Origin of the sequence: Leisingera sp. ANG-M1 (assembly GCF_000813745.1) — a bacterium.
Taxonomy (GTDB): Bacteria; Pseudomonadota; Alphaproteobacteria; order Rhodobacterales; family Rhodobacteraceae; genus Leisingera.
Genome location: NZ_JWLC01000014.1, coordinates 1 through 115,343 on the forward strand (window position 1 = coordinate 1; position 115,343 = coordinate 115,343).

The following is a 115,343-nucleotide window of genomic DNA, read 5'->3' on the forward strand; positions in this document are numbered from 1 at the left end:
CAGTTCAGTTGGGGAGGCTCAGTGGCACAACTCAAGTACACGCTGTAAAAATCGTAGCGTCAGAGCAGCAGGTCAGCCCACGCACAATCTACAATTGGATTGCCTTGGTTGAAGGGCTCGCGGCAGCTGATCGGCTGGCCTACTTGGCGCCTCGGCCGCCACGGCAACGTACTAAGAAAGAAGACCGCGCCAAGTTTCAGCTGTTCATGGATTGGCTGAAAAGCGCATACTTGCGACTGGAAAGTCCGGACTTCGCGCCCTGCTACAGATCTGCCGTGACAATCGCCAAGCAGAACGGCTGGCCTTTCCCGATCCAGAAGACTGCCAAGCGCTGGATAGATGCCGAGGTGCCGCGCACAACCCAGGTCTATTTGCGCCAAGGCGCTAAAGGTCTGCAGCGGTGCTTCCCCGCTCAAATCCGGGACCGTTCCGGCCTTCATGCGATGGAAGCGGTCAACGCCGACTGCCACAAGATCGATGTCTTTGTGAAATGGCCCGACGGCACTGTGAACCGGCCACAGATCGTGGTGTTCCAAGACCTGTATTCTGGCAAGTTCCTATCCTGGCGGGTGGATCATGACCCAAACAAGATCATGGTCATGGCTGCTTTCGGTGAGATGGTCGACAACTGGGGCATCCCCAAACGCTGCCTTTTCGACAACGGCCTTGAGTTCGCCAACAAATGGATGACGGCCGGCGCCCCTACCCGGTTTCGCTTCAAGATCCGAGAAGACGACCCAATCGGTGTCCTGCCATTGTTGGGCATCAAAATTCACTGGGCGAGCCTAGCCAGCGGGCAATCCAAGCCCATTGAACGGAGCTTCGGGGACGTTGCCAAAATCATAGCCAAAGACCCCCGGTTTTCGGGTGCATATGTCGGCAACCGCCCAACTGCCAAGCCGGAAAACTATGGCAGCCGCGCAATCCCGGCGGCAGAGTTTCTGGAGGTTCTGGAAGAAGGTATCGAAGAGCACAACACCCGCACCGGGCGCCGCTCTGACACGGCAAAGGGCCGATCCTTCGACGAAACCTTCGCCGAGAGCTACGCAAGCGCATCGGTTCTAAAGGCAACTGAAGAACAGCGCAATCTGTGGCTGATGGGCCAAGGCACCGCCAAGCTGCACAAGCACAACGGCAGTCTGAAGTTCCACGGCAACGTCTATCACTGCGACTGGATGAGCCAGGAGGCAAACCGCAAGGTTGTTGTACGCTTTGACCCCGAAGACCTGCACAGCGGCGTCCACATCTACAGTCTCGAAGGCGCTCACCTGGGCTTTGCCGAATGCCAGCAGAAAATCGGCTTCTTTGACCTCGAGGGTGCCCTTGCCACCGCCAAGAGGAAGCGGAAAATCGTCAAGACCGAGAAGATACTGGCTGAGCTGCACACCCCGCTTTCGCCGGAGCAGCTTAGCGCCGATCTGAACAAGCACCGCAAGGAAACCACCGCTCTTATGGAAACTAAGGTGGTGAAGCCGGTGTTTCCAAAGAACCCTGGGGTTTCGTCCTTCCGGCAACATTCAAACCCCAGCGTAGAGGCGGCCCAGGAGGTCTTGATCCAGCAAATGGTCCCCAGCCGAAAGAAACCTGCGAAGCCCAGCAAACGGACGGTTTTCAAGGTGGCAGACACACCAGAAGAGCGGTTCAGCCAGGCACGGGACATTGAGCGCAGACAAGAAAACGGCGACCAGGTTGAGGAGCGCGAAGCGGCTTGGCTGGAAGGCTATCAAGGCCACTCGGAATACGAGGCAATGACAGCACTGAAGAAGGCCTTCGGCGGCGATACTGCTGGGTAAATCATAAAAGGTCTCCGCAACCTAGTTGCCCCATGGAGGCGGCAAAGACCGAATAGGAGCAAGCATGAAACAGACTCTTGAGATCGGCAAAAGCTTGCAACCGTTGACCAACGTTGCGAAAATGGCGGCAATGGTGACCGAGCTGCAGAACCGGGTTTTCGGCATGCCCGGTCTGGGAGTTTTTTTCGGCTACCCTGGATACGGCAAGACCTTCGGAGCTATTTTCTGCGCCTCTGCATTTGACGTTATCCATATTTCCATTCAGGGCGACTGGACCAAAAAGACTTTTCTGGAACGGCTTCTCCTAGAACTCGGCATCGCACCAAAGCGGGTAGTGCCGGACATGGTTTTACAGGCCTGTGAAGGGCTGGCCTTGGACGGCCGTACACTGATTATCGACGAAGCGGATTATGCCTTCCGGCGCGGAGTGCTTGAACTGATCCGCGACCTACACGATGGGTCGAATATTCCGGTTGTGATGATCGGCATGGAAGAATTCCCTCACAAGCTCAAGAAATTCGAACTGATCGACAGCCGCGTCATGCTGCGAGAAGCCGCTCAACCGGCCACCATGAAAGATGCCCGCATGCTTGCGGGCGTCTATGCTGAGGGCATCGAAGTTGCTGACGATCTGCTGCATGCCATTCTCGAACGCAACACCGGCAATGTGCGGCGCATGGTAACAGACCTTGCCCAGGTCAAAAGCGAGGCGAGCAAACTCGGCTTGTCGAACATAACCAAAGAGGACTGGGGCGACATGGAGTTTCGCCGCAAGGACGCCCCAAGGCCGCGCGTGGGGTTGCTGAAATGATCCAAGTCTTCACTCGCAACGCAGCCGAAAAAGAGATCCTGGAATTCATCCAGACCCGTTTGCGCTTTACTCACCAGGAGGTTGCCGCACACTGCGAAGCAAGCGATTGGGCACGACAGAATTTCTTGCGTGCTCTGCAGCGCAAAAGCGTGGTCACCGAGTGCGGCAAAGACGGCAGAGTCCAATTTTATACCGTCTGGGGAACTGACCAGGCTAACGACATCATCGTAGCCGCAAATGGCCATGAGCTGGACACCGCCTGGTCTCAGAACCGCCTGGCCAAGCTGCTGGAAAGGATGCACCAGGCCGGCATCGATATTGAATTGCCAACGGCCGAGCCGCGCGGCCCGGAAGAGTGGGAAATCTGGAAATACATTTCCGAACGACCTTACTTCACCTCGGCCGATGTTGCATCCATCTGCGCGTCGGAAACTATCCGCACACGGTTTCTCAAGCGACTGAAGCAAACCAGAGTGATGCGGGTTTGGGGCCGCAGCCAAGGTAAGACTTTCCTGACTGTGAAGACCCCAGAGGAAACCCGCAAGGACGCCAAAGGCAAGCGCGGCACCAAAGAGGGCACGATCTGGTCCGCAATCCGCCACCAGCGACGCTTCCGCCCTATCGACCTGTTTGCAGCGCTGTCCTCAGCCCGTCCGGATATTTCTCAGAAGTACATCCTTGAATACTGCCGGATGCTGCGCCGCGCCGGCTACCTCCGGAACGCAGCGCGTACACGTGGAATGAAGAATGAAACCCCGCTGTTTTTGATAAAGAACACTGGTCCGCTGCCGCCGCAGAGGCGAAACATGACAGTCGTCATCGACACCAACGGCGACAAGATTGTCTACGCGCCAGGAGGGCGTCTAGGATGAGGGATTGCCTGCTGGCCGCAAAGAAATCGGCGCTAAACCGCAACATTTCTTGCCCCAGCGCATTGTTTTCCGTTGGAAATCGAAGTGCTGCAAGCAAAGCCGCCACTTCACGGTTAAGAAAAACTCCCGGTGAACCGATGCATGCTGAAATTGTTTTCTCAGAGCTCCGCCTGCGATACCGTTCGCGGGACCTTTCGGACCTTCGCTGCGGGTGCAGCCTGGGTATCACCTCGCGTCCGCTTTGCTGCAGAAGCGGTGGGCATACCGGATGAGCGCTGAGCTGTCATCGGGTTTCTGATCTGCAGTCCGGCAAGCATCGCGGGTGTCCTGGAAAGCCGGTGCGGACGAAGGAGAACCTAGTCTTTTTCAGGCGGGCCGTTAGTGTTTTGTTAGTTTTTTTGCGTGATTTGCGGGCATATTTCTAACGGAGATTGAAAATGGCTGGAATTGATCAGCAAGGAACCAACGGTGCGGACACCCTGAATGGCACATCCTACGGCGATACGCTAACCGGCCTCGCAGGCGATGATGTGCTTGATGGCGGTGATGGCAACGATTCACTGTATGGCGGCGGCGACCACGATACTCTTTTCGGGCGCGCTGGGAACGACTTCCTGGACGGTGGTGATTATTATGACTGGCTCTACGGCGGCGAAGGTAATGATGAGCTGTTGGGCGGGGGATCCAAAGACTTCCTTGATGGCGGGACTGGCAATGACGAATTGGACGGGGGGAACGACGACGACACCCTGTTTGGCGGGGATGGGGATGATACCCTCGACGGCGGCATTGGCGGAGACGACCTCGACGGTGGCAGCGGAAGAGACATAATAAATGCCGGCGATGGCTATGACACGATCACCCACGATACGGACTATGACACCCTGTTTGATGACTTAGTCAACGGCGGGTCCGGAATTGACACATTGAAGTTCGTCAAGTCCGGCACGAATGACATTGTCGTCGCGAAAACCGCTTCGTTTGACAACATTGAGATTATCGACACGGACCGAAATGAACTCTTCGTTCAGTCGGGGAGAAACAACGATTTGCCAGGCAATATCTACGATTTTTCCGGCATAACTTTTAAGCAAGGCCTGACCACGGTCACTGCTGAGATTACCATCACTGGCGACAAGGCTACCTATATTGCCGGGACAAAAAAAGGTGATCTGATTTCTGCGGATGCCGGACTCTCGGGGAACGACACTCTGATCGGAGGCGAGGGCGGCGACACTCTTCATGGGTACGCCGGGCACGACTCCTTGGTCGGCGGCAAAGATAATGACTTCCTTTATGGAGGGGACGATAATGACACGCTTAAGGGAGAGGAATCGCGCGACTATTTGAGGGGCGGGAAGGGCGATGACAGTCTGGAAGGCGGGAACTACATCGACACCCTGTTCGGCGGGGACGGAGATGATTTTCTCGACGGCGGCATCGGCGGAGACGAGCTTGATGGCGGCAGCGGCAGGGATACGATCCGCGGCGGCGATGGCAACGATACGATAACTCACAATGCTGTAGACGATTGGCTGTATCAGGATCAGGTCAATGGCGATGCAGGGACCAACACGCTGAAGTTTATCAACCTCGAAGTGTCAGACGTGACCATCGGCAAATCTGCAACCTTTTCGAACATCAAATACATCGACGCCAACCATCAGGAGATTTTCGTGGAGGCTGGAAAAGCAGGCGCCTACGACTTCTCTGCAGTAAAGTTCAAAAAAGGCGCCTCTACCGTTACCGCCAAGATCACCGTTTCCGGCGATGAAAACACAAAGGTGATCGGCACCAGCGAGGGAGATCTGATCTCCGGCGATATGGGGGGCACCGGGAATGATACCTTGGAGGGCCGCGGTGGAAGTGACACGCTCAGCGGCCACGCGGGGAACGACTCCTTGGAAGGCGGCATCGGTGGTGACGAGCTTTATGGCGGTGCCGGCGCAGACATGATGGACGGCGGCACAGGCTCTGATCTTCTGGAGGGCGGCAACGGCGATGACGATTTGTTTGGTGACAAAGGGTCTGACACCCTGCGGGGCGGCGACGGGAACGATACCCTGAACGGCTGGAACCAATCAGACACGCTGGACGGCGGCAGTGGCAATGACACGATTACCGGCGGCAGCGGAGCAGACGTGTTCATTTTCGCAGAAGGCACCGATGTTATAACGGACTTTGGCGATGGTGACGATTACATCCGATTCTCGAAAACGCAGCTAGACGTTTGGTCCGTCAGCGAATTGCTAAGCAAAGCAGAACCGGACGGCGGCGATGTTATTTTCACTTTCGACAATGGCGATACGCTCAGAGTCAATGGTGTCAGTGTGGACGACCTTATTGGCGAAATAGGTTTGTTTTGAGACGGGGCGGCTATGTGAAGCTGTCAGGCCGGGGCCGTTGCGGTCCTGGCTGTAGCTGCCGCCGGGCCTTCGGGTAAAGCAGCAGGTAAGGAAGCTGCTGCTTTGCCCTTTTGCGGGGCGGGTTTATGAGGCTGCCATCCAGATCTTGAGTGACCGCCCGGTGCGGCTCTCTGGCCCGCTCACCGCGATTGTTGCTACGCAGTGATAATAGCGGAACTCCAGGGCACGAGTTGGTTAAGGCGGGAGATTTTGATCCGCGATCTCGGCGAAATTCCAGGCGAGAAAATCCTGCAACTCTCCGCTGTTCATCTTGGCGGTTTTGATCGAAGTATAGGCGATAGCCATGGCTTTGCCGCTGCCCTCGGAACCTGCGAACACCCTGTTCTTGCGGTCGATGGCTACCGGTTTTGCGCCGCTTTCTGGATGCTGAAGGCGATTGGCCACACGACGGTTTAAAGGCGGCAATGGGCTGGGAGCGCCTGGTGCGCTTGCAGCATCCCGGCCAGGAAGCAAGGGCAGCAGTGGGCTCCCAGTTGCCTTTTCAGGTCGCAGTGTAAGGCGAGTTCGAGCCTCGCCGTCCAATGCTGCATGGATTTCGAAAATTGGCTATAGCAGTCTTGCGAAACGATTAGCCCCGCAAAGCCCAAGAGGGCGTCTCATGAAAGGCTGCTTGATTGATTTTGATACTCTTCCTGCTGATCCTGCCGACTTACATGTCTCTACTGGCCCAGCTCCTTTATCCTTCTTCGGTTACATTGTGGGTAGACCGCTGGAAGCATAGAGGCAGGTTTGCATTGTTGTTCCTTCGTTACTGGTGGGTAGGCCAGAGAATAGTGACTGGCTATGGGGCGGCAATCAGAACGCAGGCAGGCGTCAGAGAACCTTTTTCGCGTGATTTAGCGATGATCGCCGCTTGCACGCTTTACTTGGTTGCGGCAGTCAAAATCGAACTGGCCTTCCGCTAAACTAGAGGCATCATTGAAGCTCCCGACTGCTCGCGTTCGGCAGCTTTTCACCGTTAGCGACGTGCTGCGCATGCGAGAGGCAACCAAGTGGCCGATGGCAGCTGTGGGCTCGAACCGGACGCCTTCCAGAATCGCAGCGGATGTTGGGAACGAGCCCATACCTATCTTGTACACTGATTATATTCCGACCGGCACGCCACCCGTAACCGGCAAGTTGATACCAGTGACATAGTTTGCCTGCGGTCCCGCAAGATAGGCCACCGCATTCGCCACATCGTTTGGCAAACCCGCATCCCGCAGCGCAACATTAGCGTAGCGCTGAGCCTTAATCTCGTCGAGGGAAACGCCGCTCTCAGCAGCGAGCCGAAAATTGGCTGCGGCATGCATATCCGTCGCTATATAGCCCGGACAAACCGTGTTGCAGAGAATGCCATCAATTCCAAACTCGGCGGCCAACGTCTTGGAAAATCCGACGAGTCCATGCTTCATCGCAGTGTAGGCACCAAACCCCGGTTCTGCGCCAAGGCTTCCTGTAGAGCCTATGTTTATGATCCTTCCGCCACCAATTTTTTGCATTTCGGGGATCACTGCCTGTGACATCATCATCGGACCCAGAATGTTGACGCGAAAGCTATCTTCCCACTGGCCAGGTGTTGTCGAAAGGAAATTGTCTGAGCCGGCTAGCGATCCTGCGTTGTTGACCAGAATATCTATGCGGCCGAACGCTGAATTGGCCTGGGTGATGCACGCCGCCACATCCTCTTGGCGTGTCACGTCTAATCTCACTGCAATTGCCCGGCTTTGGCCTTGGTTTATCTCTGCAACAAGGTCGTCAAGCAAACTCGCTCTGGAACGAGGATCGCCCTGCACTTCCATTGTGCCGTCAATATCTGCGACAACGATGTTAGCACCGTCGGCCGCCAGCCTTAAGGCAATCGCACGACCGATCCCCTGAGGAGCCGACGCACCCGTGACAATGGCCGTTTTCCCTGAAAGAGTTCCCATTTGACGATCCCGTGATTGGCAGATTGTGACGCAACAGCGCTACATGGATATTCAGAGATATCAAGCAATTTGCGAACGGCAGGAAAGGTCCGCTTAGCACCTTTTTGCGACGCGCTGCACATGCGAGGAGCGACCAGACGGCAGATGACGGCAATGGGCTCGGGAGCGCCCACCTGTTCTCACCGCAGCGAGCGGCCGGATCGAGCCCAAAGCGGTCATCGGCAACCGGGCGACTCTTTGCGTCTGCAGCAGGCCGCGAACGGCGCTAAGCGGCCATTGAGAGGTTCGCTAAGGAATGAAGGAGTGTCCCGTTGTCTGGACAATGGTCGCTTGCAAGGGCGGCGTCAGCTTTATGGGGTGTCCAATTAAGGAGCTCGAAGGCGTATGTTGACAGCATGACTGCAGGTGGCTCAAGTTGACCCTTCAGCGGAGCAGGTATACCAAAGAGCCTAAGGACGTCCGAGAAAATCGTCTGAAGGCAAAGGAGCTGGCAGCTAATTTTTCATACGAAAAACTTTAGGCTGAGCCACTTCCGCCGTGGCTCATGTTTCCAGAAATTCTCATCGGTAGCATGGGATGGAGAATGGGCGGAGGTGAGGACTACTTGTTCGATGTGTTCTATCCATACTGGCGGAATCTCACTGACGAACAACAGGACGCTTACCTTCGAAAATTTGATTTGGGTGACTGCTGGCCTGATCGCGAAAGCTGGATCCGAAGCTTGAACCGAAACCGGCGCAATCCATCAAAGGAGAAATGAAGTTGGGAAAGACATTTGGGTTTGGTGCTTTGATACTTGGTTTGACTGCGGGCTCGCAGTGGGCTCCTAGTGTCGCTCATGCGGAACAGGTCTGCAAATTTCACTATATGGAAAATTCTGCAGGCCGAATTGTTGCCTCGGGCACGTTCATTCGAACTGGCAACATTGTCGAAGTGTTTCCAGAAGGAAAAGGGGTGACCGGCGATCCACTTCCCTCAACTATTTACAAATGCGGGCGAGACGTGGATCTGTGTTATGAAGAGAATCCCTTTCTTGCATGGAAGAAAGTGGACTTCTCTTATCCTGGTTTCATGATCTCGGCTAGCGTCTACCCGGACAGCGGAACCATTGGTCTATCGCTATCCAAGGTCACGGACTGCAACGGATCACGTTAAAAACACCTAACCGTCAATGGTTTTAGGAGGAGATGCGCATACTGGTGTTATCGGCAATCCTACCGGCCAGTACCGGAGGACGATGCGCGAACCCTCTCTGGTGTCCAACAAAGGAGCTGACTGGAACGTAAAGAAAAGCCCCGGCGATTGCCGGGGCTTTTGCCGTTTCAGGACCGGTCTTGTGTTCGCATTAGCCGCAGGTTTTTCTGGACTCAAAATTCTTGACATTTTGATCAAGGTTATGCGGAACGAATTGGGTGGGGTAGAGTTCTCCCCTGAAAACCTTGAAGCCTACAAATTTGCCAAAGAGGTTTTTGGCGTTCACCTGGCCGCAGGCCAAAGTGATTACCCGGCCGCTGTCAAAGGTTCGTTTCTCGACACGAATATTCCGGAACTGTGCAGAGTCGGGGTGCTTGAGGCGTGCCTTAACTCCGATCTGAACCTGGTCGATTACTGCTTGTGTGGGGGCGATTGCTTGTTGACCAACCACAGTTTCGGGATTGAAACATCCGGCGGTCAAGAGGATTGCCGAAACAGCGGCGATTCTAAGAGGCATAAATGGTTCCTTCAATAGTGTGCTTGGTTGCCGCGATAAGTGCAGGAAGTCGACACGGCAGACAAGAGCACTTGTTGAGAGGACTTCTGCCTGGCGTGAGGGGTCGAGCTCTTTGCAGTCACTGACCACCAAGCAAGCCCTCGCACCTGCAGAAGGCCGTGAAGCGACGCAGACCGGACACTCAACGCCAAGTTCCAGCAAGGCCGCAAAAGCGGGACGGAGCTGCTGTACATAATGCCATAGCGAAGGTCTGCTTTGACGAAACAACGGGTTAGAGACCTCAGTGTTGCGTTTCTTTTCGGAGTTCAGTCAACTCTGTTGAAAAAGCACAATTACTTCATCTTGGGATGGTGTTTGCCGTAAGCTCATTTCGGCATATCGACAGTTCTCGAGGAACTTGGCCAAGTTGCATTGGTCTGCTGCGGCGCACTCAAAAAACGCTGTCCCTGCGGACAACAGAGCGTCACGCTTGAAGACGTTGGCGAACTCTGCCAATTTTCACTCAACACCAAGCTATTTGGAACCTACCAGATCAGATAAGGGTCTATGGAATGAAATTCACCGCGAAAGCGATTAAAACAGTCGTGGGCCTAACCTTGGGAACAGGGATAGGAACCTTGTCAGCTCATGCGGATGGTAGTTTTGAGGATTTTCGTGCAGTATGTGTAAAAAATGTGCACAGCGTTTCTGCCACTGTTAAGGTACTTAATGAGCGCTTCGACCAGCAAAAAGAGCTCAAATATCATCAAAGATCCAGGAAATTCAGAGTATATGCACCAACCCCGCAGCCTGATGCAATCACAACCTTTCATATCTATGCAGACAATCGGCGAGGGCCGGTTTCACAATGCAGTGTTGTTGATCAATTCGAGAGCGACCCGGAGACACAAATTGGACTACTGGTTGCCTCGTTAAGGCTTCAATCGTACCATCCGGAATGTCCCAAAAATTACTATAAATACGATGGTGATGAGACTTATTGGCGTTCCCAAGAATATCCGGATTATGTGTTCATCACACGCTCATTGCCATTGGAGAAAAGCGTTGTTCTGTCCATTGAAAGTATGTGTTCGACACCGACAAGCTGATTGTAAAGGGTGCAATGCTCTTACCGCTACAGTGCATTTCTGACGCGGCTTTGATCATAAATTTCTTACTAAACTCAGTATTCGGCAAGTTAACAAGCTACCAGGATGCGAGGCTGATTGATGGAACCCGACATTCGAGCGTGTCGCAGCATTTTTCAGTTTGGTCTCGATCCGGTCGCCCGCTGCGGAGAGCACTGACGGGCGCTCTGAGCCCTTTGCGGTCATCAACCACCGCGCGGTCCTTTGCGAGTGCAGCAGGCCGCGAACGACGCTTAGCGGTCATTGCAAGGTCTGGAAGGGAAAGACGGGCAAGCCGAACGTTGCCGCAATTTGCATTCCAAACTCGGTGCCTGAATCAAGGCAAGTCCACCGGCCATTAATCAGTGGCGCACTGCCCCAAAAACCGCTCAATCTCGGACTTCATAAGAGGCCAGCACGGATCGTTCACAGAAGGTATGTGGCTGGAACTCTCGTATGTCACAAGCCGAGCGTCGGGCAGGAGAGACGCCATCAGCCTCCCCTGTTCAGCGGGATGCATTCGATCGCCATCGCAATGCAAAACAAGGCACGGGATTTTAATACCGGGGAGAATATCGGTAACATCAATTTCATCCAGAGCTTTGCGATAACTGCTGATCATTTCGGCCGTAATCATGTTGCGCATAGCTTCCGCAAAATCACGACGGTCTTCGACGCTCGCCAGCGGCACTATCATGTCCGCCATCATGTCTCGAAGCGAAGGGTACTCGTCATCCCAACCTACTTTCAACATCGTCTGCATGGCGCTTGCTTTCTCCTGATCCTTTTTCACAGGACGTTTGGATCGGCCAAGCGGAAAGCCTCCGACCATCACAATGCCCGAGACCCTCTCCGGATACCGGGCTGCGAAAGCGGCCGCCACCGCGCACCCTTGAGACATACCGAGGATGGTCGCTCTCTCAACTTCAGCAGCGTCAAAGACTGCCCGTAAATCCTCAATCATTGCTTTGAAGCTGATTTCAGGTACTTCGCGATCAGACAGACCGTTCCCACGCGCGTCGAAATGAATGAACTTATTTGAGCGAGAAAAAGCCCTGATAAAGTGACCCAAGAGCGGAAGACGCCAGTCCATGTCGAGACGGCTGATCCACGCAGGCGCCCGGACTAACGGCGGACCGTTGCCAACGGCAGTCCAAGCTAACCTGACACCATCGGCGCTCTTGGCGAAACGAATGTCCTGTCCCTTTTCAAGGCCCGCCGCTTCCGAAGCGGTGTCCTCTCCGCTTGCATCTACAGACATGACCTGCAGCGGTTCCTCGATATTCTTGAAACGATGGGTCCCCTCATTCCGAAAGCGAACTGGAAGACCGCTCCCTGCCAGGTCAGTCACGAGCTTTGAAACGAAAATCCCGCCCTCGGGCGCGACCGCTTCTAGTCTCGCCGCAACATTGACGGCTTCGCCAAAGATATCACCCTCTGAAACGGTGACGTCACCGGCATGAACGCCCATCCGAAGCGACAACCGCTCCGGATAATCATACGGAGCAGGCGCCGAACCCATGCGTTCCTGGATTTCTGCGGCACAGAGAACAGCATCCCTTGCTGACCCAAACTCAACGATGGCGCCATCCCCCATCAGTTTGACGACGCGCCCGCTGTGCGCCTTGACTTTGGGCCTGACTGTCGAACGGAATATCTCGTCAAGTGCGTGTAGCAGCTCGTCTCTTCCGGAATGCATCATACGGCTGAAACCGGCCACGTCCATTGCCAAAACGCTGGAAAGTCTGCGCTGCGCCATCGGTCGCCTCCTGGAACGATCCCCAAGAGCGTATGATCTTTTTCACTGACTGTGCAAACGGCTTGTATCGGGGCCCGATCCCGCCATCCGCCGCAGTACGCATCTGCGGCTGGTTCGAGCCCATAGCGGTCTTTGATCGCCTGCTAGGCCCTCGCAGGCGCAGCACGTCGCAAACCGCAGCCAAGCGGCCATTGAAAAGCTAGCGAAGGAAGGACGGTTAAGTGGAAACAAAGTGGACGCGAAATACAGGACGACCGAGCCTTCGTTAAAGCCAGATTACCTGAAAGTGCCAAACGTGCGGCACTTGTAGATGCCTGCCTTCTCGTTTGCAGTCACGACCCGTGCAACTGTCTCTTTGGATTTGGCGGTGGTGTTACCCTTACATGTCTCTAGGGCTGCTGTGCGGGCTTCTGAAGCAGAGCTGAAGTCCCAAGCAAAGCCGGATGCGCCCGTCTTACTTGTAGCTATGGCGATGTAATTCCCGGTCTGGGTTTCTCGCACGGCGTTTTCCCACGTACTTCTATTCTGATCTGGAATAAACACGTTACCTTCAGAAAGTTTGGTGGGTCCGAGTGTAGCGTATAGTACGCAGCCCCGCTGATAGAAGGCCTCGCAATCCACTTGAGCCGCTGCCTTTGCGTCTTCAACGGAGAAGCGACGCGACTGCCACGAGAATGCTCTTCCATCCTCTGTGACATACATTGCCCCGTACACCCCACCTGTTCTTTGGAACCCATTGAAGCCTGCTAGGGCATTGCTTTCGAGTTTAATCTCTGAATGCACTGTTACCTCAGTTTCGTCGGCGAAACTTACGCGCTGTTTGCTTACTGAAGCTGTTGCTAGTGTCTCGTGCAAAGGACTGGTCGGCATACAGGCAGCACTCAGACTTGTGCAGATCGCCAAAGTCGTTGCTCTTATGCGGAGCTTTGTTTCTGACATTTCCCAATCCGTTTTGCCCAAAATTTCTGAAAGTATCCGAGCAAACGTGCTCTCTGTTCGTAAAAACGTCAAGTGAGGGTTCTACTGCTGTTCGGACCTGTGGCTCTCCATGACATCGGAGTTTCCGCTTTCTGATGGCGGTCGACAGTCGACCGGCCAAAGTTTAGCCCGTGAAGTCAGCAGCCCACGACAGATAGGGCTCGATTTCGCCATGCACTGTGATGAGTACATGCGGTGGTTCGAGCCCTTGGCTGCCGCTGGCCAAGTGAGGCCACCTCGCAGCTGCAGTATGTCGATTCCAGCCCAAAGCAGATATGATCTTGGCACATCCTGAGATGCGTGCTGTCTGAAGGGCGGTCGGATTCCGGTCACTCTTCGCATGCGAAAAAATTATTGTGAAGAAGCTAAAGCGGACCATGGTCACAGGATCATATCCGTCGCGATAAAAGTCGGCGATAAGCTGATAGCGTTGCGCACAAGGCGTGACGCTCTTTTTTGTTGCCCTGAAACACTCTCAGTTTACGTTGGCTGTATCATTCTTCGTTCGTCATGAAAACTTCCTCCACCCCGAATTGGGCAGTTTACAGGAAGTGTCCAGAGAGTCCGTGCATATCCACAATCGGCTCAGTCAGCGGCAGTTTGAGCGCGGGCTGCATTTTATGTAACGGGTCTGGCGCGCAGCTTTGCGTGCGCCGCGTCCACGGCGGACTGTTCCTACAGCATCTACGCTCATCGATTCCGCTCCTCTAGCCACAGGCGTTTTTCAGTCAGCAGATGGTCAAACAGGTACGGCAAAGTCATCGTCCCCAACTCCGTCGACTGCCATGTACCCCCACTCGCCTTTATCAGCTTGAGCGTTTCCATGGCTCTGAACTCTCTTGCCTTGATCGAAGCATCGGCAATCGGCCAATTGGGACGCAAAGAGGTGAACCGCATCATGTGTAGGAGTTTGCTTGGCATCTTGTCGAAACTCTTTCGGTTCGCAGCGATGCCTTTGGACGTTCGCACCAGGTCTTTTGGGGTCAGGCTATCGACCAAGCTTGCTGCAACAAAACCCAAAAAGTGGAGCTGCTGCGCGTCACGCAGTTCCCACTGCGCCATGGTTCCGTGCAGATCAACTTCCACACGGTCCAAATAACCGAACCGAGTCAGGCGGCCATAAAGCTCATGTGTAACAGTTCCTTTGGATGTCATCAGTCCTGCAGTTTCGCCTGCGCGGGCGCTTTCTATCGCGCCAATCATCGCGGATCGGTCTCCAACGCTCAGGCCCTGGACCAGGAAGAAACACTCTGCGAACCACAGCGGCGCTTCGATTTCATATGTGTCGGTCGACACCTGCATGGGCTCTTGCGCCCCATTCACAAGGCTGCGGAGCCGTTTCCTCAAAAGACCGAACATAGCTAGAGTGACTCCTGATCTGCCGGATCTGTCAGGTCGATCCAGATCGTAGTGGTTTCTCTGTATATGAACCCAATTTTCCGAGATGTCGCAATGTCTGCTATCGCGACTGGGCCCACAAAAAAACGAGCGTTGTTGGATACCTCTTGGCTTATGACTGCGGCGTTAACAGATCTTAGTTGTGTCGAAATCCTGGGCCTTTGTTCCAATGTCGGCTTAGGGCTGCCTCCCAACAGAGGCACGCAAAACTTTGCAACTTGGCAAAGTCCGGTTTCTGCGCAAAGCCACCGTTGCGCGCTGCCTATTGCTGCGCGAGCGGCGAACGGCGGCTCTGTCCGCGTCCGTCTCTCCCTGCGGGACGTAGCAATGGCCGCTTTGCGTGGGGGATCGACTTGCTGCGCCTGCGAGAGCCTGGCAAGCGATCAATGACCGCTATGGGCTCTTTTCAGGCGTTCGCTTCAACGTCTTTCAATGTCCGCCATGCGGGTAAGTAGTCGGCTCCGACTGCTGTATCCTATCCGAGTGGCAACGGCCGCTCAGGGCCCGATACGTGCCTTCCACGGAGCACCCACAAACTAGTTTGCTAAGCTTTTTGTGATACGGGTCCGTTTTCCCGCCCCGGACCTTCAATTCCCCCCTTAAGAGTCACGCACTCCAAAGGGAAGTGTCCCAAGGTCGGCGGCGCGGTGGCCTTCTGAATCCAGGTTTTGCCACTAAAAGAGTAAGATCGCAAAAATGAGTTGCTGCAACGGGAAGTGTCCCGCACTGCAATGCGAAGTGTCCCGTTACAAACGAGTTGCGGCAACGGGAAGTGTCCCGCACTGCAACGCGAAGTGTCCCGCTACACTCCTAACAATCCCGCTACAACAGCAGAACAAGGTGTGCCGCTGCAGCCGGATCGCCTTCTGCACCCCAATGTGAAAAATGTTTACATGAGGGCTTGAAAGATCCCCTCCGCCCTCCGATATGCATTCATGTGAAAAGGATTTACATCAAGCCGCAACCAGGAGGACCCCGATGACGAGTTTCAACCCAACCGCCCCGCGCGCGCCGCTGCAGGGCTGGTTTTCCCGCAGCGAAGCCTGGCTTGACAGCAAGGGCAAAGGTGCATGGATCGCCGCAATGGTCCTTGGTTTTGTGTTCTTCTGGCCGGTTGGCCTCGCCCTTCTCTTCTACATGATCTGGAACAAACGCATGTTCAGCAAATCCTGCCGCAGCCACAAACGCGCAGCCTGGTCGCATGGTTTCTCGGCGATGAAACCCTCGGGCAACAGCGCCTTTGACGCCTACAAAGCCGACACCCTGCGCCGCCTGGAACAAGAGCAGCACGACTTCGAGGCCTTCCTCCAGCGCCTGCGCGAAGCCAAGGACAAGGCGGAGTTCGACGAATTCATGGACGAGCGCGCCCGAGCGGCTGCAAGCGAAGATCTGGAGGACAACGGCGAAGGCAGCGGCGAACCCAAGCGCCACTGAGCGACGCATCCTCTGCCGGCCCCTCCCGTCCGGGCGGGGCCGGGACCTTCATTTCTGTTCAGCAAAGGACCCGTTTATGACCGCCCTGCCCGACCCCGACTACCAGGCAGAATTCTACACCTCTGTTCCCGCCAAGCGGCTGGTGGCCTGGATCATCGACAGTATCGTGATTTTTGCCTTCAGCGCCGGCGCAGTGCTGCTGACCGCCTTCACCGGGCTCCTGATCCTGCCGGTTTTGTACTTGGCCGTCGGGTTTGCCTACCGGACGGTAACCATTGCCAATGGCTCAGCCACCTGGGGCATGCGCTTTGCCGGGATCGAGCTGCGCGACGGATCCGGCCAGCGCCTCGACAGCGGCCTGGCGGCGCTGCACACCGCGGGCTATTCATTGTCTCTGGCACTGCCGGTGCTGCAGGTGATTTCGGTGATCCTGATGCTGACCTCATCGCGCGGCCAAGGGCTGACCGACCACTTCCTCGGCACCGTGATGCTGAACCGGCGGGTTTGATCCCATCCTGATGTGCTGAGTTCCGGCTGCTAGGCTGGCTCTGCCCGGCAGCCTAGCATTCCGGCTGGATACTGAACCATGGCACACAATATCTTCTTTTTCATGGCATTTGCCATGACCGCTCACCCTCGGAGACCAGCCTTGGCAAGCCCGGAATTGAAATTCCGGTACACGTTCTGGTGCAGATCAACCTCGCCGCGCTTCCGGTTTGCAAGTTTGCAGCCAGGCTGCTGCGTGGTGATACCTGCTTTGTTCCCTATGCCCCGCCCCTTCCGCCGATGATGGCAAGGCCAAAGAACGCGGGCGCGGCGTCAGGACCATCTGTAGCGAATGCGACCGGAGCTTTCCCTTAGGGGTGTCGCAAAAGCACTTGCTCCCGGATTTCCATCCGGCCCACGCCCGCAAGGATCCTGACAACGGATCGGCCCGAGGCAAAGCAGAGGCACCGTCTTTGCCATCAGCCGCAAGCCCCCGTTAATCCATTTTCCACAACGCCACTTGGCGCCTAGCCTGCACGGCGCTATCATCAGTCCGGTAATTGCCACATGTCTGTCCCGCAATCCTGCTGAAGAGTTCTGATGCGCCATACCCTTCCCATTGCACCGCAGTTTTACGTGACAGCGCCGCAGCCTTGCCCCTATCTGGCAGACCGGATGGAACGCAAGCTGTTCACCGCCCTGCAGGGCGACGGGGTAGAGCAGCTCAACAACAGCCTCAGCCAGCAGGGGTTCAGGCGTTCGCAGAATGTGCTGTACCGCCCGTCCTGCTCGGAATGCTCCGCCTGCCTTTCGGCCCGGATCGACGTGGCCGCTTTTACCGCGACCCGCAGTCAGAAACGCACCCTGAAGCGCAACGCGCATCTTGAGCGGCGGGCAACCTCGCCCTGGGCAACCGAGGATCAGTTTGCCCTGTTCCGCCGCTACCTCGACAGCCGCCACGCCGACGGCGGCATGGCCGATATGGATGTGTTCGAATACGCCGCGATGATCGAAGAGACCCCGGTGCGCAGCCGGGTGGTGGAATATGCCGAACCGGGCACCAGCCAGCTGACGGCGGTCTCGCTGACGGACGTGCTGGAGGACGGGCTCAGCATGGTCTATTCCTTCTACGCGCCGGATCAGCCGCAGAACTCGCTCGGCACCTTCATGATCTTGGACCACATCCAGATCGCGCGTGAGGCCGGTTTGCCTTACGTCTACCTCGGCTATTGGGTGCCAGGCAGTCAGAAGATGGGTTACAAAGCAAAGTTTTCCGGCCTGGAAATCTACCACCGCAGCGAGTGGAAAAGAATGACCGACCCGTCTGAATACGAGACCGCCAGCCACCCGCTTTCAACCGACCCGATTGCCGAGCAGGTGGCCAACATTCAGCTGCCCGAGCAGCCGATTCACCGAAAACGCTGATGCAGTATCTGCACGCTGTCTCGCTGGTGGTGCCGGATTATGACGCCGCCATCGCCTTTTACTGCGGCCAGCTGGGCTGGCAGCTGGCCGAGAACATCGACCAGGGCCGCAAGCGCTGGGTGCGCATCCTGCCGCCAGGCGCAGACCAGGGCAGCCTGATCCTGGCCCGCGCCGAGGGGCCGGATCAGCAAGCCGCCATCGGCAACCAGTTCGGCGGCCGCGTCGGTCTGTTCCTGGCCACTGATGATTTCACCCGCGACCATGCTGCCATGCTGGCCCAGGGCGTCACCTTCGAAGAAGATCCCCGCTTTGAGCCCTATGGCACCGTTGCGGTCTGGCGTGATCCTTTTGGCAACCGCTGGGACCTGATCCAGTTCGCTTGACCCTGCCAGTCACCGTTGCTTCTTTCTGGTCCCAAATACCCCGGGGTGAATGCGCGCGCCGCGCGCAGAGGGGCAGCGCCCCCGCCCTGGCACAAAAGCAAAGGGGCCCCGGCAAGGGCCCCTTTTCCGTTTCCTTCCTCTGATCCCGATCAGTTCGGGATCAGCGCAGGCACGATGGTCACAATCGCCGGGAACATCCACAGGATACCGATGCCCACCACCTGGATCAGCACAAACGGCACGATCCCGCGGTAGATATGGCCTGTGGTCACCTCCTTGGGTGCCACCCCGCGCAGGTAGAACAGCGCAAACCCGAAGGGCGGTGTCAGGAACGAAGTCTGCAGGTTCACCGCCACCATGATGGTGACCCATTTCGGATCAAACGAGCCGCCATAGATCACCGGCCCGACGATCGGGATCACGATGTAGATGATCTCCAGGAAGTCCAGCACAAAGCCCAGGATGAACAGCACGATCATCACGATGATGAACACCGTCATCTCGTTGTCAAAGCTCTTCAGGAACTGCTGGATATAGTGCTCGCCGCCAAAGGAGATCACCACCAGGTTCAAAAGCTGCGAACCGATCAGGATGGTGAAAACCATCGAGGTCACCTTGGCGGTTTCCCGCACCACCGGGGTCAGCACGCCCGACTTGAACAGCACCCAGCAGCCGTAAAGCAGGCCGAACAGCGCATAGAGGTAGGTGGCATAGGCGGCAAAGAAGGCTACCCAGCTTTCAAAGCTTACATCACCCTGGTTCACCCGCAGGTCAAAGTTCATGCCGATCAGGATGCAGAGCATCACGGCAAAGGTGGACCAGATGATGATCTTGCCCGATTTGCCTTCGTCCTGCAGCTTGCGGTAGGCCGCCAGCATGATGGCGCCGCCTGCCCCCAGCGCCGCGGCGGGCGTCGGGTTGGTGATGCCGCCCAGGATCGAGCCCAGCACCGCAACGATCAGCACCAGCGGCGGGAACACCACCCGGATCAGATCGTTCCTGGCGCAGCGCGCTGCAGCTTCCTTGCAGCCGTAGAGCGCCAGCAGCACCGGCAGCGCGATCCAGAGCACCGTCACGCCCGCGGATGTGGTCGGTGCAACCGCCACCAGATCCACCAAGGCAATCAGCAGAACACCAATGGCGCCAAGGATCAGCGGCTTGGCATCGCGCGACGGTGCAACGCCGCGGCCGAATGCCAGCACCAGGCCGAGCAGAACCATGATCACGGTGATGCCGGTGCCAATCGGCGCAGCAGCGGCGATCTTGGCGTCACGGGCTGCGGCGATTTCTTCCTCGCTCAGCTTTTCTGCCAGCGTCACACCGCCTGCGGCGTCAATGGCTTCCTGTTCTGCCACTGCGGCGTCCCAGGCCTCCTGCCCGTGCAGATCGATCATCGAAGCCTTGCACTCGGCGCCCACATTGGTGCGCAGCGACGCGGTTTCACCAGCGTCCGAGAAGGCCGAAACGGTGATGTTCTGGCTGCCGATCACGTTGAAGCTCGACAGCAGCACCGCACCGCCGATCAGCGCAGCCGGAACGCCCAGGAACCAGATCAGGCCTTCGTTGCGGGTGATCACCTCGCCGGTGCCGCCCTCGATGGTCACAGCGGGAGCTTTATGCGGGTTCAAGAGCGCATAGCCAAAGGCATAGATCGCGTAGAGCAGCGCCAGCAGGATGCCTGGCAGCAGCGCCGCCTGGAACAATGTGCCAACTGAAACCACCGCAGGCTCGCCCAGATAGGTCAGCGCATCGGAACAGCCGGCCTCTGCCGCGCGGGTTTCCTGCGCAGTGGAATAGAGGTCGCCTGCCAGTGTGCCCAAAAGAACGATCACAATCGACGGCGGAATGATCTGCCCCAGGGTGCCCGAGGCGGCAATCACACCGGTCGCCAGCTCCGGCGAATAGTTGTTGCGCAGCATGGTCGGCAGCGCCAGCAGGCCCATGGTCACCACAGTAGCGCCGACGATGCCGGTGGAGGCCGCCAGGAAAGCGCCCACAACCACAATCGATACCGCCAGACCGCCGGGCAGCGGACCAAAGACGCGCGCCATGGTGGTCAGCAGGTCGTTGGCGATCTTGGAGCGCTCCAGGGTGATGCCCATCAGCACGAACATCAGCACCGCCAGCAGGGTTTCAATCGACGCGCCCGCCAGCACCCGCTCGTTCATGCGGTTGACGATGAAGGAGATGTTGCGGTCCAGCGCCACTTCCCAGCCCTGCGCGAACACGGGTTCCGCTAGTCTTGGCAAATCCGGGTAGCGGAAGACTGACACCTTGTCGGGTCTGATGCCCGAATTCAGCAGATCGCGGTAGGCCTGCGAAGAGGTATCAATCGCCTGGTGGATCAGGATGCCGGCGCTGTCCAGCGCCGCAATGATCCCGAAGGAGATGATCCCGGCACCGCCGATGGCAAAGGCCACCGGGAAGCCGGAGAGGATGCCCCCGAAGAGGCAGAAGAATACGATGAGCAGGCCGATCTCGACGCCATCAAGTCCAAATAGCATGTTTCCGACGTCCCTTTAGTGCGTGCCTTCGTAGGCTTCTTCACCCTCTCCAAGGCTGTCCTTGTCGAGGTATTTGTTTTCACTGCCCTGGCCTTCGACGAACTCGAGGAACGAGCGGTAGAAGAAGGCAATGGCGTGCAGGAACACGAGGCCCGCAAACAGCACCAGCAGGATCTTGAACAGGAAGTATGCGTTGAACCCGTTGGGGCTGAAGCCGATGGTCTCGACGTTCCAGCGCAGCGCGCGGGACTTCATCACCAGCCTTTCCAGGCTGTCCGAGGCCGAAGGCTTCGGCACGATCAGGTGCCGCCAGAGGAAGAACCAGCCGTACATCCACGTCAGCACCGCGGCAGGCATCATGAACAGAAGCGAGCCGAGCATGTCCACAACCTTCTTGGCGCGGAAGCTGATGCCGGAGTAGATCAGGTCAACGCGCACGTGGCCGCCCTGCACAAAGGTGTAAGTCACGCAAAGACAGACGACCAAGGCATTGTAAAACTTCAGTTCTTCGGCAAACCAGCTGATGTCCTGGCTGAACGGGATGCCAAAGCCGAAGCTGATGTCCGGCCGGGCAAAGACGCGCTGCATGAAGACGATGATGATCTGCTGCAGGACCATCAAAAGGCCGGCCCAGGCAAAGAAGCGGCCAACGGTATTGGCCATGCCTTCCAGGCCCCGCACCATGCCCCACATGAAGCCGCGGAAGTAAAGCCCCACGCCGGTCAGCACCAGGAAGGTGGTGAAGACAACAAAAAAGAACTCGACCGAACCGCCATAGTAGACGAAGCGCATGACCGAGGCCTTGTCGGACCAGTCGAGCCAAAGCTGCGGATGGGTGATGGCGTAGCCGAAATTATAGAAGGCGCCTGCGAGGTTCTGGATCAGCCAGACGAGCCCGCCCCAGATTGCGCCAAAGAAGGTGATGCCACTCTCTTCCTGCATATTTCCCCCGGGAAGATTGCTGCGAAGCTGCTGCGCTGGGTTGGGCACGCGGCGTTTGCCGGCCGTCCCGCGTCTTTAGCAACTGCATGTGGATCCCCCGCGTCGCGCGCGGAGGATCCGATGAATGCCGGTACGGCAGATTAGCCCAGAACGCGGTCGCGCTGAACGCGGTAGGCGCCTTCGGATTTGGTGATCCAGCCCGAGGAAGCTTTCATCGACGCTTCGACGCTGCCGCGGATCTTTGCGAACAGTTCGTCGCCCATGAACTCGTCCAGGGTTTCCTTGGTCGCGGAGCCGAAGGCATCCCAGACGCTGTCCGGGAATTCCAGGGTCTTCACGCCGCCGGACTGCAGGCGCTGCAGCGCTGCACCGTTGTTGTTCATGAACTGCGCCAGGCTCCACTGGTGGCCGGCGGCCGCTGCCATCTCGATGATCTTCTGATGGGCAGGCGACAGGCTTTCAAAGACGTCGCGGTTGGTGGCAACCGACAGCGCCGCGCCCGGCTCGTGGAAGCCCGCGGTGTAGTAGGTCTTGGTGATTTCCTGGAAGCCGGCCTTTTCGTCAGCCCAGGGGCCGATCCACTCGGTGCCGTCGATCGCGCCGGAGGACAGCGCCTGATACACTTCGGAGCCCGGGATGTTCTGGACGGATGCGCCCAGTTTGCCCAGCGCCTTGCCGCCCAGGCCCGGCATCCGGAACTTCAGGCCGTTGAAGTCTTCGGGGCCGTTGATTTCCTTGTTGAACCAGCCGCCGGCCTGCGGGCCGGTGTTGCCGCCGATGAAGGACTTCAGGCCGAAGATCTGGCCCAGCTCGTCATGCAGCGCATGGCCTTCTCCGTGGTAGTACCAGTTCACCAGCTCCTGCGGGGTCATGCCGAAAGGCACGGCGGTGAAATAGGCATAGCCCGGGTGCTGGCTGACAAAATAGTAGTCGGCAGCGTGGTACATGTCGGCCTGGCCTGCGGTCACAGCGTCGAACACCTCGAACGCGCCAACCAGCTCGCCTGCGGCTTTCAGGTCGATGGTCAGGTCGCCATCGGACATGGTGGTGATGGTGTCAGCAACAAACTGCGCAGAGTCATGCACACCGGCCAGGCCGCGGCCCCAGGTGGTGACCATGGTCAGGGTGCGCTTGCCCTGGGCATAGGCCGGTGCGGCCAGGGTGCTGGCTGCTGCTGCGGTCCCGCCCAGCGCGGAAGTTCTCAAGAAAGAACGGCGATCCATAAATTACTCCTCCCATTATAAATCGGATGCCCGGGGATTTGCCCCTCGGGCGGATCGGTTCGAGTGGGGCCAGCCTAGCGGCGGTGAATTTTATGTGAATACCTACTACTGCGTAGAACGGAACGTTTTTGCCCGGTTTGCCGGCAATGTTCGCGCATTTTTGGCGCGAGACGGCAATACTGCACACCCGCACTGCGCGCAATTCTGCCCTGCCCCTCTGATTCTTCTGGGCGGCCGCACCATGATTCGGTACAAGAATCTGACCAATTCCGGGACTTCGCGCATGCGCCTGCTCGACACCTTTCTGCGCCCCACTTACGCGCAGAAACTCTCTCTGCTGATGACCCTGCCGCTGATTGTGGCGGGCACCGCGATTGCGGTGCTGGTGGGATATCAGTCCCGTGCCCTGGCCGAACGCGAAATCCAGGCGCTGGAGCTGCAGCTTTTGGAGGCCAAGAAGGCAGAGCTGCGCAACTACGTCACCCAGGCGCGCAACGGCTTTGCCCATATCTATGGCCTTGCCGCACCCGATGATGCCGATGCCAAAGAGCGGGTGACCCAGATCCTCGCGGCGATGATCTACGGCAAGGACGGGTTCTTCTTTGTTTATGACTACGACGGCACCAACCTGGTGAGCCCGCGGCAGACCGAATTTATCAACCGCAACTGGGCGGGATTGACGGACAGCGCAGGCGTGCCGGTGGTGGATGAGTTCATCCGTCTCGCCCGTGACGGTGCCGGCTGGCATAGTTTCACCTGGGAAAAGCCCTCAACCGGGGAAGAGGCGCAGATGATCGCCTATGTGCTGGGCCTGCAGGACTGGCAATGGGCCATCGGCACCGGCGTGTTTATCGACGATGTGCTGGCCACAGTGGCCGCGTCACGCGCCGAGGTCGAGGCACGGGTGCAGCGCACCTTCTTCTATATCGGCGGCATCACCCTGGTATCGCTGATGCTTGTCTTCGCCTCCGGCATGTTCCTCAACATCCGCGAGCGCCGCCTGGCCGACGCTAAACTTAAGGAGCTGACCCAGCGGGTGTTTGACGCCCAGGAGGAAGAGCGCGGCCGGGTGGCACGCGAACTGCACGACGGGATCAGCCAGCTACTGGTCGGCGTGCGCTATGCGCTGGACAACACAAGGCGGCGTTTGTCGCGCGGCGACAGCGAGGCGGCCCAGGCCCCGTTGGAAAAGGGCACCGAGAACCTGCTGACCGCCATCACCGAAGTCCGCCGGATCAGCCGCGACCTGCGCCCGGGCGTGCTGGACGACTTGGGCCTTGGCCCGGCGCTGAAGGCGCTGACCGATGATTTTGCCGCCCGCACAGGCGTCGAGACCGAGTTCTCCACCGTCGTCTTCCGCAACCGGCTGGACCAGGATTCCAAGATCGCGCTGTACCGTATCGCCCAGGAGGCCCTGACTAATATTGAACGCCATGCAGAGGCCACCAAAGTCAGCATCGATCTGCGGGGGCACAAGCGCGGCGCCACTATGCGGATCACCGACAACGGCCGCGGATTACCGCCACGGGATGCCCGCTCCGGCCCCGGAATCGGCCTCAGGAACATGCAGGAGCGGATCGAACAGCTTGACGGAGCCTTACGCATTCTGTCATCACGTGGCACCCAAAGCGGCACGGTGATCGAGGCCAGCCTGCCTCTCAGCCACCTGCTGCCGCCTGGAGAAGAGGGAACGCCGGTTCAACTGCCATAGGGAGATGGCAGGCGGGCGGACCCGGCAAAGGAAAGCTGCATTGGGGGAATGATGGCTGATCCGGTGAAAGTTCTGATCGTGGATGACCACCCGATGGTGGCCGAGGGCATCCAGTCGATCCTGGAAAGCTATGACGACATCGACGTGGTCGGCTCGCTGACCGACGGCCAGGACGCTGTCGACCAGATGGGCACGCTGGCACCCGATGTGGTACTGATGGATTTGAACATGCCCAAGCTCGGCGGGCTCAGCGCCACCGAGATCATCCTGGAGCAGCACCCCGGCACTCGCATCCTGATCCTGTCGATGCATGACAGCGCCGAATATATCTCCACCGCCCTTAGCCACGGCGCCATGGGATATGTGCTGAAAGACGTGCCGACGGATGAGATCAAACAGGCCATCGACGCGGTGATGGAAGGCCAGACCTATCTTTGCACAGGCGCGGCGGGGTCACTGAAGCCCAAGGGCGGTGACACCCGCGAGGCACTCACGGGCCGGGAACAAACCATCCTGCTGGAGCTGGCGCAGGGCAAATCCAACAAGGAAGTTGCGCAAACGCTTGATATCTCGGTCAGAACCGTCGAGACCCACCGAAAGAACATCAAGCGCAAGCTGGGCATTTCCTCCACCGCAGGCCTCACCCGCTATGCGCTGGAACATGGCGTGCTGCAGGGCACCGGCGCCGGGTTCTGATCCCCTCACCCAGAATTTCCTTTGCGCATCGCCCTCCCTGCCCTAGCTTCCCGGGCCAAGGAGACGCGCCATGACATTCGCAAAGCCCCCGATCCCGCCGGAAACCCAGGCCAAATGGCAGCGGGTGGTGGATCTGGTGGCAGAGCTGACCGATGTGCCGGCCGCGCTGATCATGGCAACGGTGGACAAGGATCACCGGGTGAAGGTCTCGAACTCCGCCGAAGGCAACCCCTACTACCCGGGCCGCAAATACCACTTGAACGAAAAGCTCTATTGCTTCGGCGTCTTTGAAAACGACGGCGAGCTGGTGGTCGAGGACGCCCAGTGCGAACCCCGCTGGCAGGACAACGAGGATATGGAGCACGCCATGTCCTTTTACATCGGCTACCCGATCAAATGGCCTGATGGAGAGGTTTACGGCACCATCTGCGTGCTCGACACCCGGCGCAACAAGCGCGCGCTGATGTTCCGCAAGGGCCTGCAGGAGTTCTGCCGGGTGGTCGAGGGCGATCTGGCGCTGCTCTTGGAAGTCGCCCAGCGCAAACAGGCCCAGGCCGCGCTGCGCGAGACCGTGCGTGCCCGCGAGGACACCATCAAACGCCGCACCAAGGCGCTGGAGGATGCCAATACCGCGCTGCGGGTGCTGATCGACAATGTCGAGGCCTCCCGCCACGAGACCGAGCAGCAGATCGTGCAGCAGATCAAGGGGATGGTGCTGCCCTACATCGCCAAGCTCCGCCATCTGGACGCGGACCGGGAGCTGCAGAGCGCCTATCTTATGATGATCGAGGACAACCTCAAGAACATCACCTCAGCCCTGTCGTCCAAGCTGACGGAAACGCTGGAGCAGCTGACGCCGGCTGAGACTGAGATCATGCAGCTGATCATGATGGGCCGCACCACCAAGGAAATTGCCGCCACCTTGGGCCGCGAGACCAGCACCATCGACTTTCACCGCAACAACATCCGCCAGAAACTGGGCCTCAGCCGCCGCGAAAACCTGCGACAGCACCTGATTGCGCTGAGTTCAGCGGAGTAGCCGTTAGTTCAGGCTGTCAAGCAGCGCCTTCGACGGCTCGCCCGTTGCGGGCAATCCGCGGCTGGACTGATAAGCGCCGATAGCCGCCCGGCTTTTCGGCCCCAGCACCCCATCGGCACCGCCGGTGTCAAAACCGCGGGCAGTCAGGCGTTTCTGCAGCAGGATGCGGTCGTCCTTGGTCAGCCCGTATTTGTCCGGCGGAAAGCTGGCACGCAGCGGTCCGCCGCCGGCGATACGGTCGGCCAGATGGCCCACCCCGATCGCGTAGGAGTCCGAGTTGTTGTAACGCTTGATGGCATTGAAGTTGCCGGTGACGATGAACACCGGCCCGCCTTCTTGCGGCTGCAGGCTGCGGCCGCCGGGGGTGCCCGGCGCTCCGGCCTCGCCACCCCATTTCACACCGCGGGCCCAGCCGTTCCTTTGCAGATAGGCCGCTGTCGAAGCCAGCGCGTCCGAAGGATCTTCCGACCAGATATCGCGGCGTCCGTCGCCGGTGAAATCCACCGCATAGGCCTGGTAGGAGGTCGGAATGAACTGCGTATGCCCCATTGCCCCCGCCCAGCTGCCGGTCATCCGCGCAGGGGTAATATCACCGTTCTGCAGGATCCGCAGCGCCGCCAGCAGCTGTTTCTCGAAAAACGCACCGCGCCGCCCGTCATAAGCCAGCGTCGAGGTCGCGGAGATCACCGGCACATTGCCGCGGCGCTCGCCATAGAAGCTCTCCAGCCCCCAGACCGCACAGATGATTTCCGCATCAACGCCATAAGTGTGCTCCAGCGCGCGCAGGGTTGCGCCATGGTGGGCAAAGGCGGCGCGGCCTTTGCTGAGCCGTTCGTCGGACACCGCAATCGACAGGTAATCCTCAAGTGTGCGCTTGAATTCGGTCTGGTTGCGGTCGCGTTTGACGACCCCCGGCAAATAGCCCGCCCCCCGGAATGCCGCACGCAGGGTCGCGGAGGATATGCCCCTGGCCTCAGCGCGGCTCCGGAATGCCGCCACCCATGCGTCATAGCCTGCGTTCGGTGCGGGCCGCAGGTCTGCCGGCAGGCCGGGCGAGCCGGAACTGCCGCTTGATGGCACCGTGCTGCTGCAGGCCGTCAGGCCCAATGCTGCGAGGCCAAATCCAAAATGCCGCCGTGTGATGCTCATGCCGCTGCCCGTTCTGGTGAGTTCTGATTTGCCCCGGTTCTCCCAGGGTCCGTTGCCATTCAGGCTGCCAGAAAGCGCGCCCCGCGCCAAGGCCGGGAATTCCTCCGCAGCAAGGACCCGCCGCTGCGGTTTTTACAGCCATTATGGGGAGAGCCCCCATATTCCCCCCATAATCTTCCGGGGCACCCCTCAGCGCTTTCGCTGCCTAGCCTGTTTGCAGCGCTGCCCCGCAGGGCGGCCAGAACCAAAAACAGGGAGACCCGAACAATGGACGAGCAAAAGAAGAACCTGAAACCGGCCCGGCTGGACGGGCGCAAGGACGATCTGGCACCGGGCCTGTCGCGGCGCAGTTTCTTTGCAGCGGCAGGTGCCGCGGGCGTGGGCTCGGCGGCCAGCCTGCTTGGCTCCACCAGCGCCCAGGCGCAATCCACCGACTGGCTGCAGCCCGGCAACAACAACCACGTGATCGACCTGCAGAACATGTCTGCCTTTGCTGATGGCGAGGTGAAGATCGACTTCTACGGCCACTGCGCAATCAAGATCACCTCCCCCGGCGGTGCCTCGATTCTGTTCGACCCGTGGCGCGACGACCCCTCCGGCGCCTGGGGGCTGTGGTTCAAGCAGAAGTTCCCCGAAACCCTGGTCGACATCACCATGTCCACCCACACCCACTTCGACCACGACGCCATCGACCGGCCCCAGTCGACCATGGTGCTGGACCGGATGGTCGGCACCTTTGAATTCGCCGACCTAAAAATCACCGGTTACGCCGACAAACACGCCTGTGTGGCGCCGGGCTGGTACCCCTGGACCGACGCGCTGGCCGAATTCGGCGTTGACGCCTGCCCGCCCAACAACCCCGGGCACATGGATATGGTGACCTATGTGGTGGAAACCGGCGGCATCCGCACCTTGATCTGGGGTGACAACCGGCCGGATCCAGCGGACGGTTTCTGGGACGCCATCGGCCGCATCGATGTGCTGACCCTGCCGGTGGACGCATCCGAGCACATCCTGTCCTATGAGCAGGCCAACGCGCTGGTCGAGCGGATCAATCCGAAGGTGGTGATCCCAACTCACTACCTGTCCGAGACGACGACCTACACGCTATCGACCCTGCAGCCGGCGGATACTTGGGTGCAGGACCAGAAAAGCTTCAAGATGCTGGATAGCGCCTCGCTCACCCTGGCGGCGGCAGAGGTGCAGGGCATGAACAAGGAGTTCCTCTATTTCGGGCACAATGCGCTGACGGACTAATCCTCGGCGTTGCCGCAAGCCTGTGCCCGGCAGACCGGGCGCCTCCCGGGGCGTCCGGTTTTGCAACTGGCTGCGGCTCAGCCTGCGGTGAACCTCTCCTTCGGGAATCCCGCCTCGGTGAAGATTTCCCAGATCCTTTGCTCAAGATTGGCGGCGCCGATCTCCAGGCAATTGTTCCGGAAATACCAGGTCATGAACTGCGCATAGCCGCCGGTGCGGGTCTGCGCCCGTTCCAGGGCCGCCGCAAACTGGCCGGGGCCCGTTACGGTTTCGGCCATGTGGTGAAAATCGGAACGTCCGTAGAGAATGGCCGGCGTGCGATGCAGGAATCCCTCAACCGCCACGGACGAGTTCACCGACACCGTAGCGCAGCTGACCGCAAGAATATCGTGGATATTGGCATCGGTCAGAGTGATGCGGCCGTCCTGCTCCATGATTTCCGCCAGTTCAACCATTGTCCCGACATCTGCAAGCAGAGGGTGCGGCTTGACCACCACCGGATGGCTGCCTGCCCCTTCCAGAACATCCCGCAGCATACTGATATCGGTGAAGCTGGTCGCCTTGACCTCGCGCGGGTAATTGCCCTGGAAGAACACAGAAATTGCATCCTTCGGCAAGCGCGTGCTGTCCCGCGACTGGTTGTAGCGCGACTGGCGCCCGTCCTTCCACTTGGTCTTGAGCTTGCCATAGAACTGCGCAGCATATTTGTAAGGGATCATGTTCTCCCGGAACGGCTTTTCCGCAATCGGGCTGTAGCAGCGGACACCCTGCGGCGCCAAATGCCAGAACCCTGGCAGATAAGCCATGGACCCGTTCAGGACATTGGGCATCTGCAAGTGACGGTCGTCAAAAATATGCAGGTTGCCGTCCTCAAAACGCCGGTCGCCGGTATTACGGGTGCCGGTCCTGACGTCATGGTCCATCACCCGTGTCTCGGCCTCGATACCGCAGGAATCAAGCATCCGGACGATGTACCCGTAAAGCTCCAGGAACTGGCGCGACAGATCTTCAGATGCGTGCTGGCCTCGCAAATGAATAATGACTTTTGGCACGAATGATTTTCCTGAAACGGGGTCCTTCAAATGCATAGCCCGAACGGCGGCGGTGCGTCCAGTGACGCAGCAGGCCCGTCCCCTCAATCCCTGAGCGCATCTGCGCGCAGACCTTCCCGTTCATAATGGCGCGGCAGAACCCGGCCATAGAGCTGCTTGGTGCGCTCCACCCCGCCGCACATGCCCTCTTTTTCAACAAAGGAAAATATGCCGACATACCGCTTGCGGGGCCCTTCCACCGGGGCCACCCGGTGCAGCGAATACCGCCCGCGGAAGATCTGCAGGTCGCCGGGCTGCAGCACCAGCTTGCGCACCATCGGCGAATTGCCGGCCAGCACCCGCTCCACGCCGCTGTAGTTTTCTTCCGTTGGAGTGCGCAGCATCGGCACATATTCGAAATCGCCGCCAGCTTCGCCGTTCTGGATGGCCAGGGTCACCGTGTAATTGTTGGTGTCGAAATGCCAGGGGAAGCCCTGCCCCTCCTCCACCATATTGATGATCACATCCGCCAGCGGATCATCATAGCGGAAGAACCTGTCCTCGGGCTCCCCGAGGGCTGTGCGGATAAACGGCATGAACCCCTCGAACTCATAGATCGCCCGCAATGGGCTGCCTGCACCGAAATTGTCCGCGGGAATAAACGCGTTGGAGCGGTCATAGAACTGCCGCACCGGGTGGGTTTCCGGCAGCGTTGGATCGTCCTTGCTGAAATAGGCGTTGGTGCGGCTGAAGGATTTGTGTCCGTGTTTTGCAACCTCGTCGGCCTCTGCTGCCAGCCTGGCGACCCCTTCGGCATGAACAAACCCGGGCAGCACAGCACAGCCATCTGCCTCCAGCTCCCTCTGCAAGTCCGAGATCAGCCGCTCATAGGCTTTGGAGCTGGGCCTGTCGATCGGGTAGCGCCCCAAGTCCACCAAGTCCGTCAGATGCGCCATTCAATATCCTTCCCTGTAAACTCTTTTTGGGAGAGCTTGCCCGCGGAAAGGGCGCTGATCTGACACAAACGGGACAGGCAGATGCCGGTTTTGAACGATTTCGCAACTCTGTGACGGGCCAATTTCGCGGAAATTTCGCCGCACCCCGGGGTTTGAGCAAGAAAATGTCCCCGAAGGGTGCTTTTTAGACACCTTTCCCTGTTGACGCCCCTGTCCAGCCCTCATAATGTCCGCTGCAACGCAAAAAGGAGCCAGTGACGTGAGCGCACTAGTCGTAATCGTAGGAACCAAGCGCATGGGCCGGTGACGGTAGACCATAATCGAACCCATGCGCCTCCGACCTGAAATCGGGGGCTTTTTTTATGCGAAACGGACGATGCCGCCAATTGGAGCAAAAAGCAGATGACACGTGAAATGACCGGCGCAAAGATGGTTGTCCAAGCCCTGAAGGATCAGGGTGTGGACGTAGTCTTCGGATACCCAGGCGGCGCCGTGCTGCCGATTTATGACGAGATCTTTCTGCAAAATGACATCCGCCACGTGCTGGTGCGCCATGAACAGGGCGCGGTGCACGCCGCCGAGGGCTATGCCCGCTCGACCGGCAAGCCCGGCGTTGTGCTGGTGACCTCCGGCCCCGGCGCCACCAATGCGGTGACCGGCCTGACCGACGCGCTTTTGGACTCGATCCCGCTGGTGGTTCTGACCGGCCAGGTGCCGACCTTTATGATCGGCTCGGACGCCTTCCAGGAGGCCGACACCGTTGGCATCACCCGCCCCTGCACCAAGCACAACTGGCTGGTCAAGGACACCGACAGCCTGGCGGGCACCCTGCATGAAGCCTTCCATGTCGCCACCTCCGGCCGCCCCGGCCCGGTGCTGATCGACATCCCGAAGGACGTGCAGTTTGCCACCGGCGAGTACACCGGCCCGAAACCGGCAGCCTCCCACTACCAGCCGCAAGTCAAGGGCGACATGGAGGAGATCACTGAGCTGGTCGCCGCCATCGAAGCCGCAGAACGCCCGGTTTTCTACACCGGAGGCGGCGTCATCAACTCCGGCAATGCAGCCAGCCAGCTGCTGCGCGAGCTGGTCGATGCCACCGGCATCCCGGTCACCTCCACCCTGATGGGCCTTGGCGCTTACCCGGCCTCAGGCAAGAACTGGATCGGCATGCTGGGCATGCACGGCCTTTACGAGGCCAACCTGGCAATGCACGGCTGCGACCTGATGATCAACATCGGCGCCCGTTTTGATGACCGCATCACCGGCCGTCTGGACGCCTTCAGCCCGAATTCGAAAAAGGCGCACATCGACATCGACCCCTCCTCGATCAACAAGGTGATCCGCGTTGATATTCCGATCGTTGGCGACGTGGCCCATGTTCTGGAAGACGTGCTGAAGGTCTGGAAAGCACGCGGCCGCAAGGTGAACCGCGAGGCGCTGACCAAGTGGCACGCCCAGATCGACGACTGGCGCGCGGTCAACTGCCTGGCTTTCAAGAACTCGGAAAAGACCATCAAGCCGCAATACGCCCTGCAGCGCCTGGAGGAGCTGACCAAGGGCCACGACCGCTATGTCACCACCGAGGTCGGCCAGCACCAGATGTGGGCAGCGCAGTACCTGGGCTTTGAAGATCCGAACCGCTGGATGACCTCCGGTGGCCTCGGCACCATGGGCTATGGCTTCCCGGCCTCGATCGGGGTGCAGATGGCGCATCCGGACGCGCTGGTGATCAACGTGGCCGGCGAGGCCTCCTGGCTGATGAATATGCAGGAGATGGGCACCGCGGTGCAGTTCCGCCTGCCGGTGAAGCAGTTCATCCTGAACAACGAGCGCCTCGGCATGGTGCGCCAGTGGCAGGAGCTGCTGCACGGCGAGCGCTACAGCCACTCCTGGTCCGAAGCGCTGCCTGACTTTGTGAAGCTCGCCGAAGCTTTCGGCGCCAAAGGCATTTGCGTCAGCGATCCTGCGGATCTGGATGATGCGATCATGGAAATGATCGAATATGATGGCCCGGTTATCTTCGACTGCCTGGTCGAGAAGCATGAGAACTGCTTCCCGATGATCCCCTCGGGCAAGGCGCATAACGAGATGCTGCTGGGCGAGGCCGAGACGCAGGGCGTCATCCAGGCCGGCGGCGCAGTGCTGGTGTAAGCCGGTTTAGGAACAGGATATTGCAGGGCGGATCCGCCCTGCCCCGATTTCAGGAAAGGGACTTAAATGTCTGCCCTACACATCAAAAAAGGCCCCCCCCGCCACTCAGCTTACAACCTGCGTCCGACCTTTTCGGACGTGCAGGAGCGGCACACAATTGCAGTTCTGGTGGAAAACGAACCCGGGGTTCTGGCCCGCGTCATCGGGCTGTTCTCGGGCCGCGGCTACAACATCGAAAGCCTGACCGTGGCCGAGGTCGACCACACTGGCCACTTGTCACGCATCACCATCGTCACCACCGGCACCCCGCAGGTGATCGAGCAGATCAAGGCGCAGCTGGGCCGGATCGTTTCGGTGCATGACGTGCATGACCTGACCGTCGAAGGCGATGCGGTCGAGCGCGAACTGGCAATTCTGAAAGTGGCTGGCGAAGGCGAAAAACGCGTCGAGGCGCTGCGGCTGGCGGATATTTTCCGCGCCAATGTGGTCGACAGCACCCTGAACAGCTTTGTTTTCGAGATCACCGGCGCGCCGGACAAAATCGACGCTTTTGCAGATCTGATGCGCCCGCTCGGTTTGACCGAGATCGCCCGCACCGGGGTCGCCGCACTGCTGCGCGGCAACTGATCTGACTGCCGCCCCTGAGGGGGCGGCTTTATCCCTGGCTTGCCTGAAGCGGTGCGGATGCGCGCCGCTTTTTTGCTGCCTGCAGCGGAAATGGAACCACGGTGCCGCTGGCCTGCGGGCCTGCAGCCGGAGCACAACCGCCATCCGCTGCCGCACACAACCGGTCCGCCAGATCGGGGCTGCCTTGTTCCAGCAGCACCGAGAGATTTTCCGCAATCCTGAAATTACCGCTCAAGGTTAAATCGAATTCAACCCAGTCTCCAGGATTCAGCTCCTGGAAACCATCCCCTGCCTTGTTTGTGTAAAAAGCAAGGTCTCCCTGATCATCGCACCAGATAACGGCTTTGTTCAGGGATTCATCACTCCATAAAACGACTCCAATCATACCAGTCCTCGCATTGCCGCTTACCAATTCTGGAACAATTGAAGTGAAGCCAACATGATAAAATCCGTGCCGGCCTATTGCATTTTGTGTCAGTTTGGCTAGCTTGCTGACGTGATTTAGCGCCACATCTGACGCCCGACCGAGACAGTTGCTGAGGGCTTGTTGCACGATACTGGCATAATCAGCCGGAAGGCGGCGTAAAAAGGCCGCAAATTGCCAACCAGCCAGGGGTAGACATGACCAGCCAAAGCCGCTCGCCAGCTGATCTTAGGAACATGTTTGGCGCCAATTTGCGTCAGCTTTCACACCAATACCCGTCGGTTTCTGAATTATCGCGCCAACTGGGCATCAACCGGACCCAATTCAACCGCTACCTCTCAGGGGAGAGCTTTCCGCGCCCTGACGTGCTGGACCGGATCTGCCGTTTCTTCGACGTGGACGCCCGCATTCTGCTGGACCCGGTGGAAAAGCTGTCCAAGGCCGGCAAGGTTGTAAACGGCGCTTTTCTGGCCGACTTCCTGGGCCGCGGCGTGCAGCAGCTGAGCGAGGAGTTTTTCCCGTCTGGGTTTTACCGGTTCACCCGCCGCAGTTTCATCAATGACGAAAAGTTCGTCATCGGCCTTGTCTACGTGTTCCGGGATGACGGCGTCACTTATATCAAGGGGTTCGAGGCCAAGGAGGCAATGTACAGCCAGGGGCTGTCCGCCACTCCGGGCGTGCGCGAATTCCGCGGCTATGTCAGCGGCCATGAAGACGGTGTCGCTTTTGTGATCGCCCGGCGCAAGGCGATGACCTATTCCTTCAACTACCTGGCCAGGGTGGCGTCGCTGGAGAACAATTTCTGGTCCGGCTACGTGGCCCGAACCGTCCGCGAAAGCGAAACCGGCGAACGGGTCACGCGTATGGTTTATGAGCATCTGGGCCGGGATACCAAACAGGTGCTGGACGCAGCCCGCAGCGCCGGGTTTGCCGAGGAGGAGGCGTTGTTGCCTTTTCACCGGCGCCTGCTGCAGACTCATCAGCCCTTCCGCTGACGCTACTTAGCGGCAACCTGGCGATAGATGTGCCAGGTGGCGTGCCCCAGCAGCGGCAGCACCAAAAACAAACCCAGGAACCAGGGCAGCAGTGCCGCAAAGGTCAGCGCGGAAATCATCCCCGCCCAAAGGATCATCACTGGGAAGTTCTGCTGCACATATTGGAAACTGGTGATCATTGCGGTGACAAAATCAACTTCCCTGTCCAGCAGCAGCGGCAGGGATATCACCGTGATCATATACAGCAGCAGCGCAAACAGTGCGCCCACAACTGTGCCCACCGCCAGCATGGTTACCCCGTTTGCGGTCAGAAACACTTCGGCCGAGCTGGAGATATTGGTCATCGTGGCATGCCCCAGGAACAGGGCAAAGATCATATGGCCCAGGAAGAACCAGAACAGAAACACAACGATGATAATGGCGCAGATCGATGGCAGCTGGCGGCGGCTTTGCTGCAGCACCACCCCCAGGATCCGCCCCACAGCAATGCCCCTGCCCTGTTCCAGCCGGTGCGACACCTCGTACAGGCCAACTGCCGCAAAAGGCCCGATCAGAGGAAAGCCGATAGCGGCCAGCACCAGCCAGTAAGTCGTGCCGGTCCGGACAGTCACCCAGGCCATGGCCCAGCCCGCCAGCACATAAAAGCCGGCAAAGAACAAGCCGTAGGCCGGCTTCCTCCGGTAGTCGGCCCAGCCCCGGCGCAGCGCCTCAAACAGCATTCCGGCTGAGACCGGCTGAAGCGGCGGCACTCCAAAGGGCTTCTCGGTGTTCATGGCGGTCTGTCCTCCCCTGCCCAGGCTCAGGTCCTTTGAAAAGCGGCATCAAAAATGTGCCATTCGACCCTAGCGGCATTACCGCCGCAATAAAATGTTTTGAGAATGCATGTTTATGAGTGCTGGCCTCGTCCGGCCAAGCCCAGAAAAAAAGGGCAGCCTCAATGGCCGCCCCGTTTCAAGTCCCGCTTGCTCCGCGCCTGCCGGCGCCCGGATTATTCCTCGCTTTGCGCATCCGCCCGGCTCTTGCCCGAGACGTTCAATGCCAGGGTTGCAGCCATAAACCCGTCCAGATCGCCGTCCAGCACGCCTTTGGTGTCGGAGGTCTCGTGACTGGTGCGCAGGTCCTTCACCATCTGATAGGGCTGCAGCACGTAGGAGCGGATCTGGTTGCCCCAGCCGGCATCGCCCTTGGCCTCGTGGGCTGCGTTGATCGCTTCGTTGCGGCGGTCAAGTTCCTGCTGGTAAAGGCGCGACTTCAGCGCCTTCATGGCGATATCCCGGTTCTGGTGCTGCGACTTCTCGGACGAGGTCACCACGATACCGGTCGGGATGTGGGTGATCCGAACCGCCGAGTCGGTGGTGTTCACGTGCTGGCCGCCCGCGCCCGAGGAGCGGTAGGTGTCGACACGGATATCCGAGGGGTTCACGTCGATCTCGATATTGTCGTCCACCACCGGATAGACCCAGACCGAGCTGAACGAAGTATGCCGCTTGGCCGCCGAGTCATAGGGTGAAATCCGCACCAGACGGTGCACACCGCTTTCGGATTTCAGCCAGCCATAGGCGTTGTGGCCGGAAATCTTGTAAGCCGCGGATTTGATGCCCGCCTCGTCGCCCGCGCTTTCGGACTGGAGTTCGACCTTGTAGCCCTTCTTCTCGGCCCAGCGCACATACATCCGCGCCAGCATAGACGCCCAGTCGCAGCTCTCGGTGCCGCCGGCGCCTGCGTTGATCTCAAGGAAGGTGTCGTTGGCATCGGCCTCGCCGTCCAGCAGCGCTTCCAGCTCCTTCTCGGCCGCCTTGACCTTCAGCGCAACCAGCGCCTCTTCGGCGTCTTTGACGACATCCTCGTCCTCTTCCATCTCACCCAGCTCAATAAGCTCGATGTTGTCGGACAGGTCCTGCTTGATGCCTTTGTAAGTATTGATGGAATCAACCAGCGCCTGGCGCTCGCGCATCAGCTTCTGCGCCGCCTCCGGGTCGTCCCACAGGTTCGGGTCCTCGACACGGGCGTTGAATTCCTCCAGCCGGAACTCCGCGGTTTCCCAATTCAACCGCTGAGCCAGCAGCTCCAGCGATTTTTCGATGTCCGACACGATGTTCTGGGTTTCCGCGCGCATGGGGTGTCCTTGCAATATCGAGGCAATCAAAGCTCAGGCCCGGGTGATAAACCACCCGTGCGCTGCGGGCAAGCCGCCAGACTGCCGCCGGCCTGCGCCGGCACAGCCAAATCAGCATTTAAAATGCCGAGCATTTTCCGGGGAAGAAAAACCGGGCCTTAACGCCGCTTCTCTATTCCTAAGTCCAAGACCGGCTGCCCGCGGAGGCGGCTTAAGAAGTTGGAGAACAAGGAACGATGCCCAGCGGATATCTTGTCCAGCTCGGAGATGGTTCGCTGGATCACGGCGATACCATCACGTCGACCTATGCCTCCTTCACCACCGACACCAATCTGGGTGCCGGCAACTGGAGCTGGACCGGCTGGCACGGCGGCAGCCCCTACACCAATGAAGTCGAAAGCGGCGTTTACTACCTGGCCACCAATGGCAATGTCTATTTCGTGCCCGACCTGGGGCCGGTGGACACGCTGACCTCGGCCACTGCGGACAATCCCCCGGCCTACACCGCCGAAGACGGCACCGTGGAAGGCACCGCCGCAGGCGAGCTGATCGACAACAGCTATACCGACGGCGACGGCGACCAGATCGACAATGGCAACGGCGGCGGCGCGTCCGGCAACCAGGACACGGTCGAGGCCGGGGCCGGCGACGACACCGTCGATGCCGGTGCCGATGACGACCTGATCCTCGGCGGCGAAGGCGCGGACAGCCTGGAGGGCGGTGCGGGTGCCGATACCATCTACGGCGACACCAGCACCGAGGCAGGCCTGTCCAGCTCGCAGGAAAGCATCGACGACAGCAATGCCACCGACACCTCCAGCGGTTTCACGGTCACTGCCAAGGATCTGGCAGGCAACGCCAATGCCGCCAATATCGACTATTATGACGGCGGCTTCGGGGTGGCAGGCGCGATCTCGGATTCCGACAGCGGCATTGATGCCCAGCTTGGCTACGACAAGGCCTCTGGCATCTCCGAAGAGCTGATCGTCGATTTCGACCAGGCCACCGACGACGCAAGCTTTACCTTCAAGCATCTCTTCACGTCGTCCGCCGGGGAAGTGGGCCACTGGGAAATCTACAAGGATGGCGTTCTGGTTGCCCAGGGCGACTTTACCGAAGACACCGCGGGCACCGGCACCGGCACGGTTGACATCAACGGTTATGGCGAGTTTGACCAACTGGTGCTGTCGGCCAAAGTCCAGACCGACCTGACCGACGGATCGGACTACACGATCTCAAACATCACCTTCACGGTGCCGCCTGAGGTCCCGCCGGACGGCAATGACAGCATCTCCGGCGGCGATGGCAACGATCTGATTTACGGCCAGGGCGGCGATGACACCCTTGTTGGCGGTGGCGGTACGGATACGCTGGAAGGCGGCGCGGGTGACGACAGCATTGTCGCAGGCGAAGGCGATTCCGCGACTGGCGGCGACGGTGACGACTACTTCACAATAGATTCCGATGCTGCCTTCATTACCGGTGACATCACAATCGTCGGCGGAGATGACGGAGAAACGGCGGGCGATACGCTGTATTTCAACGGCCAGCTCGATCCAGGCTCTCTGAACATCACCGATGACACGGGCGGCAGCAAGACAGGCACCGCAACACTGCTGGACGGCAGCACCGTTCATTTTTCAGGCATCGAAAACATCATCTGCTTCACCGCAGGTACCAGGATTGCCACCACAGCCGGCCTGCGCACCATCGAAACACTGCGCCCTGGCGATCAGGTGATCACCCGGGACAACGGGTTGCAGCCAGTGCGCTGGGTCAGCTGCTCCACGGTCCCGGCGGAGGGCAGCCTTGCTCCGGTGCGCATTCCGGCCGGCATGTTCGGTGCCGAGCGCGACCTGCTGATTTCGCCGCAGCACCGGATGCTTTACACCGGCTCGGGCGCCACGCTCTTGTGCGGCGACAGCGAAGTGCTGGTTTCTGCCCTGCATCTGGTCAACGGAACTTCAATCCGCCAGCAGCCCGGCGGCATGGTCACCTACGTGCATCTGCTGTTCGACCGGCATGAGATCATTTATGCCGAAGGCGCCCCTTCCGAAAGCTTCCATCCCGGCGCCCAGGCGGTTTCGGCTCTGGACGAGCCCGTGCGCGAAGAATTGTTCCGGATCATGCCTGATCTTCGCTGGAGCCCCGGCACCTACGGCGCCACGGCGCGCCAGTGCATGGCGCGCCACGAGGCCGTGTTTCTGGTGTAGGCTTCCCGGGTCAAAGCTCTGTGCCGGGAAGCCCTGCCCCCTTCCCGCAGGCAAAGCCATCTTAATTGGAGCACACAGAATTCAGCCGACGTGCAAATGCGACGAGTTTGCCTTCAGCACCCGGCGCCCCTCCATCGCTGCAGCGCCACCCGATGCTCCGAATGGCACGGCCCGCTCAGTAAAGCCCGCCGGAGCTGATAGTGCCAAAGGTTGCCTTGGGCCCCAGAACCGCAGTGCCGCCGCTGGAGGTGACCACCTTGCGGCCTGCCTCCTGTACCTCTTCGACTAGCGGCAGGTTCGATCCCATGGCAAAACCGCCATCATAGGTCAGGCCGAAGATCGGCTCGAAGCCATCGCGGAAATATTCTGCCACCACATATGCGCCTGACGCCTCATCCGGCAGCCGGGCGCCGGTATAGCGGTCGATCTTGATGAAATGGCCGCCTTCCGGCACCTCGAACGGGCCGCCGCCGAATTTCTCGGTCGCTTTGGTCATGAACTGCTGGAACACCGGTCCACACATGGTGCCGCCATAGGCGCCGCGGCCCATCGGGCGGGGCTGGTCAAAACCCATGTAGCAGCCGGCCACGATGTTCGAAGTGAAGCCCACAAACCAGACATCGCGGGAGTCGTTGGTGGTGCCGGTTTTGCCCGCGGCGGGCACCGGCAGGTTGATCACGCTCGACGCCGTGCCGCGATCCACCACGCCCTTCATCATCGAGGTCAGCTGGTAGGCGGTAATCGGATCCATCACCTGCTCTCGGTCGGTGACGATCCGCGGCGCCTGGCCCGGGACCAGATTAGGATCGGCGCAGTCGACGCAGTCGCGGTCGTCATGCCGGTAGATCGTGTTGCCGAAACGGTCCTGTACCCGGTCAACCAGGGTCGGCTGCACCCGTTCGCCGCCGTTGGCAAACATCGCATAAGCCGCCACCATCTTATAAAGCGTGGTCTCTTCTGCCCCCAGCGAGTTGGCCAGGAACGCGCCCATATTGTCGTAAACGCCAAAGCGTTCGGCATAGCCCGCAACCACCGGCATCCCGACCTCCTGCGCCAGGCGGATGGTCATCAGGTTCCGGCTCATCTCGATACCGGTGCGCAAGGGGGTCGGTCCGTAGAACTTGTTGGTTGAGTTCTTCGGCCGCCACAGGCCCTGCGGCGTATTGATCTCGATCGGCGCGTCAATCACGATGGTGGCCGGGCTGTAGCCGCTGTCCAGCGCCGCCGCATAGACAAACGGCTTGAAACTGGAGCCCGGCTGGCGCAGCGCCTGGGTCGCGCGGTTGAACACCGAATGCTGGTAGGAGAAGCCCCCCTGCATCGCCAGAACCCGGCCGGAGTTCACGTCCATCGCGACAAAACCGCCCTGCACTTCCGGCACCTGCCGCAGCGACCAATGGCTGAATTCGCCGTTCTTCACTTCGGCCCGCACCAGCACCACATCGCCGCGGCTGATGTTGTCCCTGAAGCTGCCCTTCATCCACTTGATGTCCGAGCGCGGCACGGTGCCGGTCCCCTCAGTGCCTTCGACACCCACGGTCAGAGACTGGTCGCCAACTTCCAGCGCAACGGCTGGATACCACTTGCCGCCCAGATCAATGTCACGGGACACCTCGGCCGCCGCCAGCGCCTCTCGCCAGGCGGCTTCATCCGCCAGCTGCGCCTCTTCCAGCGCCACGCCTGTGCCGCGCCAGATGCCGCGCGAGCGGTCGTATTTCTGCAAACCTGCACGCATCGCCACTGCGGCCTCGGCCTGCATCTCGTGGTCGATGGTGGCCCGAACGGTAAAGCCGCCGGTAAAGAACTCACCCTCGCCGAAGTCCTGGGTCAGCTGGCGGCGGATTTCATCCGTGAAGTAATCCCGCGGCGGCAGTGCGGTGCGGAACCCCTCGAAGTCGCCGTTCTGAACCGAGCGCAGTGGCTGCGCCACCTCGACCTCATAAACATCATCCGAGATATAGCCGTTCTCGCGCATCTCCCGCAGCACGTAGTTACGGCGTGCCAGCAGGCGTTCCTTGCGGCGAACCGGATGGTAGTCCGACGGCGCCTTGGGCATCGACGCCAGGGTTGCCGCCTCATGCGGGGCTAGCTCGCCCAGGGTCTTGTTGAAATAGGTCTGCGCCGCGGCAGTCACACCGTATGAGTTCTGCCCCAGGAAGATCTCATTCAGATACAGCTCCAGGATCCGTTCCTTGTCGAGCGTCTCCTCCAGCCGGGTGGCAAGGATGATCTCCTTGATCTTGCGTTCGGCCCGGCGGTCGCCGGACAGCAGGAAGTTTTTCATCACCTGCTGGGTGATGGTCGAGGCGCCGCGCACATTCTTGCCGCGCGACTGCACCGCTTCGATGGCTGCTGCAGCAATACCGCGGGCGTCATAGCCCTTGTGCGAGTAGAAATTCTTGTCTTCGGCCGAGATGAAGGCCTGTTTCACCAGATCCGGAATTTCTTCCGAGGGCGTGAACAGACGGCGCTCCTTGGCAAACTCGTCAATCAGATGCCCCTCGCCCGAATAGATCCGGCTGATCGTCGGCGGCTGGTATTGGGCCAGCGACTCATGGCTCGGCAAATCCCGGCCGTAGATCCAGAACACCGCTCCCACGGTCAGCGCCACCATCGCCACCCCAAGGGTGATGGTGCTGAAGATGGAACCAAAGAAGGAGAGTATGAACCTGAGCACGGGTTTGGCCTTTCTCGCGAGGTGCCGCCTATATAGGCGCGCCGGTCCCCGGGGTCAAAACTGGAAACAGCGAATATATGCCGGGCGGAACGGGAGAATCCTAGCACATTTCCCCGCAGCTTGCCGGGTCTTACGCAGCGGGAGCGCCAAGGGCATAGTCACAAAACTGGCATTGCTGCAGGGTCAGGCCGTTTTCGCCGTATTCCATCACCGTCAGCGCAGGCGCCTCGGCAGCAGGCTGGAAACTGTCCCAGTCCCATGCAGGCCGTGGCGGCGGCGCCTGGTACAGCACGGATTTTGCAGTGGTAAAGGGAATTCCGCCCACTGACCCGGAACACGGCCGGTGCACATGGCCGGCCAGCAAATGCAGCACATTAGGATAGCTCGCAAGCAGCTCCAGAATGTCGCTGCCGTTCTGCAAATTGTCCGGGTCCAGCATCGGCAGCCCCAGTTTCATCGGCGGATGATGCATCGCCACCACCGCGGGGCGCCCGTCCAAACTGTCCAGTTGCCTCTTCAGCCAGCCCAATCGCTCATCGCACAGAAACCCAGCCCCTTCTCCCGGAATCAGCGTGTCCAGGCAGAGCACCGCCAGTTCTCCGAAATCTGCCCGGTACTGAACAAAACCCGGCATCGCACTCTCTGGCAAAGGCAGACCCTGCCGCAAGGCCGCCCGGTCATCATGATTGCCCGTCAGCGGCAGAACCGGCATTGGCAATTCGTTAAGGAACCCTTGTAACACCCTGTAATTACGCTCAGTTCCGGTTTCCACCAGATCTCCGGTAATCAAACAGGCCGCAGCATCGCCATGATGCGCAGCAATGTAGCCCACCGCGGCCTGCAGCCGTTGCCTGGGGTCATGGCCCAGCACAAGGCCTTCGGCCTCAAAATGCAAATCCGACATCCAGATCAGCTTCATCGCCGCCCCCTATTGCCGTACCAAAGCCCGGCGGGCGTCGTCCTCGATGCGCCAGGCAATCAGCCCGTTCAGAATGCCGCGCGCCGCCTTGGCACGCCATTCCGGATCCACCAGATTCTCCAGATCACGCTTGCTGGACAGAAAACCGATCTCCACCAGCACCGAGGGAATATCCGCTGATTTCAGCACCGAGAACCCAGCCGAGCGCAGCGGCCTGTTGTTGATCGGCTGGCCCTGCGCACGCAGGCCATCGATAATCGCAGCCGCCAAGGCGTTGGTCCGCGGCTGTGTCTCTTGCCGCGCCAGATCCAGCATCACGCTAGTTACCCGGTCGTCGGCCTCACTCAGGTCCGTGCCCGACAGCAGGTCGCCGCGCAGATGCCGTTCCGCCAGCTTCTCGGAGGCGACATCCGAAGCCTCCTTGGAGAGCGTGTAGACGGTCGAACCGTGCGCCCGCCCCTCGGAAATCGTATCCGCATGCAGCGAGATGAACACATCCGCCCCCGCCTGATGCGCCAGCGCGATGCGGCGCTCCAGCGAGACAAAGTAATCGTCGTCCCGGGTCATCTGCACCGTGAACTGGCCCGAGCGGATCAGCACCTCGCCCAGTTCCCGCGCAAATTGCAGCATCAGGTGTTTCTCGACCACATGGCCGCTGTGGTGGTCCCGCTCGGCGCCCGGATCAATACCGCCGTGACCCGGGTCCAGCATCACCAGCAAAGGTGCGTTTTCGTCCCGCTCCCCGCGGCCCTGAACCACCTCCGGCGCAGGCAGGTCCCAGCGCGGATCCTTGGGTGCGCCCGCCGTGGCAGCAAACTCCCCCGCGGTGGCAGGCTCCAGCGACACCATCAGCCGGGCAGAAGCGGTCACCTGATCCACTTTCATCGCCGCCTGGGCCACTTTCATCGGCGCCGCAAGCTCCAGCACCAGCCGCGACCAGCCTGGAACATAAGTCCCGAACTGGGCAGCGGTAATCAGTTCCCCCTGCAGCAGCGCCTCAGGCGTCAGCCCGGTCCAGTCCACTTCCTGAAAATCCAGCACCAGCCGCGGCGGCCCGTCCAGGGTGAACAGACGGAACGGCACACCCTGGCTCAAACCCAGCGACACTTCCGCCCCCTGCCAGGCATCCGTCACCCGGCTGGTGTCGGCATCAATGCGGGCCAAGCCGCTGAACCCTTGCGCCCAGGCGCCCGCGGCCAGCATCCAAATCAATGCGGTAAGTTTGAACAGTCTGCCCATGCCACGCCTCTTGGTCTTTTGGCGGGCAGACTATGCAATTTGCGCAGCATTGAAAATCCGCCTTCTGCGCTCAGCCGCGCTCCGCCATGAACCGTTCCAGCCGCGCGAGGCCCTCCTCGATATCGGCAGTGGAGCGCGCATAGGAGAACCGCAGCGTTGTAGCGCCGCGCACCGGGTCGAAATCGAGACCAGGCGTCACCGCAACCCCGGCCTTTTCAAGGATTTCCGCGGCAAAGCTGCGGCTGTCCTGTGTCAGGTCCGACACATCGGCATAGACATAAAACGCCCCGTCCGGCGGCGCGATCCTGCTGAACCCGGCCTTGGGCAGCCCGTCCAGCATCAGTTGGCGGTTCTTTGCGTAAACCGCCAGGTTCCCGCGCAGTTCCTCTTCGCAGTCCATCGCCGCCAGCGCCGCCACCTGGCTCGCGTGCGGCGCGCAGATGAACATGTTCTGGGCGATGCGCTCCACCACACGCACGTGATCCTCGGGCACAACCATCCAGCCGACCCGCCAGCCAGTCATCGAGAAGAACTTGGAGAAGGAGTTGATGACGTAGCACTCATCCGTCAGCTCCAGCGCTGTGACCGCCTTCGCCTCATACTCCAGCCCGTGATAGATCTCGTCGGAGATAAAACTGGCCCCTTCGCCCCGCGCCGCATCAATCAGCGCGCCCATCGCCGCATGATCCAGCATGGTGCCCGTCGGATTGGCAGGCGAGGCGACCATCAGCCCGGCCAGGTCCTGCCCCTTCAGATCCGCTGCCACCGGCTGCAGCCGGTTTTCCGGGGCGGTCTGGATATCAACGGGCGTCAGCCCCAGCGCCTTCAGGATCTGCCGGTACGAAGGATAACCCGGCGCCCCGATCCCGACCCGGTCGCCGCTGTCAAACAGTGCGGTAAAACTCAGCAAAAAGGCGCCCGAAGACCCCGGCGTCACAATCACCCGCTCCGGGTTCAGATCGACGTTGTACCATTCGCCGTACATCTGCGCGATCCGCTTGCGCAAGCTTGGCAGGCCCAGGGCCACCGTGTACCCCAACGCGTTGTTTTCAAGCGATGACGCCAGCGCCTTCAGCGCCCCCGAAGGCGCCCCGGTCGAAGGCTGTCCCACCTCCATGTGGATGACGTGGCGTCCGGCTTCTTCGGCCTTGCGGGCGGCCTCCATCACGTCCATCACAATGAAGGGATCGACCTCTGACCGGGTTGAGTTTCGCATGCTGATCTCCCATGGTGCGCGCATGAGTTTTGACCGTTTCTTCCGGCTGGCGTCAATCCCGGCTCTGATGCTTTGCCTGCTGTTTCAGTTTGCGGCCGGCACGGTGCAGGCGGCGTCGATTTCGCTGCTGCGGGACCCGGATATCGAACACGGGCTGAACCGGTTGTCCGCTCCGGTGCTGCGGGCGGCGGGGCTCAACGCCAACAGGGTCCGGATACTGCTGGTCAACGATTCTTCGTTCAACGCCTTTGTCGTCGATTCCAGAACGATTTTCGTGAATTACGGGCTGATCCTCAAGGTGACCTCACCTGAGATGCTGCAAGCGGTGATCGCCCATGAGGCCGCCCATATCACCAATGGCCACCTGGCGCGCCGGATGCAGAACCTGCGCTCCGCCGGCAGCGCTGCGGGCCTGGGTGTCGCCCTGGCGGTGATCGCCGCGGCGGCCGGCGCCGGCGAAGCGGCCGGCGGGATCGCCCTCGGCACCCAGAACTCCGCCCTGCGCGGGTTTCTCGCCCATACCCGGGCCGAAGAAAGCTCGGCCGACCGCTCGGCTGCGGACTATCTGAACCGGGCCGGCATCAGTCCTCAGGGCCTGGTCGACCTGCACCGCGCCTTTGCGGGCCAGGAAGTGCTGAGCACATCCAGCCAGGATCCCTACACCCGCTCCCACCCCTTGAGCCGCGACCGCATGCGCGCCGCCCAGGCCTATCTCGCGGCCTATGGCGACAAGGGGCAGACCAGCGCCGATGCGAACTACTGGTTTGCCAGAGTGCGCGGCAAGCTTTCGGCCTTTACCCGGGCGCCGAAATGGACCCTGCGGCGGGTGCGCGAAGAGCAGTACAAGGATGTGCGGCTGATGCGCGAAGCCGCAGCCTTCCACCGGCAGAACAATCTGGACAAGGCCCTGAAGGCAATCAACGGCGCCCTGGCCGCCCGCCCTTCGGACCCGTTCTACCACGAAATGAAGGGCCAGATCCTGATCGAGAACCGGCAATGGAACGCCGCTTTGTCCGCCTATGGCAAGGCTGTCAGCCTGGCCGCACGGGACCCCCTGATCCTCGCGGGTTACGGCCGTGCCCAGCTGGCCGCAGGCCAGCCCAAGGCGGCGCTCCGGACGATGGAAAAGGCCCGCGCCATCGACTTCCGCAATACAGTGCTGCTGCGGGATATGTCTCTGGCCTACGCCAAGACCGGGCAGCGCGGCCTGGCCTCGCTGGTCACCGCCGAACGCTATGCCCTGCAAGGGCGTCTGAATGACGCCGGAATTCACGCCAAACGGGCCGTCGCCCTGCTGCCCGCAGGCTCCGCCGCGGCGCGCCGCGCGCAGGATGTGCTGACGGCCTATGAACAAGCTCAGAAAAGGAAAAGACGCAAATGAAGCTTTTCACCCGCACCGCAACGGCGGCCGCCACCGCCCTCGCCCTGCAGGGCGCCCCGGCCCAGGCCTTTGATATCAACAGCATGTCCGAAGCCGAGCGCAAGGCCTTTGGCCAGCAGGTGCGGGAATACATTCTCGCCAACCCGGAACTGATCCTCGAAGCCGTAGACCTGCTGGAACAGCGCCAACAGCAGGCAGAAGCGGCCCGCGATGACGTGCTGGTTGCCGACAACCTGGAAGAGCTGGTGAACGACGGCTATTCCTGGGTTGGCGGCAACCCGGACGGCGACATCACCCTGGTCGAGTTCATGGACTACCGCTGCGGCTATTGCCGCCGGGCGGCCCCGGAAGTTGCCAAACTGCTGAAAAGCGACGGCAATATCCGCCTGGTGATCAAGGAATTCCCGATCCTGGGCGAAGCCTCAGTACTGTCCTCCCGCTTTGCCGTAGCGGCCAAGCATGTGGCCGGCGATGACGCCTACAAGCAGGTGCATGACGCGCTGATCGACTTTGGAGCTGAACCCAATGACGTCGCCCTGCGCCGCCTGGCCGACGGGCTGGGCCTGGATGCCGAGGCGATTTTCGCCAAGATGGACAGCGAAGAAGTGACTGCGGAACTGCGCCAAACCCGCGCCCTGGCGCAGCGGATGGCAATTTCCGGCACCCCGACCTTTGTGCTGGGCAACGAACTGCTGCGCGGCTACCTGCCGGCTGATCAGATGGAAGTCATGGTGGCAGAGATCCGCGATCAGCGCAGCTGATCCTCAATCGGGGAAGCCGGGGCTCTGCCCCGGACCCCGGGGTATTTCAGACCAGAAAGAAGCAGCGGGGGCCTGCCCCTATTCCGCCGCATCCTGGGCCGCCTCGATCCGGGCGGCCTTTTTCTCGACCTCTTCGACGATGTGGTCGACCATCTGTTCGTTGGACATCTTGTGGCTGGCCTTGCCCGCCAGATAGACCATGCCGGAGCCGGCCCCGCCGCCGGTGAAGCCGACATCGGTCATCAGCGCCTCGCCCGGGCCGTTTACTACGCAGCCGATGATCGAAAGGCTCATGGGGGTCTTCACATGCTCCAGGCGTTTTTCCAGGGTTTCCACCGTCTTGATCACGTCAAACCCCTGCCGCGCGCAGGAGGGGCAGGAGATGATGTTGACGCCGCGGTGGCGCAGGCCTAGGGACTTGAGGATCTCAAAGCCCACCTTCACCTCTTCCACCGGATCAGCGGACAGGCTCACGCGCAGTGTGTCGCCGATGCCCATCCACAGAAGCTGTCCCAAGCCGATGGCCGATTTGATGGTGCCGGAAACAAAGCCGCCGGCCTCGGTGATCCCTAAGTGGATCGGCGCATCGGTGGCCTCGGCCAGCTGCTGATAGGCAGCCGCCGACATGAACACATCCGACGCTTTCACCGAGATCTTGAACTCGTGGAAATCATGATCCTGCAGGATGCGGATATGGTCGAGGCCGCTCTCTACCATCGCCTCCGGGCAGGGTTCGCCGTATTTGTCCAAGAGGTGCTTTTCCAGGGAGCCGGCATTGACCCCGATGCGGATCGAGCAATTGTGGTCGCGGGCTGCCTTGATCACCTCGGCCACGCGTTTTTCATCGCCGATGTTGCCCGGGTTGATGCGCAGGCAGGCCGCGCCCGCCTCGGCCGCCTCGATGCCGCGCTTGTAATGGAAATGGATGTCGGCGACGATCGGCACCGGGCTTTCGCGCACGATTTCCTTCAGCGCCTTGGAGGAGGCTTCATCCGGCACCGAGATCCGCACCAGATCGGCGCCCGCTTCTGCCGCTGCCTGCACCTGGGCCACAGTTGCCGCCACATCGGTGGTCAGCGTGTTGGTCATGGTTTGCACCGCAATCGGAGCGTCGCCGCCGATGGCGACATTGCCCACGTGGATCTGGCGGCTTTTGCGGCGCTCGATATGGCGCCAGGGGCGGATGTGGTTCATCGACATGAAGCGGGTGTCCCGGCTGGATCCTGTTAGCAGCTAGATACGCGCTGACAGGCGGCGCTGCAATGGCAGCCCGCTGCATCCGCCGGATTCACAGGGATTATTCGGCGGGCTGTTCCGCCTGCAGTTCAGCCACCAGAGTGGCCAGCGCCTGATTGCGGCCATCGGACAGATCCGCCAGTTCAAAGCGGCCGGTGATCGCATCCATCGACAGGTCGATATTCTTGGACACCTGCCCGCGCTCGCCAACGGGGCCGAAATGTTCGCCGTTCACGGCAAAATAGATGGCGCTGCTTTCGCCGGTGCGCAGCCGCGGCGCATCTTCGGTCAAAGGCACCTCAAACCGCTGGCCCGCATCCATGATGGTTTCCAGGATCACGCTGCCATCCGCCGCGGTGACCTGCACCCAGGAGGGCCGCACCGCCACCATCTCAACCCCGGGCTTGACCTCGGCCACCACCTGCGGAACCGGCTGCTGCAGAGCATTCTCTTCAAACGAAATTCTGGCCTCGGCCAGGGCGACAGTCGGCAACTCCGGCACGGTGAAATTGCCAAAAGCGGAAGGGTCCAGTGTAGAGATCGGCGCATCGCGCGCCACCAGAACCGGCACGTCCAGCGCTTGCGGCCGGTACAGCCGGTCCAGCGCCTCGGCCGCGGGATCCGCTGCCCCCTCGGCCACCTGCAGCACTGCGCTGTTCAGCGGGTCAAGATCCGCCAGAACCGCCGGGGTCTGGTCCACTGGCGCAAACTGCACCTGCTGGATTTCCTTCAGCACCGACCAGCCGCCATAGCCGATGCCGCCGATGAGCGACGCCAGCACCAGCAGCGAGCCCACTGCCCGCAGCTCAATCTGGCTGAGAATACCCGCAGGCGCCGGGATAAACGGCGTGCCGGGCGCGGCAAAGGCATCACCGCCGAGCCCGGTTGCAGCGGACGCAGGGGCGCTGCCGGGCTTGCTGCGGCTCGAGGCCTCGGCCGACATGCCATGGGCCACGGTAAAGCCGCTTTCCTTGCAGAAGTCCTGGAAAGCCTCTTCCGGGTCCATGTTCAGATAGCGGGCATAAGAACGCACATACCCGGCAATGAAGCCGGGTGTGTCAAAGGCGGTGGGGTCGGAATTTTCGATGGCAGCGATATAGGAAGCCTTGATCCGCAGCTCGCGCTGGACGTCGAGCAGCGATTTGCCCATCGTCGCCCGCTCGCCGCGCATCACGTCGCCGAGCTTCAGTTCGAAGTCGTCGAAGCCTTTCGGCTCCACGACCTCGCCACGCTCTTCATGCTTGCGGGTAAACCGCCCGATCATGCCTGCCGTCCCATTAATGCCTGCCGCAATCTGTTCAGAGTGGTGAAAGAATCACAGATGCGACTCAAATCCACTCATTGATTGACAACACGGTAACACACTCAGAGTAAATTTACACTGATCAGTATGTTACCCGGCAAGTTCGGCACGATTCAGCGCACAATGCGACCACAATGCGTCCATCGCATGGACCAGTGCGTCGATTTCCTTGGGGCCATGCACCGGAGAGGGTGTAAACCGCAGCCGTTCGGTGCCGCGCGGCACGGTCGGGAAGTTGATCGGCTGCACGTAGATCCCGTAGTCTTCCAGCAGATGGTCGGACAGCACCTTGGTGTGGACCGGGTTGCCGACAATCACCGGCACGATGTGGCTGCCGTGATCAATGATCGGCAGGCCCAGCCCTTTCAGGCGCAGCTTAAGAACCTTGGCCTGGTCCTGATGCTTGTCGCGCAGATCCTGTGCGCCTTTCAGATGGGCAACCGAGGCCGCGGCCCCTGCTGCCACCGACGGCGCCAGCGAAGTCGTGAAGATGAAGCCCGGCGCATAAGAGCGGATCGCGTCGCACATCTTGGCCGAGGCCGCGATATAGCCGCCCATTACGCCATAGGCCTTGGCCAGGGTGCCGTTGATGATGTCGATGCGGTGGGCCAGGCGGTCACGCTCGGTGACGCCGCCGCCGCGGGGGCCGTACATGCCGACCGCGTGGACTTCGTCGATATAGGTCAGCGCGCCGAATTCATCCGCCAGGTCGCAGATTGCCTCGATCGGGCCAAAGTCGCCGTCCATCGAATAAACCGATTCAAAGGCGATCAGTTTGGGCGCCTTCGGATCGTCGGCTTCCAAAAGCTCGCGCAGATGCGCCACGTCATTGTGGCGGAAGATGCGCTTGGCGCCGCCGTTGCGGCGCACGCCTTCGATCATCGAGGCATGGTTCAGCGCATCGGAATAGATGATCAGGCCCGGGAACAGCTTGGGCAGCGTGCTCAGCGTCGCATCATTGGCGATATAGGCCGAGGTGAACAGCAGCGAAGCTTCCTTGCCGTGCAGGTCGGCCAGTTCGGCCTCCAGCTGCTTGTGATAGACCGTGGTGCCCGAGATGTTGCGGGTGCCGCCCGAGCCTGCGCCGGTCGAGTCGATGGCGTCATGCATCGCATCCAGCACCACCGGATGCTGGCCCATGCCCAGGTAGTCGTTGCCGCACCAGACAGTAATGTCCTGCCGGCTGCCGTCCGGACGGGTCCAGACCGCATGCGGGAAGTGGCCCTTCTTGCGCTCGATATCGATAAAGGTCCGGTAACGGCCTTCATCGTGCAGGCTGGCAATCGCTGCGTCCAGTTTCGCGGTATAGTCCACCGGCATCTCCATGGCTTCAAGCGTCCCCCCAGGGCACGCGGGCTGTGTAAAGGGCACGGCCTACTGGCGATGCGGCCACATTCACGGTCCCGAATGACTACCGCAGGCGCCCCTTCCGATCAACTGATTACGCGCCGCCTAGGGTGCGCAACATTGATGCAGGTCAAATAGAACTTAAAGAATGCCCCGGCAAGAACGCCTGCGCCAAGTCAAACCCCGTTTGCGTCCTATTTGCCGCGCTTTCGGGGACCGAATGCGCAGGATCGGAAACCTTTGATACGGCAGTTCCAAACATTCTTGCTTCCAGCGATTGAGCTGCCCCCCATCTGGATGCCCTTTGTGTAGGATACCGTCATTCTCCCGCCACCTTGCGAGCCCAATTTTTCCATTGAAGCCCACGCTGCAAAGTTCCCCTGAATGATGGCCAGCAAGGATTGCCCCAGTTTTCCGACCGCTTTCGGCAAGGGAGCTCAAGAAAATCTGCTATGCATGAGTTTACCAGCACAGACCAATCTACTAGCTCTAGTGAAAGAAACAGCTCACCCAACCTGGAGAAGCGGCCTTGCAGCAGGAAGACAAGGAACTGCCAGCTTGGCTTTCGCTTCTAATCCTGCTCTGGCCCCTGGCTCTTTGGGTTGCCGGATTTATCATTTCGCAGGCAGCTCAAACAGGCGGCTGTAAAATATGGGCCAAAGGGCCAGAAGAGTGCATCTTCCTCGGCACCAACATTGGGGAGCTCATTTATCCGCTTTGGTCCTTGGGCTTCTATCTGCCTTTTGTGCTGTTGTGGGTGCCATGCGGGTTGATCATTCTGGGCATTATCCGGTTTGCTCTTCGCAACGCCCGCTGAACACCCCCAGTTCTGGCACAATGAAAACCAGAACGTGAAGTGTTTGCACTTTACCCATGCCGCCCCTCTGGCCCCTCCTACAGGCCGCTGCTAGGGTCCGCGGCAAATCGGCCTTTCCCCGGGCCTCCCCGAAATTCAGGAGAGCACAAATGGCATTGAATGATGTTCTGGACCGGATCGACGCAGAGCTGGACGCCGCCACTGAACGGCTGATGGAGCTGTTGCGCATCCAGTCGATTTCGACCGATCCCGCCTATAAGGAAGACTGCGACAAGGCCGCCGACTGGCTGGTCGCCGACCTCAACGCCATCGGCATCAAGGCAGAAAAGCGCGCCACCCCCGGCCATCCGATGGTCGTGGGCCATGTCGGCGAGGAAAACACCGATGCCCCGCATGTGCTGTTCTACGGCCACTACGACGTGCAGCCGGTGGATCCGCTGGACCTTTGGAACACGCCGCCGTTTGAACCGCAGCTGGAAGAAACCCCGAACGGCACCGTGATCCGCGGCCGCGGCTCCTCGGATGACAAGGGCCAGCTGATGACCTTTGTCGAGGCCTGCCGCGCCTGGAAGGCCGTCAATGGCTCCCTGCCCTGCCGCATCACCTTCTTCTTCGAGGGCGAAGAGGAATCGGGGTCGCCTTCGCTGGTCCCCTTCATGGAAACCAACGCCGAAGAGCTGAAAGCAGATCTCGCGCTGATCTGCGACACGTCGATGGTGTCGCGCGGGGTGCCTTCGATCTCCTCCCAGCTGCGCGGCATGCTGAAGGAAGAATTCACCATCATCGGCCCCCGCATCGACCTGCACTCCGGCCACTATGGCGGCCCCGGCCTGAACCCGCTGCGCGAATTGTCCAAGATCGTGGATTCCTTCTACGACGACGAAACCGGCCGCGTCGCCGTCGAGGGCTTTTACGATGGCGTGCACGAAGTGCCTGCCGACCAGCTGCGCCAATGGCAGAACTGCGGCTTTGACGAGGCGGAATACCTGAACTCGGTCGGCTACACCCAGCCGCACGGTGAAAAGGCCTATTCCACACTGGAGCAGCAATGGGCCCGGCCGACGCTGGAGATCAACGGGCTCTGGGGCGGCTACAACGGCGCCGGCTCCAAAACCGTGATCCCGTCGGAAGCGCATTGCAAGATCACCTGCCGCCTGGTCGGCGACATGGATCCGGACGCGCTGCGCAGCAAGATCCGCACCCATGTGGAAGCGCGGCTGTCACCGGATGCCAAGGCAGTCTGGAAAAACAACTCCGCCGGTTCGCCAGCCTCGGTGATGAACATCTCCCGCCCCGAATTCGAAGCGGCCCGCTCAGCCCTTTCCGACGAATGGCAGCGCGAGGCAGTGTTCTGCGGCATGGGCGGCTCGATCCCGATCGCAGGCTTTTTCAAGTCGGTCCTGGACATGGATGCAATGCTCATCGGTTTTGCCAATGATGATGACGCCATCCACTCGCCGAACGAAAAATACGACCTGAAAAGCTTCCACAAAGGCATCCGCTCCTGGGCCCGCGTCCTGGACAATCTGTCGCGCAAGTAAAAATCGGCGGGGCGGCAGCTCCCAGCAACGCCGCCCTCGCCCCCGCAAGCGTTAAAGGGCTTTGCCGGCCCAAGCATTTTGGCAGCCTCCCGGAGCTGCCTGTTTCCGGTCCCGGCTGCCAGGCAGCTGACCGTCAAAGAGCAAAGCCGGCACTGCATCGCCGCCGCCTGTGAACGGAACACATCCGCAGCAAGCTCCCGCCCGTCATCCGGTCTTTGCAAAGACCGTCTTCCCGTTGGGCCTAGCGCCGCTTGCGCGGCGCGCGCCGTGCAAGGCACGGCGCCCGGCCCAAGGCTTTTAATAGCATCTCCAGATGCTTTAAAAAGGCGTGGGAGCCCGCGCTTTTCACCTGGATTTAACCCTCTGCTTCCGCCTCCTTAAGACTTGCTTATCACAAGCCCTCCAGACTGTCGGCAGACGCGCAACTGGCCTGCATGGATAGAGGCACATCATGACACACAGCAGATTCAAACGCCCGCCCGGGTTTGAAGGCACCCAAACCGATCCCGAAGAAAGCTATCGCGCCGGGTACCAGCACGGCACACGGGCCATGCTGCGGTACCTGGAATCCAATGAAAGCCCGGATCTGGAACGACTGAAAACCTGGATCGGCACCGAGCTGACGGAATGGCGCCACGATACCGAAGCGGAACCGCTGCCGCCGGCCCTGTGACGGGCAGAAGGTCGGCCGGGCTGGAACCCGACAGGCATCGGCCCGGCCTCTTGCCAGAGCCCCCGGTGCGGCGCACTTTGCAGGAATGACCACGACGATTCTGACAGACGGCCCGCAGCTGGCCGCATTCCTTGCGCTGGAAACCAAAGTCTGGGATGCGCTTGTTGCGGGCGACCCCGAGGCTGACGGACAAATGCTGTCGGCTGATTTCCTGGGCGTTTACCCCAGCGGATTCTCCGGCAAAGATGGCCATTGCGAGCAGCTCAGGGACGGGCCGGTGATGGCGGAGTACCGCCTCTCCGAGGCGCAAATCCGCCTCATCGCGCAGGACGCCGTTCTTCTCTGCTACCGGGCGGACTACAAGCCGGCAGACGGCCTCGACTGGAAAGCCATGCTTATTTCTTCGCTTTGGGAGCAGCGTGAAAACGGCTGGATCAACAGCTTCAGCCAGGACACACCCCTGACCAGCCCGTAGAGCCTGAGGCGCTGTTACCGACGTGCCGATGATCTGGACTTGAAAGTGAACTTGAAAGACAAATGGCGCGGTTGACGGGGCTCGAACCCGCGACCCCCGGCGTGACAGGCCGGTACTCTAACCAACTGAGCTACAACCGCGCATGGGCCTTTCGGCGGACCTGACACCAGGTCTATGTCCCCATCCGGGGCGGACCCTGAAGCGTCAGGGCGGCGGGCGAAAATGGCGCGGTTGACGGGGCTCGAACCCGCGACCCCCGGCGTGACAGGCCGGTACTCTAACCAACTGAGCTACAACCGCATTTTCGCCTTGCGGCGGACCGTTTCCGATCCATCCCCATCCGGAGCGGATCCTGTTTCACCCCAGGATAAGGCGCAGCAGTGGCGCGGTTGACGGGGCTCGAACCCGCGACCCCCGGCGTGACAGGCCGGTACTCTAACCAACTGAGCTACAACCGCCCGCTGCGATCCAGCATCGCTGCTGAATGTTGGGCTGTAATATTCTCAGCCCCCGGAGCCGTCAAGCGGTGTTTTGCCTTTTTCGGAACTTTCCCCGAAAAAAATGAGACACAGACAATAAGGCGCTGGAAACAAAAGAAAACCAGCCGAAGGATGATGGTCAGCGTAGCGGCAGCGCAGCATTGAGTTATGAGAGTGGCGGGCTGTGAGAAGCCCGAACCCCCGGCATCTTCACTGTAAACGACGCGCCAGACGCGCAGGGCATTGTTTTTGGGCAACGGCACGGCTTTTGAGGAGCGTGATTCCGGCGCTGCCGCAGGGTTTGCCGGTTCATGCTGGCTCACGGAACCTGGGAACGCTTCGCAAATTCTCCAGTTTCGAAACACTGGCCCGGCGGCCTGTGAACGGCGCAGGTTTTTGCAGCCGCTCCGTCCACGTCTTCATGCTCAGCGATCGGTCCTGCGGCATTAGCGGCCATCGCCATTGCCCCCGTTCAGTCAGCCGAATTTCTCGCGGCCAAGGCGCATGGCTAGCGCTTTGGCAGAGTTCGTGTGCCTCTGGGAAGACTTAACTTGCCAGGCGCAAGCCGGCACCGGGAGTATCAAAGCCGGCCTGGGGTTGGGCTGGTGATGGGCTCACTTTGAATGTTGTGGCCAGATCCGCCAAAGCGCGGGCATCTTCCTGCATGGTCCGTGTTGCCGCGGTCGTTTCCTCCACCATCGCGGCATTCTGCTGGGTCACGCTGTCCAAATGCGAAACGCCGGTATTGATTTCCGTAAGCCCGGTAAACTGTTCTTCGGCCGACGACGACACTTCCGAGGTCAGTTCAGAAACCCGCTGCACGTCCTCCACAATGTGGTTCAGAGACCCGCCGGCCTTGTTTACCAGCTGCACCCCTTCTTCAACGTGGCCGACACTGACAGAAATCAGTCCTTTAATTTCATTTGCCGAATTGGCAGCCCTCTGGGCCAGCGCGCGAACCTCAGAGGCCACGACCGCAAACCCGCGCCCGGCTTCCCCTGCCCGCGCAGCTTCGACGCCGGCATTCAATGCCAGAAGGTTTGTCTGGAAGGAGATATCGTCAATCGCGCCAATGATTTGAGACATTTTTTCAGAGGAGTCCGCAATCTCCTGCATCTTGGAAACGGCATCGCCAACGACGGAGTTTCCTTCCTCGGCAAAGGTTTGCGCCTTCGAGGCCACGTCGCTTGTTTCGGTGGTGGCCTCCGAAGACGCCCGCATGCTTGCGGTGATTTCCTCGACCGCGGCCGCTGTCTGCTCAAGCGTGGCAGCCTGAGTTTCAGTGCGCTGCGACAGTTCCTGAGCGGACTCAGCTATTTCATGCGCTGCACTGCTCAGGGCACTTGTCGAAGATTGAATTGTGCCGATCACCTCCGCCAGGCTGGACATCAGCCGGTTCACGGTTTCCCGCACGCCATTGTAGCGCTCAGGATAGCTGCTTTCCTCCGGGCCAGGCACAAGCTCTGAAAGATCCCGCGCCTCCATCCGTTCAATGCCTTTTGTGATGTAGTCAAAAGCGGTGTCCTGCTCGACGCGCTGCGCGGCGAAGTAGGCTTCAATTACATAATGTGTGTCGAGCGCGAAAGCGCGGTTCAAAGCCCCCAGCATTCCAAACAGGCGGTTGCGCGCCCTGGAAGAGATCGCGGTGCCGTATTGCTGGCCCAGGACCTCCTGGATGTAGGACGTGGCCCGGGCGTATCCCGAAAGATAAAGCTCGAAAGGAAGCTGAATTCTGAAATGAACGCGACCGATGGTCTCTGCGGAGGAATAGTACTCGTCAGAGAAATCACCGCTGAGCAGAAGCTGCCAATGCCGTTTCTGCGCGGACTTTGCATGGGTCAGAAGCTCGTCGTTGGGAAAGAACCGTGAAGCGTCGGTATCGGCCTGAGCGAACTCGTAGAACTTATCAAGAACTTGGTCGAGGTGCGGCCCCACCTTTGAATTTGCGCGGATGAGGTCATCTTTTTGCCGGCCATCGAGTGCAAATTTCGAGATGGTATTTTGTCGGTCGCTAGCAATCACGTCGTCTCTCCAAAAGTTCCGTTCCTATGGGTGGACAGAACTTTTAGTTTTCACTCATTAAAATACCTTTGCGGTGATTTTACCGCGTGTTTACTGAGGGTTGATGTCCAAAGGAGAAAAGTTGACCCAGCGTCAATTTGCGACATCGAATCAGTCGTTTTAGGGCTCGCCCGCCTCACAGAAATCCCGTTCAGAACCCGCCAGTTATAAGCTCGCCGGCCTATTTGAACGCTTGCAGTCGATCGGCGCCTGGCCTGCCGCGGAGAAGGCAGTCATCCCGCAAGCTTGGCACACGGCTATGCCGCGTCCCATAGATGGGACCAACTACTTCCTGACTTCACCCGGGATGGCAATCTGCACGAGCAAAAATACGACAAAATGCAGTCAAGGAAATATTGGGATCTAGATCTCTCCCCAGGACCGCAAAGCGCAAAGCAACTTCTCCAGCAGCAAACAGCTTAATAGCCGTATTGGCACAGACCACAACAATCCCAAGCCAACCGATGGCTCTCAAAAAACCAAATCAATAACTCCCTTGCTGGACGAGACGATCCGCTTAGCGCGGATCCTGCTGCCCGGCAGCTGTCCGTGCCGGCGCCGCTCTGCCCCTCACCTGGGGCCGGATCGATGTGGAGCGCGGCGTAATCCACCTGAACAAGCAGGACGGCACCAATAGAAAGGGCCGTGCCGTTGTGCCGATGAACGCCAGCACCCGCGCCGCACGGCCGACGTTCGCCTGCCCGGAGCAGACCTTCCAACCGAGAAGGTTTCGCAATTTCCCGGCCATAGCAACCTGCAAACCACCGTCAAAACCCATGCCCGGTTCCGCCCCGGTCAGATGCAGGATGCGGCCGAGGTTCTGGGTTTTAGGATCTTGCGGAAAACAAACCAGGTTCACGGAACCGCTGCGTGCTGCGCAGATACGCAGTCAGCAGAGCATCAATTCGAATGATTTCAGAAGATGGCATGGTGGGTCGTGAGAGGCTCGAACTCCCGACATCTTCGGTGTAAACGAAGCGCTCTACCAACTGAGCTAACGACCCGATGAGCGGGGATTTAGACAATGCCGGCGGGCAGCGCAAGAGGAAAAAGCAGAAAAATCCCGCCCGGCGGCAATGTCATTGCAAAACGGTTTCCGTCCCGTTTTCCAGCACATAGACACAGCCCTGCCCGTTTGGCAGCGCCGCCATCTGGTCGCGGTCCAGCCCGCAAACAATCCCGCGCATCACTTGCCCCAGCAAACCATGCGCCACCACCACAGACGGCCCGCGCAGCGCCTGCAGGAAATCCAGAATCCGCGCGTGGAAACTGGCATACCCTTCTCCGCCCGGCGCCTCGCAGAACAGATCCAGATTGCGCGGGTTTGCTCCATGGACCTGCGGATAGCGCGCAGCCACTTCGCTTAGCGTCATGCCCTGAAACACGCCGGCGAAGGCCTCGGCCAGCCGGGGGTCGGTCACGAACGGCGCGCCGCCCAATGCAATATCCGCTGTCTGCTGCGCCCGCCCCAGAGGCGAGACATAGCATTGCGGCCGTGCCGCCATCACCGGCTTCATCAGTTCTGCCTGCCGGCGCGCATGTTCAATCCCAAGCGGTGTCAGCGGCGATTCCAGCTGCCCCTGTATGCGGTGCTCTGCATTCCATTCAGTCTGCCCGTGGCGCAAAAGCCAGATCTTCGGAAAATTCATGCTCCCCCCGCTTTGCCTTGCCGGAAAATTGGTAGCGGCAAGGCGGCAGAAGCGGAACCCCGGAAAGACAAAAGGCGCTCAACCTTTTCAGGGAGCGCCTTCCGCAAATAATGGTGGGTGATAAGAGATTTGAACTCCTGACATCTTCGATGTGAACGAAGCGCTCTACCACTGAGCTAATCACCCGTGAGGCAGGCTTTTAGCGGTCCGCCGCAGTCTCCGCAAGAGGGTCAGAGGAAGTTTCTTCGCCCTCCTCTGCATTTTCTTGCCCCGGTTTCCGTGCAGCTGCAGCAGCCGCATCCGGCTGCCGCAGTTTGCAGACAAAGACCTTGCCGTTGCTGCGCTCCTGGCTGCGGGTGACGCGCAGCTTGCCCAGCGGCTTGAGGTTCAGCTCACGCCCCTCGGCGACTGCCTCCCCAAGCAGCGCAAGCACCGCCTCGATCACCGGCTTGGCATCCCGCTTCTTGATGCCAGAGCGCTCAACCGCCTGTTCCACCAGCTCTTTCTTGCCCAGTTCCGGCGCCGCGACCACCGGCTTGGCGGTCTCCACAACAACCGGCTCCGGCGCCGCAGCGGCCTCTGCAGCGGGCTTGGTCTCCGGCAGTTTCGGCAACGGTTCCGTTACTGTCCGCGGCTTGGCAGCCGCCGGTTTAGCAGCGGGCTTTGCCGCAGCAGACTTGGCTCCCGGCGCGGTCAGCGTGCCGCTTTTCCGGGAGGTTGATTTGCGCGTGCTGGTTTTGCGCGCGGATGCGCTGGTTTTGCTTGTAGCTCTTGCCATTGTTGCCCCACTTACCCGATTTACCGCCTGTTTCCGGCGCCAAGGCCTGCCTCAAGCAGACGCAGAGCTGCCCGGCAGGCATGTCCTGTCCGGCAAGCTTAGCACAGTAAATCCTATGCCGTGAACCGGTTAGCAGCCCGGCAGGGCATCGCGGCGGATCATTGTGCGCAAAGTGAAACTGGACCGGGTGTTGCGGATGCCTGGCACCCGCATCAGCCGGTCCTCCAGAAACCGGTCGAAATCCGGCAGATCCTCAGCCACCACCCGCAGCAGGATATCCCGGGTCCCGGTCATAAGGTAGCACTCCATCACCTGATCGAACTGCCGCACTGCAGTCTCAAAGGCGCTGAGCGCTTCGGTGGATTGCCGGTCCAGTTCGACCGCCACAAAAATGGTAACCGGCAGCCCCAGCTTGGCCTGGTCGACACGGGCCGAGTACCCGCAGATGACACCGCTTTCCTCCAGATTCGCCACCCTCCGCGCGCAAGGGGTCGGCGACAGGCCGACCAGCTCTGAGAGTTCCGAGATTTTCAGCCGCCCGTTGCGCTGAAGCGCAGCTACGATCTTGCGATCTATCGAATCCATGGCGCTTTCCCCTATCACTCCGGCATTTTGCAGAGATTACCGCCAAATTTAGCACCCTTGACATATGTTTTTAGTGAAAACCGGCGCTGCCGCCCCACTATCATCATGGCAAGTTGAGGAGGAGCGATCAAATGACAGTGACGGCCGTCGCATCAGGCACTCACGAAGAAATCTACCGGGTCGAGGAGCCTTCGGCCGGACTGCTCGGCTTCATTGCCGTTCATTCCACCCGCATGGGTCCGGCGGCGGGCGGGCTGCGCATGCGCCCCTACGCCAGCGAAGAGGACGCGCTGACGGACGTCAAGCGGCTGAGCGAAGGGATGACCTACAAGAATGCGGCCGCAGGGCTGCCCCTCGGCGGCGGCAAGGCAGTCATCATCGGCGACCCGGCCAAGGATAAGACACCGGCGCTGCTGCGCGCCTTCGGCCGCGCGATCCAGTCGCTGGAAGGCCGCTACATCACCGCCGAGGACATGGGCATGAGCCCGGCCGACATGGCCATCCTGGCTGAGGAAACCGACTGGGCCGCAGGGCTGGCAAACGGGCAATTTGCCAGCGGCGACCCGTCTCCGGTCACAGCCCAAGGCATTTTCAACGCCATCCGCACCGCCCGGGCGCACCAATGCGGCAGCCGCGCCCTGAAAGGCGTAACCGTAGCGGTGCAGGGTCTTGGCCATGTCGGCTGGTATCTGTGCCGCCTTCTTCATGAAGCCGGAGCCAAACTCGCGGTTACCGATATCGACAATGCCCGCACGGAGCAGGCTGTCGCGGCCTTTGGCGCCAAGGCTGTGCCACTGGCAGAGATCCACACTGTGCAGGCCGATGTCTTTGCCCCCTGTGCAATCGGCGGTGTGCTGAACGCAGAAACCATTCCGCAGCTGAAAGCCGGCATCGTCGCCGGCGGCGCCAACAACCAATTGGCCGGGCCGGAAGACGGCGCTGCACTGCATGCCCGCGGCATTCTCTATGCACCGGATTTTGTCGCCAACGGCGGCGGCATCATCAATGTGGCCACGGAAATTCTCAAGATTGCCGACCGTCAGGGGTTTGTCGCCGAGAAACTGAACGCGCTGGACGCAACCATGGCAGCCATCCTGGTTCAGGCTAAGGCGGAAAACGTCAGCCCGGACGCGGTGGCCGTCGCCGCCGTGCAGACCAAGATGGCCCAAAAAGCGGCCTGAAGATGCCTTCAGGGCCTGCCTTTGCCGCCCGGTAAGTTGCCTCAATAGAGGGAAGGCTCCCGCGCCAGGAAAGACTCCGCCTGCGGCGGCCTCCTACCTCGCTTTGGGCCCGGCAGCCTGCCCTGAACAGGGCAGGCTGCGCGCCGGACCGGAAACCGGTCCGGCGCCACGCCCAACAGGAGCGGTGGCACCCAGCGCCTCCGGCGACGGGCGGGAGCCTCACGGCCGCAAAACTCCGTAGCGCACGCAATATGATTACTCAGGTCAGCAGACCAGAGCGGAAGCGGCAACTGGAAAGGGCGGCCCCTTGGGACCGCCCTCTCAATTTCAGAACTCAGGGATCAATGCGCTGTGGCGCTGGCCCCGTCTTTGGATCCCTTCAGCGCCGCCTTGGCGGCCGCAGCCTCCTCGGCCTCCTCATCCCATTCGATGGGGTCCGGCTGCGACACCAGCGCGTGCTTCAGGACTTCAGACACGTGAGAAACCGGGATGATTTCCAGCCCCTCTTTCACGTTGTCCGGGATATCCGGCAGGTCCTTCTCATTCTCCTGCGGGATCAGCACCGTCTTGATGCCGCCGCGCAGTGCCGCCAGCAGCTTTTCCTTCAGGCCGCCGATCGCCAGCGCATTACCGCGCAGGGTAACCTCGCCGGTCATCGCGATGTCCTTGCGAACCGGGATCTGGGTCAGCACTGACACAATGGAGGTAACCATCGCGAGGCCAGCCGAAGGACCGTCCTTGGGTGTCGCCCCCTCCGGCACGTGCACGTGGATATCCCAGTTGTCGAACCGCGGCGGCTTGATGCCCAGCTTCGGCGAGACAGAGCGCACATAAGAAGACGCCGCTTCAATCGACTCCTTCATCACGTCGCCCAGCTTGCCGGTGGTCTTCATCCGGCCCTTGCCCGGAAGGCGCAGCGCCTCAATCGACAGCAGCTCGCCGCCAACCGAGGTATAAGCCAGCCCGGTCACAACACCGACCTGATCCTCTTTCTCGGCCAAGCCAAAGCGGAACTTCGGCACGCCCAGGAAGTCGTCGAGGTTCTCCGGCGTGACGGTCACGCTTTCGGCCTCTTTCTTGACGATCTTGGTCAGCGACTTGCGCGCGACCTTGGCGATTTCGCGCTCCAGGTTCCGCACCCCCGCCTCGCGGGTGTAGGTGCGGATCATCTCGGTCACCGCGTCCTCGGTCAGCTCGAACTCCTTGGCCTTCAGACCATGGTTCTTCACCTGCTTGGAGATCAGGTGCTGCTTGGCGATCTCGCGCTTTTCGTCCTCGGTGTAGCCCGAAAGCGGAATGATCTCCATCCGGTCCAAGAGAGGCCCGGGCATGTTGTAGCTGTTCGAGGTGGTCAGGAACATCACGTTCGAGAGGTCGTATTCGACTTCCAGGTAGTGATCCATAAAGGTGTTGTTCTGTTCCGGATCCAGCACCTCCAGCATCGCCGAGGCCGGGTCGCCGCGGAAATCCTGGCCCATCTTGTCGATCTCATCGAGCAGGATCAGCGGATTGGTGGTCTTGGCCTTCTTCAGCGCCTGGATGATCTTGCCGGGCATCGAGCCGATATAGGTGCGGCGGTGGCCGCGGATCTCGGATTCGTCGCGCACGCCGCCCAGCGAAATGCGGATGAACTCGCGCCCGGTCGCTTTCGCAACCGATTTACCCAGCGAGGTCTTACCCACGCCCGGAGGACCAACGAGGCACAGGATCGGCCCCTTCAGCTTGGCCGAGCGCTGCTGCACCGCCAGGTATTCGACGATCCGTTCCTTGACCTTCTCCAGGCCATAGTGATCCGCATCCAGAATCTCCTGCGCCTTGTTCAGGTCTTTCTTGACGCGGGACTTGTTGCCCCACGGGATCGACAGCATCCAGTCGAGGTAGTTGCGCACGACGGTGGCTTCCGCCGACATCGGCGACATGTTCTTGAGCTTCTTCAGCTCCGCATCCGCCTTTTCGCGCGCTTCTTTCGACAGTTTGGTTGCGGCGATCTTCTCTTCCAGCTCGGCGATTTCGCCTGCGCCTTCCTCGCCGTCGCCCAGCTCCTTCTGAATGGCCTTCATCTGCTCATTCAGATAGTACTCGCGCTGGGTCTTCTCCATCTGGGATTTGACGCGGGTCTTGATCTTCTTCTCGACCTGCAGGACCGACATTTCGCCCTGCATCAGGCCATATACCTTCTCCAGGCGTTCGGAAACGGACAGCGTCTCCAGCAGTTCCTGCTTGCGGTCGACCTCAATGCCCAGGTGGCCGGCCACCAGGTCGGCCAGCTTGGCCGGCTCAGCAGTCTCGCCAACGGCAGACAGCGCTTCTTCGGGGATGTTCTTGCGCACTTTTGCATAGCGCTCGAACTCATCGCCAACAGTGCGCACCAGCGCCTCGGTGGTGGTGATATCGCCTGGGATTTCAGTCAGTTCTTCGGCCTTGGCTTCGAAGAAATTGTCGTTCTCCAGGAACTCTGTGATTTTCACACGGGTCTGGCCTTCGACCAGCACCTTGACGGTGCCATCGGGCAGCTTCAGCAGCTGCAGCACATTGGCCAGCACACCCATGGTGTAAATGCTATCGGTGTCGGGATCATCCTCGGAAGGGTCGATCTGGCTGGACAGCAGGATCTGCTTGTCATCCGCCATCACCTCTTCCAGGGCGCGCACCGATTTTTCCCGGCCCACGAACAGCGGCACGATCATGTGGGGGAAGACCACAATATCGCGCAGCGGCAGTACGGGGTAGGAGGAATTGAGTGGCTCTTGCATACTCGGTCCTTTGGTTTGGCAAGACGGCCCGGCCCCGGCATCCGGCAGCTTTGGCCCGTCTCCTCATTGGAGGTCTTTATCTGGTGCAGCGGCGGCCGGTTTTCAACCGGCCGCCTTCAAGGCTGGGGCACACCTTGCCTGCAGCCGTTCCGGATCACAAGGCACGAATGAGGTAAAGATTTGGTGGCGATGTTCACTTTTTTCATTTTTGCCGCGCCCTTCTACCAGAGCCGTCCGGCGGTCAGCAGCGGCCGCTTGTTCCAGGCGTGGCGCTGCACCATTCTGCGCAGCCGCGCCTGCTTGTCCGGCAGCAGCCGGGCGGGCGGCCCCCGACCCGCCTCTGCGGCCCGCGCAGCCGACGGCAGCAGCCAGGAGATTTCCCGCTGCGCTGCCGGAGTCAGCCCTTTCAGGCTTTCCGGCGCCAGGTACAGGCTTTCGCAAGGCGCCCCTTCGGCGCGGACGACCTCATGGTGATCAAGCAGGAAATGATGGTACTGCACCCCAAGCCCCGGCAAAAACCGGGTGATCCCCGGCAGACCCGCCGCCCGCTGGCACCCCACCAGCACTTCCGGCTCGCCGAACATCCGCGCGATGATGGGCGATTTCAGCAGCAGCCGATGCTGCGGCGACAGCACCAGATCGCGGCGCGGATAGCCGCCGCCCAGCGCTCCGGCGGCGATATGCACCGGGCACAGGCTCGGCTTCGCCAGCAGATGCGCCCGGCTCAGCCGGTTGCACCCGGTCCAGACCACCTCCTGCAGGCCATTGTCCAGCGTCTCCACCCGGTCGCCCGCCCGCAGCTGCTCCACCGCCACTGCACCGCGCGCGGTGGCGATCCTGGTCCCCGCGGCGAAACAGGGCACAAAGCTCTGGCCATCGCTGGCAGAGGGGTTCTGCGCCGTGCCAAAACTGGCAATCGAATTGATGGTGACAGCTTCTACCGGATAGTCGTCCAAATCGTTGGCGCCCAGCCCGTAGTCATCGTCGATCATAACCATGAATACGTCGCCGGTCTCAGTCTGCACGATGCCGCCCAGCCCGGAGTAATCCGGAACCCCGCCCGGCAGGAACTCCACCGTCACATTGACATTGAAAATGGCGTCATACTGGGTGGTCACCAGCCCCGCGCCCAGATCATAGGTAATGGTCTCGGTGCCAGCGATGTCATTGCCCTCGATCGAGGCATCGTTGTCGTTATCGGTGGCCGTCACATCGACAATATGATTGGCCGCAGCATCCCCCGGCCCATAGTAAGTGCCCAAAAGCGCCGCCTGGTTCTCTGCCGAGCCATTGCCATCCACAGTATCCAGCTCTGCCAGATTGCCGAGATAAAGCATACTCATGGTGTAGCTTGGCATAAACAACTCGCGCTAAGATTTACTGCGTGCAACTCATCACAAAAAAATTGACAGCCGGTTACACCAACAACGCGCATTTCGCTGTTTGTTCTCTCTGGCCCTGCTACGGGCGGCACGAAACCCGCCCCCTGGAGCAATCTCTGATTGAAGCGGAACAGACCGCTGTTTTAGAACAGCCCGCACTCACACAATTCAGGAAGCACTATGTTCAAAAAACTATTCATCTCTCTAACCACTGCAGCTCTGCTCGCCAGCCCGGCCGTTGCGGAACCGGTCAAAGGTTTCGGTTTTTCCATGAAACGGGGCAAGCCCGCCATAAAAGGCGTTCTTGTTGTAGATGGGTACTCGCAGCAGCAAATCCGCAAAATGATGAGCGTTTACTGCAAGGGCGGTGACGTGGGCGCGCTGGAGCTGACCGGCAAACCGCGCAAAAAACGCGGTTATGTCCTGCAAAAATTCACCACGACCTGCCAAGGCGGACCGCTGGACCGGTTCAAGGGCAAGAACAGCTCTTATGAAATCGAGTACATCACCGAGGGCGAATACCGGAACAAGCACCTGGTGGAAATCACCACCTCGGACGGGCTGGGCAATATCCTCTACCTGAAGGAATTCGCCCGCCCCTGATACCGCCGGCCGCCGCAGGCGGCAAATACGCCCCCGGTGCGGGGCGTATTTTCTGTGTCACAGCCGCTCGATGTCCCCTTCAGCGCGCATGTCGTGGAAATCCTTCTGCCAGGCCTCGAACGCCCCCGCCGCAATCGCCTCGCGCATGCCGGCCATGATGTCCTGGAAGTAATGCAGGTTGTGCCAGGTCAGCAGCATGCCCGAGATCATCTCGTTGCTGCGGAACACATGGTGCAAATAGGCGCGCGAGTAGTTCGAACAGGCCGGGCAAGAGCAGTTTTCGTCCAGCGGCCGCGGGTCGTCCTGATGGCGGGCGTTCTTGATGTTGACCACCCCGTGGCGGGTGAAGGCCTGGCCGGTGCGGCCCGAGCGCGACGGCAGCACGCAGTCCATCATGTCGATGCCGCGCGCCACCGCACCGACGATATCGTCAGGCTTGCCCACCCCCATCAGATAGCGCGGCTTGTCCTCGGGCAGAAAGCCGGGCGCGTAGTCAAGGCAATCGAACATCGCCTCCTGCCCCTCGCCTACAGCCAGGCCGCCGACCGCATAGCCCTCGAAGCCAATGTTCTTCAGCGCCTCGGCGCTTTCCTCGCGCATATCCTGTTCCAGCCCGCCCTGCATGATGCCGAACAGCGCGTGCCCCGGCCGGTCGCCAAAGGCGTCGCGCGACCGCTGAGCCCAGCGCATCGACAGCCGCATCGACTCGGCAATGCGCTTGCGGTCGGCAGGCAGCGCCGGGCATTCGTCAAAGCACATCACGATGTCCGACCCCAAGAGCCGCTGAATCTCCATCGAGCGCTCCGGTGTCAGCTCATGCTTGGAGCCGTCGATATGGCTCTTGAAGGTCACGCCCTTCTCAGTGAGTTTGCGCAGCCCCGCCAGCGACATCACCTGAAAGCCGCCGGAATCGGTCAAAATCGGTCGCTCCCAATTCATGAACTTGTGCAAACCGCCCAAACGGTCGATCCGCTCCGCCGTGGGCCGCAGCATCAGGTGGTAGGTATTGCCCAGCAAAATGTCCGCTCCGGTTGCCCGCACGCTTTCCGGCATCATCGCTTTCACAGTGGCCGCCGTCCCCACCGGCATAAAGGCCGGGGTCCGGATCTCGCCGCGCGGCGTATTGATCACCCCGGTGCGGGCCTTGCCATCGGTGGCTTTCAGATCAAAGGAGAAACGGGCGGTCATGACAGATCCTTGGCTTTGGGCAGAGGCGGCAGCGGCAAACTGGCGCAAACCCGCAGCATTTGCCCGAAATCCTCAGGCAATTCAACCCTGCGGGGCTTGCCAGCGATAACCGCTAGACGCCATACAGATATTGAATACAGCGCCAGAAGACCTAAATGTATACTATTGCACACAAAAAGGCCGCGCAGTGAACAAAGCCAAGACACCCGGCGGCCAGGCAACGCCCCCTGCTCCGCCGGAGCCGGCCGCACAGCCTCCAGCCGGCGGGACAGCCGCCACGCCTGAAGCCGCCGCGCCGTCTGCCCTTATTGAGCAAGCAAAGGACCATTTCATGAACGAAGACCTCATCCTGGAGCTTCTCTCCAGCAACCTCCTCTACCTGCTTGGAGCGTTGCTGCTGATCATCATCATTCTCAAAGGCATCCGGATCGTGCCGCAGTCGCAGAAATTCGTGGTCGAGCGTTTCGGCCGTCTGCATTCGGTGCTGGGCCCCGGCATCAATTTCATCGTGCCCTTCCTGGATGCGGTGCGCCACAAGATTTCCATCCTCGAGCGCCAGCTGCCCAACGCCAGCCAGGACGCGATCACCAAGGACAATGTGCTGGTGCAGATCGACACCTCAGTGTTCTACCGCATCCTCGAGCCGGAAAAGACCGTCTACCGCATCCGCGACGTGGACGGCGCGATTGCCACCACCGTGGCCGGAATCGTCCGCGCCGAGATCGGCAAGATGGATCTGGATGAGGTGCAGGCCAACCGCGCCCAGCTGATCGGCCAGATCCAGGCCAGTGTCGAAACAGCCGTGGATGACTGGGGCATCGAGGTGACCCGGGCCGAGATCCTCGACGTCAACCTCGACCAGGCCACCCGCGACGCCATGCTGCAGCAGCTCAATGCCGAACGCGCCCGCCGCGCCCAGGTGACCGAGGCCGAGGGCCAGAAACGTGCCGTCGAGCTCGCCGCCGACGCTGAGCTTTACGCCGCAGAACAGGCCGCCAAAGCCCGCCGCGTGCAAGCCCAGGCCGAGGCCTATGCCACCCAAGTGGTCGCAAAGGCGATCCGCGAACACGGCATCGAGGCGGCGCAATACCAGGTGGCGCTGAAGCAGGTCGAGGCGCTGAATGCGCTTGGCAACGGCGACGGCAAGCAGACCATCGTCCTGCCCGCCCATGCGATGGAAGCCTTCGGCGATGCCTTCAAGCTGCTGAAAGGACGCCTGTGATGGAAACCCAGCTCTGGACGCTCTGGTGGGTCTGGTGCGCTGCGGCGCTGGTGCTGGCCATCCTTGAGGTCCTGGTGCCCGGCTTTGTCTTCCTCGGCTTCGCCATAGGCGCAGGCTTCACCGGTCTGCTGCTGCTCGCCACCGGTGCCGCCTGGGGCCTGCCGCTGCTGCTCTTGATCTTCGCAGGCATCTCGCTCGCGGCCTGGCTGCTGCTGAAACGCTTCTTCGCCTTGCCCAAAGGCCAGGTGAAGAAGTTCCACCACGACATCAACGACTGACCGGCGGGCGCGGGAGAACAATTGCGCGCGCCCTGCCCCCTTGCTGGGCCGTGCCGGAAAATGGTGCAGCCAGAAGCCGTCTGACATAGTCCCGGGGTGTGCCAGGTCATCTGAGATTTGCCCTGGCTTGAGCCTGTCTCTCATGGCTTTGCGGCAGCATTTGCGAGGCGGCAGCTTTTACCTCTCCCCCGCCGGGCACTCCTGAACGGCAGCATCCCACCCCCCCTTATGCACCCGCGGCCTGATATTGCGGGCAAACCACGGCGCTGCCGAACATTTTCAGCCCAGCCGGATCAATGCCGCTCGCGTTCAAAGCTTCCCTGGTCTGCTCGCGAAGCCCGGTCCGGGCTCAGCGCCCGCACTTGCAGTCCTAAAACTCCATCGCAAACAGACCAGTGCTTTGCAGGCGTGCGCCTGCGCGTTTTCAGGATGAGCCGTACGGCGGCTGCATGCGGAGTAGCGGCTAGATGCGGGTCAGGCATTGCGGAGGCCGCCGACCCGCTGCCTTCAAAACCGAAACCCCACCCCGGCCAGCAGCCCGTGGGTCACGGCGTCGTGGCGGAAGAAGCTGTCGGTGCCGCGGGTACCTTCCTCGTATTCCACCCCCAGCCCGCGGTAGAGCACGTAGATGGAGGCGCGCTCCCAGCGGTCGTAGACCAGGCCGCCCATGGCCGACCAGCTTTCATCCGAGCCGCCGCCCAGGCCAATGTCGCCCTCCAGCAGCACCGAGAACTCAGGCGACAGGCGGCGCTGCCAGCGCAGGCCTGCTACCAGGTCGGTCCAATCGCCGCCGCGGCGCAATGCGCCGCCCGGCAGACCGGCAATCACGTCCACATCCCAATGGCGCAGCCCGCCGAACAGCTCGAACCGGTCGCGGCCGCGCCCGAATTGGTAGGTCGCCACCGCCTCGGCCAGGTTCTGATCAAAGCTCACCGGCACAGTCCCCGCGGCGCTGGCTGCATCAGCATCCGAATCCAGCACCGCATAGCGCAGGCGGAACCCGAAGCTATTTGCGTGAACACCCTCAAACTGCAGCATCCCGCCGGCCTGCAGCTGGCCGAACACATCGCCCGCGTCAATCGACACATCGCCGCCGATCTGCCCCAGCTCGGTTGTGCTTTCAATGGACGGCGCCACGACAAACGGCGTGAACTGCCAGTCCCAGGCCCCTTGAGCGCCGGCTGCGGCGGCGCAGCCCAGCAGTGCGCCCAGCACCGGCAGGACCAGCGCCAGCGCGGCGGTTGCAACAGTTCGAAGAGGCGCAGTCGGGTCAGGCATTGTCTCTCCCCGCTTCTGCCGGAGCCCGCAGCCCGGACCGGCACGCGCCTGCCAGCCTGCTGCGCCCGGGCAGCATTTCAAAAACATCTTGGGGGAACCACAACTTAGCGCGGCAAGCGGTTCAAATCAAATGATCCCGGAAAGGCAGTTAACAGAACTTCTGCGCGGCGGCAGCGGCCGCCTCTGGACGCCGGGCGCCAGTTTTCCTATATAAACGGTCGGAATATCAGACCGGGATCACCATGACCAACCCTTCCGAACCTCTCGAAGGCGCACCGCTGATCGCGCCCTCCTCCGTCAGCCACCCGCTGTACGAGGCCGTGACCGATGCCTGCCGCACCGTCTATGACCCGGAAATCCCGGTGAACATCTACGAGCTGGGGCTGATCTACACGATCGACATCAGCGACGAGAACGACGTCAAGATCATTATGACCCTGACCGCGCCGGGCTGCCCGGTGGCGGGTGAAATGCCGGGCTGGATTGTTGATGCGGTGTCACCGGTGGATGGCGTCAAAAGCGTCGATGTCGAGCTCACTTGGGAGCCGCCCTGGGGCATGGAGATGATGTCCGACGAAGCCCGGCTGGAACTGGGGTTCATGTAACCCCGGCACCCTCTCCGGGTGCCTTTGTCACAAGACCTTAACCTGCCGGTTACAGAACTGCCCTCTGGCTGTTACACAATTGCGCTCTGGTGCCGGCAGATTTGCAGCACCGGAGTTTTTCATGCGCCTTGCCCTGCTTCCGGCGGCCCTTTGCCTGCTTCCCGGGGCGGTCTTTTCCGCCCCGCCTGAGGTCGGCCTCAGCTACGGCCCCCGCCCGGCCTATTTGATCAGCAAACTGCCCGAAGGTCCGCTGAAGGACAAACTGCAGTCCTGCGCCGCTCAGACGCCTGCCCGCTCGGATTTCTCCATCGGCCACCGCGGTGCGCCGCTGATGTTTCCGGAACATACCGTCGAATCCAACGTGGCCGCCGCACAGATGGGGGCCGGCATCCTGGAATGCGACGTGACCTTCACCAAGGATCTGGAACTGGTCTGCCGCCACGCCCAGAACGACCTGCACACGACCACGGACATCCTGACCACGGATCTGGCCGAAACCTGCATCGCCCCGTTCACTCCGGCAAGCGGCGAGACACCTGCCAAGGCCGAATGCCGCACATCCGAGCTGACCCTGGCCGAATTCCGCAGCCTGCGGCCCAAGATGGACAGCGCCGACAGGACCGCGGCAACGGCTGAGGCCTATCAGGGCGGCACCGCGGCCTGGCGCACCAACCTATATGCCGACGGTGCCACCAGCATGACCCATGCGGAGTCGATTGCGCTGTTCAAATCCTTGGGCGCCAAGTTCACGCCCGAATTGAAGGCACCGGCCGTGGCGATGCCCTTCAACGGTTTCACGCAAGCGGACTACGCCCAGAAACTGATCGACGAATACAAGGCTGCGGGCATCCCGCCTGCGGACGTCTGGGCGCAAAGCTTCAGCCTTGACGACGTGCTCTACTGGATTGAGCACGAGCCCGCGTTCGGCAAACAGGCGGTGCTGCTGGACAACAGCTACCGCTGGGAGGGGTTTGACGCAAACAACCCGGACACTTTCCCGCTCGATTTTGCGGATCTGCACGCCAAGGGCGTCAACTACCTCGCGCCGCCGATGTGGATGCTGGTGACGCTCGAAGACGGCAGGATTGTCCCCTCAGCCTATGCCCATGAGGCCAAAGCCGTGGGCCTCAAGCTGATCACATGGACGCTGGAGCGTTCCGGCCCGCTGGCCTCGGGCGGCGGCTGGTATTTCCAATCCGTCAAGGACGCCACCACCGGCGACGGCATGACTTACCAGCTCTTGGATGTGCTGGCTCAGGATGTGCAGGTCGAAGGCGTCTTCTCCGACTGGCCCGCCACCGTCACCTACTATGCGAATTGCATGGGGTTCTGACCGCCGTCCCTTTCCTATTGTCACATAGCCCCGGCAACGGCCGCCTCCCCGCCCAGGAGGCGGCCTCTTTAATTTCCGCATCAGAGATTTATGTTATTCTGCCGTCCGGTCCTGATTCCGCGGCGATGCGGGGTTGAGCCGCCCCGGCACCCATCCTAGATAGATGGGAAGTGTAAGGAGAAACCCATGTTCGGCATTCCCGGCAAACAGGCTGTGACCATGACGCCCAAGGCGGCGGCGCAGATCGCCAAGCTGATGGCCAAGGACGGCCATGCAGGCCTGCGCATCGGCGTCAAGAAAGGCGGCTGCGCGGGCATGGAATACACCATGGAATATGTCGACGCGCCTGACACCAACGACGAGGTGGTGGAACAGGACGGCGCCCGCATCCTGATCGCGCCGATGGCGCAGATGTTCCTGTTCGGCACCGAGATCGACTATGAGGTGACGCTCTTGGAAAGCGGCTTCAAGTTCAACAACCCGAACGTCTCCGAAGCCTGCGGCTGCGGCGAGTCGATCTCCTTCAAGGAAATGCCCGGCGCCTGATCCCTCTGCCGGCAGCGGCACATTGCGAAGACAACAGCAGGCGGGGCTTTCCCCGCCTTTTTGCTGCTCTGCACAGCCCTCAAGCGAATTGCGCCGACCCGCTGCCGGTGCTACCAGTCACGCCCAAATGACGAGGATCGGAGGCACCCCCATGCGGCGGAAACTGGCAGCAGGCAATTGGAAGATGAACGGCACCGGCGCAAGCCTGGCGGAACTGGCAGCGCTGGCTGAAAGCCATGGCTCTCCGGCCGCAGACATCCTGATCTGCCCCCCCGCCACCCTGCTGTCGCGCGCAGCCGACACCGCCAGGGGCAGCGCTGTCGCCATTGGCGGCCAGGACTGCCACGCCGACACCTCCGGCGCCCACACCGGCGACCTGTCTGCTGCCATGCTCAAAGATGCAGGCGCCTCTGCCGTGATCCTCGGCCACTCCGAACGCCGCGCCGACCATGGCGAGACCGACGCGCAGGTCTGCGCCAAATCCGAGGCCGCTATCTCTGAGGGCCTTACCGCCGTCATCTGCCTCGGCGAGACCCTGGAGGAGCGCGAATCCGGCGACACCCTCAAAGTTGTCGGCACCCAGCTCGCAGGCTCCGTCCCGGCCTCCGCCACCGGCGCCAATACCGTGATCGCCTATGAACCGGTCTGGGCCATCGGCACCGGCAAGGTCCCGACTCTGGAGCAAATTGCGGAAGTGCACAGCTTCCTGCGCGCGGAACTGACCGCCCGTTTTGGCGCCGAAACCGCAGACAGCATCCGCCTGCTCTACGGCGGTTCGGTCAAGCCGTCCAATGCCGCAGAGATCTTTGCCGTTGCAGACGTCGACGGCGCCCTGGTCGGCGGTGCCAGCCTGAAAGCAGCGGATTTCTCGCCGATCATCGCGGCCCTTGAAGCCAGCTGATACGCGCCTGGCGGCGCGTGCCTCCCCTCTCGGCGGCAAAGCCGCCTGCCGGGCAGCGGGACGGAGGTATTTACGACCAGAAAGAAGCAGCAGGCTCGCGTATCTTGCGCGGGCTTTTGTTATTTGAAGGTTTCCAGGCGGATACTGCTGTTGGTCTCGATGACCATCGGCAGGCGGCGGATTTCAGCCAGCAGCTGGTCCAATTTCGGCAAAGACGCCACCCGCAGCTCAACCGCGAAATCATAGCTTCCGTTGACGGACGAAACCGCCTCCACTCCTGCCATCCCGGTCAGCCTGGCCACCGTCTGCCGGCTGTCCCCGGCGGACAGCTTCAGCAGCACCAGCGCATCGACCAGTGCGGTTTGCGCCTCCTTGCCCAGTTCGACAGTGAACCGCGCAATCACCCCGGTGGCGCGCAGCCTGTCGATCCGGTTCTGCACCGTCGGCCGCGACACCCCCAGCTCCCGCGCCAGCTCCGCCGCAGAACGCCGGGCGTCGCGGCTCAGCAGGCGGATCAGCTCCCGGTCGGTTTCATCCATGACGCTCACACTTTCATTGCAGCATTCAACTCATTCATTTCGGCATATATCTGGCGAAAAGAAAGAACTTTCCTTCTATTCGCATCTTCAAGGCGCTGAAAAGATTGCACCAGACAAATCAAAGGACATGCGATGAAAGTCAAAGTGACTGTCTGCGAACTGGACCCGCGCGAAGGGCACCTGGATGGGTTCCTGCACGCCCTCAAACAGCACTGCCAGGACAATAGAACCCAGTTCCTGCTGCTGCCGGAGATGAGCCTGTCGGACTGGCTGGCTGCAGATGCCGAACCCAGCGCGCCGCGGTGGGAGGCGGCCGTGCGCCAGCATGAGGCTTACATTTCAAAGCTGGGAGACTTCGGCGTCCCCGCAGTGATGGGCACCCGCCCCATCCTCACCACTGGCGGCAGCCGCCGGAACGAAGCTTATCTCTGGACTGCAGAAACCCCTGAACCGGCGCCGGTGCATCAAAAGTACTACCTTCCGGATGAAGAGGGCTATTGGGAGCACAGCTGGTACGACCGCGGCCCTAAGAGCTTTGACATTGCCCGGGCGCTGGATATGCGGGTCGGGGTGCAGATCTGCACCGAAATGTGGTTCTTCGAATGGGCCCGCCACTACGGCGCCTCCCGCGCCGATCTGTTGTGCGTGCCCCGCGCCACGCCGCACGGCTCCACTGAAAAATGGCTGGCAGGCGGCCAGGCGGCCGCAGTCTGTTCCGGCGCCTATTGCCTGTCGTCCAATCTTTGGGCGCCAAAAGGAGAAAAGCTGAACGCAGGCGGGCTCGGCTGGGTCGTGGATCCCGAAGGCAACGTGCTGGCCCGCACTGACCCGGACACCCCCTTTGCCACCGTCGAAATCGATCTGGGGTTCGCACGGGAGAGCAAATCCACCTATCCCCGTTACGTGCCGGAATAGAAAGCTTCACGCAAAGAAAAGGCCGGGCGCATTGCTGCGCCCGGCCTATACTCTTTAACCGGCAATTGCCTATTTGGTTATGATCTCCGGCCCCATCACCGCGTTTGGCAGCACGGTGGACAGCCACGGCACATAGGTGATCAGGATCAGGAAGACGAAGAGCACCGCCAGGAACGGGAGCGCGGCCCGCACCACCCCCATCATCGGCATCCCTGCCACGCCCGAGGTCACAAACAGGTTCAGGCCAACCGGCGGGGTGATCATGCCGATCTCCATGTTCACCACCATGATGATGCCCAGATGGATCGGGTCGATACCCAGCTCGATGGCAATCGGGAACACCAGCGGCGCGACGATCACCAGCAGGCCCGAGGGTTCCATGAACTGGCCGCCGATCAGCAGGATCACATTCACCACCACCAGGAACATCACCGGCCCAAAGCCCGCCGACAGCATCGCATTGGCGATATGCTGCGGCACCTGCTCGTCGGTCAGCACATGCTTCAGGATCAGCGCGTTTGCAATCACGAACAGCAGCGTCACGGTCAGCTTGCCCGCCTCAAACAGCGTGTGCTTGGTGTCGCCATGGAAGAAAGCCGTGACAAGCGCATAGGGCTTCTTGATCAGCGATGTCTTGGCTGCACCCTCGCCGCTCGACAGCGGCCCCATGTCCTTGTAGACAAAGCTGGCGATGAAGAAGGCATAGACCGCCGCTACCGCCGCCGCCTCGGTCGGGGTGAAGATGCCGCCATATATACCGCCCAGGATGATCACGATCAGGAACAGCCCCCAGCCGGCCTCGCGGGCGGATTGGAACACTTCGCCCCAGCCCTTCCACTCGCCCTTGGGCAGGTTCTTGACCTTGGCCATCACATAGATGGTGACCATCAGCATCAGCCCGGCCATCAGCCCGGGAATGACACCCGCCAGGAACATTCGCCCCACAGAGACCTCAACCGCGGCCGCATAGACCACCATCACAATCGACGGCGGGATCAGGATGCCCAGCGTGCCTGCGTTACAGATCACGCCCGCTGCAAACTCCTTGGAGTAACCCACCTGGCGCATGCCCGCGATCACGATCGAGCCGATGGCCACCACGGTCGCTGGCGAGGACCCCGACAATGCGGCAAACAGCATACAGGCAAAGACGCCGGCAATTGCCAGACCGCCCGGCAGATGCCCGACACAGGCGATGGAGAAGCGGATGATCCGCCGCGCCACGCCGCCCGTGGTCATGAAGGACGATGCCAGGATAAAGAACGGGATCGCAAGCAGGGTGAAATGGCCTTCAAAGGCTTCAAACAGGGTTCCCGCGACCGACGCCAGCGAACTGTCGGAGTAGATCAGCAGAAAGATGGTCGAGCTGAGGCCCAGCGACACCGCAATCGGCACCCCGACCAGCAACAGACCGATCACCATCGCAAAGAGGATTACCACTTCCATCAGTCATGCTCCCCGCGCTGCGCCTGCACTTCCGCGATCTCGTCCTCGACCTCATGGCTGGCGACCAGCCGGTCCGCTTCGCCGCGGGCAATCTGCATGGCCGCCTGGATGAAGCGGAACACCAGCAGCAGCATCGACACCGGCAGCACCAGATACGGCACCACCTTCGGCAGCTTCTCATAAGCCTCGCCATAGTTGATCAAGTCTTCCAGGAACCTCAGGAAGCTCACCATCGGCACGTCCTGCACTTCATAGAAGCTCTGCGAACGCGCCTTCATATCGAACCCGGTCGGGAACCAGCGCCCTGAGGTGGGCGGCAGGTCAGCAAAGACCGCCCAGTAGTCATAGGCGCCTTTCAGCAAGAGCAGCGAAAACACCAGGCAGCAGCCCACGGCAAACAGCCCCACCGCCCGGCGCGCAGGCGCACCCAGCATGTTGATGATGGCATCGACGCCCAGATGCGCATGCACCTTCACGGCATAAGACGCGCCCAAAAGCACCAGCCAGGCAAACAGGAACACGGTCAGCTCCAGCGCCCACAGGATATTGGAATTAAACACAAACCGCGCAATCACATTGGCAAAAGTGATGGCCGTCATCAGCCCCAGGAGGAGCGCGATCAGGGTTTCTTCGAGTGAATGGATAAACCCGGACGGACCGGTTCTGGACCCCGTCATGGCAGTTCCCCCAAATTGTCAGCGGAAAAAGAAAGGCAGGCGGCGGATCCCCACGCCGCCTGCTGTAGCGGGGCGCCTGCAGGGGCACCCCGGATGCGGCCTGCTTCAGAGGCCTGCGTTGATTGCCTGCGCAGCGTCGATCTTCTCCTGGCCGACGTCGCCAGCAAATTTCTCCCAAACGGGCTTCATCGCTTCGACCCAGGCCGCGCGCTGCTCGGCGCTCAGCTCGCGCACCACGCCGCCGGCATCGATGATCGCCTGGCGGGCTTCGCCGTTCACCTTGGTGGACTCGGCGTTCCGGGTGGCGGTCACTTCGGTCAGGATGGTCAGGAACTGGTCGCGCACCGCCGGGTCCAGGCTGTCCAGCCAGTCGACCGAAGTCACCACCAGGTAGTCCAGCGCGCCGTGGTTGGTCTCGGTCACACCGTCCTGAACCTCAAAGAACTTCTTGCCGTAGATGTTGGACCAGGTGTTCTCCTGCCCGTCCACAACACCCTGCTGCAGCGCGCCGTAAACTTCCGAGAACGCCATTTTCTGGGGCGAGCCGCCAATTGCTTCCATCTGCGCCACCAGCACGTCCGAGGACTGCACCCGGAACTTCAGCCCGTTGGCGTCGGTGGGCTCAACCAGCGGCTTGTTTGCCGACATCTGCTTCATGCCGTTGTGCCAGTAGGCCAGCCCCTGCAGGCCGCGGCGCTGCATCGAATCCAGCATCTCCTGGCCCGTTTCAGACGCCTGGAATGCATCCACGGCCTCAATGTTCTTGAACATGAACGGCAGGTCGAACAGGCGGAACTGCTTTGTGAACTTCTCAAACTTCGACAGCGAGGGCGCGGCCAGCTGCACATCGCCCTGCAGCATCGCTTCCAGCACTTTGTTGTCGTTGTACAGCGTGGAGTTCGGATAGACCTCCATGCACATGGTGCCGTTCATCTCGTCATTCACGCGCTGTTCCAGCAGCGAGGCCGCAATGCCTTTCGGGTGCTTGTCGGTGTTGGTCACGTGGCTGAACTTCACCACGATCTCGCCATCGTCGCAAGCGGCGGATGCGGCGCCTGCGGTCACGGCCAATGCCAATGCTGTTGCGGCAGTGGTCAGGAATTTCATGATCTCTCCTCCCAAGGATTTCGCTGCGCTCCTCAGCGCAGAGTTGAAGACTGCCAGCAGCATCGGGAATCGCAGAGCAGCGCTCAAGAATTGATTCGAGAATCACAGGTATCAGGGATTTATTCATACTCAGCAGCAGCTTACCGGCTCCGCCTCATGCAGCCAAAGATCACCCAGCCAACTCTGTGCGAAATCCCGCACAGGCCGGATTTCAATCTGTGCGGATTTCCGCACAAATGTCAGCGCCCCGCACACCGCACAGAATCATCGCCGCCCTCACCGTGCAGCGCCGGCAAAGACAGCGGCACGTCCCCTCTTCCTCTTGCCAAAAATATCCCCGCCGGAGGCATCCGCCCCCTCGGCCTCCACAGGGTCCGGAAACCGTTGCGCCAGCCGCGCCTCCATCGCACGCCCCGCTTGCGCCGCCTTAACCCGGCTTTGCAATACTCCTCCCCGTCGCGACACCAAGGTGCGGGCCGGCACCCCGCACCGCCAGGAGACCACAGGGCCCCAAAGACCACCTCTTCATTGGGTGCAGGGGCGCCCGGACCGAAGGCTTTCAGCGGGCATGAGGCCTAACCGCCCTCATCCTCTCTCCGCCCCTTTGCCCAGACCGGGCAGCAGGCGGCGCCGCCTCCATTTTCATCCGGCCGAATATGCCGGAGCAGACCAGCCCCGCCTCAGCGGCGGTAATCCTCAGGCCGGATGCCATAGCGCGCCAGCTTGTCGTAAAACGTCTTGCGCGGCAGTTTCAAGGCTTCGGCGGCCGCAGCCGCACGGCCGTTCTGCCGCCCCAGCGCGGCAATCAGCAGCGACCGCTCCACCTGCGCCATCTGCTCGGCCAGACCCAGCCCCGCCGACTGCGCCGCCTCCTCAGGCATCCCCAGCACAAACCGCATCGCCGCCGACATCAGCGAGCGCGCATTGCCCGGCCAATCCTGCGCCATCAGCGCAGCCAGATGCTCCTGGGATACTTCCGGCGGCTCAACGCCTGCCTGCTCCGCCGCCTGTGCCACGTAATGGCGGAACAGCACCGGAATATCGCCGGGCCGCTCGGCCAGCGAGGGGATCCGCACCCGCATCACATCGAGCCGGTAGAACAGGTCGGGATTGAAACTGCCCGCCGCGGCCTGCCCAGCCAGATCCACAGTGGAGCCGGCAATGATCCGGGCCTCGGCCCCCTGCTCCAGCAGTTCCGGCAGCGCATATTGCACCGGCCCCGGCAAAGCCTGGATCTCGTCCAGAAACAGCGACCCGCCCGCTGCCTGGCGGCACAGAGCCCCGATTTCCCCCGCCGTCAGCCCCGCCGCGGAGCGTTTCACAAACGGCCCCTGACCCGCCGGCGACATCAGGTGGATCACCTCGGCCACCTTGGAAATGCCGCTGCCCGGCGCGCCGGTGACCAGCACTTCCGCCCCGGTCGGCGCCACCGCCCGCACCCGCTGCCGCATCTCTTCGGCTTGCGGCGAGGTTCCAAACAGCAGCCGCGCCGCCGGGTCGCCGCTCTCCAGCTGCCGTTTCAGCCGCCGGTTCTCCAAGACCAGCGCCCGGGTTTTCAAAGCCCGCTCCAGCACCGCCAGGAAATCGGCGGGCGCGCAGGGCTTCTCCAGGAAATCAAAGGCCCCCTGCGACATCGCCTTCACCGCCATCGGAATGTCGCCCTCGCCGGTCAGCAGCACCACCGGCAGTTCCTCATCGGCGCCGCGGGCGTAGTCCAATAGGTGAAACCCGTCCCGCCCCGGCATCCGGATGTCCGAGACGATGATGCCGTCAAAGCCAGGCGTGATATGATCCTTGGCCGCCACAAAGGAGCCGCAGACCACCACGTCCAGATCGTTCAGCTCCAGCGTCTGCGCCAGCGCCTCGCGCAGATCGGCATCATCATCAACCAGCAGCACCTTGCGTGTCATGCAGCATCTTCCCTTTCGCCTGCAGTGCCCCAGGGCTCCAGTTCCACCGTAAACTCGGCCCCATCCGCGGTGTTGGCCCCGCGGATATTGCCGCCAAAGCTCTGCACCAAACCGTAGGAAATGGACAGGCCCAGCCCCATGCCTTCCGAGCTGCCCACCGCCTTGGTCGAATAGAACGGATCAAACACTTTCTCCGGCTCCTTCAGACCGGGCCCGATGTCGCGCACCTCCACCGCCAGCCGCGCGCCGCGCCCGATCCCGATCCCGATCCGGATCAGCCGGTCGTCCTGGTCCAGCATCGCATCCGCCGCGTTGTTGATGAGGTTGACAAAGACCTGCGTCAAACGCACCTCGCCGCCGCGCACGAACAGCTCTCCCCGCGGCTGCGGCGCCCAGTCCAGGCGCACAGAACACTCGCGCAGCCGCGCCTCAGTCAGTTCCACCGCATCCTCCAGCACCTTGACCAGATCGACCCGCCCCACCGGCTCGCTTTCATTGCGGGCAAAGGCGCGCAGGTTCTTGATGATCCGCGCCATCCGTGCCGCCATATCGGCAATCCGGCCGAGGTTCTCCCCGGTCCGCTCAGCCTTGCCGCGCTCCAGGAATGCAGACCCGTTCTCAGCATACTGCTGGATCGCCATCAGCGGCTGGTTCAGCTCATGGCTGATCCCCGCCGACATCTGCCCCAGGGCCGACAGCTTGCCCGCCTGCACCAGCTCCTGCTGCGCCCGCTTCAAGGCTGCCTCGGCCTCCTCGCGCTCCCGAACCTCGCGGCGCAGCTGCAGGTTGGCTGCCGACAGCGCTTCGGTGCGCGCCGCCACCCGGCTTTCCAGCACTGCATTGGCCTCTGCCAGCGTCCGCCGCCGCTCCATCACAAAAAACAGTATCGCGCCGAAGGCCAGGCACACCGCCGCCAGCGCCGCCGCCTGCAATCCCGCAATGGCCCTGGCCGGCGCCACATCGACCAGGATCTCCCCAGTCAGGCCGATGACCGGCAGTTCGACCGCCAGATGCAAAGCCCGTTGCGGCAGGTAGGGGCTGCCCTGCAGCGTCCAGATTTCATGGCCGCCATGGATTTCCCGGCGCATCACCTCGGGGCTGCCCTCACCCTGCCGCCAGAACAGCAGCTCCGACCGGTTGGCAATGAAGACCTCACCCGATGCCCCGGTAAAGAACACCGCAGGAAGGGAGCCGCGCCAAGTTTGCTCCACATCCGCCACATCAGCAACCACCACCAGCGCTCCGCGCACCTTGCCATTGGCGGCAAAGGCCGGCGCGGCATAGAAGTAAACCCGTGTGCCCCCGGGCTGCAGAACCCCGTGGCCGGTGCCCAGGGCGCCCTGTTTGGCGCGGCGGAAATAGTCTTCATTTGCCACGCTCGCACCCGGCACCCCTTCTGCTGCCGCCAGCACCGCACCATCAGCGCCGGCAAAGAACACATCCAGCGCCGCGGTCTTGTCCGCCACCGCGCGCAGCAGCGCCGCTGCTGTTTCCTGCGCCGCAGCAGAGGAGAGATCCGCCAGCGCCGGATGATCCGAGCTCAGCACCGCCAGCTCCTGATAAACTTGCAACTGGCTGCTGACCCGGTCCGAAGCCAGCGCCAGATCCGCGGCGCTGCGCTCGGCCAGAGCATCCAGCGCCTGGCGGTAGCCATAAGACCAGACCGCCAGCGACAGCGCCGCCACAGCCAGCAAAAAGCCCGCCGGCAGGCTCCAGCGGAGAAGCTTTTGTGTTTTCATGCCCGCACGTTATCAGTCTGGCCCTTGCATTGGCCAGCAGCAGCGTGAAAATCGCTGCCATGAAGATCTTGACCCAATCCCCGACCGATCCGGATTTCGTACAGAACCCCTACCCGTTCTATACCGCCGCCCAGGCGGAAGGGCAGCTGCACTTCTGGCAGGACTACAGCATGGCTGCGGCCTTCGGGCATTCGGCGGTGCACATGCTGCTGCGCGACCGGCGGTTCGGCCGGGAAATGCCGGAAGAGATGCGCAAGCCCGGCCCCGCCCATCTCGCCCCTTTCCTGGCGGTTGAGGCGCATTCGATGCTGGATGCTGAGCCGCCCCGCCACACCCGCCTGCGCAAACTGGTGCTGCGCGCCTTCACCTCGCGCGAAATCGCAGCCCTGGAACCCGGCATCACCGCCCTGTGCCACAGCCTGATTGACGCCTTCCCGGGTGAGCCCTTCGACCTGCTGGATGCCTATTGCACCCAGGTGCCGGTGCTCACCATCTGCCGCCTGCTCGGCGTGCCCGAAGACATGGCGCCGCAGCTGCTGGACTGGTCGCACCGGATGGTGGCGATGTACCAGGCCGCCCGCACGGAAGAGACCGGACATGCCGCTGCCCGGGCCGCGCAAGAGTTCACGGATTTCCTGCACGGCTACATCCGGGAACGCCGCAACGAACCCCGCGATGACCTGATCACCCGGCTGATCGCGGCCGAGGAGGAAGGCGACAAACTGTCCACGGACGAGCTGATCGGCACCTGCGTCCTGCTGCTGAACGCAGGCCATGAAGCCACGGTGCATTCGCTGGGCAACGGGGTGAAGACCATGCTGCAGCAGGGCTGGGAGCCTGCCTGGCTGGCCCCGGGGGGGATCGAAGGACTGGTTGAGGAAATCCTCCGGTTTGACCCGCCATTGCACCTGTTCACCCGCTACGCCTATGAAGAGGCAGAGGTTTTCGGCCACACCTTCCTGCGCGGCGACCAGGTGGCGCTGCTGCTGGGTGCCGCCAACCGCGACCCGAAAGCGCTGGACCAGCCACACCGCTTTGACCCAGCCCGCCCGCCCAAAGTGAACAAGAGCTTCGGCGGAGGCTTGCACTTCTGCGTCGGCGCGCCGCTGGCGCGTCTGGAGATGCAAATCGCCTTGCAAATCCTGTTCACCCGCTGCCCGGAATTGAAACTGGCGGCGGAACCGGAATACGCCAACAGCTACCATTTCCATGGGCTGACCAAACTGCTGGTATGCGGCGCCTGAAACAGAGGCGCTCCCGCCCGCGCTGCAGGGATCGCAGATCCCCTTGCCCGGTTGGGCCCGGCGCCGCTGACGCGGCGCGGCTCTCCTTGTTTCTTCTTTGCCAAAATACTCCAGGGGTGAGGCGCCTCAGCGCCGAGGGGGCAGCGCCCCCTGATCCGGCATGGTCAGGTCCGCAGGCATACTGGAGCTGCTCCGCAGCCAGTCCCGGAAGGCCACCACCTTGGGATCATTCCATTTCTGCCGTTCGCCGATCAGCGCATAAGACCCCTGCGGGGTTCCGCAGGTCATGTCCGGGAACGGCAGTACAAGATCGCCCCGCGCCAGTTCATCGCGGCACAGAACCAGATCCGCCATCACCACGCCCGCCCCGATCACCGCCGCGCGGGTGGCCATGTCGAGGTTGGGGAAGACCTCTCCGCTGGCCGGGTCCACGCCCTCCACCCCGAAGTGCCGTACCCAGGTTTGCCAGTCTTCCTGCCGCGGGGTTTCGTGCAGCAGCCTGAGCCCCGAGAGCGCCGCCGGTTCCCCGGCCAGCTGCGGCAGCAGCGACGGGGCGCAGGCTGGGGAGAGGATCATATCGAACAGGGGCATCACCTCGATGTCCGCGGGCCGTCCCGGGATGTGCTCCAGCGAAATGCCAAGATCGTACTCCGCCCTTTCAAACCCCTTGCTGCCATAGAAATCGGTGGCCAGCCGCAGGGTGATTTCCGGATGCGCGGCGCGGAACTCCTCCAGCTGCGGCAGCAGCCAGCGAAGCGACAGGGTCGGCGGGCAGATCACCCGCAGCTCTGAGGCATCTGCAGCAATCCGGTCCACCTCGCGTTGCATCATCGAAAAGGCCTCGGTCAGCACCGGGAGAAGCCGCTGCCCCGCGGCTGTCAGCTCCACCCCGCGGGCATGGCGGTGGAACAGCTGCACGCCGATGTGCTCCTCCAGGATCTTGATCTGGCGGCTGACCGCGCCGCGGGTCACGAACAGTTCGTCCGCTGCGGCGATATAGCCATTGTGGCGGGCAGCGGCCTCGAAGGCGCGCAGGGCATTGAGGGGCGGCAGGCGCATCATCTCACCATGGATTAGTTTTCCTGATCCAAGGTGCAGTTTAACTGGTTTGCGCGCAAGCCCCTGCGGGCGGTAGGTCTGTCATCCAGACTGGAGGAAATGCCATGGTTATTGAAATTGGACACGCGGGTGCGCAGCCCTCTGCCTCTTTGGCCAGCCGCATCTTCCGTGGGGTTGCGAGGCTTATTGGACGGAAGAAAACTAATCCATTTGCATCAACACTGCGCAGACAGGTGCAGGTTCCGCGCAGCGAACTGGAGCGGTTGAGCGAAACATCCCCGCATCTGCTGGCGGATATTGGGGTGAAGCCGGAAACCGCCGCCGGGGAGACATCCCCCTGGCGGCTGGATGACGGGCGGCATCTGCTGCTGCGCCCGCCTCTGTAACGGCTTTTTCCCGGCCAGCCCCTGGCCGGGTCTTCTGCTGCCGGGCCTAGCCCAGCGGCAGCATCGTTGTGGATTTGATCTCTTCCATCGACAGCAGCGCCGTTACATTGTGCACCTTCACCTCGGAAATCAGCGCCTGGTAGAAGACGTCATAAGCACGGGCGTTCTGCACCCGCACCTTGAGGATATAGTCGATGTCGCCCGCGAGCCGGTGGGCCTCCTGCACCTCGGGGCGGTCGCGCAGCGCTTTCAGGAACTTGGCCTGCCATTCCGCCTCATGCTCGGAGGTGCGGATGAGGACAAAGAAACAAGCCTCAAACCCCAGTGAATCCGCGTCCAGCAGCACTGTCTGCTGGCCGATCACCCCGGCCTCCTTCAGCTTGCGGATGCGATTCCACACAGGCGTCTTGGACGACCCCACCCGGCGGGCGATTTCGTCCAGCGACTGGCTGGCATCGCGCTGCAGTTCAGCCAGAATTTTCCTGTCCGTGCCGTCGATCCGCACCGTCATTCCTGTTTTCTCCTGTTCATGAGGACCATCGGTCCGGGTTTTGCCCCTTGCAGAACCAATGTTCTTATTTACCTGCCCATATAGCGCAATACCGGGAATATTTCCTATATCTACCCCCAAGTCAAACCACCTTGGAGAGGGATTCCGGGATGTCCGCACCGACGACACATGCTGCCAATGCCACCGCTCACGTCCGCGGCGGCATGTGCTGTATGGTTGCGGGCCAGGTTGCCTTTGCGGGCTCCGGCCCCGGCGACCCGGATCTGCTGACCGTCAAAGCCCTGCGCGCGCTGCAGGAAGCCGACGTGATCCTCTATGACCGCCTGGTCAGCGAGGAGATCATGGCGCTGGCCGGTCCGCAGGCGGTGCTGGAGAACGTCGGCAAGGAAGGCTTCGGCCCGCAAGTCTCTCAGGAAGAGATCTGCGCGCGGCTGGTGGCCCATGCCAAGGCCGGCAAGAAGGTGCTGCGGCTGAAGGCCGGCGATCCCACCATCTTTGCCCGCCTGGATGAAGAGCTGACCGCGCTGGAAGACGCCGGCATCGCCAGCCAGATCATTCCCGGCATCACCGCAGCCTCCGCTGCTGTGGCCGGCATCGGCCAGAGCCTCACGCAGCGCGGCCGCAACTCCTCGGTCCGGTTCCTGACCGGCCACGATATGAAAGGCTTTGCCGATCATGACTGGGCGGCGCTGGCGCGTCCCGGGGAAGTGGCCGCTGTCTATATGGGAAAGAAATCCGCCCGCTTTGTGCAGGGCCGCCTGATCATGCATGGCGCCGGCCGCGACACGCCGGTGACCATTGTCGAAAACGCCTCGCGCCCGGAACAGCGGGTGCTGGAAACCAATCTGGACCGCCTGCCCGCCGACCTCGACGCGGCCGGGTTTGACGGCCCTGCCCTCACACTCCTGGGCCTTGCGCCGCGCCAAGCGGTTTCTGCCCTGAACGATCTCAAAACGGAGCTTGCATAATGGCCCGCGCTTTTACGCCCAAAGTCATCACTGCCAACGACCTGCTTGAAGGCGACGTGATCTACTTCACCGCTGACGACACCTGGACCCGGCACATGTCCGAGGCCGAGCTGATCACCGATGAGGCCGTAGCACCCCTGCGCCTCTTGGAAGCAGAGAAGCAGAACATCAAGATCGTCGGCGCCTATCTGGCCGATGCCAAGGCAGGCCCGAACGGCCCCGAGCCGACCCACTTCCGCGAGGAATTCCGCCGCACCGGCCCCTCGAACTACTTCCATGGCAAGCAGGAGGCGCAAGCCAATGTATAAGTACAACGAGTTTGACGAAGCCTTCCTGGCTGAACGCAACGCCCAGTTCCGCGCCCAGGTCGAGCGCCGCATCGACGGCTCGCTTACCGAGGAAGAATTCCGCCCCCTGCGCCTGATGAACGGCGTTTACCTGCAGCTGCACGCCTATATGCTGCGGGTTGCGATCCCCTATGGCACCCTGAACCCCGACCAGATGCGCGCGCTGGCGCTGCTGGCCGAGAAATGGGACCGCGGCTATGGCCATTTCACCACCCGCCAGAACATCCAGTACAACTGGCCGAAACTGCGCGACCTGCCGGACATGCTGGACGCGCTGGGCAAGGTTGGCCTGCACGCCATCCAGACCTCGGGCAACACCATCCGCAACACCACCGCCGACCATTTCGCCGGTGCCGCTGCGGAAGAAGTCACCGACCCGCGCCCCTATGCCGAGCTGATCCGCCAGTGGTCCACCGACCACCCGGAATTCCAGTTCCTGGGCCGCAAGTTCAAGATCGCCATCACCGGCAGCAACACCGACCGTGCCGTGATCAAGGCGCATGACGTGGGCCTGCAGGTGGTCGAGCAGGACGGCCAGATCGGTTTCAAGGTCATCGTTGGCGGCGGCCTCGGCCGTACCCCGATGATCGGCAAGACCCTGCGCGAGTTCCTGCCGCAGGCGGATCTGCTGCCCTATCTGGAGTCGGTTCTGACCGTCTACAACGTGCTGGGCCGCCGCGACAACAAGTACAAGGCGCGCATCAAGATCACCGTCTCGGAAAACGGCATCGACACCTACCGCGCGATGACCGAGGAAGCCTTCCTCACCATCCGCGGCCAGTACGACGGCACCGACCAGCAGCTGCTGGAAGAGATCAAGGCGCATTTCACCGCGCCGGAGTTCCGCTCGGGTTCCACCGAGGCGTTTGACACCGCCTATGAGAACGACCCGGTGTTCCGCGCCTGGGCCGACACCAACCTGGATCAGCACCGCGCCGAAGGCCATGCCATCGCGACCATCTCGATCAAGGCGCATGGCGCAACCCCGGGCGACGCAAGCGCCGAGCAGATCCGCGTGATGGCGGACCTGGCCGAGCAGTACGGCTATGGCGAGCTGCGCATCAGCCACCAGCAGAACGTGATCCTGCCGCATGTCCACAAGTCGGACCTGCCCGCGATCCACGCCAAGCTGAAAGAGCACGGGCTGGCCACCGCCAACCTGGGCCTGATCTCGGACATCATCGCCTGCCCCGGCATGGACTACTGCAACCTGGCCACCGCGCGCTCGATCCCCGTGGCGCAGGAGATTGCCACCCGCTTTGACGAGCTGAAGCTGGAGCACGACATCGGCCACCTGCAGATCAAGATCTCGGGCTGCATCAACGCCTGCGGCCACCACCATGTGGGCCATATCGGCATCCTGGGCCTGGACCGCGCCGGCGTCGAGAACTACCAGATCACCCTGGGCGGCGACGCATCCGAGAATGCTGCCATCGGCACCCGCACCGGCCCCGGTTTCGCCTATGACGAAATCGTGCCTGCGGTGGAGCGGATCGTGGACACCTATCTGGCGGTGCGTGAAAGCGCCGAGGAGACCTTTATCGAGACCTACCGCCGGGTTGGCATGGATCCCTTCAAGGCCGCGCTTTACCCCGAGGCCGCAAAGAAAGTCGCCTGATCTGATGTTCCAGACAGCCGGAAACAAGCCCGCCGGAGAAGCAGAGCTTCTCCGGGACCGGGAGCTGGCCGCCAAGGCGGAGGCGCTCAATGCGCGCTTCCGCCACCATTCGGCCACCTCGGTGATGGAGGGCGCATTGCGGGACGCGGGCCACATTGCCCTGGTCTCCTCTTTCGGCGCGGAATCCGTGGTGCTCTTGCATATGGCCGCGATCATCGATCCGATGACCCCGGTTGTGTTCGTGGACACCGAGCTGTTGTTTACTGAGACGCTGATCTATCAGCAGGAAGTGAGCGAACGCCTGGGCCTGCGCAATGTGCGCATCATCCGCGCCGACGACATCGCCGAAAAGGACCCCTACGGGGCCCTCAAGTTCAGCGACAAGGACGCCTGCTGCACCCTGCGCAAGACGGTGCCGCTGCAGAAAGCGCTGGCGAATTACGATGGCTGGATCACCGGCCGCAAGCGGTTCCAGTCCGGCACCCGCGCCGCGCTCGAGTTCTTTGAGGTCGAGGAAGGCACCGGGCGGCTGAAGATCAACCCGCTGGCCCATTGGGCGCCGGAAGACGTGCGCGCCTATATGGACGAAAACCGCCTGCCCCGCCATCCGCTGGTGGCTAAGGGCTATCCCTCGATCGGCTGCGCGCCCTGCACCAGCCCGGTCAAGGAAGGCGAAGACCCGCGCGCCGGCCGGTGGCGCGGGGAGAACAAGGAAGAATGCGGCATCCACGTGGTGGACGGCCAGTTTGTGCGCACAGGAGCGTGAGTAAGATGACTGTAATTGTGACCGACACCGGATTTGCCCAGGACGACTGGGAAGGCGGCTTTGAAGGCAGCAATGTGCTTGAGCTTGCCTCGGATGCCAACCTGGCCGAGGACGCCGCCGACCTGAGCGGTGTTGAGCTGGTCCGCATCAGCTTCCCCAGCTTTGCCGATGGCCGCGGCTTCACCCTGGCCCGCCAGCTTCGGCTGAAAGGCTATGAGGGCCGCCTGCGCGCCTTTGGCCATGTGATCGCCGACCAGTACGCCATGGCCCGCCGCTCGGGCTTTGACGAGGTGGAACTGACTGACGAGCTGGCCGCCCGCCAGCCCGAAGACCAATGGCTTGCCCGTGCCAACTGGCAGGACCACAGCTACCAGGCCCGCCTGCGCGGCAGCACCGCTGCCCGCTAAGCCAGCCCCCTGGACCCCGGGGATACCCATTATGCAAACCGGTCCCGTTTCATAAAAACGCGGGGCCGGTTTCATAAAACAAGGGTTTTCCTGACCTGGATCAACGATTAATCAGAGGTGCCGGCTACTCCTCCGGCAGTGCAAGTGATGAATGAGATGACCGCCGTGACCGACACCGCTACCCAGCCCGCACCGGAAAAGGCCAAACCGGCCCTGCCCGACGCCCAGACCGTGACTTCGGTCAAACATTGGACCGACAAGCTGTTCTCCTTCCGGGTGACCCGTCCGGCCTCCCTGCGCTTCCGCTCGGGCGAGTTCGTGATGATCGGCCTGATGAACGACCCGGATCCCAAGACCGGCAAGGTCAAGCCGCTGCTGCGCGCCTATTCCATCGCCTCCCCGGCCTGGGACGAGGAAATGGAATTCTACTCGATCAAGGTCGAAGACGGCCCGCTGACCTCGCGCCTGCAGCACATCCAGCCGGGTGACGAGATCATCCTGCGCCCGAAACCCGTTGGCACCCTGGTGCATGACGCGCTGCTGCCCGGCAAGCGGATCTGGTTTTTTGCCACCGGCACCGGCTTTGCACCGTTCGCATCGCTGCTGCGCGAGCCGCAGACCTATGAGGACTACGATGAGGTCATCATCACCCACACCTGCCGCACCGTGGGCGAACTGCAGTATGGCAAGGAGCTGATCGAAAGCCTGAAGGACGACGAGCTGTTGAATGAGCTGATCGGCGAAGGCTTCTGGAAGAAGATCAAATACTACCCGACCACCACCCGCGAAGAGAGCCCCAAGATGGGCCGCATCACCGACCTGATGCGCTCGGGCGAGGCCTTTGCCGATCTCGGCGTGCCGCCGCTGAACCCGGACACCGACCGCGCGATGATCTGCGGCAACCTGGCCTTCAACCTGGAGCTCAAGGATCTGTTCGAGAACACCTACGGGCTGGAAGAAGGCGCCAATTCCAAACCGCTGCATTTTGTGGTGGAAAAAGCCTTCCTCGACTAAAAATCTACCGTGAATTTGAACTAAAGCGGGAGGTTTCGGCCTCCCGTTTATCTTTTGTTGGGGATGATTCTGTATTCCGGTTGCAAGTATCCAGAATGGAGCAGCACCAATGCAGAATGAAGTGGCCTCCGGGCAGCCGCCCGTTTTCTCCTCTGTCAGGACCGAGGCAGGCAAAGCGCGGGTCCGGGCAGCCGTCGCAGGTTTCCAGTCCCGCCCGGGCCAGGTTCAGCCCTCGATCCCCGAGAAGATTGCCGCCGTCAAAGCCCGCTATGATGCGCGCAGCATCACCCCGCAGGATATCGACCAGATGTTTGACGCGCTGGTCCAGGCCGGTCAGCCGGTGACTGCACCAATGCTGCTCTTGAACTCCATGGGCGAGAAATTCCGCGGCCATCTTGCCGGGATCACCGGCGGCGCCTTTGACGGTGCTAAGCCGGTTGACCTGCTGAGCGTTGCCCAGCTGCAAATCCAGCGCGCCCGCAAACAGGGCGGCAGCAGCGCCGGATGGGAAACCTTCCTGGCTTTTCTGGCACCGCCTCAGCCGCATCCCCAGCCGAACGCTCTGGCGCAGCCGCAGCACCAGGCCCCTGCCAGCAGCCATACTGCCTTGGAACACGTGGCCCGGCTTGCACAGCAGGCGCAAGCCCGGCCGCATTGACAGGCATCAGCCCTGAAAGAAATGAGCCCGGCGCTGGTCCTTCCAGCTGCCGGGCTCTGTTTCGTTCCGCCAAGCCGGCTCAGTTGCTTCCGGCAGTGTTTTCTGTTGCGGCTTCACCGGACTGATCCAGCAGGCCTTCCAGGGAACCGCTGGCCCCCTCTACTGCATCAGAGGCCGCATCTGCGGCGCTTTCCTGCAGCGCATCAACTGTCTGCGCGGCGGAATCCACCGCGCCCTCAACAGCATTGCCGGCGGCCTCAGCCGCAGCCCCGGCGGTATCCTGAACCGCGTCAACTGCACCTTCAGCTGCTTCCGTTGCACCTTCTACAGCACCGGCAGCCGCTTCCGCTGCTCCCTCCACTGCGCCCTCGGCCGCTTCAGTAGCCGCATCGGCCGCGCCGTTCACAGCCTCCTGCGCAGCCTCCACGGCCGCACCTGCGGCCTCAGCACCGCTCTCTATGGCCTCTTCCACAGCCTCCGCCGCGTCTTCCACTGCCTGCCCGGCCGGAGCCGCGCTTTCTTCCGAAGTTTCCGGCGCAGTGCTGCTTTCTTCGCCTTCTGCCTGCGGCGCGTCAGGCGCGCCCTCCTGGCTGCCAGGGCTGTTGAGAAGGGCGTAGCCGCCCACCGCGGCCGCGCCCAGGGCGATCAGGATCAATAGCTGTTTCATAATGCATTCCTTCCATGTTCCGGCCCGTTCCCGGCCGGTCTGCGCCTCGAGGGCGCCTGGCTTGCCAAATGGCGCGGGTCCCGGCGCCTCTCAAGGGGGAAGTTTCCGGCCTCTGCGTCACGGGCGGCCGCCCGCCGCTGCCCACGGCCGCAACGGCGGAACCCCGCCTGAATTTTCGTCTTTTCAGTCTGTTGTGCCTGTCTCTGCTGTCCGCTCCACCGCCGCTTTTGCCGGTGTTTCCAACGGGAATTGCAACATGCGGCCTTGAAAAGCGCCTTTCCTGCCGCCATACCGCCCTTAAGCCTTGAATCACACGCGCGGGGACAGTAGCGTTCCCGCACTTTTTGCAATGACAGAAGGATCGCAGTCATAGCCCGCAGACCTCACAACGCGCCGCCGCAACGCGACACCGGCCCGCGCGTCAACGAAAAAATCCGCGCCCCCGAAATCCGCCTGATCGGCGCCGATGGCGAGAATGTGGGTGTTGTGCACCCCGCCAAAGCCATGGACATGGCGGCTGAGGCCGGATTGGATCTGGTTGAAATCTCGCCCAACGCCACCCCGCCGGTGTGCAAGATCATGGACTTCGGCAAGTTCAAATACGAACAGCAGAAGCGCGAGAGCGAAGCCCGCAAAAAGCAGAAGATCATCGAGGTCAAAGAGGTCAAGTTCCGTCCCAACACGGACACCCATGACTACGAAGTGAAGATGCGCAACGTCTACAAGTTCCTCGAGAACGGCGACAAGGTGAAGGTCACCCTGCGCTTCCGGGGCCGTGAGATGGCGCACCAGAACTTGGGCCGCGAGCTGCTGGAGCGGGTTGCCGAAGACGTCAAGGAACTCGGCAAGATCGAGAACATGCCGAAGATGGAGGGCCGCCAGATGATCATGATGATCGGCCCGATGGCCAAGAAATAGGCCCAGCCTCCATCGCCCGGAATTCCGCTCGCCAGGCCCAGCCTGGCGCACTCCGGAGCAAGGACACAGAAAGCCCTCGGCATAACGTGCCGGGGGCTGTTTTTTGACGGCCCCGCCGTCCTGAGCGGAGCTGTCAAAACGGGGTGCGAACGGAAATGGACCGTTCGATTTTTATCCCCCGCCGGCGCCTCCGCCTGGCAGCCGCGGCCTCTGCATTTTCCGCTCCTGCAGATAGGGTCCGGGCACAGCCAATAGGCATTCTGTTGGTTTGTTTCGGTTCAGCCAGCCGCCTTCCCCTGGCAATGCTGGCGTTGGCCAGAGATCCGGATCCCAAGCCTCGCCTGCTGCCCCTCCGGTAAGCGCGGCCGCGGGATCCTGCGTGCAGGTTAGGCGTCAGCCCCTGGCGCGGCTTTTCTTCGGCCCGGGCCATTGCGGTTAGCGCTGCCTTAACGCCTGCCGGCTATCACTGGCTTGACCCGTTTCAAGGTAAGATCATGCAAAGTTTGACCGACGTTCAGAACACCGCCTTTATGGCCATCGGCCCCAGCCGCATCGCTGCGCTGTCGCTGCTGGCGCTGGTGCAGGATCAGGCCGACCCGGCCGCCAGCGGTCCCAAGGCGGTGCTGGATCTGTCGGTGCAGCGCATTACAGCCGCCTATAACATGCTCGACGGCGAATTAAACGGGCTGCTGGCAGACTGCGGCTACAGCCTGCCGGAGCCGCTTGCCGGCAAGCGCCAGGCTTGCCTTGATGCCCTGGGGCCGCTGCACCGGGCGGTTTCTCAGCCTCAGGGCGGCACGCTGGAGCAGGTCCGGGCCATCCCCGGCCTGGCAGAGTTGTGCCTCTACCGGCTCGAACCGGAAATCTCCGCCTTTCTCAAGGACATGGTCCAGACCCTACGCGATGCGCAGCTCCAGCGCGAAGAGGACCGTGAACAGAGCATGAAGGCCACCATTGCATCCGCCGAGGGCGTTGGCCGCAACATCAAGTTCATCTCCTTCAACGCCTCGATTGAAGCCGCGCGGATTGGCGAGATGGGCAAGGGCTTTGCCGTCATTGCAACCGAGATCCGCGAGCTGTCGGGCAAAACCCAGCACCTGCTGGAAGAGATTTCAGGCTATTTGAAGCACTAAGGCGCAACAGGCACCGGACAGCCGGTGCCTGCCGGTTTCAAAGCACAGCAGGGTCAGGCCAGAGCCGCCACAGCACGCTTTGCCAGTACCGCAACCAGATGCGCGCGGTACTCTTTGGAGCCATGCAGATCGGCAATCATGCTGCCCGCATCAACGCTGATCCCAGCCAGCGCATCCGGCGCGAAATTGGCGCTGAGCGCGGCTTCGGCTTCGCTCCAGCGGAAAACGCCCTCTTCCGAGGCGCCAGTCACCGCCACCCGCACCCCATCGGCATATTTCGCGACGAACACCCCCGCCAGCGCAAAGCGTGACGCGGGCTGTGCGAACTTCTGGTAATTCGCGGCCTCAGGGATCTCGCAGCGCACCGAGGTGATGATCTCTCCTTCTTCCAGCGCCGTTTCAAACAGGCCCTGGAAGAAATCATCGCCCGCGATCTCTCGCGCATTGGTCACGATGGTGGACTTCAGAGCCAGCATCGCCGCCGGGTAATCCGCCGCTGGATCGTTGTTGGCCAGGCTGCCGCCCAGGGTACCGCGGTTCCGGACTGCCGGGTCACCGATATTTGCCGCCAGTGCCGCCAGCGGCGCGCAGGCATCGGCGGCCACCTCGGCATGGGTGGCGCCGCCGCCCATGGTCAGCACGCCGTCTGCGATGCTGACCCCTTTCATCTCGGCGATGCCCGCAAGGCTCACCAGTTTCGACGGCATCGCCAGCCGCTGTTTCAGCGTTGGGATCAGCGTCTGCCCGCCGCCCAGCGCCTGCGCATCCTCATCCGCCAGCGCCGCGACCGCTTCAGCTATGGTCGAGGGTTTCTCGAACTCGAATTCATACATCTTCGTTTCCTTTCCAAAGAGCTCTTAAGCTCTTCTTCTGGCTAGAAATATCCCGGGGGTGCGGGGGCAGAGCCCCCGCGAGCGCCTCAGCCATTCATCGCCGCCCAAACTCGTGCGGGCGACAGCGGCATGTCGATATGGGTCACATCCTTGCCGCCCGACTGCAGCGCGTCGATCACCGCATTGACCACCGCAGGCGGCGAGCCGATGGCGCCAGCCTCGCCGCACCCCTTCACCCCAAGCGGGTTGTGGGTGCAGGGGGTCTGGCAGGAATGGTCCACCTGATAGAACGGCACATCATCGGCGCGCGGCATGGCGTAGTCCATGAAGGAGGCCGACAAGAGCTGCCCATCCGCATCATAGGCGGCGTTTTCCAGCAGGGCCTGGCCGATGCCCTGCCCCAGCCCGCCATGGACCTGCCCGTCAACAATCATCGGGTTGATGATATTGCCAAAGTCATCCGCCGCCGAGAAGCGCTCGATGCTGACCTTGCCGGTATCGGGATCCACCTCCACCTCGCAGGCATAGGCGCCGGAGGGATAGGTGAAGTTCGCCGGGTCGTAAAACGCGGTTTCCTCCAGCCCCGGCTCCAGCTCCTCCAGCGGGTAGTTGTGGGGGACATAAGCCGTCAGGGTCACATCGCCCCAGGCCACCGATTTGTCGGTGCCCGCAACGGTGAATTGCCCGTCCTTCAGCTCGATATCAGCGTCCGAGGCCTCCATCAGATGGGCGGCGATCTTCTTGGCCTTGGCGATGATCTTCTCGGTTGCCCGCACCATGGCCGAGCCGCAGACCGCGATGGAACGCGAGCCGTAAGTGCCCATGCCAAACGGCACCCGGCCGGTGTCGCCATGCACGATGTCGACCATGCTCTCGTCAATGCCGATCATATCGGCCACCACCTGCGGGAAGGAGGTTTCATGCCCCTGCCCATGGCTATGGGCACCGACAAAGACGCTGATGGTGCCGGTGGCATTCACCCGCACGGTGGCCGCATCATAGAGCCCTGCCCGCGCACCCAGCATGCCAACGATGTTGGAGGGCGCAATCCCGCAGGCCTCGATATAGCAGTTGACGCCAAAGCCGCGCAGCCTGCCTTTGGCTTCGCTCGCGGCGCGCCGGGCGGCAAAGCCTGCCACATCGGCCACCGCCTCTAGCTTGTCCATGGTCGCCACATAGTCGCCGGTGTCATAGGTCAGCGCCACCGGGGTCTCATAGGGGAACTCAGAGATGAAGTTCTGGCGGCGCAGCGCAATCGGATCGGCCCCCAGCTCGCGCGCGGCCTTGTCGATGACACGCTCCAGCTGGAAGGTTGCCTCAGGCCGGCCTGCGCCGCGGTAGGCGTCCACCGGCACCGTGTTGGTGAAGACCGTCTTCACATTCACCTGAATGACCGGCGTCTTGTAGTTGCCGGCCATCAGTGTCCCGTGCAGGTAGCTGGGCACCGAGGTCGAGAAAGTCGACAGATACGCGCCCATATTGGCCAGTGTGTTGGTGCGCAGCGCGGTAAAATTGTTGTCCGCATCCAGCGCCAGCTCGATCTTCGTCACATGGTCGCGGCCATGGGCATCCGAGATGAACGCCTCGGACCGGGTCGAGGTCCATTTCACCGCCCGCCCGCAGGCCTTGGCGGCATGGGTGCAGAAGGCTTCCTCGGCGTAGTGGAAGATCTTGGAGCCGAAACCGCCGCCCACATCCGGGGCCACCACCCGCACCTTGTGCTCAGGCAGGCCCAGCACGAAGGCGCACATCAGGAGGCGGATCACATGCGGGTTCTGGCTGGTGGTGTGGAGCGTGTATTCATCCGTCCCGCGGCTGTATTCACCGATCGCCACGCGCGGCTCCATCGGGTTGGCGACCAGGCGGTTGTTGACCAGCTCCAGCGTGGTGACATGGGCAGCGCTGTCAAAAGCCGCCTGCACCGCGGCGTCGTCATCATTGCCGAACACCCAGTCGTAACAGAGGTTTGAGGTCAGATCCTCATGCACCTTGGTGCTGCCCTCGCCCAGCGCGGCTGCCATATCGACCACTGCGGGCTTGTCGCCCAGGTCCAGCTCGATGGCTTCGGCAGCATCACGGGCCTGTTCCGGCGTGTCAGCGACCACGGCGGCGACGATCTCGCCCACGTGGCGGATAGTGCCGTCCGCGATAATCGGGTGGCGCGGCTCCTGCTGCGGGTTGCCGTGGCGGTCGGTGACGCCCCAGCCGCAGGGGATGCCGCCGACCTCGGCGAAATCGGCGCCGGTGAAGATTTTCACCACTCCGGGCATCGCCTCAGCCGCAGATGTATCAATGGAGTTGATGGTCGCATGGGCCACATCCGCGCGCAGGAAATGCACATGGGCCTGGCCGTGCACGTTGATGTCGTCGGTATAATTTCCGGCTCCTGTCAGGAACCGCACGTCCTCGCGCCGCTTCGGGCTGGCGCCGATGCCGTTGTCCTTGGGCATGTCTGGTCTTCCTCCCTGGAGGGTGCTGCCTATGGCGCACCTCTTGGTAATCACTCCTTGTTCAGCTCAGGCCGCGTGCCGGCCTGGGACCCTTGATCTCACTCGGCTGCGATGCTGGAGACATCCTGGCCCGAGGCCGCCATGATCGCCTTGACGATGTTGTGGTAGCCGGTGCAGCGGCACAGGTTGCCTTCCAGATAATGGCGGATCTCCGCCTCGCTGGGCTTGGGGTTGTCTTTCAGCAGCGCCGCCGCCGACATCACCATGCCCGGCGTGCAGAAACCGCATTGCAGCCCGTGGTGGTCCTGGAATGCTTGCTGGATCACGTTGAGCGAGCCGTCAGCGTTGGCCTGCCCTTCGATGGTCGAAACCTCCGAGCCTTCCGCTTCCATCGCCAGCATGGTGCAGGCTTTCACCGCCTTGCCGTCCACATGCACCACACAGGCGCCGCACTGGCTGGTGTCGCAGCCTACATGGGTGCCGGTGAGGCCCAGTTCCTCGCGCAGGAATGATGATAGAAGCATGCGCCCCTCGGCTTCGCCGCTGGCAGCCTTGCCATTCACGGTCATTGAGACCTTGGCCATAGTACCCTCCCTTAGCTTGTTTTTGTCTGGCTAAGGGGAGTTAAACATGGGCAGGGCGCTCCGCGAAGCCCTTTCGGGCCTCTTGCGGCGGTAAAATGTGCGTCAGTAGAACTTACCTAAGGTTGTGACCCAACGTCACAATTTCGGGGCCGCATGGTTGCTGCAGAGCGGCGCTCAGCCTTCTGCATCGCGGCGCGGCATCGGGCGGGTCGGGATCTCTTTCAAGAGGCCGCCGACGCCCATAGCGGCGATGTCCTGAGCGGTGACGGGGATGCCGCAGATCACCCGTTCCAGCACCCAGTCGGCGCCATTGAGGGCCGGAGAACGGGCGCAGCCCGGCAGGCCGATCACCGGCTTGCCCTGATAATCGCCCAGAAACAGCAGATTGCCGGGGTCGACCGGCATGCCGAAGCGGGTGACGGCACCGCCCGCCCGGCGCACCGCCTGCGGCGCCACGTCCATCACGTCCGAGGTGGCCGAGCCGGTAAGGACAAACAGCAGCTCTCCCGGGGCCTGGCTCAGGGCTTCGGCCAGTTCCATCTCGCGGTGCGGCACGACCACGCGGTCCGACAGGCTGATGCCCATCCGGTGCAAGCGGCCCGCCATGGCGGCGCGGCCCTTGTCCGCGGGCGTCTCTTCAGTGACTCGGGTTTCGATCAGCGTGGCGCGAGTGAAGACAGGCGGCACCACCTGCATGGCGCCCTCGGCACCGGTGCAGGCCTGGCGGACCGCGTCCTCGGGCACCGCGTAGGAGATCACCTTGATGGTGGCGATCATGCCGTTTGCGTCGGCACGGTGATAATCGGGCACGGTGGCAATGGTGATCATCGGGTCCACCGCGTTGAACCCCTCCAGCCTGGCCCGGTCCAGCCGCACAAGGCCTGCCTGCGCAGCGTAAAGGTTCACCCGCCCGGTGCCCGCACCGGAAATGCGGATGCCCTGGCCCTCCGGATCCGGCACCAGCGCGTTTGCCAGCGCTTCGGCGGCGGCGTCTTCGTGCATGTCGCCGGGCTCCAGCCGGGCAACGGTGAGCTCTGTGTGGCCGGCGGCGGAGAGCTCAGCAAGGTCCTCGGAGGCGAGCTTTGTACCCTTGGCAATCTTGCGGGTGGCGCCTTGCAAGGAATGGGCCAGGATTGCGCCTTGTGCCTCATGCAGCGGGACGGGGCCGAACTTCATGGCTGTTTCCCGCGCAGCACGGCGGTCATCTCGGAGAGGATGGAGACTGCAATTTCCGCCGGTCCCGCCGCGCCGATGTCGAGGCCGATGGGGCCGTGGATTCGGTTGATCTGCTCTTCGGTAAACCCGGCCTCCTGCATTCTGGAGACGCGGGCTGCGTGGGTCTTTTTGCTGCCCAGCGCGCCGATATAGAACACATCCGCCGCCAGAGCCGCCTGCAATGCCGGATCGTCCAGTTTCGGGTCGTGGGTCAGCAGCACCAATGCGGTGCGGGTGTCGAGGCCAAGTTTTTCGACCGCCTCATCGGGCCAGTCATCCATAAGAGTCTCACCGGGGAAGCGTTCAGGTGCCGCAAAGGCCGCGCGGGGGTCGATGATCACCGGGTCGTAGCCTGCAATCCGCGCCATCGGCACCAGCGCCTGGGTGATATGCACCGCGCCCACCACCACTAGCCGCAGCGGCGGGTTATGAACGGCCACAAAGGTTTCGCCGTCGTCTTCTACCCCGGAGCGGTCCATGCGCATCCGGTCCGGGTAGTCTCCGCGCACAAGCCGCCGGGTCCCGGTGGCGAGGTTCACCTCGTAAGCCACGGGGGTCCGGCTGGCGCGCGCCTGCACCAGCTCCTGAAGCAGCGCCTCGGGCAATGCGGAGCCAACGGGCTCCACCAGCACTTTGATGGTGCCGCCGCAGGCAAGACCTACGGCAAAAGCGTCTTCGTCGCTGACACCGAATTCCAGCAGCCGGTGCTTGCCGTCCTCCAGCGCCTCCAGCGCTTCCATGACAACCGCGCCTTCGACGCAGCCGCCAGAGACCGAGCCTTGGATCTGCCCTTCGCCTGAAACCACCAGCTGCGAGCCAGTGCGCCGCGGCGCCGAGCCCCAGGTTTGCACCACTGTGGCAAGAGCGGCGCCTGAGCCGCTTTGATGCCACTCCAAAGCTGTTTCCGGAGCGTTTTCGAACTGGGTTGCGGTCTGCATGCGGTCTTCCTCCCGGCCGGTTTGCCCGGCTTTGAGCCTCAAAGGTCGGGGTTCGGAAGCGCGGTTTCAAGCGGGAAGTTGCCGCAGTGAAACAGAAAACGCCCGCCGGGCCGGGCGGGCGCTGGGAGCATTCGGCTGCGCGGGGGTTACTCCGCGGGCTGCGGCGCGGCTTTCTGCGGCACCAGCCGCTCAGGCAAGGCAAAGGCGAGCGCGATGAAACACAGGCCCAGAACGATACCCATCAGGTCGCCGGGCATGGCGGTGAGGCCCTCGTATTTGGCGCCGGGCACCGTGCCGAGGGTGACCTTGCCGCCAGCGATCTTGTCCAGCAGGCCGCTGGCCTTCCAGGCCGGGTAGGTCGCCATATAGGCGGCGGCGCCCAAGAGGCCGCCTGCGATGAAGAACAGCGCGTCCTTGCGCCCCGTCGCGGCGGCGACCACGCCGGTGCCGGGGCAATAGCCTGCAATGGCCCAGCCCGCGCCCAGCAGCAAACCGCCGATGAAGACACCTGCATAAGCGGTTTTGACGGACATATGGCCAACGTCGACGATCCCGGCTATCTGGCCGCCGAACATCAAGACCGAGCCGGTGCCGATGGCCAGCAGAATGGATTTCGCCAGGTTCACATTGGTCAGGTTCAGCATCTTGCCAATGTAAGTGGGGTTCGAGGCGCCAACCCGGTCCAGCACCGCGCCAAAGGCCGCGCCGATCACGATGGCCAAGAGGATGATGGTCATGGCTCAGGCCTCCTGTTTGAACATGATCATGGATACGGGGATGGCGGCGGCAAAGGCGCCAGCGGCAAAGATGTAGCCGGAGATTGCGGTCTGCATCATGCCGGACATCATATGGCCGGAAGTGCAGCCGCCTGCCAGCCGCGCGCCATAGAGCACGATGAGGCCGCCGAGGAAGGCCGCGGCATAGCGTTTGGCCTTGCTGTCTCCGAAGTTGGTACGCCAGAGTGCGGGGATGCTGCGGTCTCCCATGGGAATGCCACCGCGCAGTTTGGCGGAGACGAGGCCGCCCAGCGCCATCGCCAGCACAAAGACAAAGCTGTAGTTCAGCGGGTTGGCCACGGCCCCCGCATATTTGCCATCCGATTTCGCCAGATAGGCATTGGTGGAGGTCGTGCCCTCCGCAGTCTGTGTCACCAGATCCGGGTTGACCGCATCGGCGATGATCCCGTCGAGGATGACAAACTGAGTAGAGACCCCAATGGGTTTGACCAGCAGCACTGCCAGGAAGAACACCAGCCCCAGCAAGAGCCCGCCGGCTTTCCAGTTGATAGGCATGCAAATTCCTTTCGCACGTTACATTCATTTTCTGGAATACAATTGAACGGCAGGGTTTGGATTGATTCAGGTCAAATCACATTCGGTTTTTGGAATTCTTATTAAACGGCGCCTCAGAGCATCGCCATCAGCCGCGCCTTCTCACCTGCATCAGTGGGGCTGGAGATCACCTGTGCCAGATCCTGCAGCGAAGAGATGGAGTGGCCCGCGCGGAAACTGTCGGTATAGGGCAGCATGGCGCGGATGCCTTGCGCCTTGGGGGCAAAGCCATCCCAGCGCAGCAAGGGGTTCAGCCAGATCAGGCGGCGGGACGACAACTGCAGCCGCTGCATTTCGCGGGCCAGACCTTCCGGGCCGCCACGGTCAAGCCCGTCGGTGATCAGCAGCATCACTGCCCCCTGCCCCATCACCCGGCGCGACCAGTCGCGGTTGAAGGCATGCAGGCAGTCGCCGATCCGCGTGCCGCCCTCCCAGTCCTGTGCCTCGGCGCCGGCGGCGGCCAGGGCGGCATCCACGTCGCGCTGATGCAGGTGCCGGGTGATATTGGTGAGGCGGGTGCCGAAGGTGAAGCCATGCACCTTGGCCCAGCCCTGGCCTTTTGCATTGGCGGCGGCATGCAGGAAATGCAGGATGATGCGGCTGTACTGGCTCATCGAGCCGGAGATGTCGCAGAGCACAACCAGGTTGGGCCAGCGGATGCGGCGTTTGGCGCGGGCGATATCCTGCAGATCGCCGCCCCGGCGCATGGCAATGCGCAATGTGCGCCGCCAGTCTGCCCTGCGGCCCTGCTTTGCGGCCATCAGGCGGCGGGACTGGATTGGCTGCACCGGCAGTGTGAGCTGCGCCAGGATGCGTTTGGCGGCAGCAATTTCCGCGGTGCTCATCTGCTCAAAATCGAGGGTGCGGAGCCGTTCCTCAGCCGACATGGTGAGGGTCGAGTCGACCTCGATCTCGGTGCCCTCCTCTTCGCTTTCGGCTGCCTCGGGCGGGTCCTGCATACCGTCCAGCAGCGCTTCTGCCGCACGTTTCTCGGCCGGTTTGGCGGCGCGCTCCTCCTGCACGCCGCGGATGGCAGGCAGCATCGCGGCCATCATGTGCTCAAGGTAACGGGGGTCGCGCCAGAACAGGCGGAAAACCTGGGCAAAAACGGTTCGCTGCTCCGGCTTGGTAACGAAACAGGCGTGCAGCGACCAGTAAAAATCCTCGCGGCTGGTGAAGCCTGCAGCCGCCACCGCCTCCACCGCGTCCAGCACCCGGCCGGGGCCGATGGGCAGGCCCGCCTTGCGCAGGGCCCGCGCGAAATGGGTGATGTTCCGGACCAGTTTGGGATGGTCCGGCAGAGTCAGCGGCGGGGTGTCAGGCATCGGCCTTCATGGGGGCGCTGCCCCCAGACCCCCGGAGTATTTGGGGCAAGATGAAGAGCATCAGGCGGCGTCCAGGCTGGCGCGGGCCTGATCCAGCAGGCGCTTGGCCTCGGAGCCGTGCAGGCGGGCGATGTCGTCCTGGTATTTGAGGATAGCGCCAAGGGTATCTGCGATCATCTCGGGGCTGAGGGCTACGACGTCGAGGGCGAGGAGGCAGTTGGCCCAGTCGATGGTTTCGGCCACGCCCGGTTTCTTGAACAGGTCTTCGGTGCGCAGGGCCTGCACAAAGGCAACGATTTCGCGGGAGAGCTGCGCGCTGGCTTCCGGTGCGCGGGCCTGGAGGATTTCCACTTCGCGCGGGAAGTCCGGGTAGTCGACCCAGTGGTAGAGGCAGCGGCGCTTCAGCGCGTCGTGGACCTCGCGGGTGCGGTTAGAGGTGAGCACCACGATCGGCGGCTCAGGGGCCTGGATGGTGCCAAGCTCGGGGATGGTGACCTGGAAATCGGAGAGCGCCTCCAGCAGGAAGGCTTCAAACGGTTCGTCGGTGCGGTCGAGCTCATCAATCAGCAGCACCGGCGGCCCGTGTTCATCCGGGCGCATCGCCTGCAGCAGCGGCCGTTCGACCAGGTAATCGGCGGAGAACAGCTCCGCTTGCAGAGCGGCCCGATCGGCGCCGCCCGAAGCCTCGGCGGTGCGGATGGCCACCATCTGGGCGGCGAAGTTCCATTCATAGACGGCGCTGGCAGCATCCAGGCCCTCGTAGCATTGCAGGCGGATCAGGCGGCGGCCCAGCGAGGCGGCCAGCGCCTTGGCGATCTCGGTCTTGCCAACGCCGGCCTCGCCCTCAAGGAACAGCGGGCGGCCCAGTTTCAAGGACAGGAACACCACCGTGGCCAGCGCCCGGCCGCAGACATAGCCTTGGGCCGAAAGCATGGTTTGCACCTGGTCGATGGATTGCGGCTGCATGGGCGGGCCTCCTGTTGCCTTGCCAACAGGCCATGCGCGGCGGCAGCGGTCAAGCCGGACGCTGCGGCGGCAGGGCCCGGAAAGGCCCGCGGAAGAGTTGTATAACCCGGCCCGTCGGGTAAAACTCGGCACAAGGGAGGCTGCGCTGCCGGCGCAGCGCGCGCAAGACAGAGAAACTGACAATGAACAAGGCCCCACACAAACTGTGCAGCCAGGACCGGGGGGATTAGGCGGATGCGGGTGCTGGCGGTTCTCTGCGTGCGCAACGAAGGCGCGTTCCTGCTCGAGTGGCTGGCCCATCACCGGGCGGCGGGGTTTACCGATTTCCTGGTGTTTTCAAACAACTGCCAGGACGGCACTGCCAAGATGCTGGACCGGCTGGAGGAGATGGGGCAGCTGACCCATCTGCGCAACGAGGGGCCTTATGACAAGGGCGGCATCCAGTTCACCGCGCTGAAGCTGGCGGACAAGCATCCGCTGATGAAGGCAGCGGACTGGGTCCTGGTGCTGGATATCGATGAGTTCGTCTGCATCAAGGCGGGCGACGGCACGGTGGCCGGCCTGCTGGGTGCGCTGCCGGAGGCGGATGCCATTACCCTGACCTGGCGGCTGTTCGGCAATGGCGGCATCGTGCGCTATGACGATGCGCCGGTGACCGCGCAATTCACCCGCTGTGCGCCGGAGATCGTGCATTGGCCCTGGCGGGCGGTGATGTTCAAAACGCTCTACCGCAACGACGGCACCTACCGCAAATGCGGGGTGCACCGGCCGCGCGATATCCGCGACGAGGCGCGGCTGGAGGGCTTCCGCTGGTTTGATTGCGAGGGACACGAACTGGGACCGGAGTTCAAGACCAGGCGGCTGTTTTCGGACTACGGCCGGCCCAACACCCGGCTGGCGCAGCTGAACCATTACCCGCTGGGCGCGATGGAGAGCTATGTGCTGAAGGCCGACCGCGGCCGGGTCAACCGGCAGGCGGAGCTGGGCATGGATTACTGGACGGAGCGGAACTACTGCACGGATATGTGCACCGCAGCCTCCCGCTATGACGGCGCGCGCGCAGGGCTGCAGGCTGAGCTGATGGCGGATCCCAAACTGGCGCGGCTGCATGGCAAAGCGGTGGAGTGGCGCCATGCCCGCTTTGCCGAGCTGATGCGCAAGGAGCCTTGCCGCGCCCTGTTTGCGCGCCTGCTGATGACTCCTCCGGCCCGGCCTGTAAGCCCGGCGGCGGCGCAGTTGCTGCGCAGTTTTGCGGCCAGTGACGGAACCGCGGCACAGGCGCCGGACGGCACCGGCTGACTTCCGCCTGCGGCGGCGGCGGGCCGCCGAAACGACGCTGCAACGCCCTAAAGAGGCATAGGTTTTTCCAATTTTGGCCTTATTTCTCTCCTAACTGTAAATGCAATCAGCGCCCGGACCTATCGGGGCATAGAGGATAGCAGGCATGCAGGACGGACTCGAAACTCTGGATGAAGACCTTTCCGGGCTGAAACCTGCCCAGTGGAAGGCCCGGATGGCGGCACTGGCCGAAGAGCACGGCATGTACCAGCCGCTTGGCGACCGGCATTTCGCCACATTCATCGACCAGGGCAACACGCTGCTGGTGACGTTTGAGACCATGCAGGGCATCCACAACCTGTCGGATCAGGCGCAGCCTTTGGGCTTTGATCTGGTGAAGAACCTGGGCTGGTCGCATATGTGCGTGGTCTCGGACGGCGACACCTGGTTCCGCGAGGGGCGCATCTACGGCTTCTTCGACCAGCTGATCGACGACGGCTTTTTCGACGAGTTCGACAATGTGATTTTCTACGGCGCAGGGCCGTGCGGCTATGCGGCGGCGGCCTATTCGGTGGCCTCCCCCGGTGCGGTGGTGGTCGCAGTGCAGCCGCAGGCGACGCTGGATGCGCGGATGACCGAATGGGACGACCGCTTTACCGAGATGCGGCGTCTGTCGTTCACCGACCGCTACGGCTATGCGCCGGACATGCTGGACGCCGCCGAACAGGCCTATGTGATTTATGACCCGCAAGAGCAGCTGGATGCCATGCATGCGTCGCTGTTTGCCCGCAAGAACGTGACCCGGCTGCGCGCGCTGCATATGGGCGATGCGGTGCAGACCCGGCTGATCGAGATGGAGATGCTGTATCACATCCTGTCGATGGCGGGCAGCCGCAAGCTGACCAGTTCCGCCTTCCACAAGCTGTTCCGCAGCCGCCGCAACAACTCATTCTTCCTGCGCAACCTGCTGAGCCGGCTGGAGCGGGACGACCGCCCCTTCCTGATGGCGCTGCTGTGCCGCAACGTGACCGAGCGGATGCGGGCGCCGCGGTTCCGCCGCCGCCTGACAGAGCTGGAGAAACGCGCCGAGGACGGCGAATTCAGCTTCCCGCCGAAGCGCTGATCCGCCGCTGCCCGGGCTATTCAACCGCTTCTGTTCTGCCCGCCCTTATGCTAGGCGGGCAGCATGACCCAGACGCTGACCATCCCCCGCCCCGACGACTGGCACCTGCATCTGCGCGACGGCGCCATGCTGCAGGCCGTGCTGCCCGAAACCGCCCGCCATTTCGGCCGCGCCATCATCATGCCGAACCTGGTGCCGCCAGTGGTGCGCGGCGATCAGGCTGCCGCCTACCGCGACCGCATCCTGGCCGCCCTGCCCGAGGGCATGGCGTTCGAGCCGCTGATGACGCTCTATCTGACCGAGGACACCGATCCGGAAGACGTCGCCGCAGCCCATGCCAGCGGACTGGTCAAGGCGGTGAAGCTGTATCCGGCGGGTGCCACTACCAACTCGGCCTCGGGAGTGACCAACTTCGATAACGTCCGCCCGGTGCTGGAGAAAATGGCCGAGATCGGCCTGCCGCTCTGCACCCATGGCGAGGTCACCGACAACCACATCGATATCTTCGACCGCGAGGCGGTGTTCATCGACCGGGTCCTGGACCCGATCCGCAAGGCAACCCCGGGGCTGCGGGTGGTGATGGAGCATATCACCACCAGGAACGCGGCGGATTACGTGGCCAGCCAGGACACCGATCTGGGCGCGACCATCACCACGCACCACCTGATCATCAACCGCAACCACATTCTGGCAGGCGGCATCAAGCCGCATTACTACTGCCTGCCGGTAGCCAAGCGCGAAGAGCACCGCCTGGCGCTGCGCGCCGCAGCAGTTTCCGGCGACAAGCGCTATTTCCTGGGCACCGACTCGGCACCGCATACCGACCCGAACAAGCTCAGCGAATGCGGCTGCGCCGGCTGTTTCACTGCCACCAACACCATGTCCCTGCTAGCGCATGTGTTCGAGGAAGAAGGCGCGCTGGACAAGCTGGCAGGCTTTGCCTCGGAAAACGGCCCGGCCTTCTATCGCTTGCCGGTAAGCCGCGAAACGCTGACGCTGCGCAAGTCCGAAGCCGCTGCGGAGTTCCCGAAAAAGATCGAAACCGGCGACGGGCCGGTCACGGTGTTTGACCCCGGCTTCCCTGTCTATTGGCACGCGGACAGCTGATCCCCGGCCTTTGGGCTGCACCCCCTTGCAACCATTAGATGCAAGGGGCAGTATCCAAAGTTATGGTCGGCGGCATTACCGGATGCCGGCCATAAATCGCCCCAGATCATTAGCGGTTTACCGCAGCAAACATGTTTAGATGAAAGCAAAGATGACGACATTTACATTTTCCGGTTACGGCAGCTCCACCATTGATGGCAATCCTGTGGCTTTGCTGCCCAACGCCGAGCTGAAAGTTGTGGCAGCCGATGGCGCCGTCTTTGAATACACCCTGATCGGCGCCGGTGAAGGCATTCCCCAGATCGCGGTCAGAAGCGGCGCATATAATATCACCTTCAACGGCCATGACCTTGAATCCTATCCGGCCCCTTTGGACCTGTACATCGGCACCGTGACCTGGAGCGGCGGCACCACAACGGTTCTGAACCTGGTGGTCGACACCGGCGGCAACACGGATGAAACCTACCTGCTGCGGCTGGACGGCGATCCTTTTCCCGAGATCACCAGCCTGCAGCAAGCTGCCGAGCTGGAGGCCTCGGTCACCGGGCTGAGCACCCCTGGCGGCGCCCTTGCGCCCGATCAGATGATCCTGTGGACCGAATTGGATGCCGCGGAAACCAGCAGCCGGGACCGGATCAGCGGCACCAGCGCCAGTGAGGCTTTTTCCGGCGGCGCCGGACGCGATGTGATCTTCGGACGGGCCGGACACGATATTCTGGAAGGCGGCGGCGGCCGCGACCGGCTGCTGGGCGGCAATGGCTCCGACACCCTGGAAGGCGGTGCCGGGAATGATATCCTGACCGGCGGAAACCATGGCGACACCTTTGTTTTCGCGCGGAAATTTGGCGACGACGTGATCCGGGACTTCAACGCGAATTCAAACGCCGAGAAGATCGACCTGAGCGGCGTGCGCTGGATCAAGAATATGCGGGACCTGCGCAACAACCATGTTTCGCAGGAGGGGGACGACGTGGTGATCGACGACCGCCATGGCAACACCATCACCTTGGAAGACGTTGCGCTGGCCGATCTCGGGGCAAGAGACTTCATTTTCTGACCCCGCCCGGCGCCGGGGCCCTGCCCGTCCGGCGCTGGCTCTCTTTTGCCGCGTTTCATTTGCCCGCACGCCCGCAATGGGGGTGAATCTGCCACACTTGTTAAATTTCTATTAATGCGCCGCAAGGGCGCGCTTGCCACAATGGGGCATTTAGGTCTGACTGCCCAATCATTTCCTCCGGGCGGAAGCTGCTGCCGCCCGTATTTTTGACTATCTGACTAAAGAGGCTACGCATGGCAACTTTTACGATTCCGGGAATTCAGGTTAACTATGTGGATGGCGATCCTGTCTCCGCCGGCACTGCCGAAGCACAAGTTGTTGTGGATTCCGCATCGACAACATTCAACTATGAGATAGTTGGCCGTCAGGATGACGGCGTTGCAATTATTGATCTGGAAGGCGGCATCCGCCAGCTCCGGATCAACTGGGAAATCTTTGACCACACATCAAGCGCCACCAATTACGAAACCCTGATCACCCAGGTGACTTGGTCCGGCGGCACGAGCGTTGTTCTGGTTGTGAACGAATTCACCGGCGGAGATACCGATAGAGATTACATCTTCCTGCTGGATGGCCCCGAATTCCCTGCCGTCAGCAACTTGGCAGAATGGGAAGAGATCAACGATTCGATCACTTCTCTGACGGACCCGACCGGCAGCTTTGCCCCCGGCGAGGACATCCCCTGGTCCGCATTTGAGGAGGCGAGCGTCGAAACCGAGGATGACACCTATCTTGGCACCTCGGGCGATGACGAGCTGATTGGCACCGATGCCTATGACTATTTCATCAGCTCTGAAGGCGACGACCTGTACGACGGCAAAGGCAGCACCTTCGACCAGGTCACCTTTAACAATGATCCGAACGGTGTGACCGTTGATCTGAGAGCAGGCACCGCAACCGACGGCTGGGGCGACACCGACACGCTGCGCAGCATCGAAGCGATCCGCGGCTCCGCCTTTGCGGACGATTTTTCCGGCAACGGCGGCCGCAACACCTTCCGCGGCCTTGCGGGCGATGACACCATCGACGGACTGCGCGGCCGCGACGAAGTACGCTATGACCGCGATGAGCGCTATGGCGGCACCGACGGTGTTGAAGTGAACCTGGCGAAGGGGTTTGCCATCGACGGTTTCGGCGACCGCGACACGCTGAGCCGGATCGAGGATGTGCGCGGCTCTGACAGCCGCGACAAGATCACCGGCAGCCGGGTTGCCAACGAGCTGGAAGGCATGGGCAAGAACGACCGGCTGTTCGGCCTGGGCGGCAATGACACCCTGGATGGCGGCAGCGGCCGTGACCTTCTGAACGGCGGCGGCGGCGACGACACCCTGATCGGCGGCGGCGGCAACGACCGCCTGCTGGGCCGCAGCGGCGATGACACCTTTGTCTTTGCTGGCCGGTTCGGCGACGACGTGATCCGCGATTTCGAAGCCGACAACAACAACGAGAAGATCGACCTGAGCGGCGTGCGCTGGATCAAGAGCATGCGCGACCTGCGCAACAACCACATTTCGCAGGATGGCGATGATGTGGTGATCGACGACCTCCATGGCAATACGATCACCTTGGAAGATGTCCTGCTGGCCGATCTTGGCCGCGCTGACTTTATCTTCTGATCCCGAACTCTGCGGAGCCGCGCCAGACCGCGGCTCCGCTCCTTTTCCCGGGGCCCTGCGGGTACAGCGCAACAGCTACAGCACCGCATGCGGCCGGCCTCGTCTCTTCACTTTTTTCAGCCGCTGCCTTGCCCGGAAATTCAGCCTTGCGCGCGACCAAAACCCGTCGCATTAATCCGTAAGTTGATTAAATTTTTCGAGGCAGAATTTCATGACCACTTATAAGATCACCGGCTTCTTTGTGCGCGATAACGGGCCAACTGTCTTTCCGAACAGTTTTTACACCGTGGGCAGCACCTCAGCAGACCTGGCGGTGCCGGACGGCACGCTCTTTGTATTCACTCCGCTGGAAGTGCTCGGCAACCAGGAACTCAGGTTTGTGCCGGACCCGCGCATGTTCGGCATGCCAGCAGCGCCGCATTTACTGCCGGACGATGCAGTTTCTCTCTACCAGCATACACTGTCGGAAATCACCTGGGCGGGCGGCACGACAACGGTCTTGAAGATCAGCACTCCCGGCATCAGCCACGGCACCACAAGCTATTACGCCCTGTCCGGCGACCCGCTGCCGGAGATCGACAGCTACAGCGAATACCAGGATTTCCTGGACTCGATCACCGAAAAGCGCCCAGTGACCACCAGCCTGGAGCCGGACCAGACGCTGGAGTGGGACCTGGAAACCGTCAGCGTGACCGAAGACGACTATTTCACGGGCACCGGAAGCAGCGACACCATCAGCGGCGGCGCAGGGCATGATACAATTTTCGGCCGCGGCGGCGATGACCTCCTGCAGGGCCAACACGGCAGTGACAGGCTTTTTGGCGGCACTGGCAGCGACCACCTGAAAGGCGGCGGCGGCAAGGACAGGCTGGTTGGCAACTTCGGAGACGACCTGCTGGACGGCGGCAAAGGGGCCGACACATTGTTGGGTGGCTTTGGCGACGACACCCTGCTTGGCGGCGATGGCGACGATTTCCTGTATGGTCATGAGGGGGCAGACAGCCTGTACGGCGGCAACGGCAACGACCTCCTTTATGGATGGGACGGCGATGACTGGCTGGATGGCGGCGCCGGCGATGACAGGATTTCGGGACGGCGCGGGAAAGATAATCTGTTTGGCGCGGATGGAGAAGATGTCCTGTCCGGCGGCAGCAGCAGCGACACGCTGAGAGGCGGCTGGGGGGAAGACACGCTGTGGGGTCAAAACGGCAACGATCTGCTGATCGGCGACTGGGTAGATGTCCTTATCTTGCCGCCCTCGCTGGCTTCCCAATCCGGCCTGAGCCAGGAAGCCGGGGGTGATGAAGCTGCGCTCACCGTTGCCACTCTGCCGCCGCTGGTGCCTGAGGGCGCCGGATTAAATGACACTCTGATTGGCGGCAAGGGCGATGACACGCTGCACGGCGGATTCGGCGACGATAACCTGTATTCGGGCCGGGGCGACGATTTTCTGTACGGCGGCGATGGAAACGACAATTTGAGCGGCAGGCAGGGCAACGACTGGCTTTCCGGCGGGTCCGGAGACGATACATTGTTCGGTGGGCGCGGCGAGGACACGCTGGACGGCGGCCAAGGCAATGATTTCCTGGTCGGCAACTATCAGCAAAACACCTTTCTGTTTTCTGGCAGGTTCGGCAATGACACTATTGGTGCCTTTGACGCGGCCGAGGACGGCAACAGGATTGATCTGCAGCATGTTTCGGAGATCACCAGTCTGGAGGATCTTTTCGCCAACCACATTCAGCAGACCGGCAGCGATGTTGTGATCAGCGATGGCGAGGGAAATACGATTACGCTGACAGACACGGCGCTTGCGGACCTTGAAGCGGATCACTTCATTTTTTCCACTCCGGCCAGCCTTGCCCCGCACCCCGATACCCCGGCGGGCTGCCTTGATTGCCCCGCCCCGGTTACCGGACCCATCCTGGTCTGCGTCTACCCGGAAGACCCAGGCATCAGCTGGGAACTGGCCTGATCAGACCAACAGGAGGGCAGCGCGGTTGCGCTGCCTTTCACCGGGGGTTCAAACCTGCCGCGTTCCGGTTTATGGACAGCAAAACCGCTGCCGCAAAGGATGCCCGCATGATCCCCTCGTCCTATCCCTCCAAAGAAGAAATCGCCCGCCTGTCTGCCCGGATGCTGCTGGAAATCGGCGCGGTGAACTTCAACACGGATGAGCCCTACACGCTGGCCTCCGGCCTGCCTTCTCCCTCGTACATCGACTGCCGCAAGCTGATCTCCTTTCCGCGCATCCGCACCACGCTGATGGATTTCCTGACGGTGACCGTGATGCGCAACGCCGGTTTCGAGGCGTTTGACAATATTGCGGGCGGCGAAACTGCCGGCATCCCCTTTGGCGCGCTGGTGGCCGAGCGCATGGCGCTGCCGATGACCTATGTGCGCAAGAAACCCAAGGGCTATGGCCGCAATGCCCGGATCGAAGGGGTGATGACCGAGGATCAGCGCGTGCTGCTGGTGGAAGACATGACCACCGACGGCGGCTCGAAACTGTCCTTTGTCGATGCGATCCGCGAGACCGGCGCTGCTTGCGGCCATACCGCGGTGATCTTCTACTACGACATCTTTCCGGAAACCACCAAACGCCTGGGCGACCACGGGGTTGAGCTGCATTACCTGTGCACCTGGTGGGATGTTCTGGCCGAAGCCAAGGCGCAGAAAAGCTTCAGCGACGAGACCCTGGCCGAGGTGGAAAAATTCCTGAAGGATCCGCGCGCCTGGCAGGAAGCGCATAAGGCCTGACCGGATGACGGGTGGAAACGCCCACCCCGCAGGGCGGGCAACCTGCCTGCCCTTCTGCCGCTGCCAGCGGCATGCGCGCAATTCCGCCTAACGCAAGGTCAAGCGTTACAGGGCGGGCTGTGGAAAAGCCTGCTCCGAATCGTTTCCCTTGAGGCGGGGCGTGCAGATCTAGGGGTCTTCCCAGAACACGCCGCATCATATAGCCTGCATAGGACAGGTTTGCTGGCCCATTGCGGTAAACAGCCCACAGCCCCTGCGCGGATATCCACAGGGAATCCACAGAGATTCCCAGATAGGAGAAACCCCGTCTGCGCCGTATAAGGCTGGCCTAACGACGAGAGCAGTGATGAACGAGATTACCCCTTTCGACGGCGACATGCCTCCGCCGGCCCCGATGCCAGACCAGATGCCCGGGCCCGCTCAGGCAGAACAGGCAATGCCGGACAATGAGCTGCCGCATTCGGTTGAAGCGGAGCAGCAGCTCTTGGGCGCGATCCTGACCAACAACGAGGTCTACGACAAGATCGCGCTGATCATCGACTCGTCGCATTTCTACGATCCGGTGCATGCCCGGATCTATGAGGTGGCCGCAGCGCGCATTTCCAAGAACGCGCTGGCCTCGCCGGTGACGCTGAAAGCGTTTCTGGAAGACCACGAAGGGCTGAAGGAACTGGGCGGGCCGGCCTATCTGGCCAAGCTGGCAGGCGCATCCATTTCGGCCTTTGCTGTGCGGGACTACGCACAGATGATCTATGACCTGGCGATCCGGCGCGAGCTGATTGCCCTGGGCCAGAGCATTGCAGACAAGGCGCGCCGCGTTGACGTGGCGTCGGAACCAAAAGAGCAGATCGTTGAGGCGGAGCAGTCGCTTTACCAGCTGGCCGAGCAGGGCCAGACGGAAAGCGGGTTCAAATCCTTCCTCAAGGCCGTCACAGAAGCGGTCAATGTGACTAACGAGGCCTATCAGCGGGGCGGCGGCATGGCCGGCATCTCGACGGGCCTGATGGACCTCGACAAGCAACTCGGCGGCCTGCATCCCTCGGACCTCCTAATCCTCGCGGGCCGCCCCTCTATGGGGAAAACCTCGCTGGCGACCAACATCGCCTTTAACGTCGCCAAGGCTTACAAGCGCGGGGTGAAACCCGATGGTTCTGAAGGCGCCGTGGACGGCGGCGTGGTGGGTTTCTTCTCGCTCGAGATGAGCGCCGAGCAGCTGGCAGGGCGTATTCTGGCCGAAGCTTCTGAGATTTCCTCGCATAAGATCCGTCAGGGCGACATGACCGAAGGCGAGTTCCGCCGCTTTGTGCAGGCGGCCAAGGATCTGGAAAGCTGCCCGCTGTTCATTGACGACACGCCTGCGATCCCGATCTCGCAGCTGGCGGCGCGGGCGCGGCGCCTGAAGCGGACCCACGGGCTGGATCTTCTGGTGGTCGACTATCTGCAGCTTTGCCGCGGCATGTCGGACAACCGGGTGAACGAGATCGCAGAGATCTCGATGGGGATGAAGGCGGTTGCGAAGGAGTTGAACATCCCGGTGATCGCGCTGTCGCAGCTGTCGCGCCAGGTGGAAAGCCGCGACGATAAACGGCCGCAGCTGTCGGACCTCAGGGAATCGGGCTCGATCGAACAGGACGCCGACGTGGTGATGTTCGTGTTCCGCGAGGAATACTACAAGGAACGGGAAAAACCCGGCGATCACGAGCTGGAGAAGATGGAAGAGTGGAAAGAGGCGATGGAGCGCCTGCACGCCAAGGCCGAGGTCATCGTCGGCAAGCAGCGTCACGGCCCCATCGGCACGGTCGAGCTGTCGTTTGAGGCACAGTTCACCCGCTTCGGCAACCTCGCCAAATCCTGGCAGCAGGAGCCAGAGGGCTATTAAACGCTTCTGGACCCGCCGCAAATTTATGGCCGGTGCCGCAAGCGCCGGTCTTTTGCCATCCGCCGGAGGGCTTGCAATGGCTGGCGAAGAATTCCGGGTGCCGCCTGAGGAAGCGCCGCATCAGCTCACGTTTATGCAATGGCCGGTGACGCCAGAGGTCTACGGCACCGGGCATTACCGCAGACAGGTGCAGACCGTGATTGCCAGGATTGCCAATACGGTCGCGGAATTCGAACCCGTGGTGATGCTGGCCGCGGCCGGGGCGCATGGACGCGCCCGCCGCATGCTGTCCGGCAAGATCGAGCTGTGGGACATTCCGGCGGATGATCTGTGGTGCCGCGACTCCGGGCCTTTGTTTGCGCGCGACGGCAGCGGCAACCTGTCGGTGCGGCAGCTGAACTTCAACGGCTGGGGCCGCTACTGGCTTCCCGATGACGAGAAGATCGCCGCCCGCGTGGCTGAGCGCCTGGGACTGCCGCTCTATGACAGCGGCATCGTGGGCGAGGCCGGCGGGGCGGAGGCCGACGGGCATGGGCTTTTGATGGCCAATGAAAGCAGCTGGGTGAACGCCAACCGCAATCCCGGCCTGTCGCGCAAAGAGGTGGAGCAGGCGCTGCTGGCCGCCTACGGCGCCGAGCGAATGATCTGGGGCAAGGGCGTCAAGGGCCAGGATGTGACCGACGACCATATCGACGGGCTGGCGCGCTTTACCGGCGAAGGCCGGGTGCTGATGATGCTGGACGCAGAACCGCTGCCGGGGGATCCCTATGATGCTTCGGCCCGCAAGCTGCATCGCAAGCTGCTGGATCAGGGCCTGCAGGTAGACACCTTGCCCTGGCCTGAATACGGCCGCATCGAGGACCCGGAAAGCCAGGGCAGCTATGTGAACTACTACGTCTGCAACGGCGGCGTCATC

General features: G+C 61.7%; 102 protein-coding genes and 5 tRNA genes (1 of these 107 running past the window's edge). 55 read left to right on the top strand and 52 right to left on the bottom strand.

From position 1 onward, the window contains the following. From RA19_RS12390 to RA19_RS27200, 5 genes are all read left to right on the top strand, one after another. Positions 1 to 1,793, top strand: a 1,793-nt coding sequence (locus tag RA19_RS12390) for a transposase domain-containing protein (protein ID WP_039163011.1), incomplete at its 5' end; no start/stop codon positions are given. A gap of 64 nt (positions 1,794 to 1,857) precedes the next feature. Beyond that, the gene (locus tag RA19_RS12395; RefSeq protein ID WP_052261771.1) at positions 1,858 to 2,604 is read left to right on the top strand and encodes an AAA family ATPase; all 747 of its coding nucleotides are present in this window, start codon (positions 1,858 to 1,860) and stop codon (positions 2,602 to 2,604) included. After that, on the top strand, positions 2,601 to 3,476 hold the full coding sequence (locus RA19_RS12400; RefSeq protein WP_039163013.1) for a hypothetical protein: 876 nt from the start codon (positions 2,601 to 2,603) through the stop codon (positions 3,474 to 3,476). Before RA19_RS12395 ends, RA19_RS12400 begins: the two co-directional genes overlap by 4 nt. Before the next feature lie 437 nt (positions 3,477 to 3,913). After that, positions 3,914 to 5,842 carry a calcium-binding protein gene (locus tag RA19_RS27650; protein WP_039163015.1) on the top strand — a complete coding sequence of 643 codons (1,929 nt, stop codon included), beginning with the start codon at positions 3,914 to 3,916 and terminating at the stop codon, positions 5,840 to 5,842. 249 nt (positions 5,843 to 6,091) lie between these two features. Next, on the top strand, positions 6,092 to 6,298 hold the full coding sequence (locus tag RA19_RS27200; RefSeq protein WP_206540276.1) for a hypothetical protein: 207 nt from the start codon (positions 6,092 to 6,094) through the stop codon (positions 6,296 to 6,298). A gap of 686 nt (positions 6,299 to 6,984) precedes the next feature. On the opposite strand, the gene RA19_RS12420 is transcribed toward RA19_RS27200, so the two are convergent. Next, complete coding sequence (locus tag RA19_RS12420) at positions 6,985 to 7,812, bottom strand: SDR family NAD(P)-dependent oxidoreductase (protein ID WP_039163021.1); 828 nt, start codon at positions 7,810 to 7,812, stop codon at positions 6,985 to 6,987. 756 nt (positions 7,813 to 8,568) lie between these two features. Between RA19_RS12420 and RA19_RS26570 the strand changes: the two genes are divergently transcribed. The 3 genes from RA19_RS26570 (at position 8,569) to RA19_RS26580 (ending at position 10,611) form a co-directional block, all read left to right on the top strand. After that, positions 8,569 to 8,967 carry a hypothetical protein gene (locus RA19_RS26570; RefSeq protein ID WP_193748265.1) on the top strand — a complete coding sequence of 133 codons (399 nt, stop codon included), beginning with the start codon at positions 8,569 to 8,571 and terminating at the stop codon, positions 8,965 to 8,967. A 16-nt stretch (positions 8,968 to 8,983) separates the two neighbouring features. Then, the gene (locus RA19_RS26575) at positions 8,984 to 9,541 is read left to right on the top strand and encodes a hypothetical protein (RefSeq protein ID WP_152615752.1); all 558 of its coding nucleotides are present in this window, start codon (positions 8,984 to 8,986) and stop codon (positions 9,539 to 9,541) included. A 533-nt stretch (positions 9,542 to 10,074) separates the two neighbouring features. Further along, positions 10,075 to 10,611, top strand: coding sequence for a hypothetical protein (locus RA19_RS26580; RefSeq protein ID WP_152615753.1), 537 nt, complete (start codon positions 10,075 to 10,077; stop codon positions 10,609 to 10,611). A gap of 376 nt (positions 10,612 to 10,987) precedes the next feature. Here the strand turns inward: RA19_RS26580 and RA19_RS12435 are convergent, their stop codons facing one another. Further along, positions 10,988 to 12,388, bottom strand: coding sequence for an alpha/beta fold hydrolase (locus RA19_RS12435; RefSeq protein WP_039163024.1), 1,401 nt, complete (start codon positions 12,386 to 12,388; stop codon positions 10,988 to 10,990). A 1,668-nt stretch (positions 12,389 to 14,056) separates the two neighbouring features. Beyond that, the gene (locus tag RA19_RS12440; RefSeq protein WP_193748266.1) at positions 14,057 to 14,668 is read right to left on the bottom strand and encodes a hypothetical protein; all 612 of its coding nucleotides are present in this window, start codon (positions 14,666 to 14,668) and stop codon (positions 14,057 to 14,059) included. Positions 14,669 to 15,742: 1,074 nt separating this feature from the next. Here RA19_RS12440 and RA19_RS12445 point away from each other — a divergent pair. From RA19_RS12445 to RA19_RS12460, 4 genes are all read left to right on the top strand, one after another. Continuing rightward, positions 15,743 to 16,198 (top strand): DUF2852 domain-containing protein, encoded by a 456-nt coding sequence (locus RA19_RS12445; protein WP_039163028.1) that lies wholly within the window; start codon positions 15,743 to 15,745, stop codon positions 16,196 to 16,198. A gap of 76 nt (positions 16,199 to 16,274) precedes the next feature. Next, positions 16,275 to 16,706 (top strand): RDD family protein, encoded by a 432-nt coding sequence (locus RA19_RS12450; protein ID WP_039163030.1) that lies wholly within the window; start codon positions 16,275 to 16,277, stop codon positions 16,704 to 16,706. Positions 16,707 to 17,284: 578 nt separating this feature from the next. Beyond that, positions 17,285 to 18,109, top strand: a complete 825-nt coding sequence (locus RA19_RS12455; RefSeq protein ID WP_039163032.1) for an arginyltransferase — start codon at positions 17,285 to 17,287, stop codon at positions 18,107 to 18,109. Continuing rightward, entirely contained in the window at positions 18,109 to 18,492 is a 384-nt protein-coding gene (locus RA19_RS12460; RefSeq protein ID WP_039163034.1) for a VOC family protein, read from the top strand. Before RA19_RS12455 ends, RA19_RS12460 begins: the two co-directional genes overlap by 1 nt. Before the next feature lie 149 nt (positions 18,493 to 18,641). Here the strand turns inward: RA19_RS12460 and RA19_RS12465 are convergent, their stop codons facing one another. The 3 genes from RA19_RS12465 to RA19_RS12475 form a co-directional block, all read right to left on the bottom strand. After that, entirely contained in the window at positions 18,642 to 20,996 is a 2,355-nt protein-coding gene (locus RA19_RS12465; RefSeq protein WP_039163036.1) for a TRAP transporter large permease, read from the bottom strand. Positions 20,997 to 21,011: 15 nt separating this feature from the next. Further along, positions 21,012 to 21,938 (bottom strand): TRAP transporter small permease subunit, encoded by a 927-nt coding sequence (locus RA19_RS12470; protein ID WP_039163038.1) that lies wholly within the window; start codon positions 21,936 to 21,938, stop codon positions 21,012 to 21,014. Positions 21,939 to 22,078: 140 nt separating this feature from the next. After that, positions 22,079 to 23,161 (bottom strand): TRAP transporter substrate-binding protein, encoded by a 1,083-nt coding sequence (locus tag RA19_RS12475; protein WP_039163041.1) that lies wholly within the window; start codon positions 23,159 to 23,161, stop codon positions 22,079 to 22,081. 283 nt (positions 23,162 to 23,444) lie between these two features. On the opposite strand from RA19_RS12475, the gene RA19_RS12480 reads away from it, so the two are divergent. From RA19_RS12480 to RA19_RS12490, 3 genes are all read left to right on the top strand, one after another. After that, the gene (locus tag RA19_RS12480) at positions 23,445 to 24,872 is read left to right on the top strand and encodes a cache domain-containing protein (protein WP_039163380.1); all 1,428 of its coding nucleotides are present in this window, start codon (positions 23,445 to 23,447) and stop codon (positions 24,870 to 24,872) included. 51 nt (positions 24,873 to 24,923) lie between these two features. After that, entirely contained in the window at positions 24,924 to 25,568 is a 645-nt protein-coding gene (locus tag RA19_RS12485; protein ID WP_039163382.1) for a response regulator transcription factor, read from the top strand. 70 nt (positions 25,569 to 25,638) lie between these two features. Beyond that, positions 25,639 to 26,607, top strand: a complete 969-nt coding sequence (locus tag RA19_RS12490) for a LuxR C-terminal-related transcriptional regulator (protein ID WP_039163043.1) — start codon at positions 25,639 to 25,641, stop codon at positions 26,605 to 26,607. Positions 26,608 to 26,610: 3 nt separating this feature from the next. On the opposite strand, the gene RA19_RS12495 is transcribed toward RA19_RS12490, so the two are convergent. Next, positions 26,611 to 27,756 carry a lytic murein transglycosylase gene (locus RA19_RS12495; RefSeq protein ID WP_039163044.1) on the bottom strand — a complete coding sequence of 382 codons (1,146 nt, stop codon included), beginning with the start codon at positions 27,754 to 27,756 and terminating at the stop codon, positions 26,611 to 26,613. Between the two features lie 267 nt (positions 27,757 to 28,023). Between RA19_RS12495 and RA19_RS12500 the strand changes: the two genes are divergently transcribed. After that, positions 28,024 to 29,013, top strand: a complete 990-nt coding sequence (locus RA19_RS12500; RefSeq protein WP_039163046.1) for an MBL fold metallo-hydrolase — start codon at positions 28,024 to 28,026, stop codon at positions 29,011 to 29,013. A gap of 77 nt (positions 29,014 to 29,090) precedes the next feature. Here RA19_RS12500 and RA19_RS12505 read toward each other — a convergent pair whose 3' ends face one another. After that, positions 29,091 to 30,065 (bottom strand): hypothetical protein, encoded by a 975-nt coding sequence (locus RA19_RS12505; RefSeq protein ID WP_152615755.1) that lies wholly within the window; start codon positions 30,063 to 30,065, stop codon positions 29,091 to 29,093. 83 nt (positions 30,066 to 30,148) lie between these two features. Beyond that, positions 30,149 to 31,000, bottom strand: a complete 852-nt coding sequence (locus tag RA19_RS12510) for a HalD/BesD family halogenase (protein WP_039163050.1) — start codon at positions 30,998 to 31,000, stop codon at positions 30,149 to 30,151. A 402-nt stretch (positions 31,001 to 31,402) separates the two neighbouring features. Between RA19_RS12510 and RA19_RS12515 the strand changes: the two genes are divergently transcribed. Together RA19_RS12515 and ilvN are read left to right on the top strand one after the other, a co-directional pair. Then, positions 31,403 to 33,154, top strand: coding sequence for an acetolactate synthase 3 large subunit (locus RA19_RS12515; protein WP_039163052.1), 1,752 nt, complete (start codon positions 31,403 to 31,405; stop codon positions 33,152 to 33,154). Positions 33,155 to 33,220: 66 nt separating this feature from the next. Continuing rightward, positions 33,221 to 33,781 (top strand): acetolactate synthase small subunit, encoded by a 561-nt coding sequence (gene ilvN, locus RA19_RS12520; protein ID WP_039163055.1) that lies wholly within the window; start codon positions 33,221 to 33,223, stop codon positions 33,779 to 33,781. A gap of 28 nt (positions 33,782 to 33,809) precedes the next feature. On the opposite strand, the gene RA19_RS12525 is transcribed toward ilvN, so the two are convergent. Continuing rightward, positions 33,810 to 34,334, bottom strand: coding sequence for a cold shock domain-containing protein (locus RA19_RS12525; RefSeq protein WP_241479061.1), 525 nt, complete (start codon positions 34,332 to 34,334; stop codon positions 33,810 to 33,812). A gap of 68 nt (positions 34,335 to 34,402) precedes the next feature. Here RA19_RS12525 and RA19_RS12530 point away from each other — a divergent pair, with 68 nt between their 5' ends. Further along, positions 34,403 to 35,200, top strand: a complete 798-nt coding sequence (locus tag RA19_RS12530; RefSeq protein ID WP_193748267.1) for a helix-turn-helix domain-containing protein — start codon at positions 34,403 to 34,405, stop codon at positions 35,198 to 35,200. A 2-nt stretch (positions 35,201 to 35,202) separates the two neighbouring features. Here the strand turns inward: RA19_RS12530 and RA19_RS12535 are convergent, their stop codons facing one another. Both RA19_RS12535 and prfB read right to left on the bottom strand, forming a co-directional pair. Beyond that, entirely contained in the window at positions 35,203 to 35,973 is a 771-nt protein-coding gene (locus tag RA19_RS12535) for a DUF2189 domain-containing protein (protein WP_039163061.1), read from the bottom strand. A gap of 215 nt (positions 35,974 to 36,188) precedes the next feature. Next, positions 36,189 to 37,316, bottom strand: coding sequence for a peptide chain release factor 2 (gene prfB, locus RA19_RS12540; RefSeq protein WP_039163062.1), 1,128 nt, complete (start codon positions 37,314 to 37,316; stop codon positions 36,189 to 36,191). A 236-nt stretch (positions 37,317 to 37,552) separates the two neighbouring features. Here prfB and RA19_RS12545 point away from each other — a divergent pair, with 236 nt between their 5' ends. After that, positions 37,553 to 39,529 carry a Hint domain-containing protein gene (locus RA19_RS12545; RefSeq protein WP_039163066.1) on the top strand — a complete coding sequence of 659 codons (1,977 nt, stop codon included), beginning with the start codon at positions 37,553 to 37,555 and terminating at the stop codon, positions 39,527 to 39,529. 175 nt (positions 39,530 to 39,704) lie between these two features. On the opposite strand, the gene RA19_RS12550 is transcribed toward RA19_RS12545, so the two are convergent. From RA19_RS12550 to RA19_RS12565, 4 genes are all read right to left on the bottom strand, one after another. After that, positions 39,705 to 42,206, bottom strand: a complete 2,502-nt coding sequence (locus RA19_RS12550) for a penicillin-binding protein 1A (RefSeq protein ID WP_039163067.1) — start codon at positions 42,204 to 42,206, stop codon at positions 39,705 to 39,707. A 130-nt stretch (positions 42,207 to 42,336) separates the two neighbouring features. Further along, a complete protein-coding gene (locus RA19_RS12555) occupies positions 42,337 to 43,125 on the bottom strand; it encodes a phosphodiesterase (protein ID WP_039163069.1) in 789 nt (262 codons plus the stop codon). Between the two features lie 9 nt (positions 43,126 to 43,134). Next, on the bottom strand, positions 43,135 to 44,364 hold the full coding sequence (locus RA19_RS12560; RefSeq protein ID WP_039163070.1) for an N-acetylmuramoyl-L-alanine amidase: 1,230 nt from the start codon (positions 44,362 to 44,364) through the stop codon (positions 43,135 to 43,137). A gap of 70 nt (positions 44,365 to 44,434) precedes the next feature. Further along, positions 44,435 to 45,580, bottom strand: coding sequence for a pyridoxal phosphate-dependent aminotransferase (locus tag RA19_RS12565; protein ID WP_039163073.1), 1,146 nt, complete (start codon positions 45,578 to 45,580; stop codon positions 44,435 to 44,437). Here RA19_RS12565 and RA19_RS12570 point away from each other — a divergent pair. Continuing rightward, positions 45,579 to 46,961, top strand: coding sequence for a M48 family metalloprotease (locus tag RA19_RS12570; RefSeq protein WP_039163075.1), 1,383 nt, complete (start codon positions 45,579 to 45,581; stop codon positions 46,959 to 46,961). The genes RA19_RS12565 and RA19_RS12570 overlap by 2 nt on opposite strands. After that, positions 46,958 to 47,722, top strand: a complete 765-nt coding sequence (locus RA19_RS12575) for a DsbA family protein (RefSeq protein ID WP_039163077.1) — start codon at positions 46,958 to 46,960, stop codon at positions 47,720 to 47,722. Before RA19_RS12570 ends, RA19_RS12575 begins: the two co-directional genes overlap by 4 nt. Before the next feature lie 78 nt (positions 47,723 to 47,800). Here RA19_RS12575 and ispG read toward each other — a convergent pair whose 3' ends face one another. The 3 genes from ispG to hemA all read right to left on the bottom strand — a co-directional run bounded on the left by ispG (position 47,801) and on the right by hemA (position 51,587). Beyond that, positions 47,801 to 48,922, bottom strand: a complete 1,122-nt coding sequence (ispG, locus tag RA19_RS12580) for a flavodoxin-dependent (E)-4-hydroxy-3-methylbut-2-enyl-diphosphate synthase (protein WP_039163080.1) — start codon at positions 48,920 to 48,922, stop codon at positions 47,801 to 47,803. Between the two features lie 97 nt (positions 48,923 to 49,019). Continuing rightward, positions 49,020 to 50,222, bottom strand: coding sequence for a helix-turn-helix domain-containing protein (locus RA19_RS12585; RefSeq protein ID WP_039163082.1), 1,203 nt, complete (start codon positions 50,220 to 50,222; stop codon positions 49,020 to 49,022). Between the two features lie 129 nt (positions 50,223 to 50,351). Beyond that, positions 50,352 to 51,587: a 5-aminolevulinate synthase gene (gene hemA, locus RA19_RS12590; RefSeq protein WP_241479062.1), complete on the bottom strand. Its 1,236-nt coding sequence runs from the start codon at positions 51,585 to 51,587 to the stop codon at positions 50,352 to 50,354. 550 nt (positions 51,588 to 52,137) lie between these two features. Here hemA and RA19_RS12595 point away from each other — a divergent pair. The 4 genes from RA19_RS12595 (at position 52,138) to RA19_RS12610 (ending at position 55,114) form a co-directional block, all read left to right on the top strand. After that, positions 52,138 to 52,425 carry a hypothetical protein gene (locus tag RA19_RS12595; protein ID WP_039163083.1) on the top strand — a complete coding sequence of 96 codons (288 nt, stop codon included), beginning with the start codon at positions 52,138 to 52,140 and terminating at the stop codon, positions 52,423 to 52,425. Positions 52,426 to 52,574: 149 nt separating this feature from the next. After that, complete coding sequence (locus tag RA19_RS12600; protein WP_039163085.1) at positions 52,575 to 53,966, top strand: M20/M25/M40 family metallo-hydrolase; 1,392 nt, start codon at positions 52,575 to 52,577, stop codon at positions 53,964 to 53,966. A 451-nt stretch (positions 53,967 to 54,417) separates the two neighbouring features. Then, complete coding sequence (locus RA19_RS12605) at positions 54,418 to 54,639, top strand: hypothetical protein (protein ID WP_039163086.1); 222 nt, start codon at positions 54,418 to 54,420, stop codon at positions 54,637 to 54,639. 85 nt (positions 54,640 to 54,724) lie between these two features. Then, positions 54,725 to 55,114 carry a nuclear transport factor 2 family protein gene (locus tag RA19_RS12610; RefSeq protein ID WP_039163087.1) on the top strand — a complete coding sequence of 130 codons (390 nt, stop codon included), beginning with the start codon at positions 54,725 to 54,727 and terminating at the stop codon, positions 55,112 to 55,114. A gap of 63 nt (positions 55,115 to 55,177) precedes the next feature. On the opposite strand, the gene RA19_RS12615 is transcribed toward RA19_RS12610, so the two are convergent. The 11 genes from RA19_RS12615 to RA19_RS12660 form a co-directional block, all read right to left on the bottom strand. Next, positions 55,178 to 55,254, bottom strand: a tRNA-Asp gene (locus RA19_RS12615). 83 nt (positions 55,255 to 55,337) lie between these two features. Further along, positions 55,338 to 55,414: transfer RNA gene (locus RA19_RS12620), tRNA-Asp, on the bottom strand. Between the two features lie 81 nt (positions 55,415 to 55,495). After that, a tRNA-Asp gene (locus tag RA19_RS12625) sits at positions 55,496 to 55,572 on the bottom strand. Further along, positions 55,563 to 55,916 (bottom strand): hypothetical protein, encoded by a 354-nt coding sequence (locus RA19_RS26585; RefSeq protein WP_152615756.1) that lies wholly within the window; start codon positions 55,914 to 55,916, stop codon positions 55,563 to 55,565. The genes RA19_RS12625 and RA19_RS26585 overlap by 10 nt, the downstream gene beginning before the upstream one ends. Before the next feature lie 223 nt (positions 55,917 to 56,139). Further along, complete coding sequence (locus tag RA19_RS12630; protein WP_052261773.1) at positions 56,140 to 57,615, bottom strand: methyl-accepting chemotaxis protein; 1,476 nt, start codon at positions 57,613 to 57,615, stop codon at positions 56,140 to 56,142. A 967-nt stretch (positions 57,616 to 58,582) separates the two neighbouring features. Then, a tRNA-Val gene (locus RA19_RS12640) sits at positions 58,583 to 58,658 on the bottom strand. Positions 58,659 to 58,733: 75 nt separating this feature from the next. Continuing rightward, positions 58,734 to 59,303, bottom strand: a complete 570-nt coding sequence (locus RA19_RS12645) for a histidine phosphatase family protein (protein WP_039163092.1) — start codon at positions 59,301 to 59,303, stop codon at positions 58,734 to 58,736. Between the two features lie 111 nt (positions 59,304 to 59,414). Beyond that, positions 59,415 to 59,489 (bottom strand) — tRNA-Val (locus RA19_RS12650). 13 nt (positions 59,490 to 59,502) lie between these two features. Next, positions 59,503 to 59,916, bottom strand: a complete 414-nt coding sequence (locus tag RA19_RS27400) for an HU family DNA-binding protein (RefSeq protein ID WP_275041728.1) — start codon at positions 59,914 to 59,916, stop codon at positions 59,503 to 59,505. Positions 59,917 to 59,953: 37 nt separating this feature from the next. Further along, the gene (locus RA19_RS27410; protein WP_241479066.1) at positions 59,954 to 60,124 is read right to left on the bottom strand and encodes a hypothetical protein; all 171 of its coding nucleotides are present in this window, start codon (positions 60,122 to 60,124) and stop codon (positions 59,954 to 59,956) included. A gap of 86 nt (positions 60,125 to 60,210) precedes the next feature. Continuing rightward, entirely contained in the window at positions 60,211 to 60,666 is a 456-nt protein-coding gene (locus tag RA19_RS12660) for an Lrp/AsnC family transcriptional regulator (protein ID WP_039163095.1), read from the bottom strand. Between the two features lie 131 nt (positions 60,667 to 60,797). Here RA19_RS12660 and RA19_RS12665 point away from each other — a divergent pair, with 131 nt between their 5' ends. After that, entirely contained in the window at positions 60,798 to 61,847 is a 1,050-nt protein-coding gene (locus RA19_RS12665; RefSeq protein WP_039163097.1) for a Glu/Leu/Phe/Val family dehydrogenase, read from the top strand. Between the two features lie 341 nt (positions 61,848 to 62,188). Here RA19_RS12665 and lon read toward each other — a convergent pair whose 3' ends face one another. Both lon and RA19_RS25795 read right to left on the bottom strand, forming a co-directional pair. Further along, complete coding sequence (gene lon, locus RA19_RS12670; RefSeq protein ID WP_039163099.1) at positions 62,189 to 64,600, bottom strand: endopeptidase La; 2,412 nt, start codon at positions 64,598 to 64,600, stop codon at positions 62,189 to 62,191. 221 nt (positions 64,601 to 64,821) lie between these two features. Beyond that, entirely contained in the window at positions 64,822 to 65,943 is a 1,122-nt protein-coding gene (locus RA19_RS25795) for a Hint domain-containing protein (protein WP_193748268.1), read from the bottom strand. Between the two features lie 219 nt (positions 65,944 to 66,162). On the opposite strand from RA19_RS25795, the gene RA19_RS12680 reads away from it, so the two are divergent. Further along, complete coding sequence (locus tag RA19_RS12680) at positions 66,163 to 66,585, top strand: hypothetical protein (RefSeq protein WP_039163100.1); 423 nt, start codon at positions 66,163 to 66,165, stop codon at positions 66,583 to 66,585. 57 nt (positions 66,586 to 66,642) lie between these two features. On the opposite strand, the gene tgt is transcribed toward RA19_RS12680, so the two are convergent. Further along, a complete protein-coding gene (tgt, locus tag RA19_RS12685) occupies positions 66,643 to 67,773 on the bottom strand; it encodes a tRNA guanosine(34) transglycosylase Tgt (RefSeq protein ID WP_039163103.1) in 1,131 nt (376 codons plus the stop codon). Between the two features lie 331 nt (positions 67,774 to 68,104). Between tgt and RA19_RS12690 the strand changes: the two genes are divergently transcribed. Both RA19_RS12690 and RA19_RS12695 read left to right on the top strand, forming a co-directional pair. After that, positions 68,105 to 68,995: an SPFH domain-containing protein gene (locus RA19_RS12690; RefSeq protein WP_039163105.1), complete on the top strand. Its 891-nt coding sequence runs from the start codon at positions 68,105 to 68,107 to the stop codon at positions 68,993 to 68,995. After that, positions 68,995 to 69,273 carry an NfeD family protein gene (locus tag RA19_RS12695; protein ID WP_039163108.1) on the top strand — a complete coding sequence of 93 codons (279 nt, stop codon included), beginning with the start codon at positions 68,995 to 68,997 and terminating at the stop codon, positions 69,271 to 69,273. The genes RA19_RS12690 and RA19_RS12695 overlap by 1 nt, the downstream gene beginning before the upstream one ends. 507 nt (positions 69,274 to 69,780) lie before the next feature. Here the strand turns inward: RA19_RS12695 and RA19_RS12700 are convergent. Further along, a complete protein-coding gene (locus tag RA19_RS12700; RefSeq protein ID WP_039163110.1) occupies positions 69,781 to 70,551 on the bottom strand; it encodes a hypothetical protein in 771 nt (256 codons plus the stop codon). A 242-nt stretch (positions 70,552 to 70,793) separates the two neighbouring features. Here RA19_RS12700 and RA19_RS12705 point away from each other — a divergent pair, with 242 nt between their 5' ends. The 4 genes from RA19_RS12705 to tpiA all read left to right on the top strand — a co-directional run bounded on the left by RA19_RS12705 (position 70,794) and on the right by tpiA (position 73,936). Then, a complete protein-coding gene (locus tag RA19_RS12705; protein ID WP_039163112.1) occupies positions 70,794 to 71,156 on the top strand; it encodes an SUF system Fe-S cluster assembly protein in 363 nt (120 codons plus the stop codon). A gap of 121 nt (positions 71,157 to 71,277) precedes the next feature. Continuing rightward, positions 71,278 to 72,489 (top strand): glycerophosphodiester phosphodiesterase family protein, encoded by a 1,212-nt coding sequence (locus RA19_RS12710; RefSeq protein ID WP_039163114.1) that lies wholly within the window; start codon positions 71,278 to 71,280, stop codon positions 72,487 to 72,489. A gap of 186 nt (positions 72,490 to 72,675) precedes the next feature. Further along, complete coding sequence (locus tag RA19_RS12715; RefSeq protein WP_039125798.1) at positions 72,676 to 73,035, top strand: HesB/IscA family protein; 360 nt, start codon at positions 72,676 to 72,678, stop codon at positions 73,033 to 73,035. Positions 73,036 to 73,186: 151 nt separating this feature from the next. Beyond that, a complete protein-coding gene (gene tpiA / locus RA19_RS12720) occupies positions 73,187 to 73,936 on the top strand; it encodes a triose-phosphate isomerase (protein ID WP_039163116.1) in 750 nt (249 codons plus the stop codon). Positions 73,937 to 74,055: 119 nt separating this feature from the next. Here the strand turns inward: tpiA and RA19_RS12725 are convergent, their stop codons facing one another. Then, positions 74,056 to 74,475 (bottom strand): Lrp/AsnC family transcriptional regulator, encoded by a 420-nt coding sequence (locus tag RA19_RS12725; RefSeq protein WP_039163117.1) that lies wholly within the window; start codon positions 74,473 to 74,475, stop codon positions 74,056 to 74,058. A gap of 132 nt (positions 74,476 to 74,607) precedes the next feature. On the opposite strand from RA19_RS12725, the gene RA19_RS12730 reads away from it, so the two are divergent. Beyond that, on the top strand, positions 74,608 to 75,390 hold the full coding sequence (locus tag RA19_RS12730) for a carbon-nitrogen hydrolase family protein (RefSeq protein ID WP_052261775.1): 783 nt from the start codon (positions 74,608 to 74,610) through the stop codon (positions 75,388 to 75,390). A 69-nt stretch (positions 75,391 to 75,459) separates the two neighbouring features. Here the strand turns inward: RA19_RS12730 and RA19_RS12735 are convergent, their stop codons facing one another. From RA19_RS12735 to RA19_RS12755, 5 genes are all read right to left on the bottom strand, one after another. Then, on the bottom strand, positions 75,460 to 76,836 hold the full coding sequence (locus tag RA19_RS12735) for a TRAP transporter large permease (RefSeq protein ID WP_039163119.1): 1,377 nt from the start codon (positions 76,834 to 76,836) through the stop codon (positions 75,460 to 75,462). Beyond that, a complete protein-coding gene (locus RA19_RS12740; RefSeq protein ID WP_039163121.1) occupies positions 76,836 to 77,513 on the bottom strand; it encodes a TRAP transporter small permease in 678 nt (225 codons plus the stop codon). Before RA19_RS12740 ends, RA19_RS12735 begins: the two co-directional genes overlap by 1 nt. A 105-nt stretch (positions 77,514 to 77,618) precedes the next feature. After that, entirely contained in the window at positions 77,619 to 78,620 is a 1,002-nt protein-coding gene (locus RA19_RS12745; RefSeq protein ID WP_039163123.1) for a DctP family TRAP transporter solute-binding subunit, read from the bottom strand. A gap of 680 nt (positions 78,621 to 79,300) precedes the next feature. Beyond that, positions 79,301 to 80,530 (bottom strand): sigma-54-dependent transcriptional regulator, encoded by a 1,230-nt coding sequence (locus tag RA19_RS12750; protein WP_039163125.1) that lies wholly within the window; start codon positions 80,528 to 80,530, stop codon positions 79,301 to 79,303. Continuing rightward, a complete protein-coding gene (locus RA19_RS12755; RefSeq protein ID WP_039163128.1) occupies positions 80,527 to 82,269 on the bottom strand; it encodes a sensor histidine kinase in 1,743 nt (580 codons plus the stop codon). Before RA19_RS12755 ends, RA19_RS12750 begins: the two co-directional genes overlap by 4 nt. Before the next feature lie 59 nt (positions 82,270 to 82,328). Here RA19_RS12755 and RA19_RS12760 point away from each other — a divergent pair, with 59 nt between their 5' ends. Then, a complete protein-coding gene (locus RA19_RS12760; protein ID WP_039163130.1) occupies positions 82,329 to 83,513 on the top strand; it encodes a cytochrome P450 in 1,185 nt (394 codons plus the stop codon). Between the two features lie 126 nt (positions 83,514 to 83,639). On the opposite strand, the gene RA19_RS12765 is transcribed toward RA19_RS12760, so the two are convergent. Next, entirely contained in the window at positions 83,640 to 84,572 is a 933-nt protein-coding gene (locus RA19_RS12765) for a LysR substrate-binding domain-containing protein (RefSeq protein ID WP_052261786.1), read from the bottom strand. Between the two features lie 233 nt (positions 84,573 to 84,805). Here RA19_RS12765 and RA19_RS26990 point away from each other — a divergent pair, with 233 nt between their 5' ends. Next, on the top strand, positions 84,806 to 84,958 hold the full coding sequence (locus RA19_RS26990; protein ID WP_193748269.1) for a hypothetical protein: 153 nt from the start codon (positions 84,806 to 84,808) through the stop codon (positions 84,956 to 84,958). Between the two features lie 46 nt (positions 84,959 to 85,004). On the opposite strand, the gene RA19_RS12770 is transcribed toward RA19_RS26990, so the two are convergent. Continuing rightward, complete coding sequence (locus tag RA19_RS12770) at positions 85,005 to 85,469, bottom strand: Lrp/AsnC family transcriptional regulator (RefSeq protein ID WP_039125812.1); 465 nt, start codon at positions 85,467 to 85,469, stop codon at positions 85,005 to 85,007. Positions 85,470 to 85,681: 212 nt separating this feature from the next. Here RA19_RS12770 and cobA point away from each other — a divergent pair, with 212 nt between their 5' ends. The 7 genes from cobA (at position 85,682) to RA19_RS12805 (ending at position 91,247) form a co-directional block, all read left to right on the top strand. Beyond that, positions 85,682 to 86,437 (top strand): uroporphyrinogen-III C-methyltransferase, encoded by a 756-nt coding sequence (gene cobA, locus RA19_RS12775; RefSeq protein ID WP_152615762.1) that lies wholly within the window; start codon positions 85,682 to 85,684, stop codon positions 86,435 to 86,437. Further along, a complete protein-coding gene (locus RA19_RS12780; RefSeq protein ID WP_039163133.1) occupies positions 86,437 to 86,745 on the top strand; it encodes a DUF2849 domain-containing protein in 309 nt (102 codons plus the stop codon). Before cobA ends, RA19_RS12780 begins: the two co-directional genes overlap by 1 nt. Beyond that, a complete protein-coding gene (locus tag RA19_RS12785; protein ID WP_039163135.1) occupies positions 86,738 to 88,402 on the top strand; it encodes a nitrite/sulfite reductase in 1,665 nt (554 codons plus the stop codon). Before RA19_RS12780 ends, RA19_RS12785 begins: the two co-directional genes overlap by 8 nt. A gap of 4 nt (positions 88,403 to 88,406) precedes the next feature. Further along, positions 88,407 to 89,168, top strand: coding sequence for a phosphoadenylyl-sulfate reductase (locus RA19_RS12790; RefSeq protein WP_039163138.1), 762 nt, complete (start codon positions 88,407 to 88,409; stop codon positions 89,166 to 89,168). A 5-nt stretch (positions 89,169 to 89,173) separates the two neighbouring features. Then, positions 89,174 to 89,575: a DUF934 domain-containing protein gene (locus RA19_RS12795; RefSeq protein ID WP_039163140.1), complete on the top strand. Its 402-nt coding sequence runs from the start codon at positions 89,174 to 89,176 to the stop codon at positions 89,573 to 89,575. A 147-nt stretch (positions 89,576 to 89,722) separates the two neighbouring features. Continuing rightward, positions 89,723 to 90,589, top strand: coding sequence for a ferredoxin--NADP reductase (locus RA19_RS12800; RefSeq protein ID WP_039163142.1), 867 nt, complete (start codon positions 89,723 to 89,725; stop codon positions 90,587 to 90,589). Positions 90,590 to 90,698: 109 nt separating this feature from the next. After that, positions 90,699 to 91,247, top strand: a complete 549-nt coding sequence (locus RA19_RS12805) for a hypothetical protein (RefSeq protein ID WP_039163145.1) — start codon at positions 90,699 to 90,701, stop codon at positions 91,245 to 91,247. Between the two features lie 79 nt (positions 91,248 to 91,326). Here the strand turns inward: RA19_RS12805 and RA19_RS12810 are convergent, their stop codons facing one another. Next, positions 91,327 to 91,914: a hypothetical protein gene (locus RA19_RS12810; RefSeq protein ID WP_052261776.1), complete on the bottom strand. Its 588-nt coding sequence runs from the start codon at positions 91,912 to 91,914 to the stop codon at positions 91,327 to 91,329. A gap of 456 nt (positions 91,915 to 92,370) precedes the next feature. On the opposite strand from RA19_RS12810, the gene infC reads away from it, so the two are divergent. Together infC and RA19_RS27655 are read left to right on the top strand one after the other, a co-directional pair. Continuing rightward, positions 92,371 to 92,832, top strand: a complete 462-nt coding sequence (gene infC / locus RA19_RS12815) for a translation initiation factor IF-3 (RefSeq protein ID WP_342586082.1) — start codon at positions 92,371 to 92,373, stop codon at positions 92,830 to 92,832. A gap of 494 nt (positions 92,833 to 93,326) precedes the next feature. Further along, entirely contained in the window at positions 93,327 to 93,965 is a 639-nt protein-coding gene (locus RA19_RS27655; protein WP_039163147.1) for a methyl-accepting chemotaxis protein, read from the top strand. Between the two features lie 53 nt (positions 93,966 to 94,018). On the opposite strand, the gene RA19_RS12825 is transcribed toward RA19_RS27655, so the two are convergent. The 9 genes from RA19_RS12825 to RA19_RS12865 form a co-directional block, all read right to left on the bottom strand. Continuing rightward, a complete protein-coding gene (locus RA19_RS12825) occupies positions 94,019 to 94,798 on the bottom strand; it encodes an FAD binding domain-containing protein (protein WP_039163149.1) in 780 nt (259 codons plus the stop codon). Between the two features lie 86 nt (positions 94,799 to 94,884). Next, positions 94,885 to 97,248 (bottom strand): xanthine dehydrogenase family protein molybdopterin-binding subunit, encoded by a 2,364-nt coding sequence (locus RA19_RS12830; protein WP_039163150.1) that lies wholly within the window; start codon positions 97,246 to 97,248, stop codon positions 94,885 to 94,887. A gap of 98 nt (positions 97,249 to 97,346) precedes the next feature. Continuing rightward, positions 97,347 to 97,832, bottom strand: a complete 486-nt coding sequence (locus tag RA19_RS12835) for a (2Fe-2S)-binding protein (protein WP_039163152.1) — start codon at positions 97,830 to 97,832, stop codon at positions 97,347 to 97,349. 174 nt (positions 97,833 to 98,006) lie between these two features. Continuing rightward, positions 98,007 to 99,008: a molybdopterin-binding protein gene (locus RA19_RS12840; protein WP_039163154.1), complete on the bottom strand. Its 1,002-nt coding sequence runs from the start codon at positions 99,006 to 99,008 to the stop codon at positions 98,007 to 98,009. Next, positions 99,005 to 99,985, bottom strand: coding sequence for an XdhC family protein (locus RA19_RS12845; protein ID WP_039163402.1), 981 nt, complete (start codon positions 99,983 to 99,985; stop codon positions 99,005 to 99,007). The genes RA19_RS12840 and RA19_RS12845 overlap by 4 nt, the downstream gene beginning before the upstream one ends. 146 nt (positions 99,986 to 100,131) lie before the next feature. Beyond that, positions 100,132 to 100,722: a YeeE/YedE thiosulfate transporter family protein gene (locus RA19_RS12850; protein ID WP_039163156.1), complete on the bottom strand. Its 591-nt coding sequence runs from the start codon at positions 100,720 to 100,722 to the stop codon at positions 100,132 to 100,134. A gap of 3 nt (positions 100,723 to 100,725) precedes the next feature. Further along, positions 100,726 to 101,277, bottom strand: coding sequence for a YeeE/YedE thiosulfate transporter family protein (locus tag RA19_RS12855; protein ID WP_039163157.1), 552 nt, complete (start codon positions 101,275 to 101,277; stop codon positions 100,726 to 100,728). 113 nt (positions 101,278 to 101,390) lie between these two features. Beyond that, positions 101,391 to 102,641, bottom strand: a complete 1,251-nt coding sequence (locus RA19_RS12860) for a vWA domain-containing protein (RefSeq protein WP_039163158.1) — start codon at positions 102,639 to 102,641, stop codon at positions 101,391 to 101,393. A 60-nt stretch (positions 102,642 to 102,701) separates the two neighbouring features. Next, positions 102,702 to 103,607: an AAA family ATPase gene (locus RA19_RS12865; protein ID WP_039163159.1), complete on the bottom strand. Its 906-nt coding sequence runs from the start codon at positions 103,605 to 103,607 to the stop codon at positions 102,702 to 102,704. 234 nt (positions 103,608 to 103,841) lie between these two features. On the opposite strand from RA19_RS12865, the gene RA19_RS12870 reads away from it, so the two are divergent. The 9 genes from RA19_RS12870 to RA19_RS12910 form a co-directional block, all read left to right on the top strand. Beyond that, positions 103,842 to 104,906, top strand: coding sequence for a glycosyltransferase family 2 protein (locus RA19_RS12870; protein WP_039163160.1), 1,065 nt, complete (start codon positions 103,842 to 103,844; stop codon positions 104,904 to 104,906). Positions 104,907 to 105,051: 145 nt separating this feature from the next. After that, on the top strand, positions 105,052 to 106,008 hold the full coding sequence (locus RA19_RS12875; RefSeq protein ID WP_039163161.1) for a hypothetical protein: 957 nt from the start codon (positions 105,052 to 105,054) through the stop codon (positions 106,006 to 106,008). A 63-nt stretch (positions 106,009 to 106,071) separates the two neighbouring features. Then, positions 106,072 to 107,115 carry a dihydroorotase gene (gene pyrC, locus RA19_RS12880; RefSeq protein ID WP_039163162.1) on the top strand — a complete coding sequence of 348 codons (1,044 nt, stop codon included), beginning with the start codon at positions 106,072 to 106,074 and terminating at the stop codon, positions 107,113 to 107,115. Between the two features lie 151 nt (positions 107,116 to 107,266). Beyond that, positions 107,267 to 108,172, top strand: a complete 906-nt coding sequence (locus RA19_RS27660) for a calcium-binding protein (RefSeq protein WP_275041729.1) — start codon at positions 107,267 to 107,269, stop codon at positions 108,170 to 108,172. Positions 108,173 to 108,405: 233 nt separating this feature from the next. Continuing rightward, positions 108,406 to 109,788 carry a calcium-binding protein gene (locus RA19_RS27665; protein WP_052261778.1) on the top strand — a complete coding sequence of 461 codons (1,383 nt, stop codon included), beginning with the start codon at positions 108,406 to 108,408 and terminating at the stop codon, positions 109,786 to 109,788. 211 nt (positions 109,789 to 109,999) lie between these two features. Beyond that, a complete protein-coding gene (locus tag RA19_RS27670) occupies positions 110,000 to 111,763 on the top strand; it encodes a calcium-binding protein (RefSeq protein WP_052261779.1) in 1,764 nt (587 codons plus the stop codon). Between the two features lie 107 nt (positions 111,764 to 111,870). Further along, complete coding sequence (locus RA19_RS12900) at positions 111,871 to 112,548, top strand: orotate phosphoribosyltransferase (protein WP_039163414.1); 678 nt, start codon at positions 111,871 to 111,873, stop codon at positions 112,546 to 112,548. Positions 112,549 to 112,894: 346 nt separating this feature from the next. Further along, the gene (locus RA19_RS12905; RefSeq protein ID WP_039163163.1) at positions 112,895 to 114,427 is read left to right on the top strand and encodes a replicative DNA helicase; all 1,533 of its coding nucleotides are present in this window, start codon (positions 112,895 to 112,897) and stop codon (positions 114,425 to 114,427) included. 76 nt (positions 114,428 to 114,503) lie between these two features. After that, a protein-coding gene (locus tag RA19_RS12910) for an agmatine deiminase family protein (RefSeq protein ID WP_241479063.1) crosses the window boundary here: on the top strand, positions 114,504 to 115,343 show its 5' portion. Its footprint extends 153 nt past the window's final position; only the first 840 of its 993 coding nucleotides appear in the window; its start codon is at positions 114,504 to 114,506; its stop codon lies beyond the right edge, outside the window.

Coding starts and splice junctions, on each gene's coding strand:
- RA19_RS12395 (WP_052261771.1), top strand. CDS start 1,858: ATGAAACAGACTCTTGAGATCGGCAAAAGCTTGCAACCGTTGACCAAC.
- RA19_RS12400 (WP_039163013.1), top strand. CDS start 2,601: ATGATCCAAGTCTTCACTCGCAACGCAGCCGAAAAAGAGATCCTGGAA.
- RA19_RS27650 (WP_039163015.1), top strand. CDS start 3,914: ATGGCTGGAATTGATCAGCAAGGAACCAACGGTGCGGACACCCTGAAT.
- RA19_RS12420 (WP_039163021.1), bottom strand. CDS start 7,812: ATGGGAACTCTTTCAGGGAAAACGGCCATTGTCACGGGTGCGTCGGCT.
- RA19_RS26570 (WP_193748265.1), top strand. CDS start 8,569: ATGAAGTTGGGAAAGACATTTGGGTTTGGTGCTTTGATACTTGGTTTG.
- RA19_RS26575 (WP_152615752.1), top strand. CDS start 8,984: ATGGTTTTAGGAGGAGATGCGCATACTGGTGTTATCGGCAATCCTACC.
- RA19_RS26580 (WP_152615753.1), top strand. CDS start 10,075: ATGAAATTCACCGCGAAAGCGATTAAAACAGTCGTGGGCCTAACCTTG.
- RA19_RS12435 (WP_039163024.1), bottom strand. CDS start 12,388: ATGGCGCAGCGCAGACTTTCCAGCGTTTTGGCAATGGACGTGGCCGGT.
- RA19_RS12440 (WP_193748266.1), bottom strand. CDS start 14,668: ATGCAGGTGTCGACCGACACATATGAAATCGAAGCGCCGCTGTGGTTC.
- RA19_RS12445 (WP_039163028.1), top strand. CDS start 15,743: ATGACGAGTTTCAACCCAACCGCCCCGCGCGCGCCGCTGCAGGGCTGG.
- RA19_RS12450 (WP_039163030.1), top strand. CDS start 16,275: ATGACCGCCCTGCCCGACCCCGACTACCAGGCAGAATTCTACACCTCT.
- RA19_RS12455 (WP_039163032.1), top strand. CDS start 17,285: ATGCGCCATACCCTTCCCATTGCACCGCAGTTTTACGTGACAGCGCCG.
- RA19_RS12460 (WP_039163034.1), top strand. CDS start 18,109: ATGCAGTATCTGCACGCTGTCTCGCTGGTGGTGCCGGATTATGACGCC.
- RA19_RS12465 (WP_039163036.1), bottom strand. CDS start 20,996: ATGCTATTTGGACTTGATGGCGTCGAGATCGGCCTGCTCATCGTATTC.
- RA19_RS12470 (WP_039163038.1), bottom strand. CDS start 21,938: ATGCAGGAAGAGAGTGGCATCACCTTCTTTGGCGCAATCTGGGGCGGG.
- RA19_RS12475 (WP_039163041.1), bottom strand. CDS start 23,161: ATGGATCGCCGTTCTTTCTTGAGAACTTCCGCGCTGGGCGGGACCGCA.
- RA19_RS12480 (WP_039163380.1), top strand. CDS start 23,445: ATGCGCCTGCTCGACACCTTTCTGCGCCCCACTTACGCGCAGAAACTC.
- RA19_RS12485 (WP_039163382.1), top strand. CDS start 24,924: ATGGCTGATCCGGTGAAAGTTCTGATCGTGGATGACCACCCGATGGTG.
- RA19_RS12490 (WP_039163043.1), top strand. CDS start 25,639: ATGACATTCGCAAAGCCCCCGATCCCGCCGGAAACCCAGGCCAAATGG.
- RA19_RS12495 (WP_039163044.1), bottom strand. CDS start 27,756: ATGAGCATCACACGGCGGCATTTTGGATTTGGCCTCGCAGCATTGGGC.
- RA19_RS12500 (WP_039163046.1), top strand. CDS start 28,024: ATGGACGAGCAAAAGAAGAACCTGAAACCGGCCCGGCTGGACGGGCGC.
- RA19_RS12510 (WP_039163050.1), bottom strand. CDS start 31,000: ATGGCGCATCTGACGGACTTGGTGGACTTGGGGCGCTACCCGATCGAC.
- RA19_RS12515 (WP_039163052.1), top strand. CDS start 31,403: ATGACACGTGAAATGACCGGCGCAAAGATGGTTGTCCAAGCCCTGAAG.
- ilvN (WP_039163055.1), top strand. CDS start 33,221: ATGTCTGCCCTACACATCAAAAAAGGCCCCCCCCGCCACTCAGCTTAC.
- RA19_RS12530 (WP_193748267.1), top strand. CDS start 34,403: ATGACCAGCCAAAGCCGCTCGCCAGCTGATCTTAGGAACATGTTTGGC.
- RA19_RS12535 (WP_039163061.1), bottom strand. CDS start 35,973: ATGAACACCGAGAAGCCCTTTGGAGTGCCGCCGCTTCAGCCGGTCTCA.
- prfB (WP_039163062.1), bottom strand. CDS start 37,316: ATGCGCGCGGAAACCCAGAACATCGTGTCGGACATCGAAAAATCGCTG.
- RA19_RS12545 (WP_039163066.1), top strand. CDS start 37,553: ATGCCCAGCGGATATCTTGTCCAGCTCGGAGATGGTTCGCTGGATCAC.
- RA19_RS12555 (WP_039163069.1), bottom strand. CDS start 43,125: ATGAAGCTGATCTGGATGTCGGATTTGCATTTTGAGGCCGAAGGCCTT.
- RA19_RS12560 (WP_039163070.1), bottom strand. CDS start 44,364: ATGGGCAGACTGTTCAAACTTACCGCATTGATTTGGATGCTGGCCGCG.
- RA19_RS12570 (WP_039163075.1), top strand. CDS start 45,579: ATGCTGATCTCCCATGGTGCGCGCATGAGTTTTGACCGTTTCTTCCGG.
- RA19_RS12565 (WP_039163073.1), bottom strand. CDS start 45,580: ATGCGAAACTCAACCCGGTCAGAGGTCGATCCCTTCATTGTGATGGAC.
- RA19_RS12575 (WP_039163077.1), top strand. CDS start 46,958: ATGAAGCTTTTCACCCGCACCGCAACGGCGGCCGCCACCGCCCTCGCC.
- ispG (WP_039163080.1), bottom strand. CDS start 48,922: ATGTCGATGAACCACATCCGCCCCTGGCGCCATATCGAGCGCCGCAAA.
- RA19_RS12585 (WP_039163082.1), bottom strand. CDS start 50,222: ATGATCGGGCGGTTTACCCGCAAGCATGAAGAGCGTGGCGAGGTCGTG.
- hemA (WP_241479062.1), bottom strand. CDS start 51,587: ATGGAGATGCCGGTGGACTATACCGCGAAACTGGACGCAGCGATTGCC.
- RA19_RS12600 (WP_039163085.1), top strand. CDS start 52,575: ATGGCATTGAATGATGTTCTGGACCGGATCGACGCAGAGCTGGACGCC.
- RA19_RS12605 (WP_039163086.1), top strand. CDS start 54,418: ATGACACACAGCAGATTCAAACGCCCGCCCGGGTTTGAAGGCACCCAA.
- RA19_RS12610 (WP_039163087.1), top strand. CDS start 54,725: ATGACCACGACGATTCTGACAGACGGCCCGCAGCTGGCCGCATTCCTT.
- RA19_RS12645 (WP_039163092.1), bottom strand. CDS start 59,303: ATGAATTTTCCGAAGATCTGGCTTTTGCGCCACGGGCAGACTGAATGG.
- RA19_RS12660 (WP_039163095.1), bottom strand. CDS start 60,666: ATGGATTCGATAGATCGCAAGATCGTAGCTGCGCTTCAGCGCAACGGG.
- RA19_RS12665 (WP_039163097.1), top strand. CDS start 60,798: ATGACAGTGACGGCCGTCGCATCAGGCACTCACGAAGAAATCTACCGG.
- lon (WP_039163099.1), bottom strand. CDS start 64,600: ATGCAAGAGCCACTCAATTCCTCCTACCCCGTACTGCCGCTGCGCGAT.
- RA19_RS25795 (WP_193748268.1), bottom strand. CDS start 65,943: ATGAGTATGCTTTATCTCGGCAATCTGGCAGAGCTGGATACTGTGGAT.
- RA19_RS12680 (WP_039163100.1), top strand. CDS start 66,163: ATGTTCAAAAAACTATTCATCTCTCTAACCACTGCAGCTCTGCTCGCC.
- tgt (WP_039163103.1), bottom strand. CDS start 67,773: ATGACCGCCCGTTTCTCCTTTGATCTGAAAGCCACCGATGGCAAGGCC.
- RA19_RS12690 (WP_039163105.1), top strand. CDS start 68,105: ATGAACGAAGACCTCATCCTGGAGCTTCTCTCCAGCAACCTCCTCTAC.
- RA19_RS12695 (WP_039163108.1), top strand. CDS start 68,995: ATGGAAACCCAGCTCTGGACGCTCTGGTGGGTCTGGTGCGCTGCGGCG.
- RA19_RS12700 (WP_039163110.1), bottom strand. CDS start 70,551: ATGCCTGACCCGACTGCGCCTCTTCGAACTGTTGCAACCGCCGCGCTG.
- RA19_RS12705 (WP_039163112.1), top strand. CDS start 70,794: ATGACCAACCCTTCCGAACCTCTCGAAGGCGCACCGCTGATCGCGCCC.
- RA19_RS12710 (WP_039163114.1), top strand. CDS start 71,278: ATGCGCCTTGCCCTGCTTCCGGCGGCCCTTTGCCTGCTTCCCGGGGCG.
- RA19_RS12715 (WP_039125798.1), top strand. CDS start 72,676: ATGTTCGGCATTCCCGGCAAACAGGCTGTGACCATGACGCCCAAGGCG.
- tpiA (WP_039163116.1), top strand. CDS start 73,187: ATGCGGCGGAAACTGGCAGCAGGCAATTGGAAGATGAACGGCACCGGC.
- RA19_RS12725 (WP_039163117.1), bottom strand. CDS start 74,475: ATGGATGAAACCGACCGGGAGCTGATCCGCCTGCTGAGCCGCGACGCC.
- RA19_RS12730 (WP_052261775.1), top strand. CDS start 74,608: ATGAAAGTCAAAGTGACTGTCTGCGAACTGGACCCGCGCGAAGGGCAC.
- RA19_RS12735 (WP_039163119.1), bottom strand. CDS start 76,836: ATGGAAGTGGTAATCCTCTTTGCGATGGTGATCGGTCTGTTGCTGGTC.
- RA19_RS12740 (WP_039163121.1), bottom strand. CDS start 77,513: ATGACGGGGTCCAGAACCGGTCCGTCCGGGTTTATCCATTCACTCGAA.
- RA19_RS12745 (WP_039163123.1), bottom strand. CDS start 78,620: ATGAAATTCCTGACCACTGCCGCAACAGCATTGGCATTGGCCGTGACC.
- RA19_RS12750 (WP_039163125.1), bottom strand. CDS start 80,530: ATGACACGCAAGGTGCTGCTGGTTGATGATGATGCCGATCTGCGCGAG.
- RA19_RS12755 (WP_039163128.1), bottom strand. CDS start 82,269: ATGAAAACACAAAAGCTTCTCCGCTGGAGCCTGCCGGCGGGCTTTTTG.
- RA19_RS12760 (WP_039163130.1), top strand. CDS start 82,329: ATGAAGATCTTGACCCAATCCCCGACCGATCCGGATTTCGTACAGAAC.
- RA19_RS12765 (WP_052261786.1), bottom strand. CDS start 84,572: ATGCGCCTGCCGCCCCTCAATGCCCTGCGCGCCTTCGAGGCCGCTGCC.
- RA19_RS12770 (WP_039125812.1), bottom strand. CDS start 85,469: ATGACGGTGCGGATCGACGGCACGGACAGGAAAATTCTGGCTGAACTG.
- cobA (WP_152615762.1), top strand. CDS start 85,682: ATGGTTGCGGGCCAGGTTGCCTTTGCGGGCTCCGGCCCCGGCGACCCG.
- RA19_RS12780 (WP_039163133.1), top strand. CDS start 86,437: ATGGCCCGCGCTTTTACGCCCAAAGTCATCACTGCCAACGACCTGCTT.
- RA19_RS12785 (WP_039163135.1), top strand. CDS start 86,738: ATGTATAAGTACAACGAGTTTGACGAAGCCTTCCTGGCTGAACGCAAC.
- RA19_RS12790 (WP_039163138.1), top strand. CDS start 88,407: ATGTTCCAGACAGCCGGAAACAAGCCCGCCGGAGAAGCAGAGCTTCTC.
- RA19_RS12795 (WP_039163140.1), top strand. CDS start 89,174: ATGACTGTAATTGTGACCGACACCGGATTTGCCCAGGACGACTGGGAA.
- RA19_RS12800 (WP_039163142.1), top strand. CDS start 89,723: ATGAATGAGATGACCGCCGTGACCGACACCGCTACCCAGCCCGCACCG.
- RA19_RS12805 (WP_039163145.1), top strand. CDS start 90,699: ATGCAGAATGAAGTGGCCTCCGGGCAGCCGCCCGTTTTCTCCTCTGTC.
- RA19_RS12810 (WP_052261776.1), bottom strand. CDS start 91,914: ATGAAACAGCTATTGATCCTGATCGCCCTGGGCGCGGCCGCGGTGGGC.
- RA19_RS27655 (WP_039163147.1), top strand. CDS start 93,327: ATGCAAAGTTTGACCGACGTTCAGAACACCGCCTTTATGGCCATCGGC.
- RA19_RS12825 (WP_039163149.1), bottom strand. CDS start 94,798: ATGTATGAATTCGAGTTCGAGAAACCCTCGACCATAGCTGAAGCGGTC.
- RA19_RS12830 (WP_039163150.1), bottom strand. CDS start 97,248: ATGCCCAAGGACAACGGCATCGGCGCCAGCCCGAAGCGGCGCGAGGAC.
- RA19_RS12835 (WP_039163152.1), bottom strand. CDS start 97,832: ATGGCCAAGGTCTCAATGACCGTGAATGGCAAGGCTGCCAGCGGCGAA.
- RA19_RS12840 (WP_039163154.1), bottom strand. CDS start 99,008: ATGAAGTTCGGCCCCGTCCCGCTGCATGAGGCACAAGGCGCAATCCTG.
- RA19_RS12845 (WP_039163402.1), bottom strand. CDS start 99,985: ATGCAGACCGCAACCCAGTTCGAAAACGCTCCGGAAACAGCTTTGGAG.
- RA19_RS12850 (WP_039163156.1), bottom strand. CDS start 100,722: ATGACCATCATCCTCTTGGCCATCGTGATCGGCGCGGCCTTTGGCGCG.
- RA19_RS12855 (WP_039163157.1), bottom strand. CDS start 101,277: ATGCCTATCAACTGGAAAGCCGGCGGGCTCTTGCTGGGGCTGGTGTTC.
- RA19_RS12860 (WP_039163158.1), bottom strand. CDS start 102,641: ATGCCTGACACCCCGCCGCTGACTCTGCCGGACCATCCCAAACTGGTC.
- RA19_RS12865 (WP_039163159.1), bottom strand. CDS start 103,607: ATGCAGCCGCAATCCATCGACCAGGTGCAAACCATGCTTTCGGCCCAA.
- RA19_RS12870 (WP_039163160.1), top strand. CDS start 103,842: ATGCGGGTGCTGGCGGTTCTCTGCGTGCGCAACGAAGGCGCGTTCCTG.
- RA19_RS12875 (WP_039163161.1), top strand. CDS start 105,052: ATGCAGGACGGACTCGAAACTCTGGATGAAGACCTTTCCGGGCTGAAA.
- pyrC (WP_039163162.1), top strand. CDS start 106,072: ATGACCCAGACGCTGACCATCCCCCGCCCCGACGACTGGCACCTGCAT.
- RA19_RS27660 (WP_275041729.1), top strand. CDS start 107,267: ATGACGACATTTACATTTTCCGGTTACGGCAGCTCCACCATTGATGGC.
- RA19_RS27665 (WP_052261778.1), top strand. CDS start 108,406: ATGGCAACTTTTACGATTCCGGGAATTCAGGTTAACTATGTGGATGGC.
- RA19_RS27670 (WP_052261779.1), top strand. CDS start 110,000: ATGACCACTTATAAGATCACCGGCTTCTTTGTGCGCGATAACGGGCCA.
- RA19_RS12900 (WP_039163414.1), top strand. CDS start 111,871: ATGATCCCCTCGTCCTATCCCTCCAAAGAAGAAATCGCCCGCCTGTCT.
- RA19_RS12905 (WP_039163163.1), top strand. CDS start 112,895: ATGAACGAGATTACCCCTTTCGACGGCGACATGCCTCCGCCGGCCCCG.